Origin of the sequence: Trinickia mobilis (assembly GCF_017315705.1) — a bacterium.
Taxonomy (GTDB): Bacteria; Pseudomonadota; Gammaproteobacteria; order Burkholderiales; family Burkholderiaceae; genus Trinickia_A; species Trinickia_A mobilis.
In genome coordinates, this window is the sequence record NZ_JAFLRF010000005.1 from 1 (window position 1) to 113,302 (window position 113,302).

Sequence of the window (113,302 nt, forward strand, 5' to 3'; positions counted from 1 at the left end):
ACGGCATCGGCGGTATCGTCGGCGCGCTTCTGACCGGCGTGTTCGCGGTGAAGGACATCGGCGGCGCGGACGGCAATCTGATCCTGCAGGCGAAGGGCGTACTGACGACGCTCGTTTACAGCGGCGTGGTGAGCTTCATCCTCTTGAAGGTGATCGACATGGTGATGGGCCTGCGCGTGGCCGAGGAAGAAGAGCGCGAAGGCCTCGACGTGGTGCTGCACGGCGAGCACGTCGAATAACGGCTGGCTGCTCGCCTGCGACAAATACGGGGGTTAAGCGCAGCGACTTTGGCCCGCCTTCACGGCGGGCTTTTTTGTGTCGACCGGAGTTAGCGCTTTAGCGCTTACTCCGGTCCCATGCAACGCGGTCGACCGGAGTTAGCGCTTTAGCGCTTACTCCGGTCCCATGCAACGCGGTCCCATGCAACGCCCGCGGCAACCGCGGGCCTTTGTCCTTGTTGTCTATCGGGTCAATAGGAAAATCGCATGCGGATCCCGCTTGCGAATGGAGAAAGCGTCCCCAAATCGGCGGGGTATTTGCTCTACAATCTTCTTCTCCATCTGCGAGTGATCAATGGTTCCGCACCTAGTTACGGCGTTAAACGGCCCGCTGCTCGATCTCGAGCGGAAGATCCTCGACGCCACGCCCGCCATCGAACGCTGGTTCCGCCTCGAATGGCAAGAGCATACGCCGCCGTTCTATTGTTCGGTGGACTTGCGCAACGCAGGCTTCAAGCTCGCGCCGGTCGATACGAACCTCTTTCCGGGCCGATTCAACAATCTGCCGCTCGAAGTGCTGCCGCTCGCCGTGCAGGCGGCGATGGCTTCGATCGAAAAAATCTGCCCTGACGCGAAGAATCTGCTGATCATTCCCGAGCGTCATACACGCAACGCGTTTTATCTGGAGAATGTCGCGCGGCTTGCGACCATCATGCGGCAGGCGGGGCTGAACGTGCGCTTCGGCACGCTCGACGAAAGCATCCACGGCCCGGTCACGATCGCGCTCGCCGATGGCCAGAAAATCGTGCTTGAACCGCTCGAGCGGACGTCGCGGCGTCTCGGGCTCAAGAACTTCGATCCTTGCTCGATCCTTTTGAACAACGACTTGTCGGCGGGCGTTCCGAGCGTGCTCGAGAACCTGCACGAGCAGTACGTGCTGCCGCCGCTGCACGCGGGGTGGGCCGTGCGCCGCAAGTCGACGCATTTTTCCTGCTACGAAGACGTCGCGAAGAAGTTCGCGAAGATGGTCGAGATCGACCCGTGGATGGTGAATCCGTACCATGCGCATGTCGAAGACGTCGACTTTCAGGCGCGTACCGGTGAGGAGGCGCTCTCCGATGCGATCGACGTCGTGCTCAAGAAGATTGCGCGCAAGTACCGCGAATACGGCATCACAGAGCGGCCGTACGTCGTCATCAAGTCCGATGCCGGCACCGATGGGCGCGGCGTGTTGACCGTGCACGACGCGGCAGAAGTCGCGAGTCTCACGAAGCGCGAGCGCGAGCGGATGACCGTGACGAAGGACGGTCTCGAAGTGCACGACGTGATCGTGCAGGAGGGCGTCTATACGTTCGAGCGGGTCGGCGACGAAGTGGCCGAGCCGGTCGTGTACATGATCGATCGCTATGTGGTGGGCGGCTTCTATCGCGTGCACGGCGGCCGCGAGCGCGATCAGAACCTGAACGCGCCGGGCATGCATTTCGTGCCGCTCGGCTTCGAGCACACCGCGCTGCCGGACGCGCACGCGAAGCCGGGCGCCGCGCCGCCGAACCGCTTCTATATGTACGGCGTGGTGGCGCGCTTGGGGCTCCTCGCAGCATCGGTGGAGCTCGAGAAGACCGATCCGGAAGCGATTCAGGTCTGACACCGGAAGCACTCGGGCGGTCAACGGCGCCGCCCCGGGCAGCGCCGTCCGGCGCGCGAACCAATGATGAACAAGACAAAGCCCGCACAGGGCATCAGAGACTCCATGGACATTCTTTTTATCGCCGACCCGCTTGATCGCTTCAAGATCTACAAGGATTCGACCTACGCGATGATGGCCGAAGCGGTGCGCCGCGGGCACACGATCTACGCGTGCGAGCCGCAACATCTCGCGTGGACCGGCAGCCGCGTCGAAGCGAGCGTGAAGCGCGTGACGCTCGTCGGCGATGAAGCGGACCGCCATCGTGATCCCTGGTACGAAGCCGCCGCGCACGAAACGCGCGCGCTGCAATCGTTCGGCGCGGTGCTGATGCGCAAAGACCCGCCGTTCGACATGGAATACGTGACGTCGACGTGGCTGCTCGAGCTGGCGGAGCGTGCGGGCGCGCGCGTTTTCAACAAGCCGCAGGCGATTCGCGATCACTCGGAGAAGCTGGCGATCGGCGAGTTCGCGCAATTCGTCGCGCCGACGCTCGTCACGCGCGACGCCGCGCGTCTGCGCGCGTTTCATGCCGAGCACGGCGACGTGATCCTGAAGCCGCTCGACGGCATGGGCGGCATGGGCGTATTCCGCGTGAAGGCCGATGGCATGAACCTCGGCTCGATCGTCGAAATGCTGAGCCACGACGGCGCACGCTCGGTGATGGCGCAGAAGTTCATCCCCGAAATCTCGGCCGGCGACAAGCGGATTCTGCTGATCGGCGGCGAGCCGGTGCCGTATTCGCTCGCGCGTATTCCTCAGGGCAACGAGGTGCGCGGCAACCTCGCGGCGGGCGGTGTCGGCGTCGCGCAGCCGCTCACCGCGCGCGACCGTGAGATCGCCGAAACGCTCGCCCCGGTGCTCGCGGCGCGCGGCCTGTTGCTCGTCGGGCTCGACGCGATCGGCGACTGGCTGACCGAGGTCAATGTCACGAGTCCGACGTGCTTCCGGGAAATCATGGACCAGACCGGCTTCGACGTCGCCGCGATGCTCATTGACGCGCTGGAGCGCGCGACAGGCTGAGGCGCCCGGCTAGGCGGCCTTGGCTGACCGGCGCGCGTCCCGCCGCTGGGCGTGGCGGAACGTCACTAGCCAGTTAATGCGCGGAAAAGCGCGAAAATGGCCTGATACAATGCCCGCTCTTTCAGGCAGGACGTCCGAACCCGGCAAGGGCGGCGCGTCCCGCGAGCGGACTTCGAGCCGGGCGCCGCGGCTTGGCCGGAACCGATCCGGCGCGCGGCGGCCCGACGACCGGCGCCACAGCCCCGATGGCGGCCGGCCGTCCACTCGGACCAGCATGAGGGGCATGTGCCAGGCGCGGGCCGCAACTATCCCGGTTCTGCGCTTCGGGCCGCTTTTCGTTGTAAGGCTGACATGGCAGGCATTTTGATCATTGCGCACGCTCCGTTCGCTACCGCGCTACGCGAGTGCATCGCTCACATATACGGCGGGCTGCCCGCGCGCATCGGCGCGATCGACGTGATGCCCGACTGCGATCCCGCTCAGGTCATCGATCTCGCGCAATCTGAACTCGACCGCTTACGGGAAGACAACGGCGCCCTCGTCCTGACCGACATGTTCGGTGCGACGCCGGCGAACATCGCGAGCCGCCTCGCGACGCTGCCATCGGTGCGCGTCTTGGCTGGCGTGAACCTGCCGATGCTCGTGCGCGCCGTGTGTTACCGCACGACGCCGCTCGATACGCTCGTCGACAAGGCGCTGGCGGGCGCGGCCAAGGGCGTGCATGCGATCGGACCGTCGACACCGCCGCCCGTGAAATGCGCGGCCGACGTCGATTGCCTGCCGGCGCGCTCGCCGGAGGCTTGCCCGAGCGCGGCGGCCGGCGGCGCTGCCGGCTGCGCGCCGGCGCCCAACCCCAATCCGGCTGGATCCTGACCGAACGGCCATTCCTCAGACACCATTCGCGCTTCGGAACATCATGCTGCAACAAGAAACAACTATCGTGAACAAACTGGGCCTGCACGCACGCGCGTCGGCCAAACTGACTCAGCTCGCCGGCAACTATCAGTCGGAAATCTGGATGAGCCGCAATGGCCGGCGCATCAACGCGAAGAGCATCATGGGCGTCATGATGCTGGCGGCCGGGATCGGCAGCACGGTGACGATCGAAACGGAAGGGCCGGACGAGGCGGACGCAATGCTGGCACTCCTGAAATTGATCGCCGATAAATTCGGCGAGGGCCAATGAGCGACGGTGCAGACTGAGACCTCTGTCTCCACACGAACGCCGCGGTCATCCGCGGCGTTTTTTTGTGCCGACTAGAGTTAGCGCTTTAGTGCTTACCCCATGGTCCCTTGCAACGCAGCAAGAAAATCGTACAGAGACACGCCGGCTGGGCATCCGGCTTGTCTGGGTCAGCTACCGAAACCGCTAACCATGCTGCGCCGCACGCAGTCATGCATCGTTTGCGGAATTTATAATCGGTAGTTAGGGTCACAAACCCATTGCGGCGGCTTATCGCGGCATCACACACAACTAGAGGAGGTGCGCGTGTCGTTCACGCTGCATGGAATTCCCGTGTCACGCGGCATCGCCATCGGGCGAGCCTATCTGATAGCGCCGGCCGCGCTTGACGTCGATCATTACCTGATCGAGCCTGCCCAGATCGAAGGGGAGCTCGAGCGCTTTCGCGCGGCTTTGAAAGTCGTGCACAGCGAGCTCGAACTGCTGCGCGAGGATCTCGCCGCAGACGCGCCGAGCGAAGTCGGCGCCTTCATCAATGTCCACACGATGATCCTGAACGACGCGATGCTCGTGCAGGAAACGATGGATCTCGTGCGGACGCGCCGCTACAACGTCGAATGGGCGCTGACCGAACAGCTCGAACGCCTGTCCCGCCATTTCGACGATATCGAAGACGAGTACCTGCGCGAGCGCAAGGCCGATATCCACCAGGTGGTCGAGCGCGTGCTGAAGGCGTTGGCGGGCGCGCCGTCGGCGGCCGCGCTGCTCGGCCACGGCATGCATGCGCATGCTAGCGACGAAATGATCGTGGTCGCGCACGACATCTCGCCCGCCGACATGATGCAGTTCAAGACGCAAACGTTTCAGGGCTTCGTCACCGATCTCGGCGGGCGGACGTCGCATACGGCGATCGTCGCTCGCAGCCTCGGCATTCCGGCCGCGGTGGGCGTGCAGCAGGCCAGCTCGCTGATCCGGCAGGACGATCTGATCATCGTCGACGGCGACCACGGCATCGTGATCGTCGACCCGGCGCCGATCGTGCTCGAGGAATATTCGTACCGGCAAAGCGAGAAGGCGCTCGAGCAGCGCAAGCTGCAGCGACTGAAGTTCTCGCCGACGCAAACGCTGTGCGGCACGAAGATCGAGCTGTGCGCGAACATCGAGTTGCCCGAGGACGCGCAGGCGGCGGTGGATGCGGGGGCGGTCGGCGTCGGCCTTTTCCGCACCGAGTTCCTGTTCATGAATCACCGCGATCGGCTGCCGGAGGAAGAGGAGCAGTTTGCCGCGTACAAGCGGGCGGTCGAGCTGATGAACGGCCTGCCGGTGACGATCCGCACGATCGACGTCGGCGCCGACAAGCCGCTCGATTCGATCGGCAGCGAAGGCTACGAAACGGCGCCCAATCCGGCGCTGGGCCTGCGGGCGATCCGCTGGAGCCTGTCCGAGCCGCATATGTTCCTCACGCAACTGCGCGCGATTCTGCGCGCGTCGGCGTTCGGCCAGGTGAAGATCCTGATCCCGATGCTCGCGCACGCGCAGGAAATCGATCAGACGCTCGACCTGATCCGCGAGGCGAAGCGCCAGCTCGACGACGCCGGTCTGCCGTACGACCCGAATGTGCGCATCGGCGCGATGATCGAGATCCCGGCCGCTGCGATCGCGCTGCCGCTTTTTCTCAAGCGGCTCGATTTCCTGTCGATCGGCACGAACGATTTGATTCAGTACACGCTGGCGATCGACCGTGCCGACAACTCGGTCGCGCATCTTTACGATCCGCTGCATCCGGCTGTGCTGCACCTGATCGCGTTCACGCTGCGCGAAGCGAAACGAGCGGGCGTGCCGGTGTCGATCTGCGGGGAAATGGCGGGCGATCCGCAACTCACGCGCTTGTTGCTCGGCATGGGCCTCACCGAGTTCTCGATGCATCCGAGCCAACTGCTCGTCGTGAAGCAGGAGATCCTGCGCTCGCATTTGAAGACGCTGGAGAAGCCCGTTGCAGACGTGCTGGCGTCGTTCGAACCGGAAGAGGTGCAGGCGGCGCTCAAGCTCGTCGCCGAGTGTTGAAATTGGCGTGCGGGCCTTTGCGTGGCCGGCAACGACGAAGGGCGGCGGTTTCTCGAACCGGCCGCCCTTCGCGTTTTCAGAAGTCTCCAGCGCGCTTCAATCCGCGTGCGCTTTCCCGCATACCGGGCAATCCGGCTGGCGTGCGATCTTCATCGTGTTCCACTCCATCCGCAGCGAGTCGAGCATCATGAGCCGGCCGGCCAGCGTCGTGCCGACTTTCGCGATCACGCGCAGCGCCTCGGCCGCCTGCATCGCGCCGATGATGCCGACCGTCGGTGCGAACACGCCCATCGTCGAGCAGGCGACTTCTTCGAAAGGCTGATCTTCGGGAAACACGCACGCGTAGCACGGCGAAGCATCGTTGCGGAAATCGAACGTGCTGATCTGGCCGTCGAAACGCAGCGCCGCGCCCGACACGAGCGGCACCCCATGCGCGACGCACGCGCGGTTGATCGCGTGGCGGGTGGTGAAGTTGTCGGTGCAGTCAAGCACGACGGTCGCGCGCGGCACGGCTTCGTCGAGCCAGGCATCGTCGACGCGTTCCGCGATGGCGTGCACGACGACGTCGGGATTCAGTTGCGCGATCGTATCGCGCCCCGACTCGACCTTCTTGCGCCCGACCGAAGCCGTGACGTGCAGGATCTGCCGCTGCAGGTTCGTGAGATCGACGGTATCGGCATCGACGAGGGTCAGCGTGCCGACGCCTGACGCCGCCAGGTACATCGCCGCCGGCGAGCCCAGCCCGCCGGCGCCGATGACGATCGCATGCGCGTCGAGAAAATGCTGCTGCGCCTCGATGCCGAGCTCGTCAACGAGGATATGGCGGGAATAGCGGAGGAGTTGATCGTCGTTCATGGGGCGGCGCGTCGTGGGGCGCGCGGCACGTACGAGGCGCTCGTGCGGCGTGCTGCGCGATAAGTCGTTCTCGTTATTCTAATCGCGCAAAAGACAATGCCTTCGCAGCACTGAGGCTGCGAAGGCATGTGAGCTTGGGCGAGGAGCCTTACTTGCTCTGCGAAGCGGCCGGCTGGGGAGCCGACGCCGGCGCCGGGTCCGAGCCCGGCGTGGCCGGCAGCGCCGGCTTCACCGCGATCGGCGCCGAGGCCGAACGATTCGGCTTGTTCTCGGCCAGCGTGCGCTCGACGATCGACTTCGACGCCTGCACCGGCTTGCCTTCGAGCTTGTTCAACGCTTGCTGGAGCATGAAGTCGTCCGAGGTGCCGAACTCGACCGGCTTGCGGTCGCGGTCCTTCTGGCGCTGTTCTGGCGTCTTCTTGTCGTTCTGCTCTTCGAGCTGCTGCAACTGCAGCATGCGCTGCTGTTCGCGCTCTTCCTCTTCCTTCTTCTCGTTCGGATCCTGCGTATTCGCCAGGTGGTTCGAGTAGTCGACTTCACGCGTCACGAGTGCGTCATCCGGATCGCCGTCGGCGTATTGGTCGACGGCGATGTCGGGACGGATGCCCTTGTTCTGGATCGAGCGGCCGCTCGGCGTGTAGTAATACGCGGTCGTCAGGCGCAGTGCCGTGTCAGCGGTCAGCGGCCGCACGGTTTGCACCGAACCCTTTCCGAACGTCGTCTTGCCCATGATCAGCGCGCGACGCTGATCCTGCAGCGCGCCCGCGACGATTTCCGACGCCGACGCCGAGTACGCGTTGGTCAACACGACCATCGGCACGCTCTTGAAGACTGCCGGCAGGCCCTTCAACGGATCCGTATCGAACGACGGCAGGCGGTAGTTATCGTACGTATCGCGGTAGACCTCCTTCGAATCGGCGATTTGACCGTTGGTCGACACGACGACCGAATCCGGCGGCAGGAACGCGCCCGCGACGCCGACCGCACTTTGCAGCAGACCGCCGCCGTTGTTGCGCAGATCGATCACGATCCCCTTCAGGTTCGGCTGCTGGCGCGCGACGTCTTCGAGCCTGGCGGCGAGATCCGGCACCGTGCGCTCCTGGAAGCTCGTGATGCGGATATAGGCGTAGCCCGGCCCGAGGATCTTCATCTTCACGCTCTGCACCTTGATGATCGCGCGCGTCACCGTGATCGGGAACGTGCGGTCGTCGCTCTTGCGAAAGAGGGTCAGCGTGACCTTGGTGCCCGGGTCGCCGCGCATCTGCTTGACCGCCTGGTCGAGCGTCATGCCGCGCACGGGCTTGTCGTTGATGCGGGTGATAAGGTCGCCCGGGCGGATGCCGGCGCGGAAGGCCGGCGTGTCTTCGATCGGGGAAATGACCTTAATCAGGCCGTCTTCCTGGGAAATCTCGATGCCTAGGCCGGCGAAGCGGCCCTTGGTCTGCTCCTGAAGCTCTTCGTAGTCGGTTTTGTCGAGATACGACGAGTGCGGGTCGAGGCTCGACACCATCCCCTTGATCGCCGCGGTCAAGAGCTTCTTGTCGTCGACCGGTTCGACGTAGTCATGCTTGATCTGCCCGAACACCTCGGCGAAGAGGCGCAGTTGGTCGAGCGGCAGCGGCGCCGAGGCGGCCTGCTGGGCGGACGCGGACAGTTGCACCGTCGCGAAAACGCCGGTAGCCAGGCCCGCGGCGATCAGGCCGATATTCTTGAGTTTCATTCGCATAGAGTCTGTTGCGGTCGGGAGCGTGTGGGTGCGCCGGTAGCGGAGGACGAGCAAGTATAACTGCAAGCCTTGGATGCGGTAGATTCGAGACGGTATTCGCTGTTCGACAGCGAACTTTCGGGCGGGTTCGCCGATCGACGCGGCGCGCAGAAATCGGGCGGTCGGAACGCCGAATATTGAGGGGCGCGCTGTGCCGGGGCGCCAATCCCGGCACACGCCGTGCCTTTTGGCAGAGGTATCCTCAGGCGGATTGTCAGCCTGCCTTGCCTTGTTTTGCGACGGCGGCCTGCGCCTTCGCGATCGCTTCGGGGTCCCCCAGATATTCGCGGCGGATAGGTTTCAGGGTCTCGTCGAGTTCATAGACGAGCGGTACGCCGTTCGGGATGTTCAAGCCGACGATATCCCCGTCTGAAATGCCGTCGAGGTACTTGATCAGCGCGCGCAGCGAATTGCCGTGGGCGGCGATCACCACCTTCTTGCCCGCCTTGATGGCCGGCGCGATCGACTCGTTCCAGATCGGCAGCACGCGCGCGACGGTGTCTTTCAGGCATTCGGTGAGCGGCAGCTCGGCGCGCGGCACCTTCGCGTAGCGCGGATCGCCAAACGGTGCCCGGTCGTCGCTCGCGTCAAGCGCGGGCGGCGGCGTGTCGTAGCTGCGGCGCCAGATCAGCACTTGCTCGTCGCCGTATTTCGCGGCCGTTTCCGCCTTGTTCAGGCCGGCGAGGGCGCCGTAACTGCGCTCGTTCAGGCGCCACGAATGGACGACCGGGATATACATCAGGTCCATCTGATCCTGCACGTGCCACAGGGTGCGGATCGCGCGCTTGAGCACCGAGGTGTAGGCGATGTCGAACGTGTAGCCGGCTTCCTTGAGCAGGAGGCCCGCCTGTTGCGCTTCGCGGTTGCCTTGTTCCGTGAGGTCGACGTCGACCCAGCCGGTGAATCGGTTTTCCTTGTTCCACGTCGATTCGCCGTGGCGGATGAGGACGAGCTTGTGCATGAGAGGTGAGGTCGGTAGTGAGGAAGCCGCTTGCGTGCGTTAGGGCGACGCGGCCGTCTAGCGGGCGCTCGCCATCGCGTCAGACGGTTATTTTATAATGGCGGGATTGTCATTTTCGATTTCTCCTTTTTTTGGCGGATTCTTTCGTGAAGTTTTTCACCGATTACGTGAACCTTGTACTTATCGCGGCCGTCCTCATCTCAGGAGGGCTGCTGCTGTGGCCGACGATCGTCCGGCGCGGCCGGGGCGGGTTGTCCGCTCCCGAAGCGACGCAGCTGATCAACCGGCGCAACGCCGTGGTCATCGATCTGCGGTCCGCCACCGATTACGCGGGCGGACACTTGCCGCAGGCGCGCCATGTCGAGTTCGCGGAGCTTCAAGCGAAAATCGGCCAAATTGCCAGGAATAAGGGCACGCCGGTGTTGCTCGTCTGCCAGACTGGTCAGCAGTCGCACAAGGCGGTGCGGATTGCCGAAGCGGCGGGCTACACCGAAGTCCACGTGCTGCAAGGCGGAGTCAACGCGTGGCAGCAGGCCGGCATGCCGGTCGTCAAACAAGGAGTTGCTAAGTGAATAACGTCGTCATGTACAGCACGCAGGTGTGTCCGTATTGCCAGATGGCCGAGCGTCTTTTAAAGTCGCGCGGCGTTCAGAGCATCGAGAAAGTGCTGATCGACAAGGACCCTGCGCGGCGCGACGAAATGATGACCCGCACCGGCCGCCGCACTGTGCCGCAAGTGTTCATCGGCGACACGCACGTCGGCGGCTATGACGATCTGTCCGCGCTCGATCGCGCGGGCGGTTTGATGCCGCTGCTGGAACCGGCCTGATGCATGATTGATTGGCCGCAGGCGCGGGCTTAAGGCGCGCGCTGCTGCGGTGGCCTCTGTCCGGTGCATGGCGCCCGTCTGCGATGTCTGCGCGAGCTCGGGGTTCGAGCGTCGAGCAGGGCGTTCGCGGCGGCGCTCATCGTAACGGGCCGCCAAACCTCGGGGCCGGCGGGTCGCGGGAACATGCACATGAGTGGCCGGACTGCGTCCGGCTACCTCGAATTTACCTAGGGAGTCACCATGTCGGACCAAAATAACCAGCCGTTTTTCAATATTCAGCGCATTTACCTGAAGGATTTGTCGCTCGAGCAGCCGAATTCGCCGGCGATCTTCCTCGAGCAGGAAATGCCGGCGGTCGAGGTTGAAGTCGACGTGAAGGCCGAGCGCCTTGCTGAAAGCGTGTTCGAAATCCTGGTTACCGGCACGGTCACGGCCAAGGTCTCCGACAAGATCGCGTTCCTGATCGAAGCCAAGCAAGCGGGCATCTTCGACATCCGCAACATCCCGGCAGAGCAGATCGATCCGCTCGTCGGCATCGCATGTCCGACGATCCTGTTCCCGTACCTGCGCTCGAACATCGCCGATGCGATCACCCGCGCCGGCTTCCCGCCGATCCACCTCGCCGAAATCAACTTCCAGGCGCTCTACGAGCAGCGTCTCGCGCAGCTCAACGCAGCCCAAACGGGCAACGCGCAGAACGGCGCGACGCAGCACTAAGGCCGGACGGCGGTGCCGGGTATGAAGGTCGCCGTCCTCGGCGCCGGTGCATGGGGCACCGCACTTGCCGGCCATCTGGCCGCGCACAACGATGCGGTGCTGTGGGCGCGCGGCAGTGCGCTCATCGCCGAACTCTCCTCCACTCACGAAAATACGCACTATCTGCGCGATATCGCGCTGCCAGCTGCGCTTCGCTATGAGGCCGATCTGGCCGCGGCGCTGGCGCATGCGGCAGGCGACGACGCGCTGTGCGTCGTCGCAACGCCCGTAGCAGGATTGCGCACTCTGTGCCGTGCGATGCGCGATGCGCAGCAAGTGCCCGTGCATCTCGTGTGGGTCTGCAAGGGCTTCGAAGCCGACACGCAGTTGCTGCCGCATCAGGTGATCGCGGCCGAGCTGGCCGGGCATCCGAGCAACGGCGTGCTTTCCGGGCCGAGCTTCGCGCGCGAAGTCGGCTTGGGGTTGCCGGTTGCGTTGACGGTCGCGAGCGCGTCGCAAGCGTGCCGCGAGCGGACGCTCGCGGCGTTCCACCACGGAGCGATGCGGATTTATACGGGCGACGATGTCGTGGGCGTCGAAGTCGGCGGTGCGGTGAAGAACGTGCTCGCGATCGCCACCGGCATTGCCGACGGCCTCGGGCTCGGCCTGAACGCGCGCGCCGCGCTCATTACGCGTGGTCTCGCTGAAATGTCGCGCCTTGGCGTGACGCTCGGCGGCCACGCCGAAACGTTCACCGGGCTGACCGGCCTCGGCGACCTGATCCTGACTGCAACGGGCGACCTGTCGCGCAACCGTACCGTGGGCTTGCAGCTTGCCGGCGGGCGCACGCTCGACGATATCCTGGCCGCGCTCGGCCACATCGCCGAAGGCGTGCGCTGCGCGCAAGCCGTGCTCGCGCTCGCCCGCGCGCACGCGATCGAGATGCCGATTACGCAGGCTGTCTGCGCTGTGCTGTTCGAGGGCGTCGCGCCGCGCGATGCCGTCAGCGCCCTGCTGCGGCGGGATGCCCGGGCGGAGTGAACGTGTCCGGGCGTAAGCCCGATGGCGGGGCGGGCAGCGTCTTTCCCATTCGATGAACGGCGCCGCATCCGTGTCGTCGCGCGATGAGGCGACGTCGCGGTTCACGGAGGCTGCCATGCTCACCATCGGTCAATGCTCGCTCGAGGCGCAAGCCGTCGATACCACCTCGCTCGCCGGCGTTGCATGAGACCCGAGTAAGCGCTCTGCACGGGGTCGGAGTAAGTGCTGAAGCACTAACTCCGACCGACAGCTGAAGCGCCAACTCTGGTCGACAGCTTTGCATGTGACCCGAGTAAGCGCTAAAGCGCCAACTCTGGTCGACAGCTTTGCATGGGACCCGAGTAAGCGCTAAAGCGCCAACTCTGGTCGACATCAAGCGCCGCCTTCGAAATCCGCCTGACGCCAAGCCTCGAACACGACGATCGCCACCGTATTCGACAGATTCAGGCTGCGGTTGCCCGGGCGCATCGGCAACCGAACGCGCTGTTCGTTCGGAAAGCAGTCGAGGACGCCAGCAGACAAGCCGCGCGTCTCCGCGCCGAACACGAACCAATCGCCCGGCTGGAATGCGTGGTCGTGAAAGCGCCCCGAGCCGCGCGTCGTGAAGGCGAACATGCGCGCCGGATCGGGAGTCTCGGTGGCGACGAACGCATCCCAATCGCGATGCACGTGCATCTGCGCGTATTCGTGATAGTCGAGGCCGGCGCGGCGCATTTTCGCGTCGTCGAGCGGGAAGCCGAGCGGTTCGATCAGATGGAGCCGCGCGCCCGTGTTCGCGCACAGCCGGATGACATTGCCGGTGTTCGGCGGAATTTCGGGTTCGACGAGGACGACGTTGAACATGATTCGATCGATGCAAAACTAGTTTTTCGGGGTGCGCAGCACGACGAAGTTCGTCACGCGCCGCGCGCCGGCCGCCTTCAGTGTGCGCGCGAGCGCTTCGAGCGTCGCGCCGGAGGTCATCACGTCGTCGACGATCGCCACGTGCAAGCCGCGCACCGGTCTCGCGACGGCGAACGCGGTGCCGACGTTGTGCCGGCGCGCTTCGAGGTCGAGCCGCGATTGCGGCGCCGTGTATGCGTCGCGTCTGAGCAATGCGGCATCGGCCGGAGCGCGCAGCGCACGCGCGAGCGGCTTTGCGATTTCCCAAGCCTGGTTGAAGCCGCGCTCGATCAAGCGCTTTTTCGCGAGCGGCACCGGAGCGATTACGTCGGGCCAATCGCCGGTATCGAGCCGGTCGTCGGCGAGTTGCGCGAGACGCGCTGCGAACTCGCGTCCGAGCGCCAGACGCGCGCGAAACTTGAGGCCGAGCGCGAGGCCGTCGAGCGGCGCGCGATAGTCGGCGAGCGCGAGCGTCGCATCGAACGGCGGAGGCTCGCTCGCGCAGTCGCTGCACTGATAGCGCGCGGACCCGCTCGTGCGCCTGCGCCCCGAAGACGCCAGCGGCAGGGCGCAACACACGCACCTCAGTCGCGCGTCGTTCCAATAGGCGCCGTCACATTCGATGCATACCGTTCGCTGCGACAAATTGCCGCATAAAACGCACAGATTGGGCAAGGCGACGCGCGCAAGCCGTGCAGCGCGTACCGAAGCATCGTCGAGCCACGCTCGGACGCGCTTTTCGAGACCGCGGCCACGCGGCGACACGAATGCTGAGAGCGGCTGCGATTTCACTGCGCGCGTCACGCCAAGGCTTCCTTCGCTGAAGGGATCGGAGCGAGCGAGTATACTTCGGGCTCTTCGCCAGTTCGACCGTCATGTCCCCAACTCCCGCAAAGTCTGGCCGTCCGGCCTACGATTCCCGGCGTTTGCGGCAGATTTTCGACCGCCGCGCCGCCATGTTCGGCGACGTCGCTTTTCTGCCGCGCGAGATCGCGCAGCGCATGCGCGAGCGTCTCGACTACATCAAGGTGAGCCCTGCGAGCGTGCTCGACGCGGGTTGCGGCGCGGGCGACGATTTGCCGGCGCTGCGCGAGCGTTTTCCCGAGGCGCCGGTCTTCGGCACCGACCTCTCGCACGCGATGCTCATGCGCGCAAAGGGCCAAGACGCCGCCGACACGAGCTGGCGCCGTTTTCTGCCCGCCACGCTCGGCAAGGCGCTCGGCGCCCGCGGCCCGCGTGTCGCCCAAGCCGATTTCTCCGCGCTGCCGTTTGCGGCCGGCGCGTTCGATTTCATCTGGTCCAATCTCGCGCTGCATTGGCATTCGCGTCCCGATCTCGTGTTTCCCGAGTGGCAGCGCGTGCTGAAGGTGAACGGTCTCCTGATGTTCAGCACGCTCGGCCCCGACACGCTGCGCGAGCTGCGCGGCGCCTATGCGGAGGTCGAGGCGGTGCACGGCATTGCGACGCGTCCGCATGTGATCGACTTCGTCGATATGCATGATCTCGGCGACATGCTCGTCGAAAGCGGTTTTGAAATACCGGTGATGGACCAGGAAACGCTTACGATCACCTACCGCTCGCCCGAATCGCTGCTCGCCGATGTGCGCCGCTGGGGCGCGTATCCGTTCGAGCGCAACGCGGACGGCGATCCGCGCGGCCCGGCATCGGCGCGCCGTCTTCACGCGGCGCTGTTCGCCGCGCTGGAGGCGAGGCGGCGCGCCGACGGCACCATCCCTCTCACGTTCGAAGTGATCTACGGACACGCATGGAAAGCCGTGCCGCGCACGACAGCCGAAGGTCACGGAATCGTGCGCCTCGAGGACATTGGAAGGGGGCGGCCAAAGAATCTTTGAGGCGGTAAAGATGGCAACTGTTATGTCTGAAATTACCGCTTCAAACCGTAGCAAAAATATGTGTCGAAAATGCGCGGAGGCTTGTCGTGCCTGGGTTGTCGGCCGATAGTCGTTTGCTTGTGGATGCCATTGAACGCGCCTATAATGCGTCAGTTTGTCGCCCGGCGGTCCCCATAAAACGGCGCGGCAAGTCCGATTTGCGGCGCGCGGCACAGCAACTCGCAGGGAGGCAGCGATGAACGCTACAGATCTGCCGATGGATGCGGAACCGGTCGTCAACGACTGGCTGATGAAGCGCAATTGCTCGGTGTCGCCGCGCCAGTTCGTCTGCTTTTATGCGTCGCTCGCGCTGTTTTCATTGGCGATCGCGTTTTTGCTGGTCTTTCGCGGCGCCTGGCTGGTGCTGCCGTTTACCGGCATCGAATTGCTGGTCGTGGGAGCGGCGTTTGTCGTTCATGCGCGGCATGCTGTCGATTACGAGCGTATCCGGCTCTTTCCGAACCGGCTCGTCATCGAGCAAGTGAGCGCCGAGCAGTTGACGCAGTTCGAATTCAACCCGCGCTGGGTGCGAGTCGAGCCAGGGGAGACGCCGCGCGACCCGATCAAGCTCGTGTCGCGCGGGCAGACGGTCATGATCGGGCAGCATCTCGCGCAGTACCGGCGCAAGCAGTTCGCCAGCGAACTGCGGATGTCGCTGATGCAATGCGGTTAGAAGTCATGCGGCGCGTTCCGTTCCGGCAGATGCGGGGTAACGGTCGGAGCGCGGGTGCCAGCGCGCGGGAGGCGAGGGTTTGAATGGAAATTTTGGGTAAGGAAGCTATGAAAACAATCAAGCGAGCCCTCATGGGCGGGCTGGCGTGCAGCGGGCTGCTCTTCGCCGGTGCCGCCTTGGCGGTCGGCGACAGTCCCGGCGGCCCGGCCGTCAACGAGATCAATCTCCAGCCGCCCGTGACGAGAATCGCTGAGGAGCTTTATCACCTCCACACGTTCATGTTGATCCTCTGTACGGTGATCTTCGTCGGCGTGTTCGGCGTGATGTTCTATTCGATGTTCGCGCACCGCAAATCGAAGGGCCACAAGGCCGCCAATTTCCACGAAAGCACCACCGTCGAAATCATCTGGACGATCGTGCCGTTCATCATCGTCGTTCTGATGGCGCTGCCGGCCACGAAGACCGTCGTCGCGATGAAGGATACGTCCAACGCCGATCTCACCATCAAGGTGACCGGCTACCAATGGAAGTGGGCCTACGACTACGTGAAGGGCCCGGGCGAGGGCATCAACTTCTTCTCGACCCTCACCACGCCGCGCAGCGAAGTCGACGGCACGGCCCCGAAGACCGATACCTACTTGCAGGAAGTCGACCACCCGCTCGTGGTGCCGGTCAACCAGAAGATCCGCATCATCACCACCGCCAACGACGTCGTGCACTCCTGGTACGTGCCCGCGTTCGGCGTGAAGCAGGACGCGATTCCCGGCTTCGTGCGCGACACCTGGTTCAAGGCCGACAAGATCGGCACCTTCCGCGGCTTCTGCACGGAGCTGTGCGGCAAGGAGCACGCGTTCATGCCGGTCGTCGTCGAAGTGCTGTCGCAAGACGACTACGCCAAGTGGGTCGACGACCAAAAGAAGAAAATGGCTGCCGCCTCCGACGACCCGAACAAGACCTACACGCTCGCCGAACTGATGGCGCGCGGCCAGCAGGTCTACACGTCGAACTGCGCGGTCTGCCACCAGCCGAACGGTAAGGGCGCAGGCGCGTTCCCCGCGCTCGACGGCAGCAAGATCGCCAACGGCCCGATCGCCGGTCACGTGAGCCTCGTGCTGCATGGCAAGAACGCGATGCCGTCGTGGGCGCCGACGCTGAACGACGTCGAAATCGCGTCGGTCATCACGTTCGAGCGCAACTCGTGGGGCAACCACACGGGCGATATTCTCCAGCCGCGTCAGGTCCTCGACGCTCGCAACGGCAAGATGCCGGAGGGCGGCGACCATCTGACCGGCGCAACCGCGGCGAGCGGCGCAGAAGCGGCTTCGGCCGCGGCGCCGTCGTCCGGGGCTTAACGTGTCGCTGTGTTCGTCACAGTCAAGTGCTGCAGTATTCGCTTTAGGAGATTCTCATGTCGTCTAGCATCGGACACGATGTAGCCGCGGGCCACCAACATGTGCATGGCGACCATGCGCATGAGACGCCGCACGGCTGGCGCCGCTGGCTTTTCGCCACCAACCACAAGGACATCGGTACGCTGTACCTGATCTTCTCGTTCGTCATGTTCCTGTCCGGGGGCGTGATGGCGCTGATGATCCGTGCCGAGCTGTTCGAACCGGGCCTGCAGATCATGCGTCCCGAGTTCTTCAACCAGTTGACCACCATGCACGGCCTCATCATGATCTTCGGCGCGATCATGCCGGCCTTCGTCGGCTTCGCGAACTGGATGATCCCGCTGCAGATCGGCGCGTCCGATATGGCGTTCGCGCGGATGAACAACTTCAGCTTCTGGCTGTTGCCGGTTGCAGGTGTGCTGCTGGTCGGCTCGTTCTTCGCGCCGGGCGGCGCGACGGCCGCCGGCTGGACGCTGTATGCCCCGCTGTCCACGCAGATGGGCCCGGGCATGGACTTCGCGATCTTCGCGATCCACTTGATGGGTGCCTCGTCGATCATGGGCGGCATCAACATCGTCGTGACGATCCTGAACCTGCGCGCGCCTGGCCTCACGCTGATGAAGATGCCGATGTTCGTGTGGACCTGGCTCATCACCGCCTACCTGCTGATCGCCGTGATGCCGGTGCTGGCAGGCGCGATCACGATGCTGCTGTTCGACCGCCACTTCGGCACGTCGTTCTTCAACGCGGCAGGCGGCGGCGACCCGGTCATGTACCAGCACATCTTCTGGTTCTTCGGGCACCCCGAGGTGTACATCATGATCTTGCCGGCGTTCGGGATCGTGTCGCAGGTGATCCCGGCGTTCTCGCGCAAGCCGCTGTTCGGCTATAGCTCGATGGTGTACGCCACGGCCTCGATCGCGATTCTGTCGTTCATGGTCTGGGCGCACCATATGTTCGCGACCGGCATGCCGGTGACGGGCCAGTTGTTCTTCATGTACGCGACGATGCTGATCGCCGTGCCGACGGGCGTGAAGGTGTTCAACTGGGTCGCCACGATGTGGCGCGGTTCGCTGAGCTTCGAAACCCCGATGCTGTTCGCGGTCGGCTTCCTGCTCGTGTTCACGTTCGGCGGCCTCTCCGGCCTGATGCTGGCGATGGCGCCGCTCGACATCCAGTACCACGGCACTTACTTCGTGGTGGCGCACTTCCACTACGTGCTGGTGGCGGGCTCGCTCTTCGCGCTGTTCTCCGGCTGGTACTACTGGTCGCCGAAGTGGACGGGCTGGATGTACAACGAGACGCGCGGCAAGATCCACTTCTGGGGTACGATGATTTTCTTCAACCTCGCATTCCTGCCGATGCACTTCGTGGGTCTCGCGGGCATGCCGCGTCGTTACGCCGACTATCCGGCGCAGTTCACCGACTGGAACCAGGTGATCTCGATCGGTGCGTTCGGCTTTGGTCTGACGCAGGTCTACTTCCTGTTTGCGGTCGTGTTGCCGGCCTACCGTGGCGGCGGCGAGCACGAGAAGGCCGGCGACAAGCCGTGGGATGGTGCGACGGGCCTCGAATGGACCGTGCCGAGCCCGGCTCCGTTCCACACGTTCGAAAACCCGCCGACGGTCGAATAAACGTACGGCGAGTGCGGGATTCCCGGTCCGGGCGCAAGCCGGATCGGGGTTCCGCGAAGCGGCGGACACCGCACCGCGACACTTGTCAGCACAGCATCTAGAAGATTCGGAATGACCCGGAATCCAGAAGAAAGGCGTACTCCCGAGCAAATTCGGGCGAGCAGCGTAAGGCTAGGGTTGATCCTGCTGGCCATCGCAGCCGCCTTTTTTGTGGGTATCTTTATCAAGCAGTGTTATTTCGCCTGATTCTCTCGATCGGATCGGGTTTGAAGGCTCGTTGAGGAAGTTCGATGCCGACGCAACCGCCGGCCAAGGCCGATCGTTCTTTTAACCGTTCGATGCGGTTGAAGCTCGTGGTCGTCGCGTTTCTGATGTTTGGATTCGGATTTGCGCTGATCCCGATGTATCGCGCGATCTGCCAGGTGACCGGCATCTACAACCTGGTGCAGCGCGACGCGACGGCGCGCGAGGCGAAGAACACGCAGGTGGATATGTCGCGCACGATTTCGATCGAGTTCGATGCGAATGCGCGCGGTCCGCTGGGCTTCAAGCCGGAGCAGTCGTACATCGACGTTCACCCGGGTGAAGTGACGACCGTGATGTACCAGGTGACGAACGAGCAGGGCCGCACGGTGCACGCGCAAGCGATACCGAGCTACGCGCCGATACAGGCGACCGAGTACTTCAAGAAGATCGAATGTTTTTGCTTTACGCAGCAGACGCTCGCTGCGAACGAGACGAAGCGGATGCCGGTGGTGTTCGTCGTCGATCCGAAATTGCCGAAGGATGTGAAGACGATCACGCTGTCGTACACCTTCTTCGAGTTGAACACGCCTGCGCCGACGGCGCGCGGGACAGCGGGAGACGGGGCGAAAGCGCCAGCCAATCCCGCTTGAGCAGGTTAGGGGAGAAGCTATGGCCGAGGGCGGCAGCAAGGGCTCGTTCATCAAGACGATGAAAGCGGTGATGTGGTCGTTCTTCGGGGTACGCAAGCGGCGCGACCTGGAGGCGGATGCGGCGCAGTTGAATCCGGTGCACGTCGTCATCGCGGGGCTCTTGGGCGCTGCGATCTTCATTGGTGTGCTGATTCTGGTCGTGCATGCGGTGGTAGGCAAGTAGAGCATTGAGAAGGGCGGTGCTTCGTCGAGCGCGGCCCTGGCATTAGAGAGAGCGGTGCGGTATCGACGCGTCGCCGAAGATACAGCCGGTGAAACCGGAACAACTGGACTGAAGTGGAGAATCAAGAATGAGCGGTCAAAACGAGAGCCCGTACTACTTCGTGCCGCATCCGTCGCGGCACCCGATTAGCGCGGCCGTGGGCCTTCTGGTCATGCTCGGATCGGTCGCGTTTTGGATCAACGAGGCAACGTGGGCGCCTTTCACAGCTCTGCTCGGTCTGCTGTGGCTGCTCTTTACGCTGTGGCACTGGTTCGGCGACGCGATCTCCGAGTCCGAAGGCGGGATGTACGGCAAACGCGTCGACGTGTCGTACCGCTGGAGCATGAGCTGGTTCATCTTCTCCGAAGTCATGTTCTTCGGCGCGTTCTTCGGCGCGCTGTTCTATGCCCGCGAAATCGCGATGCACCAACTGGGCAGCCTCGACTACAAGCTGATTTGGCCGGACTTCTCCGCCGTGTGGCCGAATAACGGGCCGGCTGCGCTCGTCGGCCACTTCAAGTCGATGACCCCGTGGCCGGTGCCGACCTTGAATACGGCGTTTCTGCTGTCGTCGGGCGCGACGCTCACGGTGTCGCACCACGCGCTGCGCGACAATCATCGCAACAAGGCGATCGCATGGCTCGCCGCCACGATCGCGCTGGGCGTCTGCTTCCTGTTCATGCAGGGCTTCGAGTACTACCACGCGTACAACGAGCTGAACCTGACGCTGGCCTCCGGCGTGTATGGCTCGACGTTCTTCCTGCTGACCGGCTTCCACGGCTTCCACGTGTTCCTCGGCGGTACGATGCTGACGGTGGTGCTGGTGCGCATGATTCGCGGCCACTTCACCGCGGAGCACCACTTCGCGTTCGAAGGCGCCGCCTGGTATTGGCACTTCGTCGACGTGGTGTGGCTTGGCCTTTACGTCGTCGTCTACTGGCTGTAACGGAGTTGGGGCCTGCTGCCTTCCAAGGGGCGGTCGGCCGCCGCGCTTCCCGCTTAGCGGCGAGGCGCGATGGAAACGATGATGCAAGACCCGCGCGCCGCCCTCGACCTCGTCCGGGCGGCGTTTTCACTTGAGATGCGCGGTGGCGGCGGAGAGTTGACGCATCGCGGCGGCGATGCCGGTTGACCTGCTTCGAGGAGCGGGCCGCTCAGCGGCCGAGCGGCACCTGGGAATACTGAATCCAGCCCATCCAGTGAGCGAACCACAGCAGAAGGAACAGCGAGATCGATAAGCCGACGCGGGTCGCAAGCGACCACACCATCCGCTTGGTTTTGCCTCGATCGTGCATCATGAAGTACAGCGCCGAACCGAGACTGGCGATGATCAGGACGAAGGCGATGGCGACGAGAAAGTGAAACATGGAACCTACTGAAACTTGGGAACACGAAGGGATGACCGACATTATCGCATCGCGCGTTCCCGGCCGTGCGTTCGCTGGATCCGCGGTATGAAGATTCGCTTGTTGCCCGCTTTGCTGATCCTGATCGTGATGACGGTGACGATCCGGCTGGGCTTTTGGCAGCGGGATCGCGCCCACCAGAAGGAAGCGCTGGAAGCGAACATTGCGCGCTTTGAGAATGCGCCGGCGCAGGCCGTCACTGCTGTGCCGGTCGCGCTGAAAGCTGTCGAATATCATCGTGTAAAAGCCGTCGGGCAGTTCATGCCCGATCTGGCGGTGTATCTCGACAATCGCCCGTATAACGATCAGCCCGGCTTTTACCTCGTGATGCCCTTTAAACTGGCCGACGGCGGCTATGTGCTCGTCAACCGGGGCTGGCTGCCGCGCAATTTCAGCGACCGCACCGCGATCGCGCCCTATGCGACGCCGCCGGGCGAGATCGAGATCGAAGGCATCGCGCGCGCCGACGCCTCGCGTGCCTTCGAGCTGGGGCAGGGCGGTTCTGCGCCGCATCAGAAGATTCGCCAGAACCTCGATGTCAAAGCGTATGCCGCCGAGACCGGCCTGCCGCTGCAGCCGTTCGTGATTCAGCAGACGAGCGACGACGGCGACAAGCTGGTGCGCGACTGGCCGGCGCCGTCGCTGGGCGTCGAGACCAACTATGGGTACATGCTCCAGTGGTGGGGCATGGCAGCGGCGGCGCTTGGCTTTGGGTTGTACGCGGCACGCCGTGCAGCGAAGAAGGAGCTGGCGGCGGGCGTAGAGCCGCCGTCGCAGGAAGGCCAATCCGGCCGCACTCAGCCGCATTAGACGCAATAACGGCGGCGCGGCGCCTTGCTACCGCGCGTCATTTGAAGAGGTCCAACGTTTTGTCGACGCAATCTCCCCGTTCGCCACGCCCTCAGTCGAGCACCCGCTCCGCCGCTCAGAATGCCTCGGCGGCAAAGCCTGCCGGGCAAGGCTCGTGGCAGCGCGGCCGCTGGATGCTGCTGCTGCTCGTGCTGGTCTGCGCGGTGCCGATCGTCGTTTCGTATCTGGCGTACTACGTGATCAAGCCGGCTGGCGGCAAGACGAACTACGGCGCGCTGATCGAGCCGCAGCGGCCGATTCCCGAGTCGCTCACCGTCACCGGCGAAACCGGCAAGCCGATGAAGTTCGACTCGCTGCGCGGCCGCTGGCTGATGATCGCTGTCGACCGCAGCGCTTGCGACGAAGCCTGCGCGACGAAGCTGTACTTCATGCGCCAGGTGCGCGCAACGCAAGGCGCCGAGCGCGAGCGTGTCGTGATGGTCTGGCTGCGCACGGATTCCGGTGCGGTGCCGGATGTCATCGCACACGCGTATCCGGAGACGAAGAAGCTGATCGCCGATCCGGCCGCTGTCGCCGCATGGCTGCCCGCAGACACCGGCACGCAGGACACCGATCACCTCTACCTGGTCGACCCGAACGGCAACCTGATGATGCGGTTCCCGAAGAATCCGGACCCGAGCAAGATCAAGGGTGATCTAACTAAGCTGCTGAAGTGGTCGAGCATCGGCTGACCGGTGGTATGGTTCGCGTGCGCGATTTCCCGCGAGATGAGACTTTGAGATGTTCGTATTGCAAATCGGCCTGATCGGCTTGTGCATCGCGTTGTTGCCGCTCTCCTACGTTTGGGTCAAGGCGGACGACAACAAATTCCGCAAGCTCGTGTGGGTCACGACTTTCCTCACGCTCGACCTGGTGATGTTCGGCGGCTTCACGCGCCTGACGGATTCCGGCCTCGGCTGCCCGGATTGGCCCGGCTGCTACGGAACGTCGTCGCCTTTCATCGCGCACGCGCAGATCGCGGCTGCGCATGCCGCGCTGCCGACCGGCCCCGTCAGCATGACGAAGGCTTGGATCGAGATGATCCACCGCTACTTCGCGACGGCGATCGGCGTGTTGATCATCGCGCAGACGCTGATCGCGTGGGTCGCGCGCATCAAGCGCCGTCCGCTGCATGTGTCGCCGTGGTGGCCGACCGCTCTGCTGCTTTTGATTTGCGTGCAAGGCGCGTTCGGCGCGTGGACGGTGACGATGAAGCTGCAGCCGATCATCGTGACGACGCACTTGCTGCTCGGCCTCGCGCTCCTCGGCTCGCTTGGCTGGCTCGCCGCTCGCCAGACGCCGGTTCCGGCGTTTGAGCCCGAGGCTGCCCGTTTCCGCGCGGCCGCGTTGGCGGGGCTCGTCCTATTGGTCGTGCAGATCGCGCTGGGCGGCTGGGTCAGCACGAACTACGCGGTGCTCGCCTGCACTGATTTCCCGACCTGCAACGGCCAATGGATTCCGCCGATGGATTTCGCTCACGGCTTCCATCTGTGGCGCGCGCTCGGGATGACGAGCGACGGCGACGTCATCACGCAGGATGCGCTCGTCGCGATCCACTGGACTCACCGCACTTTCGCGATCGTCGTGGTCGCGTACCTAGCTTGGCTCGCGCTGAAACTGCGCCGCTTCGAGTCGCTGCGGCGTCCTGCGACCGGCGTGTTGCTCGTCGTCGCGATCCAGTTCGTGACGGGCCTCTCGAACATCGTGCTGCAATGGCCGCTGCCGATCGCCGTCGCCCACAACGGCGGCGCCGCGCTCCTGCTGCTGCTTGCCGTTATGCTAAACTTTCGAGTCGCTTTTAGCCGTCCCGGCCGCGCCGTCGTTCCAGCGCGCGATGCCGCGCCAGCGTGACCCACATGGACAGCACCCTCTCCCAATCCCCCGGTTCCCGAATCTCCCAATACCTCGCACTCACGAAGCCGCGCGTGACGCAGCTCGCGGTCTTCTGCGCGGTGATCGGCATGTTCCTGTCGACGCCGGGCATGGTGCCGTGGAAGGTGCTGATCGGCGGCACGGTCGGCATCTGGCTGCTCGCGGGCGCCGCGTTCGCGATCAATTGCCTCGTCGAGCAGAAGATCGACGCGATGATGCGGCGCACGGCATGGCGCCCGTCCGCGCGCGGCGAAATCACGCCCGCGCAAATCCTGATTTTCTCGGCCATTCTCGGCGGCCTCGGCATGTGGACGCTTTGCACGTTCACGAACACGCTGACGATGTGGCTCACGTTGGCGACGTTCGTCGGCTATGCGGTGATCTACACGCTGCTGCTCAAGCCTGCGACGCCGCAGAACATCGTGATCGGCGGCGCGTCGGGCGCGATGCCGCCGGCGCTCGGCTGGGCTGCGGTGACGGGCCACGTTCCCGGCGACGCCTGGATTCTCGTGCTGATCATCTTCGTGTGGACGCCGCCGCATTTCTGGTCGCTCGCGCTCTACCGCCGCAAAGACTACGAAAACGCGGGCCTGCCGATGCTGCCGAACACGCATGGCGAGCAATTCACGCGGCTGCACATCTTCCTCTACTCGGTGATCCTGCTGGCGGTCTCGCTGATGCCGTTCATCTGCGGCATGAGCGGCGTTGTCTATCTGGCGTCGGCGGTGCTGCTCGGCGCCGTGTTCCTCGCGTACGCGTGGAAGATCTATCGGGAGTATTCCGATGCGCTTGCGCGTAAAACCTTCCGTTACTCGATCGTTTATCTGTCGCTGCTCTTTGCGGCGCTCCTCGTCGACCACTATGCGCGCGTCCTGATCGGCGCGTAACACTTCGATGCTGACAAACAAAGCCGCGCGCATGGCGCGCATTGCGGTGACCCTTTGCGCGCTCGGCGGTGCAGTGCTGCTGTCTGCATGCAGCAAAGATCAACCCGCGTTCCAGAATCTCGACATCACCGGCAACACGCAATTCGGCAGCGACTTCTCGCTGCCCGATTCGAGCGGCAAGGTGCGTACGCTTGCCGACTACAAGGGCAAGGCCGTCGTGCTGTTCTTCGGCTACACGCATTGCCCCGACGTGTGTCCGACGACGATGGCCGAGCTCTCGCAAGCGATGCAGCAACTCGGGCCGGACGCGCAGCGCGTGCAGGTGCTGTTCGTGACGTTCGATCCGGCACGCGATACGCCAGCGCTGCTTGCGCAATATGTGCCGGCGTTCAACCCGTCGTTCGTCGGCCTGCGTCCTGCCGACGACGCGCAGCTCGCCAAGGTCACGAAAGACTTCCGCATCTACTACGCGAAGGTGCCGGGCAAGACGCCCGACAGCTACACGATGGATCACACCGCGGCGAGCTATGTCTTCGATCCGTCCGGCAAGCTGCGTCTTTTCGTGCGCGACGGCCAGGGCGTCACGCCCTGGGTCCACGACCTCAAATTGCTGCTCGGTTAAGAGCGGCGAATTTCCTTTTACGGGTAAGCGCGTTCACGGGGCCGGCAGGCTGAGCCCCGGCGCGAGCCGCGTCGCCTTGAACTCCGTCACTTCATATCTGGCCGGCCCTTCGACGGCGAACGGGTCGGTCGCGAGGATCGCGTCGAAGTGACCTCGGGTTTTCCATTGAGGTCTCAAGCTGCCGGTCTTCCGTGCCGTTATGCATGCGCAAACGATTGCGCCTTGAGGCTGCATGACGATTGGGACAACCCTACGGAAGGCATACGATGAACAAGATGACTTTGAACCGCAAGCTGTGGCTCGCCGTTCTTCTCGTCTGGCTGGGTTTGCTGGGCGTTGGCCTGTGGAGCGCGATCGAAACGCGCAACACGATGCTCGAAGAGCGCAAAGCGGGGCTGGTGGCGCTTGTCGAATCGGCCCAGGGCGTCGTGAACAGTTATTACGCGCAGTCGCAGGCCGGCAAGATCAGCGAGGCCGACGCGCAGCATGAAGCGTTCGTCCGGCTTGCCGCGATGCGCTACGGCGACACCGGCTATGTGTTCGTGATGGATTCGAAGCCGGTGGTGCTGATGCACCCGGTGCAGCCGCAACTCGTCGGCAAGGCGGTCGGCGACTACAAGGACCCGAACGGCAAGCTGGTGTTCGTCTCGATCATCGACGCTGCGAAGGAAGGCGGGCATGGCTTCACGCAATACGACGGGCGCCTGCCGCACAGCGAGGTGAAAATCCGCAAGCTCACCTATGCCTCGCACTTCGCGCCCTGGGATTGGACGATCGCGACGGGCGTGTATCTGCGGGATGTCGACGCGCTCTACTACGCGACGCTGCTCGGCCGCCTCGGTGTGGTTTTCGCGATCGGTCTCGTGATTTCGCTGACGATGCTGCAGATCATCCGCAGTGTGCGTGGCGGCTTGGGCGGCGAGCCCGAGCAGGCGGCAACGCTGGCGGCGAGCATCGCGGAAGGCGACCTGACCCACGCAGTCGCGCTGCGCGGGGACGATTCGACCAGCATGATGGCCGCGATGCACCGGATGCAGGCGCGCCTGCAGCGGACCATCGGCGAGATTCGGCACTCGTCGGAATCGATTGCGTCGGCGACGCAGCAGATTGCGTCGGGCAACAGCGACTTGTCGCAGCGTACCGAACAGCAGGCGGCGTCGCTGCAGGAGACGGCAGCGAGCATGGAAGAGCTCACGGCGACCGTCAAGCAGAACGCCGATAACGCGCGCCAGGCGAGCGGTTTGGCGAACAATGCGTCGGAGATCGCGACGAGGGGCAACGACGTCGTTCATCGCGTGATCGGCACGATGGGCGAGATCAATGAGAGTTCGCAGAAGATCGTCGACATTATCGGGGTGATCGAAGGGATTGCGTTCCAGACCAACATCCTTGCGCTCAACGCGGCGGTCGAGGCGGCCCGCGCGGGCGAGGAAGGGCGCGGCTTCGCGGTGGTGGCAGGCGAAGTGCGCAATCTTGCGCAGCGCTCGGCCGCGGCGGCCAAGGAGATCAAGGCGCTGATCGGCGATTCGGTCGAGCGCGTGAACAACGGCACCGCGCTCGTCAGTCAGGCGGGCACGACGATGAGCGAGATCCTGCAGGCGGTGCGGCGCGTGACGGACATCATGGGTGAAATCGCGGCGGCGTCGGAGGAACAGGCGAGCGGGATCACCCAGGTCGGGCGCGCGGTTATCCAGATGGACGAAGTCACGCAGCAGAATACGGCGCTTGTCGAACAGGCTGCGGCTGCGGCGGCGTCCCTGCAGGATCAGGCGGCGCGGCTGCGCGATACGGTTGGCGCGTTCCGTGTGACGGAGGCGGCAGAGGCGGTGTCGGCGAAGCCTGCTGGGGTTGCCGCCCGGCCCGTGGTGAAGCCGGCAGCTTCCGCGGGGGCGCGCCCAGTGGCTCGGCGAGATTCGGTCACCGCTTCCGACAACGACTGGACGACCTTCTGATCGACTGTGCAGAGACTCCGGCCGCAGCGCAGGGCAACACGCTAACGCGCGATCAAGCATGTAGGGGGGCGGATTACGGGGCACCATGCATCGGTGCGCCGCCGCTCTGGCTTGGTGCATATCAATATGCCATTAGGGTATTTCCTATGATCCCGGCGATATGACACCATTACGTTCCCTGGCCGGGGGCGCAGCCACGAAGATTCGCCCCCCGCGTGAAATCCCCGCCACAGCAAGAAAGCGAGTAATCAATGCAGCGCAAAATCCTTCGCAAAGCCTTTTCCGCCGTCGCCGCCGCAGCGCTCCTGACAAGCGCAGTCGCGCATGCCGACGATAAAGTCATCAAGGTCGGCACGATCAGCGGCCCGGATGCGCAGATCTGGTCGGTCGTGACCAAGGTGGCGAGGCGCGAAGGGCTCAATGTGAAAGTCATCGAGTTCAACGACTACGTGCAGCCGAACGCGGCGCTCGACGCCGGCGACCTCGATGCGAACAGCTTCCAGCACCAGCCCTACCTCGACAGCCAAGTGAAGCAGCGCGGCTACAAGATCGTGAGCGCTGGCCTCACCTATATTTCGCCGCTTGGCATCTACTCGAAGAAGCTGAAGTCGGTGAAGGACCTGCAGTTGGGCGCGAAGGTCGCGGTGCCGAACGATCCGTCGAATGAAAACCGTGCGCTGCTGCTCTTGCAGGCGCAGGGCGTCATCAAGCTGAAGGCCGGCGCGGGCACGAACGGCAACAGCGCGACGCCGCTCGATGTCGCCGAGAATCCGAAGAAGATCAAGCTCGTCGAGCTCGACGCCGCGCAACTGCCGCGTGCGCTCGGCGACGTCGATGCCGCCGCGATCAACACGAATTACGCGCTCGCCGCCGGCCTGCAGCCCACCAAGGACGCGATCGCGCTCGAAGACATCCACAGCCCGTACGCGAACCTGATCGCCGTGCGCGCGCAGGATAAGGACCAGCCGTGGGTGAAGAAGCTCGTCGCGGCGTACCAGTCGGACGACGTGCGTCAGTTCATCAAGACACAGTTCAAGGGTTCGGTCGTGCCGTCGTTCTAAGCGTCGGCCGTGGCCGCTATCCGCTCAAAAGCCGTTCGATTACCTGCATCGCCGCGATCAATTGCTCTTGGCCTTCGTCGCTCAGGCGTTCAAGCACTGCGCAGACCTCCTCGACGGCGGCCGCATCGAGCGGTTCATAGGCGGCGCGCCCTTCATCGGTCAACGTGAGCAGCGATTGCCGAGCGTCGGTATCCGACTGGCGGCGCGTAATCAGCCCTTGGCGCTCGAAGCTCGTCAAAAGCCGGCTCAGATAGCCGCTGTCGAGGCCGAGGTTGCGCGCGACTTCCGTCGCGGTCGTGTCCGTGCCGAGCAACAGCTCGCGCAGCACGCGCACCTCGGTCAAGGAAAATGAGCTTTTCTGCAGGCTTTCGTGCAGCGCGCCGATGTGCTTCGTATAGAAGCGGTTGAAATGGCGGACGGCTTCCGCGCGTTTGAGCAGGGTCGGGTCTGTCAACGAGAGCACTCCCCGAAGATCTTGCAGTTATTAATGAATTAAGCAGCACTATATTAGATCGGACCCGATATACAAACGGCTATAGCGTGGGGGCCCGCGCAAGTGGTGCTAAACCGGTATCACATAGTAGGCTCAAACCGGAGCTTGGTGCAGACCAGTGGAGCCCAGTCCGCCTCCAATTCCGGCTCGATCCGGGTAAATCCCGATCCTGCAAAACCCTGCAAATCAAGGCGATAAATGCGTCAAAACGCACGCGGGTAAAGGCTTTGCGGCGTTTTGTCCGGCACCGAAACTGGCAAATTGACTGGTTCTATTCTGGTTATATAATGGGCTCCGACGTGGTAGCCGAAGCCAGCACGCCGAACCCCCGGGTTCACGCAAATTTCGTCCCCGCTCACCTAATCTGAACGATGGCACGCGCGATATTTGCGACGCATTCTCTGCACATAGCTCCCGGTGAGCGAGAGCGCCATGCCAAACGCTTGCTAGCCCGACCCCGCACTACGCCAAATCAGAGAAATTCATGCTGACCGGAAACATACTCACGACCGAAGGCTGGATCCACGGCACGCTCGAATCCGAAAACGGGCGCATCAAGTCCATCGACGGCACGCACGCCGACCCGTCGACGAACGACGCTCCGTACATCCTGCCGGGCTTCATCGACCTGCACGTGCACGGCGGCGGTGGCGCCGACGTGATGGAGTCGGGCGATGCGATCGAAACCATCACCCGCACCCATGCGCGCTACGGCACGACGAGCCTGCTCGCGACCACGATGACCGCGCCGCGCGACGAGCTGATGAGCGTCGTCGCCGAGCTGGGCAAGGTCACGCGGCAGCGCACGCCGGGCGGCGCGCGCGTCTTGGGCGTGCATCTCGAAGGGCCGTACATCAATCCCGGCAAGCTCGGCGCGCAGCCGGACGCTGCGGTGTCCGCGGTGCTCGACGAAGTGCTGAAGTACCTGTCGATCGCGCCGATTCGCGTCGTCACGCTCGCGCCGGAAATCGCCGGACACCTCGACATCATCTCGGAGATGGCCGCGCGCGGCGTGCGCGTGCAGCTCGGCCATTCGCTCGCGACCTACGACGATGCGGTGGCCGCGATGAAGCGCGGCGCCTGCGGTTTCACGCACCTCTTCAACGCGATGTCGCCGATGCATCACCGCAATCCCGGCCTCGTCGGCGCGGCGTTGGCGCACGCCGAGTTCGCCGAAATCATTCCCGATCTGCTGCACGTCCATCCGGGCGCGATTCGCGCGGCGCTGCGCGCGATTCCGCGCCTTTACGTCGTCACCGACAGCACCTCGGCCACCGGCATGCCGGACGGCGAATACCGCCTCGGCAGCCAGCACGTGACGAAGTGCCTCGGCGGCGTGCGGCTTGCCGATGGCACCCTCGCGGGCAGCACGCTGACGATGGATCAGGCGCTGCGCAATCTCGTGTCGCTCGGTCTGCCGATCGCCGACGTATCGAACCGCATGTCGCGACACGCCGCCGACTATCTCGGCATCGAGGACCGCGGCCGCGTTGCGCGCGGCGCGTGGGCCGACCTCGTCGTATTCGATCGCGAGCTGACGCTGACCGCCACCTATGTCGAAGGAGAATCGATTGTCGAATATGCTTAACGAGGCGCTGGCCTGTCCCGAGGCGGTCGCCGCGCAGCTTGCCGATACGGCGCGCGTCGAGGCGCTCGCTGCGACGCTTGCCGCCGAGCCGCGCCACGTCGCGCTGACGGTCGCGCGCGGCAGCTCGGACCATGCCGCGAGCTATTTCGCGAGCCTCGTGATGAGCCGTATCGGCGTGCCGGTCGCGTCGCTGCCGATGTCGGTCGCCACGCTTCAGCAAGCGCCGTTGCGCGTGCAAGGGCAATTGGCGCTCGCGTTTTCGCAGTCGGGCAAGAGCCCGGATCTGGTCGGCACCATGAACGCGCTTCGCCGCGCCGGCGCGCTGACCGTCGCGGCGGTCAATGCGCCCGAGTCGCCCCTTGCCGATGCGTGCGAATGGCATCTGCCGCTCCTCGCCGGCCCCGAAATTTCCGTTGCCGCAACGAAAAGCTATATCGCGATGCTGTCGCTGTCGGCGCAGCTCGTCGCGTTCTGGCAGCGCGACCCCGAATTGCTCGGCGCGCTGCGCGCGCTGCCCGATACGCTGCAGCGCGCGGGCGCGCTCGAGTGGCCGGCCGCGATCGACGAGCTGCGCGATGCCGAGCGGATGATCGTGATCGGCCGCGGGCTCGGCCTCGCCATCGCGCAGGAAGCGGCGCTCAAGCTCAAGGAGACTTCCGGCATCCAGGCCGAGGCGTTTTCGAGCGCCGAAGTGCGGCACGGTCCGATGGAACTGATCGACCGCGACTACCCGCTGCTGGTGTTCGCGCCGCGCGGCCCCGAACAGGCGGGCCTCATTCAGCTCGCGCACGACATGCGTGGGCGCGGCGCGCGCGTGCTGCTCGCCGCGCCGTCCGACGTACCCGAAGCGATCTTGCCGCTCGCGAGCGCGAACCACGCGGCGCTCGATCCGATCGCCGCGATCCTGTCTTTCTACGTGATGGCCGCCGGCCTTGCCGCCGCTCGCGGACGCAATCCCGATGCGCCGCGCCATCTGAACAAAGTCACCGAAACCCACTGAAGCGAGAAGTCGAATGGAACGTGCCGAGGAGTCCCGTTTGATGAGTCATTCCCAAGACCAGATCGTCTTGCTGGCGCCGCTGACCGGTCCGGTCGTGCCGCTCGCCGACGTGCCGGACCCGGTGTTCTCGAGCGGCATGTTCGGCGACGGCATCGGGATCGATCCGCTCGAAGGCAAGCTCGTGGCGCCTTGCGACGGTGTGGTCATGCATCTCGCGCGCACCGGCCATGCGGCGACCATCCAGACGCCCGCGGGCGCCGAGGTGCTGCTGCACATCGGCATCGATACGGTCGAGCTGAACGGCAAGGGCTTTGCGCCGATGGTCGAGCAGGGCGCGCAGGTGCGCGCGGGCGACGTGTTGATCGAGTTCGATCAGGACCTCATCGCGCAGTCCGCGCACAGCCTCGTGTCGGTGGTGGCGATTGCGAATTCGGACCGGTTCGATGTCGTCGAGCGCGCCGGGCGCGGGCTCGCGAAAGCGGGCGAAACGAAGCTGCTCGTGCTGCGGCCGAAGGCGGGCGTACCGACGGCTGCTGTCGACGCTTCGTCGATCGTGCAGGACGAAGCGCGCCGTCAGATCACGCTCTCGCAGGCAGGCGGCCTGCACGCGCGGCCGGCCGCGCGTGCGCGCGAGGCGGCGCGCGGAATCGATGCGCGCGTCGAAGTCCGCTATGAAGGCAAGCGCGCGCCGATCGAGAGCGTCGTCGGCCTGCTTGGCCTAGGTGCCGGAGAAGGCGCCACTGTCGAGATCCTCGCTGTCGGCCGGGAAGCGACGCAGGCGATCGACGCGGTCGCGTGCGAACTGCTGCGCGAAGTGCATGGCGAGCTCGAAGAAAAGCCGGCGCGCGCGGCCTCGCCCGCACCGGTTCAGGCCGCGCGCCCGGCCGGCGCGCCCCTCGATCCGAACACGCTCGCGGGCGTGTGCGCAGCGCCCGGCATCGCAGTCGGCAAGCTCGTGCGCTGGGACGACGCCGAACTGGCCCCGCCCGAGGCCGCGAGCGGCACGCCGGCGGCGGAAAGCCGTCTGCTCGACAAGGCGCTCGCCACGGTCGACGCGGAGCTGAACACGACGGTGCGCGATGCGTCGCAGCGCGGCGCAGTCGGCGAGGCGGGCATTTTCGCCGTGCACCGCGTGCTGCTCGAAGACCCGACGCTGATCGACGCCGCGCGCGATCTCATCAGCCTCGGCAAGAGCGCGGGCTTCGCGTGGCGCGAAGCGATCCGTGCGCAGATTGCGCTGTTGATGAAAGTCGAAGACATGCTGCTCGCCGAGCGCGCGGCCGATCTGCGCGACATCGAAAAGCGCGTGCTGCGCGCGCTCGGCTACTCGAGCGCGACGGCGCGCACGCTGCCCGAAGAAACGGTGCTGGCCGCGCAGGAATTCACGCCGTCCGAATTGTCCTCGCTCGACCGCACGCGCGTGACGGCGCTCTTGATGGCGGGCGGCGGCGCCACTTCGCATGCGGCGATCATCGCGCGGCAGATCGGCATTCCGGCGCTCGTCGCGGTCGGCGACGCGCTGCATGCGGTGCCGGAAGGCACGCAAGTGGTCGTCGATGCGAGCGCGGGGCGCCTCGAATATGCGCCGACCGAGCTCGACGTCGAACGCGCGCGGCTCGAGCGCCAGCGCCTCGCCGGGGTGCGCGAAGCGAACCGCCGCACGTCGCAGGAAGCCGCAGTGACGAGCGACGGCCGCGCAATCGAAGTCGCGGCCAACATCGCGACGCTCGACGATGCGAAGACGGCCGTCGACAACGGCGCCGACGCGGTCGGCTTGCTGCGCACCGAGCTGCTCTTCATCCACCGCCAGGCGGCGCCGAGCGTCGACGAGCATCGCCAGAGCTACCAGTCGATCGTCGACGCACTCGCTGGGCGCACCGCGATCATCCGCACGCTCGACGTGGGCGCCGACAAGGAAGTCGACTACCTGACGCTGCCCCCGGAACCGAACCCGGCGCTCGGCCTGCGCGGCATTCGTCTCGCCCAGGTCCGCCCCGATCTGCTCGACGACCAGTTGCGCGGCCTGCTCGCGGTGCAGCCTCACGGCGCCGTACGCATCCTGCTGCCGATGGTGACCGACGCGGGCGAATTGATCGCCGTGAGAAAGCGCATCGACGAGTTCGCGCGTGCCGCCGGCCGCGCCGATTCGATCGAAGTGGGCGTGATGATCGAAGTGCCGTCGGCGGCGCTCTTGGCCGATCAGTTGTCGCAGCACGCGGACTTCCTGTCGATCGGCACCAACGACCTCACGCAATACACGCTCGCCATGGATCGCTGCCAGCCCGATCTGGCGGCGCAGGCGGACGGCCTGCACCCCGCGGTGCTGCGCCTGATCGACGCGACCGCGAAGGGCGCCGCGAAGCACGGCAAGTGGGTCGGCGTCTGCGGCGCGCTCGCGGGCGACCCGCTCGCGGTGCCGCTTCTGGTCGGCCTCGGCGTGACGGAGTTGTCGGTGGACCCGGTCTCCGTGCCGGGCATCAAGGCGCGCGTGCGCCGTCTCGATTATCAACTGTGCCGCCAGCGCGCCCAGGATGCCCTGGCGCTCGACTCGGCACAGGCGGTAAGAGCAGTGAGCCGCGAAATCTGGCCGCTCGACTGAGCGCTCCCGAAACCTGGCGCATCGCGCCGTGCTCCCCAAGGCCATAACCAGCCTTGGGGCAGGGCCGGTGTTTGCCCAAGAGCGCTTCGGTGCGGCCGGAAATCGCAAGATCCAAGTAGAGCAATCGACTCAACGACCCAACGACGAGACACCTTAGGATTGGAGGAATCAATGGACGCGAATCCATTTTTGAAAGTGCAGCGCCTAGGGCGCGCGCTGATGCTGCCGATTGCGGTGCTGCCGGTCGCAGGCATTCTGCTGCGGCTCGGCCAGGCCGACGTTTTGAACATCAAGATGATCGCGGATGCGGGCGGCGCGATCTTCGACAATCTGCCGTTGCTGTTCGCAATCGGCGTGGCGGTGGGTTTCGCGAAGGACAACAACGGCGTGGCGGCGTTGGCAGGGGCGATCGGCTACCTCGTCGAAATCGCGGTGATGAAGGACATCAACGACAAGCTCAATATGGGCGTGCTGTCGGGGATCATCGCCGGCATCGTCGCGGGGATGCTGTACAACAAGTACAAGGACATCAAGCTGCCCGACTACCTCGCGTTCTTCGGAGGGAAACGCTTCGTGCCGATTGTCACGGGGCTCGTCTGCGTGGTGCTCGGGATCGTGTTCGGCTATGTCTGGCAGCCCGTGCAGGCGGCCATCGACGCGGCCGGCCACTGGCTCACCACGGCGGGCGCGATCGGCGTGTTCGTGTTCGGCGTGCTGAACCGGCTGCTGCTCGTCACCGGCCTGCACCACATCATCAATTCGCTCGCATGGTTCGTGTTCGGCACGTTCACGCCGCCGGGCGGCGGCGCGGCCGTGACCGGCGACCTGCACCGCTTCTTCGCGGGCGACCCGACCGCGGGCGGCTTCATGACGGGCTTCTTCCCGATCATGATGTTCGGCCTGCCGGCCGCGTGCCTGGCGATGCTGCATGAAGCGCCGAAGGAGCGCCGCGCGATGGTCGGCGGCCTCTTGTTCTCGATGGCGCTGACGTCGTTCCTGACCGGCGTGACCGAGCCGATCGAGTTCAGCTTCATGTTCCTCGCGCCGGTGCTGTACGCGATCCACGCGGTGCTGACAGGGCTGTCGCTCGCGATCTGCTCCGCGCTCGGCATTCACCTCGGCTTCACGTTCTCGGCCGGTGCGATCGACTACGTGCTGAACTACGGGCTGTCGACGAAGGGCTGGCTCGCGATTCCGATCGGGCTCGCCTATGCGGTCGTGTACTACGGCCTGTTCCGCTTCTTCATCCGCAAGTTCAACATGGCGACGCCGGGCCGCGAGCCGGCGACCGCGGACGCGCAAGTCGAATCGTATGCCACGGGCGGCTACGTGGCCCCGACGGCCGGTGCGGCCGTGCCGCGCGCCCAGCGCTATATCGCGGCGCTCGGCGGCGCAGCGAATCTGACGCTCGTCGATGCCTGCACGACGCGCCTGCGCCTGACGGTGGCAGACTCGAACAAGGTCTCGGAAGCCGAATTGAAGACGGTCGGCGCGCGCGGCGTGCTCAAGCGCGGTGCGGGTGCGGTGCAGGTGATCATCGGGCCGGAGGCGGACATCATCGCCGACGAAATTCGTGCGGCCATCGGCGGCGACGCCGGCACGGCGGCTGCGGCGGGCGGCGCCAAGGCGGCGGTTGCGGCAACTTCGGCGCCAGGGTCCGTTTCGGAAACGGGGCCGCTCGATCCGGAACCGGCGCGCTGGCTCGCGGTGTTCGGCGGCGCGACGAACGTCGTCTCGCTCGATGCGGTGGCGGCGACGCGCTTGCGCGTCGTGGTGCGCGATCCGTCGGCGGTCGACCGCTCGCGCCTCGCGTCGCTCGACGTGGCTTGGGTGTCGGCCGATACGTTCCATATCGTCTGCGGCCAAGCGGCAAAGCGCTACGAAGAGCAACTGACGGCGCGCCTGCCGTCGCCGGGTGGCGCGGCGCCTCAGCCGGCGTAATGTGATCCGCTAACTGCCCTCGGGCGGCAGCGAAAAGGGCGTTCTGCGTGGCGATTGGATTGCCGGGCAGAACGCCCTTGTCGTTTTTGCTCGATATCGGCGGATATTCAGCGGGGGTGGATTAACTTGATTCCCGCGCGAATTAATCGATCGAATGGCGATTGAATTGCGAGAATTTCATCGGTTGAACCAGTGACGCTTGTTGCTTCAGATTGATCATTTGCGGTTTTTTACGCGATGACGAAAATGTTGACGCCGAACGCCAGCGCCACGCCGATGCCGAGAATCCAACTGAAGTACCACATGATCCACGCCTCTCTGATCTGATGTCCGGCGCGCTGCCGCCTCAATACATCGAATGCTTGTTCTGCTCTAGCGCTTGATGTGTGACCTTGCCGCGCATCACGCGATACACCCAGCCGGTGTAGAGCAGCACGATCGGCAGGAACACGACGACCGCGCCGAGCATGATCTCTAGCGTCAGACGGCTCGACGTCGAATCCCACACCGTGAGGCTGCTCTTCGGATCGAGCGACGACGGCATGATGAAGGGGAACATCGAGAAGCCCGCGGTCAGGATCACGCCGGCGATCATGAGCGCGGTTGAGATGAACGCGGTCTTCTCCAGACGCGAGCCGGCGAGGACGAGCGCGAACAGGCCGCCCACGATGCCGGCGACCGGTGCCGCGATCATCCACGGGTAGTGCCAGTAGTTCGCGAGCCACATGCCGGCACTGGCTTCGGCGGTCTTGAGCAGCGGGTTCGCGACGGCGTCGAGCGGCGCCGGATTCGTGATCTGATAGCCGCCGATGACCGTTGCCACGAGCACGCCGGCGATCACGAAGAACACGACCGCGGCGAGCGAAGCGATGCGCAGTGCGATCGACGCACGACGCGCGATCACGCCATCGCTTTTCATCTTCACGAACGCCGCGCCGTGCGCGGCCAGCATCGCGACGCTGACGAGCCCGCACAGCACCGCGAATGGATTGAGCAGCGCGAAGAAGCCGCCGTGATACGTGACGCGCAAATCGCTGTCGAACGAGAACGGCACGCCTTCGAGCAGATTGCCGAACGCGATGCCGAACACGAGCGCGGGGACGAAGCCGCCGATGAAGAGGGCCCAGTCCCACGCGCTGCGCCAGCGCGGATCGGCGCGCTTGCTGCGATAGTCGAAGCCGACCGGCCGGAGGAACAGCGAAAACAGCACGAGCAGCATCGCGAAGTAAAAGCCCGAGAACGACGCCGCGTAGACGAGCGGCCACGCGGCGAACATCGCGCCGCCGGCGGTGATGAGCCAGACCTGATTGCCTTCCCAGGTGGCGCCGACCGTATTCATGACGATGCGGCGCTCCTCGTCCGTCTTGCCGATGAAGGGCAGCAGCATCGCGGCGCCCATGTCGAAACCGTCGGTGAGCGCGAAGCCGATCAGCAGCACGCCGATCAGCACCCACCAGATCAGCTTGAGGGTTGCGTAATCCATGATGATTCTTTCCCTTGGTTAGCGTCGCGGGTTCGCGTGTCTCTGCGTGTTTCGTCAGGCAGCGGTGTGGCCCGAGAGGCCGACGCGATCCTGCTCCCCGAGTTCGTGGTGGTAGCGCCCTGTCTGCAGCGACGACGGGCCGAGGCGCGCGTACTTGAACATCAGTGTGATCTCCACGATGAAGAGCGCCGTATAGAACACCACGAAGCCGGCGAGGCTCAGATACAAGTCCCCGGCGGAAAGGCTCGACGCGGACAGGCGGGTCGGCAGAATCCCGGCAATCGTCCACGGCTGACGGCCGAGCTCAGCCACGACCCAGCCGAATTCGGCGGCAATCCACGGCAGCGGAATCGCCCACACGGCCCAGCGCAGGAACCAGCGCTTGTTTTCCTGCAGGAGCGTGCGCCGCGCGCAGAACCAGAACGCCGCGACGAATGTCGCGAGGAACAGGATCCCCAAGGCGACCATGATGCGGAACGAGAAGAACACCGGCGCGACAGGCGGGATCGTCTTCTTCGCCGCCGCTTGGATCTGCTCCGGCGTCGCGTCGGTCACGTTCGCTGTGAATGGCCTGAGCATCAGGCCGAAGCCAAGGTCCTCCTTGTACTTCTCGAAAGTCGCGTGCGTGGCGTCGGTCGTGTCGCCTTCCTTGATCTTCTGCAGCGCGCCGTACGCGAGCATGCCGTTCTTGATGCGGCCTTCGTTTTCGGCGATCAGGTCCTTCAGGCCGATCACCTGCTCGTCGATCGAACGCGTCGCGATAATTCCGAGCGCGTACGGAATACGGATCGCGTGGTCGGTGCGTTGCGCTTCCTGGTTCGGGAAGCCGATCACCGTGAACGGCGCCGGTGCGGGCGCCGTCTCCCATTCGGATTCGATCGCGGCGAGCTTGACCTTCTGCACTTCACCGGTGTTGTAGCCGGATTCGTCGCCGAGCACGATCACGCACAACGTCGACGCCAGGCCGAAGCCCGCAGCGATCGCGAACGAGCGCAGCGCGAACTGGGTGTCGCGCTTCTTGAGCAAATACCACGACGAGATGCCGAGCACGAACATCGACGCCGTCACATAGCCCGCCGACACCGTGTGCACGAACTTCACCTGCGCGACCGGATTGAACACGACCTGGAAGAGGCTCGTGAGCTCCATCCGCATCGTTTCGTAGTTGAACTCGGCGCCGACCGGATTGTTCATCCAGCCGTTGGCGACGAGAATCCACAGCGCCGACAGATTAGAGCCGAGCGCCACGAGAAACGTGACGATCAAGTGCTGGACCCGCGGCAGCCGGTTCCACCCGAAGAAGAACAGGCCGACGAAGGTCGATTCGAGGAAGAAGGCCATCAGGCCTTCGACGGCGAGCGGCACACCGAAGATATCGCCGACGTAGTGCGAGTAGTACGACCAATTCGTGCCGAACTGGAATTCGAGCGTGAGGCCGGTGACCACGCCCATCGCGAAGTTGATCCCGAAGAGCTTGCCCCAGAACTGGGTCATGTCCTTGTAGACCTGCTTGCCGGTCATCACGTAGACCGCTTCCATGATGACGAGCAGCCACGAAAGGCCGAGTGTCAGCGGCACGAACAGAAAGTGATACAGCGCCGTGACGGCGAACTGCAGCCGCGACAGGTCGACGACTTCAGTGCTGAGCATGTTGTGCGCCTCGGGACGGGGGGGACGCCGGCACGGCGAAGAGCGCCTGTGCGACTGCGGCGGGGGACATCGACATGTGCTCCGCCTGCGGGTGATTGAAGAAGGCGTATTTGAGCGCCATCAGGAGCGCGATCTTGATCGCGAGCACGACGGTGATGTCGCGTGCGAGCGTCGGACCCTGTGCCCAGGCGACGATGCGCGTCCTAATGCCGCGCTTTGGATTGGGCGGACGGGCTTTACGCGGCGTGTTTTTATTGACGAGTGTGGTGGTCATGATTGTTTAGGGGCGATGTTGCATTGCCTTTTCAATCGGAATCGCCAAATGCCGCTCGCAATCTTTTAAACCGGATGAAATAGGGTGACTGACAGATTCGGCTAAACCGTCAGGAGATATTACGTTAAGCGGAGGATACCCCTTAAGGGGCTAGATGCGACAAACGGTCGCGAAACTTTCGAGGCCAGTGCTGTTTTTTGAGATTTTGTCGCAGCGCAATGACCCTTTGGGTGCAGGGCAAAAAATAGGCGAGAAAAAGCCCGCCGTCTTTCGACGGCGGGCTGTCTATCTCCGGCCCGAAAACGCGCCAGATCCGGCGCCCGGCGGACTATGAATACGCGGTCAGCGCCGCGCGCATTTTCTTCATTGCGCTCGCTTCGATCTGACGAATGCGTTCGGCCGAAACGCCGAATTCGTCTGCCAGCTCGTGCAGCGTCGAGCCGCCCGAGCCGTCGTCCTCCACGTTAAGCCAGCGCGCTTCGATGATGCGGCGGCTGCGGGCGTCGAGCGATTCGAGCGCTTGTGCGATGCCGTCCGTCTGCAGCTTGTCGCGCTGGCGCGCAGCGAGCACGCTGGTCGGCTCGTTGTGCGAGTCGGCCAGATAGGCGATCGGCGCGAAAGACTCTTCGCCGTCGTCGACTTGCCCTTCGAGCGCGATGTCGCCGCCCGAAAGCCGCGTCTCCATTTCCGTGACTTCCTCGCGCTTCACGTTCAGCTCTTTAGCGAGGCCCTCGATTTCTTCCGGCGTGAGCGAGTGCAAGCCTTGCTTGTGGCTGCGCAGGTTGAAGAACAGCTTGCGCTGCGCCTTGGTCGTGGCGACCTTCACCATGCGCCAGTTGCGCAGGATGTATTCGTGAATCTCGGCCTTGATCCAGTGCATCGCGTACGAGACGAGGCGCACATTCTGTTCGGGATCGAAGCGCTTTACTGCCTTCATGAGCCCGATGTTGCCTTCCTGAATCAAGTCGGCGTGCGGCAGGCCGTAGCCGAGATAGTTGCGAGCGATCGACACGACGAGCCGCAGGTGCGACAGCACAAGCCGGCGCGCCGACTCGAGGTTGTTGTGCTCGCGAAATTCGGTGGCGAACCGACGCTCTTCCGCGGCGCTGAGCATCGGAATCCGGTTGACGGCCTGGATATAGGCGTCGATGTTGCCTAGCTGGCCAGGCAGCATCGAGGATTGCGCGAGCGTCAGCGCACCTGCCGAAGCGGCCTTAGCGGACGCCGGGCTCAGAATATTCGGAAGGGTCATTGCGTTGCTCACGGGCGAAACTCCTTTGGAATCAGACAAAGGCTTACTCAGAAAAGACTCCACGGTGGATGTTAGCACTCCGGGTCACTGAGTGCTAATCCTTAGAGCGAGTAGGGGCGCCCGAGTTCCTATCAAAAATGAAGATTTGATAGCTGATGGTACACCCTATTGTGTCCCAAGGTGCCTCGTGCAAATTGGGTGAGGATCGGCGAGCGCTGTGGTAAAGACTACTATTATTGTCATTTTTGAAAGAATTTTATTCTCAAAATGACGCGTATCAGGAACTTCCGTTAACATAAGATCGATTTCCGTCGGAGACCGTTGTCGCAACAACCCTCGGCACGCATGCTCAACCGATTAGTTGGAGTGTTCAATGAAAAATAGAAAGCCCTGGCGAAGCGAGTTGGCGCTCAAAGGAGCCATGCTTCTGACCCTTTGCGGCGTGTGTTCAGCCGCATCCGCCGACCAGTTCGGCGTGCAAATCGGGGGCGGGATCGCAGACCACGATGTGAAGAAGGCCGATCTCGGATTCGTGTGGGACCCGAACCTGACCTGGTGGTACATCGGCGGCTTCCATTTCACGGTGGTCGGCGAAGCGCACGTTGCCTATTGGCACGCGGCCGGCGCCAACATCAACAGCAACATCTATGAAGTAGGCGCGACGCCCGTGTTCCGCTTCATTAAGGATTCCGGCGCGATCCGGCCGTTTTTCGAGGCGGGCGTTGGCGTACGGTTCCTGTCGCACCCCACCATCTCGAGCAACTACACGCTGTCCACGGCGTTTCAGTTCGCCGACATGGTCGGCGTCGGCGCCCAGTTCGGCAGCCGCCAGCAGTATTTGGCGGGGTTCCGCTTTCAGCACATCTCGAACGCCGATATCAAACGGCCGAATCCTGGTATAAATTTCAGCCAGCTATATCTGCAATACAACTTCTGACGAGCGTGACCGCGATGCGGCGCCTCGAGGGATGGGAGCTGAGCGATGGCGGCAAAAGTGATCGAGGCGATTCGCGGACTGGAGCGCGACCGGTTCCGCGCGATGGTCGATGGCAATGGCCAGTTGCTTGAAGCGTTGCTCTCGGAGAGCGCGAGCTTCGTTCATACGAACGGCAAACGTGAGACCAAGCAGCAGTTCATCGATGCCATCACTGCCGGCCGTCGCCGCTATCGGCAGATCGAAGTCCAATCGCAGGATGTCGTGGTGGTCGGCCGCGAAACGTGCGTGGTGACCGGGCGCGCGCTGATCGAGATGGAGGCGAACAGCGGGGCGCTGCTGTTTCCGATCGCCTATACGTCGATTCAGACGCAGCAGGATGGGCAGTGGCGGCTCGTTGCGTGGCAGGCCACGCGGTGCGCAGTCGAGTAACCCGTAGTGTGAGTTCGCTCGAAAAGCGGTCGGGCCCCATGCAACGCTGGATCGCTGCCTGGGGCGTTTTGCGCATCCCTGATCCGTTTTCACCCCGGCGGCATGTTGCGCCGCCGGGGTGTATTGCACCGCTTGCCGCCTGTATGGCTCGATGAGCGCGTGATTACGCCGCGGCGCGTTCGCCGCCGGAGCGCCAGTCGGCGCGATTCACTGCGCTGACGACAGCGTCGACGATGGCGGTGACGCCGTCATCATGCACGCCGACGCCGTAGCGCACCGCCTGCTGTCCGACGCGGCATGCGACGAACACCGCCGTCCGCCCATTCACCGCTGCCGCGCTCTCGTACGACGACACCTCCATGTCCAGACCCGCCGCCGAAGCAATCGCGCTCGCGATTGCCTGAGCGCGCGCCTCGCCCTCGAGGCTTGTTCCGTCCTGCGCTGCGCCCGCGATCTCGCGATGCTGCCAATGCACCGCCGTGGCGCCGACGCGTGCGGCCGGGCCGCGCGTTTCGAAATACTCGCGCGCGAACAGCGCGCAGACCGCGTCGCCCGACACTTCCTCGCCCGACCGATCGGCAATGCCCTGCACGGCATGGCTGAACTCGATCTGCACGCGGCGCGGCGGCGTGAAGCCCATGCCGCGCTCGAGCAGATATGTCGTGCCGCCCTTGCCCGATTGGCTGTTCACGCGGATGACGGCGTCGTAGCTGCGGCCGAGATCGGCCGGATCGATCGGGAGATAGGGCACTTCCCAGACCGCGTCGCTTTTCTGCAGCGCGAAGCCTTTGCGGATCGCATCCTGATGTGAGCCCGAGAACGCGGTGAAGACGAGATCGCCCGCGTACGGATGACGCGGGTGCACGGGAATCTGATTGCAGCGCTCGACGACGCGGCGCACGGCGTCGATATCCGAGAAGTCGAGACCAGGGTCGATGCCTTGCGTGTAGAGATTCATCGCGAGCGTGACGAGATCGACGTTGCCGGTGCGCTCGCCGTTGCCGAACAGGCACCCTTCGATGCGGTCCGCGCCTGCGAGCAGCGCAAGTTCGGCGGCGGCCACGGCCGTGCCGCGATCGTTGTGCGGATGCACGGACAGCACGATGCTGTCGCGATAGCCGAGGTTGCGGTCCATCCATTCGATCTGGTCGGCGAACACGTTCGGCATCGCGGCTTCGACCGTCGCGGGGAGGTTGACGATCATCTTGTGATCGCGCGTCGGGCGCCAAACTTGCGCGACCGCGTCGCAGACTTCGCGCGCGAACGGCAGCTCGGTCATGCTGAACGTCTCGGGCGAGTACTGGTAGATCCAATGGGTGCCGGGGCGGTTGGCCGCCTGCTCCTTGATGAGCCGCGTGCCCTCGACGGCCAGCGCCTTCACCTCATCCTTCGACGCGTTGAACACGATACGGCGGAATGACGGGCAGATCGCGTTGTAGAGGTGGACGATCGCGCACGGCGCGCCTTCGAGCGCCTCGAACGTGCGCGCGATCAGGTCTTCGCGCGACTGCACGAGCACTTCGATCGTGACGTCGTCGGGGATGCGCTTTTCCTCGATCAGCTTGCGCACGAAATCGAAGTCGGTCTGCGAAGCGGAGGGGAAACCGACTTCGATTTCCTTGAAGCCGATCGCGACGAGCATCTCGAAGAATTCGAGCTTCTGCGGGATGGTCATGGGTTCGATCAGCGATTGATTGCCGTCGCGCAAATCGGTGCTCATCCAGATCGGCGCGCGCTCGATCGTTCTGCTCGGCCATTTTCGGCAGGTCAAACGCACGGACGGGAACGGACGGTACTTTTCGGCAGGGTTGCGGAGCATTGTGAGCCTCGTTCGTCGGGTCGTCTGCGGGAGGTGGCGGGTCGAGCGGCTGGCCGACTCTGCCGGGGCTGGGCAATGACGTTGCGCAGCGGTGGCTCTCGCGATCCGTCCGAACGGTATTCGGCCGAATGCTGACGACTACAGGTTGTAAAAGGGACTGCGTTTGGGGTGAAACAGGAAACAGCTAAGAACTGCTGGGAGGACCGCGCAAGACGCGCGGCGCTACGCCTGGCTAATTACGCTAGACGTAGCGATAGCGACCGCGCTAGGCGGCCGGAAGTAATTCGGAGGGAGTTCTGGAGGAAACACATAGTGCGGACACTTTATGTCAGCGTGCTGCGGTGTGTCAACCCTGTGATTCGTCGCAATAAAATTTTTTGAACGGGCCAACAGGCAATCAACCCGCTCGTTCCGAGACGCCGGCGATCACGTCGATCTGCCTGGCGACGGCCGTCGGAACGGGCGTTTCGCCGCGCAGCACCGACTCGATCCACGCCGCCGTCGTGTCGGCATCGCGTGCTTCGGGCAGGTCGACTTCAGGTGCGTCGGGCGACGAGCGCTCCGGCGCGACAAGCATCTCGCAAACGCCGTCGTGCAGCCAGTCGATCTGCACCTGGCGGCGGGTATCGGCCACCGCCTCGCCTTCGGTGCCGCGCGCGAGCAGCGCGCCGCCGGTTGCCGCGTCCGGATGCTCGCTGAACAGCTTGGTCAGGTTTTCGCGATAGGGCGGATGCGTGTAGTTCACGAGCCGCAGCCCTGCCGGGGCGAACGGTTGCAGGATTTTGACGAGCGTATGCGTCGAATTGCGCACGCCCATGATCTGGCGCAACAAAAGCAAACGGGCAAGCTTCGGCGCGAGCGTCGCGATCGGCGCGAACGCGACGCGGCGGCGGGCGATCGCGTCTTCGATCTCGTCGTGCGTACGCGCGGACTCGATGCCGAGCTTCGCGAAGATTTCGGCGCTCGTGACGCGCCCGGGGTCCTCGGTGATGCCGTGCACCAGCACCGGCACGCCTTCGCGCGCGAGCAAGAGCGCGAGCAGCGGCACGAGGTTCGGCTGCTTGCGCGCGCCGTTGTAACTCGGGATCGAGACCGCACGATGCACGCGGTCGTGCACGTGCACCGGCTTGAACGACGCGTGCGCGGCGGCCAGCATCGCGGCCAGCTCGCCGGCGGTTTCGCCCTTTACGCGATAGGCGAGCAGGATCGCGCCGAGTTCGAGATCCGACACGCGGCCATCGAGCATCGCGCTGTAGAGCGCGTAAGTGTCGTCGGCGGACAGCGCTCGCGCTCCGTTCGGTCCGCGGCCGATCTCCTTGATGAAGCGGGCGCATGGAAAGCGGGCGGCGGCGAGAGCGGTGTCGGCGGTATCGGTCATCGGGAAAGAATCGGCAGGGCAACCGGCGGAGTTCGCAAGTCCGGCCGCCGCAATTCGGAGATAGGCAGGAAGTCCATTGAGTACCGCATTTGAGCGGATCTTGCAAGCAGCGGGCCAAAGGCATCGGCCACGGTGCGGAGCTGCGCGAGATGGCGCTTGCTTGTGGATTGGCGCGGCGGCAGCGCGGTCATCGGCGCACAACGCACGCGCACGTTAGTTATAAACTTCCTGTTTCGCCGCCTTTCGTGTGGCGCTCACTGAAGAACGACGGAGAACGGAATGAGCTACGTGTTTGCACCCGCGCCGGTTGTCGCGGTGCCGATCGCTGGGTCCAGCGAGCAATTCGCGGTGCGCCGCATCTACTGTGTTGGCCGCAACTACGAGGCGCACGCGCGCGAGATGGGGCACGACCCCGACCGCGAACCGCCCTTCTTCTTCAGCAAGCCGGCCGATGCCGTGCTGTACGTCGCGCCCGGCGCAACCGGCGAGTTTCCGTATCCGCAGCAATCGAAAAGCGTCCACTACGAGATGGAGCTCGTGGCGGCGATCGGCAAGGCGGGCAAGGATATTCCGGCCGAGCGCGCGCTCGAGCACGTCTACGGCTACGCCCTCGGCATCGACATGACGCGTCGCGATCTGCAAGCCGAAGCGAAGAAGCTCGGACGTCCGTGGGATACCGCGAAAGGCTTCGATCATTCGGCGCCGCTCGGTCCGATTCATCCGGTGTCGAAAGTCGGGCACATCGACCACGGGGCGATCTGGCTCACCGTCAATGGCGAAGAGAAGCAGCGCTCCGACGTTTCGCAGCTCATCTGGTCGACGGCGGAGACGGTCGCGTATCTGTCGACCCTGTTCGAACTGAAACCCGGCGATCTGGTTTTCACGGGCACGCCGGAAGGCGTCGGCGCGGTCGTCAAGGGCGACTTGATGAAGGGCGGGGTCGACGCGCTCGGCGACTTCAGCGTGCGTGTCGTCTGAGCGCGCATCCAGGGAGGGTCGGTGAAGCTCTACAGTTATTTCCGCAGCTCGGCGTCGTATCGCGTGCGCATTGCGCTGAATCTGAAGAATCTGCCATACGACTATGTGCCGATTCATCTCGTGCGCTCGGGCGGCGAGCAGTTGACGCCCGAGTACCGGAAGCTGAGTCCGGATGCGCTCGTGCCGACGCTCGTCGATGGCAATGCAGTGATCCAGCAGTCGGTCGCGATCATCGAATATCTCGAAGAGACGCATCCGAATCCGCCGCTCCTGCCGCGCGCGCCGCTCGACCGCGCCTATGTGCGTGCGCTCGCGCTGCAGATCGCCTGCGAGATCCATCCGCTGAACAACCTGCGCGTGCTGAAGTATCTGAAGCACGAACTCAAGGTCGACGAGGCGCCGAAGAGCGCGTGGTACCGGCATTGGATCGAGTCCGGCTTCGGCACGTTCGAAGGACGCATCGCGAACGATGCGCGGACCGGCAAGTTCTGTTTCGGCGACACGCCGACACTCGCGGACCTGTGTCTCGTGCCGCAGGTATTCAACGCACAGCGCTTTAACGTCGATACGCAGCGTTATCCGACGATCCAGCGTATCTATGATCACGCGATGCAGTTCGATGCGTTCGCGAGCGCCGCGCCGGGGCAGCAGCCGGACGCCGAGTGACGCGCCGCTAGTCACACGTTTCTCGCGGACACAAGAAAAGGCCGGTTCCGTGAACCGGCCTTTCTCGTTTGTCGACCCGAGTCAGCGCTTCAGCTGTCGACCCGAGTCAGCGCACCAGCACTGACTCCGGCCCCATGCAGAGCGGTCTGGGCTTGTGCGATCAGCCAAGCAGCGCGTCGGCAAACTCCTCGGCGTTGAACGGCTGCAAGTCCTCGACCTTTTCGCCCACGCCGATGAAGTACACGGGCACCGGGCGCTGACGCGCGATCGCCGCGAGAATGCCGCCCTTTGCGGTGCCGTCGAGCTTCGTCACGATGAGGCCGGTGAGACTGAGCGCATCGTCGAACGCTTTCACTTGCGCGAGCGCGTTCTGGCCGGTGTTCGCGTCGATGACGAGCAGCACCTCGTGCGGCGCGCCGTCGAGCGCCTTGCCGATCACGCGCTTCACCTTGCGCAGCTCTTCCATCAGATGCAACTGCGTCGGCAGCCGGCCGGCCGTATCGGCCATCAGCACGTCGATCTTGCGCGCGCGTGCCGCGCTCACCGCATCGAAAATCACCGCTGCAGGATCGCCGCTTTCCTGCGCGACGACCGTGACGTTGTTGCGCTGCCCCCAGATCGCGAGCTGCTCGCGCGCGGCGGCGCGAAACGTGTCGCCTGCGGCCAGCAGCACCGATTGGTCGAAGCGCTGCAAGTGCTTGGCGAGCTTGCCGATGCTCGTGGTCTTGCCCGCGCCGTTGACGCCCGCGATCATCATCACGAGCGGCTGCGCGCGGCCGAGCATCAGCGATTTTTCGAGCGGCTCCAGGAGGCCGACGAGCAGCGAGCGCAACGCGGCTTTCACTTGCAGCGGGTCGGTGAGACGCTCGGTACGGACCTTTTCGCGCAGCGCCCCGAGGAGGTAGTGGGTTGCCTCGACGCCCGCGTCCGACATCAAGAGCGCGGATTCGAGCTCCTCGTAGAGGTCTTCGTCGATCTTCGCGCCGACGAAGATGCCGGTCAGTCCTGCGCTCGTCTTCGACAAACCGGACTTCAGCCGATCGAGCCAGGACTTCTTGGCCGCGGGCTCGGGATTGGGGGGCGGAACGATTTCGACGGTCTCGAATGCGGCTGCTGCTTCCGTCGCGGGTTCGGCGTACAGCTCGTCGCTGAGCTCGGCCGGAGGTTCGGATCCGGCGCGGCCCAATGGCGCCGCGGGCGCTTCGGCTTGCTCGGCGCCGGCTTCCTGCGTGTCTTGAGATTCGTCCTGCGCGGTTTCGGGTCCTTTCGAACCCTTGAATCGTTTAAAAAAGCTGAACATGATCGGTGGTGGTGAGTGCGCTTGAGCGGGCGGGCGTGCGCCTGGCCGCGACTGGCGACGCGCGGTCGCGAGCGGCCGGATGAGGCTCGAAGGCCGCTATTTTATCAGGGGCGTCTTGCGGTGTCGGGGCAAGTCGGGTCGATCGGCCTGACGCGGCCGCGGTAACGCTTCGGCGACGCTGTGGTAACGTTGACTACCTTGGCCGCACGTGACGTTCGCGCTGTGCGGATCGCGGTGGCACGGATACCCGCCCCCGGATGCCCGTCGTCGGATACCCGCCGTACGGAACCTCTCCCAACGATTCGAATCTGCATGTCCCGTTCTGCCCCTTCGCGCGCACCGGTTTCGGCGCCCAGCCGCGGCAAGCCACACACGATCCGCATCATCGGCGGCGACTGGAAGCGCACGCTGCTCCCCGTGCTCGATCTCGACGGCCTGCGCCCGACCCCGGATCGCGTGCGCGAAACGCTCTTCAACTGGCTCGGCCAGCGTCTCGACGGCCAGCGCTGCCTCGATCTGTTCGCGGGCAGCGGGGCGCTCGGCTTCGAGGCGGCATCGCGCGGCGCGTCGCGCGTCGTGATGGTCGAGCGCAATGCCCGCACGGCGCAGCAATTGCGCGCCAACCAGTCGCGCCTGCGCGCGGCAACGATCGAAATCGCCGAAGCGGACGCGTTGCGTCTTGCGGCAAGTCTCGCACCGGGCTCGTTCGACGTGGTCTTTCTCGATCCTCCGTTCGGCGACGACATCCTCGGCCGAGCGATTGAGCTGGCCGCGCCGCTCGTCAGCGAGGACGGCTTTCTCTACGTCGAATCGGGCTCGCCGGTCGAGCCCGGCGAAGCGGAAGCGCTCGCCGGCTGGACGCTCGTGCGCCACGGCAAGGCGGGGGCGGTCCATTATCATTTGCTGCAGCGCGAAAATGATGAATAATGCGCGTTTCATAACAGGCGCCGGGCGGTTTCTCGTCACGTGCGTCGCGGCGGGCGGCGGCTTGTCATCGCAAGCGCGTGCCCAAATTGCGTGAAGAGAGGAGATGCTCCATGGTAGTCGCCGTGTACCCGGGTACGTTCGATCCCTTGACTCGCGGCCACGAGGACCTCGTGCGGCGCGCGTCGAGCATATTCGACACGCTGGTCGTCGGCGTCGCCGACAGCCAAGCCAAGAAGCCGTTTTTTTCGCTGCAGGAACGTCTCGACATTGCGCGCGAAGTGCTCGGGCACTATCCGAACGTGCAAGTGATGAGCTTCAAGGGGCTCTTGAAGGATTTCGTGCGTACCAATAACGCGCGCGTCATCGTACGCGGGCTGCGCGCCGTGTCGGACTTCGAGTACGAGTTCCAGATGGCCGGGATGAACCGCTATCTGCTGCCCGATGTCGAGACGATGTTCATGACGCCGTCCGATCAATACCAGTTCATTTCGGGCACGATCGTGCGCGAAATCGCACAATTGGGCGGCGATGTCAGCAAGTTCGTGTTCCCGTCGGTCGAGAAGTGGCTGAAGGAGAAGGTTGCTGAAATGGCGCAGCCGTCGGCGGCGCAACCCTGAGCGCTGCAACGGCCGGCTACGGTCATGCGCCGGCTAAAACGGGCGCCTCGCGTCTGCTGTGTCGCCCAGTCAGGCGAGTAGACTTGGGGGCAGCCCGGTGTTTTTTGTGAGTGAAGTATGGCTTTGATGATTACCGACGAGTGCATCAATTGGCTATCCTAATTAATTTTTGCGCGCCGTATCAACAGACTTTCTAGCTTTTCGAATTGCCAGAAATTATCCTCTTGCAACTCAACTGCAATTCAGAGGAGAGAACGGCAACTTTTAGTCAGCGCGCTGGCCGTTGGCAAGTAAAAATTAATCGAAAAGGGTTTCCGGCGCAATATAAGTCGTTTTCGACAAAGGCGGAAGGGCAGGTTTGGGCTCGCTCAGTCGAAGCAGCAATGGACGACAACCGGGCCGTTCTCGCATGACGGATGGCATGTTCCGGGTTCGGTTGGCGCTAGACAGCGCCTACAACAATCAACTACGGTAACGCGCGAGCGATGGCTCCAACCGGCCTTCAAATTTTTTGCATCCTTTCGTGAAGTTTGGCTTGGGGTGCGTGTCACGCAAGTCCGACTGTCGGACTTATCTCTGCAGACGGGGTCCAACGAACATCCCGCAGAGGCTCCGCCTTGACTTCGTGCAGAAAGGAGCGTGAAACGGTGTCGGCAGCAACACCGACACCGGTACCGTCGATCCCAATCTGATACGGATGGCCCCTAAAAGTTGTCCCATTCGCCACCCTCGGCGGTTTCCGCCACCCGAACGGGCTGCGGTGCGGACCACTTCAGGGCTGGCGTGGCGAGCGCTCGGGTGCGAGTCGGAGCCGCCGTATGCGTCTGCTCGACGGGACGCGTGGCGCCAGCGTCGTGCGAGACGCTCAGCCTGAACATCGAAACGGAGGTTTTCAGATCGTTCGCCTGTGACTCGAGCGAGCTGGCCGCCGCTGCCGCCTGTTCGACCAGGGCCGCGTTCTGCTGCGTGACTTGGTCCATCTGCGTGACGGCCTGGTTAATCTGGCCGATGCCCTTGCTCTGTTCCTGCGATGCGGCGGTGATTTCATTCATGATGTCCGTCACGCGCCTGACTTCGTGAGTGATCTCACGCATCTTCGCACCGGCTTCCCGCACATGGCCGGCACCTGCCTGCACCCGCTCCACGGAATTGTGGATCAACTCCTTGATTTCCTTGGACGCTGCCGACGAGCGCTGCGCCAGTGAACGCACTTCCGCAGCCACCACCGCAAAACCCCGCCCCTGCTCGCCCGCGCGCGCCGCTTCGACGGCCGCATTCAGCGCGAGGATATTCGTCTGGAAGGCGATACCCTCGATGATCCCAACAATGTTGGCAATCTTGTCCGAACTGGCGTTGATGCCGTCCATGGTTTCCACCACGCGTGACACCACGGCGCCGCCCTGTTCCGCCACCTGGGCGGCCTGCGCAGCGAGCTGGTTGGCCTGACTGGCATTGTCGGCGTTCTGCGTGACGGTGGAGGTCAGTTGCTCCATGCTGGACGCCGTTTCCTCGAGCGATGCGGCCTGCTCTTCGGTGCGCTGCGACAGATCCTGGTTACCCGCGGCAATCTGGTGAGTGGCGGTGGCGATCGAGTCGGCCGAAATCTTGATCGTGCCGATCGTTTGCGTGAGCTGCTCCTGCATGCGCTTCATCGAAAACAGCAGGCTCGCGCGGTCATCCGGCGCCGTCTTGATCACCGCAGTCAGATCGTTATCGGCAATCTGGTTGGCAATCTCGGCCGCATAGGACGGCTCGCCCCCCAGTGAGCGAAGCATGCCGCGGTTGAGCAACACTACAACAGCCGACAAGGCTCCGGCCAGTACCACCAGAATCCCGAGGCTCCGGTACAGCGACGAGCGGAATGTGGCATCGAGGTCGTCGACATAGAGCCCCGTCGTAAGAATCCAGTCCCACGGCTGATAGGCCACGTTGTAGGCGATTTTCGGCAAAGCTTCGGTTGCTCCCGGCTTCGCAGCGGTATATGCATTAAAGCCCTTGCCGTCGCGCTTGATGACAGCGACCGTCTCTCTGAAGTGGTAAACGCCGCTCGGATCCTTGTTGTTGCCGACGTCTTTGCCATTCAACTCGGGTATGAACGGGTGCATCAGGACCGTCGGCCGCGAATCGAGGATCATGAAATAGCCGTCTTCGCCGTACCGTATGTTCCGGATGCTGTCCATCGCCCGCTTCTTGGCTTCCCCTATGGGCATGGAGCCGGTGGCCGCCTGGTCGCCAAAGGTCTTGACGACACTCAGGGCGATCTCCGCCGCGTGTTTCAGGTCCGCCTTGCGCTCTTCCAGCCGCATTTCTTTCGTCTGGTAGGCGTCGTAAATCGATATTCCGGCGAGACATAGCAGGCTGAGGATCAGTGGCAGCCATAGCTTTTGAACAAAGGACAGCTTCATACCTTTAGAATTCCTTTCATTGAAAGCATCGCTAGGAGGCAAAATTGCCGCCCGGCCAAATCTCGTGAAGGCCTGTACGTATTCGGATACCGTGATGAGCCGTCGGTCCCTGTCTCTGCTTCGTTTGAAGTCGGACCGAAATCTTGACCGCCAATCCGATAGGCAATGTATTAATCAGGTAAACAACGACTAGGATTCGCCCGTACTTGAGGCGAAAGGAACGCCTGCGACAGTTTGTCGCAGGGAGGCTGAAAACGTCAGCGGAAGAAGCGGTTCGGGGAATCTTGCGCGACCGTGCGAAAGGCTGAAAAGCTATAATGTGTTGTTTTTTCTAGAGAAGTTGGTGGCAGCATGGCCTTGATGATTACCGACGAGTGCATCAATTGCGACGTCTGCGAGCCCGAGTGCCCGAACGATGCGATTTCGATGGGCCCGGAAATCTATGTGATCGACCCGAACAAATGCACCGAATGCGTCGGCCATTTCGATGAGCCGCAGTGCCAGCAGGTGTGTCCCGTCGAATGCATCCCGCGCGATCCTCAGCACATCGAAACGCCTGAAGGGCTGATGGCAAAGTATCACGCGCTGCAGGCTGCAAAGGGCGCTTAACGCGCGCTGCCAGCGCTTAGGACGCAAGCGCGTTGGGCGGCGCGCTCGCTGTGCACTCGTGGCGAGCGGCTCGCCCACCTTGACGGCGAGTTAACCGACGTAAGCGCGCAGCGCACCGAGCAGCGCGTCGCATTCGGCGTCTGTGCCGATCGTAATGCGCAAGTACGAGTCGATCCGCGGCAGCTTGAAGTGCCGCACGAAGATTTCCTTCTCACGCAGTCTTGCTGCCAGTTGCCCGGCATCACGTGCCGGATGGGACGCGAAAATAAAGTTCGCGGCCGAGGGCACCACAACGAAACCCAGCTCGCCTAGTCCCGCCGACAATCGCTCGCGGCTCGCGATCACCTTCGCGCAGCTCGCACGGAACCATGCGTCATCCTCATAAGCGGCCCGCGCCGCAGCTTGCGCGAGCCGATCGAGCGGATAGGAATTGAAGCTGTCTTTTACGCGGTTCAGCGCGTCGATCAACGTGGCGTCGCCGAACGCCAATCCCACCCGCATGCCGGCGAGCGACCGTGCCTTCGATACGGTCTGCACGACCAGCAGATTTGGATACTTCGCGATCAGCGAGACCGTAGACTGTCCGCCGAAATCGACATACGCCTCGTCGACGACCACCACCGATTCCGGACTCCGCGCAACGAGCCGTTCGATTTCCTCGAGCGGCAACGCGCGCCCGGTCGGCGCATTCGGGTTCGCAAGCAACACGCCGCCGTTGGGCACCAAGTAGTCGTCGATGCGAATCGCGAACCATTCGTCGAGCGGTACGGTCTGGTACGCGATGTCGTAGAGACGCGCATACGTCGGGTAAAAACCGTACGTGATGTCCGGAAAAAGAATCGGTTTGTCGTGCTTGAGTAGCGCTTGGAAAACATGCGCGAGCACCTCGTCCGAACCGTTGCCGACGAACACCTGGTCGGCCGAAATGCCATGATGCGCGGCGACCGTCTCGCGCAGTTTGCGCGCAGTCGGATCGGGATAGCGGCGCAGCGTGTCGCCGTGATCACCGAGCTCGCGCCGGATCGCCTCGACGACTCGCGGCGACGGCGGATACGGGTTCTCGTTGGTGTTCAGCTTGACCGGGCGCGCGAGCGTGGGCTGCTCGCCGGGCACATAGGGGGTGAGGTGCTGAACGATATCGCTCCAATAGCGGCTCAAGTGTGGCTCCTATGTTTGCCGTTGCCCGGCGACGGCTTCAATCGATTGGATCGCCGACCGTCAGGCATTGCGATGCAGCTGCATCATCGCGCGCTCGAGTTCGCCCTTGACGACATGCGGCATCACGGCGAGCGAGCGCTCGATCGAGGCATCGATCACGTCCTGTTCTTCTTTGCGCGGCGGCTTCAGCACGAAGTTCGCGACGTCGGGCTTTGCGCCGGCGCGTGCGGACTCGGGAATCAATTCGCGCGGATGCCCGATGCCGATCCGCAGCCGCCAGTACTGCTGCGACGACAGATGCGCGGTAATGTCCTTGAGTCCGTTGTGTCCGCCGCTGCCGCCGCCGAGCTTCAGCTTCACGGCGCCGGGCGGCAGATCGAGTTCGTCGTGCGCGACGAGGATCTCGTCGGGCAGGATCTTGAAGAAATGCGCGATCGCGACGACCGATTGGCCCGAGCGGTTCATGTACGTCTGCGGTTCGAGCAGATGCACCTCTTCGCCTTGCAGCCGCGCCTTTGCATAAAAGCCGTGAAAGCGCCGCTCGTCGCGCAGCGTCGCGCCCGCTTCGCGCGCGAGTTGATCGACGAGCCAGAAACCGGCGTTGTGGCGCGTCGCGGTGTATTCGGCGCCCGGATTGCCGAGCCCGACGATCAGCTTGATCATGGTTCTTCTATGGCAGCCGCAAAGCCGCTCGATGCCGAAAAGCCGAAAAAAAACCCGCCGGGCAAGCCGCGGCGGGTCACGTCGACCGTTCCAAAGAAACGGATCGAGAGGATACCGATTGTATTAGCGCTTATGCAGCGGGCGTTTCGCCTTCAGCCGCACCGGCAGCTTCGCCTTCAGCTGCGACTGCGCCAGCCGGGACCGCCGCGGATGCGATCACCGGATTTTCGCTTTCGACGTGAGCAACCAGCGACACGCCCTTCGGCAGCGTGATGTCCTTGGCGTGCAGCGATTGACCTGCTTCGATCTTCGCCAGATCGAGCTCGACGAATTCCGGCAGGTCGCCCGGCAGGCACTCGATTTCGACTTCGTTCACGACGTGCGAAATGATCGCGCCGCCCGTCTTCACGGCCGGGTTGCTTTCCTGGTTCATGAAGTGAAGCGGGACCTTCGTGTGCAGCTTCTTCTTCGGGTCGACACGCTGGAAGTCCACGTGCAGCACGAGCTGACGGAACGGGTGGTATTGCACGTCGCGCAGCAGAACTTGTTGCGACTTGCCAGCCACTTCCAGGTCGAGGATCGACGAGTGGAACACTTCCTTCTTCAGGGCGTGCCACAGGGCGTTGTGATCGAGTTCGATCCGTTGCGGTTCCGTACCGGCGCCATAAACGATCCCCGGGGTCTTGCCGGAAATACGCAGGCGGCGGCTCGCACCCGTACCTTGCAGATTGCGCTCGAAAGCGACGACTTTCATGTTTTTCTCCATGCACTGCCCGCGACCAGGCAGTAAAAACGAAGGGCCTACACGCTCGCCGCGCCGGCCCTGGACTAGGCGGCATAAACCAGAATTAGCTCATGCCGATTGTGCTGACGGCGTTGCATCAAGCAACGCCGCCGGCCAATACTTCACGTTCGCTTCAGGCTTCGGCGAATAGCGACATCACCGAATCGCCGCGGCGAATCCTCGAGAACGTTTCCGCAAGCAGACCCGCGCACGACAGCGAGCGGATCTTCGAGCAGCCACGCGCTTCTTCGGAGAGCGGGATCGTATCGGTGACGACGAGTTCGTCGAGCGCCGAACCCGCGATACGCTCGCCCGCGCCACCCGACAGCACCGGGTGCGTGGCATACGCGAAGACCTGCTTCGCGCCGCGTTCCTTCAGCACTTGCGCTGCCTTGCAGAGCGTGCCGGCGGTGTCGACCATGTCGTCCATGATCACACAAGTACGACCTTCGACCTCACCGATGATGTTCATCACCTCGGCGATATTCGCCTTCGGACGGCGCTTGTCGATGATTGCGAGATCGCAGTTCAACTGCTTCGCGAGCGCTCGGGCGCGCACCACGCCGCCGACGTCCGGCGACACGACGAGCAGATCCTCGTAGTTCTGCTTGCGCAGATCGCCGAGCAGGACAGGCGTTGCGTAGATGTTGTCGACGGGAATGTCGAAGAAACCTTGAATCTGGTCGGCGTGCAGATCCATCGTGATGATCCGCTCGACGCCGGCAATCTCCAGCATGTTCGCGACGACCTTCGCGGAGATCGCGACGCGCGCCGAACGCGGACGGCGGTCCTGACGCGCATAGCCGAAGTAGGGAATGGCGGCGGTGATCCGGCCGGCGGATGCGCGCTTGAGCGCATCGACCATGATCATCAACTCCATCAGGTTGTCGTTCGTCGGCGCGCACGTGGATTGCAGAACGAATACGTCCTTGCCGCGCACGTTTTCCTGTATCTCGACCTGGATCTCACCGTCCGAGAAACGGCTGACCATGGCTTTGCCGAGAGGAATACCGAGGATTTTGACGACTTCCTGAGCGAGCGCGGGATTCGCGTTGCCAGTAAAAACCATCAGGCCGTCATGGCTGCTCATCATGCACCTGCTTCAGCTGGAGGCGGGAAATGCGGGAATTTTTGGCAGGGGAGGAAGGACTCGAACCCTCGCATGCCGGAATCAAAATCCGGTGCCTTGACCAACTTGGCGACTCCCCTACACTAACTTTGAGCTCCACCGGGTGCGTAGGACATCCCGATGATGCGAAACCTTATGCCGCGAAAGCGAAGAGTGGATGCGTATCCAAACTCGCTGTTACCGCGCTTGTCCAATCCGACGGCAGTTTGGCTTGCGCCGCTTCTGCTTCGCCGAGACTTGGGAACGCGGCAAAAACACTAGAGCCGGACCCGGTCATCCGCGCGGGGGCGATGTTATCAAGCCATTCAAGCACCCGGGCAACTTCCGCGTATTTTCCCACGACAACCTGCTGCATGTCATTTCGGCCAAAACCGTCTGGCCAATTTTCGTTGCAGCTACGCTGTGCAAGAAAGTCCGTAATTGTGACGACTATTGAATCTCTTGTCAACGATTTATCGGAAAAAATCGCAGCAGTCGGAACATGCACCCTCGGCGTCACCACGAGGAAGTAACGCGGCGGCAATTGTACAGTCTGAAGCGCTTCTCCGACACCCTCAGCGAACGCATTTTTCCCAAATACGAAGAATGGGACATCGGCGCCAAGCCGCAGCGCGAGACCTTGCAGCACATCGCGCGGCAAATCGAGCTTCCACAGCCGGTTGAGCGCGAGCAGCGTCGTCGCGGCGTCGGAGCTGCCGCCGCCAAGGCCCGCGCCCATCGGCAGGCGTTTATCGATTTCGATGTCGACGCCCGCGCCGGTGCCGGTCTCCGCTTTGAGAAGCGCGGCCGCGCGCACGACGAGGTCGCTTTCCTCGGGCACGCCGGGAACGTCGGTCTTGCGGCGGATGCGTCCGTCGAGGCGCAACGTGAAGTGCAGCCGGTCACCCCAATCGAGCAGCTGGAAGACCGTTTGCAATGCGTGATAGCCGTCGGGCCGGCGGCCCGTGATGTGCAGAAAGAGATTGAGCTTCGCCGGAGCCAAGCAATCCCGCAGGGACTGGTTCGTTTCGATCATGCGTTAGAGCGGAAAGTGCGGCGAATCATGCAACGATACGCGCGCGATCATTGGTCGAGCACGAGCTTGATATCGAGCGGAGGGTCCTGGCGCGTCAGGTTCAGCCGCTTGACGCCGGTAGCCGGTGCATCGGCGTACGCGAGGTAGTTGATCGTCCAGCCGTCCTGGTCGATCTCCTTCAAGCGCGTTGCCTGCTGCGGATCGGGAACGGTCTTCGCCCTCGAGGTGGGCGCCGGCGATGGCTGCAGCCAGTAGCGCAGCCCCTCCACGGGTAGCGCGAATCCGAGCGCGTTCTGCATCAACGTTGCGACGTTGTCGGCGGTCATCGGCTGACGGTTCGGCAGTTCCAGCGTCGCCGAGGCCGGTGACGACGTGACGATCGCCATCGTTTGTCCGAGCGGGTTGAGCAACTGCAGCGTCACCGTATCGCCGTGCTCTTGCCAGTCGAAGTTGCCGTAGGCGTTGCGCTGCCTGCCATATTGATCGACGTATTGAATTGCGAAGCGGCCGTGGTAAGCACGAGTGGTTTGCGTCGAAAGCGCGGTGGCCGCGTTAGACGTCGACGGTCCGCGCGCCGGGGTGACCGAGCAGCCCGCGAGCGCGACGACTGCAGCCGACGCCAGCGCGAACACCGTGCCGCGCCGGCTCACGGTGCCGACGGTTAAACGTGAGACATGCATCAGAGATCGTTCACCTGGAAGCGTTTGAGCGTCTTGACGAGCGTGTCGTTATCGGGCTCGAGCTTTTGCGCGTCGCGCCATGCGGCACGCGCTTGATCTTGCTCGCCGCTCTTCCACAGCACTTCACCGAGGTGCGCGCCGATTTCCGCATTCGGCTGCAGGGTGTACGCCTTGCGCAGCAGCTTCGCTGCATCGGCGGTATCGCCCATGCGGTACTTGACCCAGCCGAGGCTGTCCATGATGAACGCGTCGTTCGGCGCGAGCGCCGACGCTTTCTCGATCAGCTTGTCCGCTTCCTGAAGACGTTGATTGCGATCGGCGAGCGAATAGCCAAGTGCGTTATACGCCTGCGGGTTGTCAGGCTGTGCGCTGATCAACTGGCGCAACTGCGTTTCCATCAAATCGTAGTGGCCGTTCTTCTCGGCTGCCATCGCGTAGTCGTACAGGATGTCCGGATCGTCCGGGAAGTCCTGAGTTGCCTGCTGAAGGCGTGCCTCGGCTTCCGGATAACGCTTGGCGTCGAACAGGATCGCGGCGTCCGTGCGTGCGATCACCGCTTGATCGTGCGGGTCGGACGATTGCAGCGCGGCGAGCAGCTTGCGTGCGTCGTCGCTCTTGCCCTGCTTCGCGAGCAATTGGGCGCGCGTGATCTGAGCCGGGATGTATTGCTGGCTCTTCGGCGTGATCTTGTCGAGCCATTGGCCTGCGGCCGCTTCATTCTTCCGTTCGAGCGAAAGCTGCGCCAGATAGATGTACGCCTGGCCCGCATCCGCGCCGGGCGTCTTTTCCGCGAGCTGCGCGTATTGCGACAGATATTTCTGCGCGTCGTCGTATTTCTTTTGCTGGACCTTGATGAGACCCAGGGCCATCAGCGGCGTCAGGTCCTTCGGATCATTGGCGCGCATGACTTCGAACTGCTTTTGCGCATCCTCGAGGCGATCGCTCGCGAGATACAGTTGCGCAAGCGCAAGCCGTGCGTCGTGCGATTTGGGATTTTGCTGAACGTACTTTTCGAACGATGCGAGGCCTTCGTTGCGCTCCTCGGGGCCCATCTGCGAGAGCGTGAGCGCGGCCGGCAGATAGTCGGGCTTCAGCTTGAGCGCTTGCTCGAACGAGGCGCGCGCACCTGGCTGATCGTCTGCGACGAGCTGCTGGCGGCCGATCGCGAGCTGCGCTTCCGGGCGGTCCAGATCGTTTTTGAGCAGGTCTTGCAAGACGTGCAGGCCGCCGACCCGGTTAGGACCGCGCGACAACAGCACTTGCAGCGCAAGAATCGCGGTACCGCGGCTTTCCACCGGGACTTTCGCGAGTTCGCGGGCGAGGAGCGGGGAGGCGTCGTCAGGCTTGCCCGACAGCACGAGCAGCGAGGCGTCGAGCTGCGCCGCGCGCTCCGAGCTCGGCGCGTACTGCTGCCAGAGCTGCGCTGCGGCGAGCGCGTCGGACGGGCTTTGCGCAGTCAGCGCGATTTCGGCGGCACGCTCCGCCATACGCGGATCGTGCGTATCGCGCGCGAGCGCGAGGTACGTCTGGTAGGCGGGCGCCGGCTCGTCGCGCTGCAGCGCGATTTCCGCGGCGAGCACCTGGAAGACGATCTGGCTCGTCAGCGGGACGCTCGGCAGATCTTTTTTCTCGTCGGCCGACGCCGGTGCGAACATATCTGGCGCGGAGACCGAGTTGTCGTCCGAAGTGGGCGGCGGGTCTTGCGCATACGCGGGATTCAAGGCGAGCGCCCACGCTGCGAGGACCGCGGCGCCGAGCAGGCGGCGGGCTGGCAGCGCGCGCTTCGCGGCGGGCCGGACAGAAGCAGCGGCGGGGCGCTTCGAAAACAGCTTCAGGGACAAGATCATGGAAATCCGTTCAATGTTTCGGTCGATTGTAACGCGCTCGCTACAATACACGCACAATCGACCACGCAAGTTACAGACCAGTTAGACATGCCCGAGTTGCCAGAAGTAGAAGTCACCCGTCGCGGAATCGAGCCATACGTTGCCGGGCGCCGCGTCGAACGGGTCGACGTGCGGACCCGGGCGCTGCGCTGGCCGGTCCCCACGGATTTCGCGAGCACGCTGGAGAGGCAGTTGATCCGCAAAGTCGAGCGGCGCGGCAAGTATCTTCTGTTCGAAATCGATGACGGCTGGTTCATCGTCCATCTCGGCATGACGGGTACGCTGCGGGTGCTGCGGCACATCGCCGAGCCGCCGGCGCCGGCGAAGCACGATCACATCGACTGGATTTTCGACGAATTCATTCTCCGCTTCCGTGACCCACGCCGCTTTGGCGCAGTACTTTGGCATCCGCGTGACGCGGGCGACGTGCTCGATCATCCGCTGCTTGCCTCGCTAGGCGTCGAGCCTTTCGCGCCCGAGTTTTCCGGGGCGCTGATGCACCGGCGCACGCGCGGCCGAAAGGTTTCCGTCAAGCAGGCGCTGCTCGCGGGAGACATCGTGGTCGGCGTGGGCAACATCTATGCGTCCGAGAGCCTCTTTCGCGCAGGCATCCGTCCGACGACGCCCGCCGGCCGCGTCTCGCTCGCACGCTACGATCTGCTTGCCGCCGCAGTGCGCGCCACGCTCGCCGCCGCCATCGACAAGGGGGGCAGCACGTTGCGCGACTTCGTCGGCAGCGACGGCGAAAGCGGATATTTTCAGCTCGACTATTTTGTCTACGATCGCGCAGGCCTGCCGTGCCGCGTGTGCGGCACGCCGATCAAGCAAATTGTGCAAGGGCAGCGCTCCACTTATTTTTGTCCTCATTGCCAGCGTTGAAGCCGGTGCCGAATTCATTCTTCATGTCTGCTCCTTTCTTTTCGTCCGATTCCCCCCTTCAAATCGATTTCGCCGCGCGCCTGATCGCGTGGCAGCGCGCGCACGGACGCCACGATCTGCCGTGGCAGAACACGCGCGATCCGTATCGGATCTGGCTGTCGGAGATCATGCTGCAGCAGACGCAGGTGTCGACCGTGATTCCGTACTACGCACGATTTCTCGCGCGCTTTCCCGACATCGCGGCGCTCGCCGCCGCACCGCTCGACGACGTGATGGCGCTATGGGCCGGACTCGGTTACTACTCGCGTGCGCGCAATCTGCATCGCTGCGCGCGGGCGGTCGTCGAGCAGCATGACGGGGCGTTTCCTGCGAGCGTCGAGGCGCTGGCCGAACTGCCCGGGATCGGACGCTCGACGGCCGCGGCGATTGCGTCGTTTGCGTTCGGTGCGCGCGCGACGATTCTCGACGGCAACGTGAAGCGCGTGCTCGCGCGCGTGTTCGGAGTCGAAGGGTTTCCCGGCGAGAAGCGCATCGAGAACGCGATGTGGACGCTTGCCGAATCGCTCTTTCCGCAGGCCGGCAGCGACGACGACATCAGTTCCTACACGCAGGGCTTGATGGACCTCGGCGCCACGGTATGCGGACGCGGACGGCCCGAATGCATGCGCTGTCCGTTTGCGGCCGATTGCGTCGCGAACGTGAGCGGCCGGCAGCGTGAGCTGCCGGCGGCGCGTCCCAAGAAGATCGTGCCGACGCGGCGCACGTGGATGCTCGTGCTGCTCGACGGCGCTTCGGTGCTGCTAGAGAAGCGCCCGCCTGCCGGCATCTGGGGCGGGCTGTGGAGTCTTCCGGAAGCGGCCGACGAAGGTGCGCTCGCGAAGCGCGCACGCGCGTTCGGCGGCGCGCGCGCGCCGGAACATCTCGCGCCGCTCACGCATACGTTCACGCATTTCAAGCTGGAGATCGAGCCCCGGGTGGTCGATGTCGACGTCGACCGTTCGTGCGTGCATCTGGAAGCCGGTGACAGCGAAACCGCATGGGTACCGCTCGCGGAAATCGCCGCGTACGGCCTGCCCGCGCCCGTGCGCAAGCTGCTCGATTCGCTTCAGGGATCGCTGCTCTAGCTTCGCGCGGCCGCGCTTGGCGTCGATGTCTTACAGCAGTTGATGCTGCTGCATGTAGTGATGGACGACGTCGATGCGTGCGCCAGCGTCGCGAAGCTCCATCAGCTTTTGGCGCGCACGCAGCGGAATCTGCAGCACTTCTGACAAGCGGTTCGACACCCACGTCGGATCGTCGAAACGAAACGGCTCGGCAAACGGAAGGCTTTGCGGTTCGCGCTCGCGGATCGTATCGATGATGCGTTCGAGCACTTCCGCGCACGCGCCGAATTTCGCGAGCGCCTCGGTGCCTTCGAGCGGAATGTCATCGGGCAACGGCTCCGCCATCCCGACGAGCAGCCCGCTCGCTTCGACTCGATGCGACAGCAGCTGAAAGCGCCTCCTGCCGCGCGCACGGATCAGCAGCATGCCGTAGGCGTCGACGTCGCACTGCTCGATTTCGGCGAGACAGCCGATCGACTCCGGTACCGCCGGGTCGTCCTGCCGCGCCACCTCCGCGCCGCTTTTAAGCAGACAGACACCGAACAGCGTCTGGTCGCGAAGACAGTCTCGCGCCATGTCCAGGTAACGCGCTTCGAAGATCTTCAAGGGCAAAAGCCCGTCGGGAAAGAGCACCGTATGCAGCGGAAAGAGCGGCAAATCGGCAAGCACGGCAGGTGTAGTGGACATGGCGCAACGCTGAAAAAGGGCCGCGCAATGCGGCGAGTTAGGCCACCAGGCGCGATGACTCGCCGACATCGATCGGCGCGTCGCGATGCCGCACAATCACGTTTGCCTCATTCGCGAGGCGCGCGGCAAGCGCCTCGGCGATGAATACGGAACGATGCTGTCCTCCGGTGCAGCCGATCGCGACGGTCAGATAGCTGCGATTGTCGTCGCGAAAGTGCGGCAGCCACTTCGTCAGGAACGACTGAATGTCGTCGATCATCTCGTGCACGACGGGCAACGCGTCGAGAAAATCGATGACAGGTTTGTCGAGTCCGGTGAGAGGGCGCAACTCGTGGTCGTAGTACGGGTTCGGCAGCGTGCGCACATCGAACACCAGATCGGCATCGAGCGGCACGCCGCGCTTGAAGCCGAACGATTCGAACATCAGCATCAGGCCGGCATGCTCCTGTTCGATGAAACGCTTGACCCATGCGCGCAATACGTTCGCGCGCAGATTGCTGGTGTCGATCTGATGGCCGAACTCGGCGAGGTCCGCGACGAGTTCGCGCTCGCGCTCGATCGCCTCCTCGAGCGACGTCATGACACCCACGTTCGCATCGTGCGCGGGCGAGCCCGACAGCGGGTGACGGCGGCGCGTCTCGGAAAAACGCTGGATCAGCGCCTGCGTGCTCGCGTTCAGGAACAGCACGCGAACGTCATGTTCGCTGGCCAGATTGCGGATGATGGCGGGCATGTCGCCGAGCGATGCGCTCGAGCGGGCGTCGATCGCGACCGCGAGGCGTTCCTGACCGTCGCTCGCGAGATATTCGGTGAGCGCGGGCAGAAAACGCGGCGGCAGATTGTCGACGCAGTAGTAGCCAGAGTCTGCGAGCGCGTTCAAAGCAACAGACTTGCCGGAGCCGGAGATGCCGGTGATCAGAACAATGCGCATGGGGAAAAATCCGTTCGTTTCATCATAGCACCGGACCCAGCCTGTCGCGCCCCGCGGAGCACTTTGATGAACGCCGCGCCAGGCGTCAAATCAGCTTGCCGGGGAACTGGCTTTCCGGGTCCTGCATCGCCAGGCGCTGGCGGTCCATGAAGTCGCGCAAAGTATCGATGCCGCGCAGTTGCAGGATCGTGTTGCGCACCGCCGCCTCGACGAGAACCGCGAGGTTGCGGCCCGCGGCCACCTGGATCGTGACCTTGCTGATCGGCAGGCCGAGCACGTCGACAGTCTGGCTCTCGAGCGGCAGGCGCTGGAACTCGCCGTCCGGCCGGCGCACCAGTTGCACGATCAGCTTCAGCTTCATTTTGCGGCGTACCGCGGTTTCCCCGAAGATCGTCTTGATGTCGAGGAGACCCAGTCCCCGCACTTCGAGCAGGTTTTGCAGGAGCGGCGGGCAGCGCCCCTCGACGAAATCCGGGCCGAGCCGCACGAAATCGACCGCATCGTCCGCCACGAGGCCGTGCCCGCGGCTGATCAGCTCGAGGCCGAGTTCGCTCTTGCCGAGACCCGAATCGCCGGTGAGCAGCACGCCCATGCCGAGGATGTCGAGGAACACGCCGTGCAGCGTTGCGCGCGGCGCGAGGATGCGCGACATGTAGAGCCGCAGATTGTCGATGACCGCCGCGGCCGAGATCGGCGTCGTGAAGAGCGGCGTCGACGAGCGCGTGCAGCGCAGGACCAGCTCCGGCGGCGCGGGGATACCGCCCGCGACGACCAGGAACGGCGGCTCGAGCGCGATCAGCTCGGCCATGTGGCGCGAGCGGTCTTCGTCGGTCTGACGCTGGTAGTAGTTGATTTCGGCGTCGCCGAGCACTTGAATCCGGTTCGGGTGAATCAGGTTCAAGTGGCCGACGAGATCGGAACTGGCGGTCGCCGTGGCGACGGTTTCGGCCGAAAAGCCGCGCTCCCAGCCTTCATGCCCCGTCAGCCAGCTCAGTTTGAGCATGGAGGCGTTGTCGTCGAAGATGCTTTGGGCGTTGATGCTGGACGTATCCATGAATCCGTGACTCCAAGTTACCCGGCCTCTCTCGTCCCAGCGGCCTGTTCGCTCGGCTAAAAGTTCCGGGTGCGCCCGCACGCGCACCGCACCGGCCGGCGCAATGCGCGTTGCCCTGTTATACCCTCAAGGGTGCCACTGGGTGAGCAGCCGATGCAACTCCGCGGCGCTAGGCTCCGAATGCAGGCGTTCACGCGCTTCGCGGTCGGACAGCAGCTGCGCGATTTCCGACAGGATTTCCAAATGCTGCTGCGTGGCCTGTTCCGGCACGAGCAGGAAGATCAGGAGCGAGACCGGCTGGCCATCCGGCGATTCGAACGGAATCGGCTGCTCGAGGCGCACGAAGGCGGCGAGCGGTTGCTTCAGCCCCTTGATGCGGCCGTGCGGAATCGCGACGCCTTCGCCGAGCCCCGTCGAACCGAGGCGCTCGCGCGCAAACAGATTGTCGGTCACCGTGCTGCGGGCGATTCCGTTTTGATTCTCGAAAATCAAGCCCGCTTGCTCGAATACGCGCTTCTTGCTGGTAACGGATAGTCCGACGACGACGTTTTCGAGGGGAAGGAATTTGGCTAAACGATTCATGTTGGCAGGCGGACGCGTGGCCTGGATTCTCCTCGCGGCAACTGACTGGTTGTCCATTTTCGCAGTGCTCACAGGGAATTGCGCGCGAGACCGGATTGTTCCCTACGTCTGGCGACCCCGATAATAACCGGGACATTATAGAACAGCGCAAGCGTCGATGGTGCACCGCGCCATCTGTCGCCGCCCGGCGTCGTTTCGCTGCAAAAGAGCGCCGGCTCGACGCGCCGCCCCACGAAAAAACCGCCCGAAAACGGGCGGTTTTTCAGGGGGGAAGAATGCCTCTTCAAGAATTCGCTATTGCGGCGGCAGTTCGATGTGCGACGCCTCCGGATGATGCTTGATCGCGTGGTGCTGATGCTCTTGGAGACGATCCTTGTGCCGGATGACCTGCCTGTCGAGCTTGTCGACCATCAGATCGATCGCGGCGTAGAGGTCGCCGTCCGCGCTTTCGATGAAGATGTCCTTGCCCTTTAGATGCAGATTGATTTCTACTTTCTGACGCTTTTCCTTTTCCTTGTGATTGTCGACCGAGAGGACCACATTGCCATCGATCACCTGATCGAAATGTCTTAGCACCTTGTCCAATTTGGTGATCACGTATTCCCGCAACGCTGGCGTTACTTCGAGATGGTGTCCACTGATCTTCAGATTCATAGTGCTCTCCAAGCGAATGGCCGCCTGACACGCCTTGGTGCGGTCGTACCGGTCGCAAGCGGCCCGCTCGAATCATCACCCCGTGACTGACGAGCGGCGGGTCGTATCGGCCGGCCTTCTCCGCCAACAGCGTCGCGGCCGGAAAATGCCCGCCGCAATATGCAGCGAGCTACAGAGACTTGCGCAAATTCACTGCGGGAATCTTGAGGGCTTCGCGGTATTTAGCGACCGTGCGGCGTGCGACCACGAATCCTTGTTCCGCCAGCAGTTCGGCTATGCGGCTGTCTGAAAGAGGAGATTTGGTGTCTTCAGCTCCTATCAGTTGCTTGATGAGTGCGCGAATGGCCGTTGATGAGGCCGCGCCCCCCGTGTCGGTCGAAACGTGAGATCCAAAGAAGTACTTAAATTCAAGCGTACCAAACGGGGTAAGCATGTACTTCCCGGTCGTTACACGTGAGACCGTTGACTCGTGTAAACCCAGCGTATCAGCAATTTCTCGCAAAACCAAGGGGCGCATCGCAATTTCGCCGTGCGTAAAGAAGTTCTTTTGACGCTCCACAATGGCCTGCGCGACCCTGAGGATTGTCTCGAACCGCTGCTGAATATTTTTGATCAGCCAGCGCGCTTCCTGAAGCTGCTGACGCAGCGATCCGCTGCCGGGATCGCCCCGGCTGTTGCGCAGGATGTTCGCGTACAGGTTATTGATTCGCAGGCGCGGCATCACTTCGGGGTTCAGCTCAGCCTGCCAGCCTTGCGATGTTTTCCTGACCATGATATCCGGCACGACGTAGTCGGCCTCGGCCTTGCCATAGGCGGCGCCGGGGAAGGGCTCGAGCGAGCGGATCAGCGCGTGGGCGTCGCGCAGATCGTCGTCGCCTGCCTTCAGTTGTTTGCGCAGGCGGGTGAAATCGCGTGCTGCCAGCAGTTCCAAATGATGAGCGACGATTTCGAGCGCGAGCGTGCGCGTAGGCGAGGCGTCGAGCCGCAGCAGTTGCAGCTTCAGGCATTCGGACGCCGAGCGCGCGCCGACGCCGGCGGGATCGAAGCTGTGCAGCAGCGCCAACGCGGCGTTGAGCTCGTCGAGATCGACCTCGAGTTCTTCGGGCAAGTCGGCGAGCACTTCCTCGAGCGAGGCGGTCAGATAGCCGTCGTCGTCGAGCGATTCGATCAGGAACGTGACCAGCGCACGGTCGCGCTGGCTCGCTTGCGTGACGCGCAGTTGCGCCATCAGGTGGTCGCGCAGTGTCGTCGTTGATTCGTGGATTTGCAGCGGCGGCAGATCGTCGTCATCGGAGGCGGTGCCGGAGCGGCCGTAGTCGTCGAGATTCCATTGGCTCGCGTCCGAGCCGCTGTCGGAGCCAAGGCCGTTGTATTCGTCGACGCCTTGCGGCTCGCCGCCGTCGGCGCTTTCGGCCGAGCCCGACGACGAGTTCGACGCCCCGGGCATCGGCTCGGGACTGCTCGTGTTCGGCGTTTGCGCAATAACCGTCCCGTCCGCGGCGACGCGCAACGGACTCGCGATCCATTCGTCTTCGCTTTCGAGCAGCGGATTTTGCGCGACCGCCATCGCGATTTCTTGTTGCAGTTCGAGCGTAGACAGCTGCAGCAGCCGGATCGACTGCTGCAGTTGCGGCGTCAGCGCTAGATGCTGCGATAGGCGGAGTTGGAGGCTGGCTTTCATGGCAAGTTGAATTTCATTGTAGAGAGTTTGCCACGCGAGCGAAACCTCGCGACGCCTGGAAAAAAGCGTATTGACGGTTTCTGTTCGGGAGGGCGGGGCGTGCGCCCCGTAAAAATTGCTGGTCGAGGGCCGGAGCCCGGCGTGGAGCCGGCCGGCGCGGCGGCGCGGTGTGCGCGCCGCGGGTTACATCCGGAAGTGTTCGCCGAGGTAGACGCGGCGCACGCTTTCGTTTTCGATGATGTCGCTCGGTGCGCCGGCGGCCAGCACGCTGCCGTCGCTGATGATGTAAGCGTGGTCGCAAATGCCGAGCGTTTCGCGGACGTTGTGGTCCGTGATGAGTACGCCGATATTGCGCTGCTTCAGGAATTTAACGATCTTCTGAATTTCCAGAACGGCGATCGGGTCGACGCCCGCGAACGGCTCGTCGAGCAGGATGAAGCTTGGGTTCGTCGCGAGCGCGCGCGAAATTTCGACGCGCCGGCGCTCGCCGCCCGACAGCGACAGCGCCGGATTCTCGCGCAAGTGCGCGATTTGCAGCTCGTCGAGCAGCGCTTCGGTGCGATCGGCGATCAGCGCTTTCGACAGCCGTTTGCCTTCGTCGTCGAGCTGCAGCTCGAGCACGGCGCGGATGTTTTCTTCGACGGTCAGCTTGCGGAAGACGGACGCTTCCTGCGGCAGGTACGACAGGCCGAGCGACGCGCGTTTGTGAATCGGCAACAGGCTGATCGAGTTGCCGTCGAGGACGATTTCACCGGCGTCGAGCGGCACGAGGCCGACGATCATGTAGAACGACGTCGTCTTGCCGGCGCCGTTCGGCCCGAGCAGGCCGACGACTTCGCCGCTTTTCACATCGAGCGACACGTCCTTGACGACCGTGCGCGACCCGTACCGTTTTTTCAGGTTGCGCACCACCAGCGAGCTCGTTGTGCCCGGCGGCTTGCGATTGGGCAGCGTGTGCGTCGTGGCGGCGGGAGTTGACAGGGTGTTCACTGCGGCAGAGTTCCTTGAATCTGGGGCGACGGCGCGAGCGTGGCCGACGCGCCGGTGAGCGGGGCGGCGCCGCCCGACTTCGGCGAAAGCATTGCGCGCACGCGGCCGGTCGGATTGCCGGGGCCCGCTACATCCTTGCCGGCCTTCGCAGTATAGAAGTCGTTTTGGCCGTCATACGTGATGACGCTGCCATGGACTTCGTCCATCAGCGTCGTGAGGCCCTGCATGCGGCGCACGGTCGCGTTGGTGGTGAGCGTCGTCAGGTCCAGCTTGCCGTCGTAGTTGATGCGCTCGGCGGTGCCTTCGATGTATTCGTCGACGCCGTCGCGCTTCTGCCGGAAGTAAGCGAGGTTCTTGCTCGCCGACGTGCCGACGGCGTACTGGTACCCCTGCGGGTCCTGGGTGACTTCCACGCGATCGGCGCGGATGACGATCGTGCCCTTGGTGGCGACGACGTGCCCCGTGAAGATGTTGATCTGCTTCAGATCGTCGTAAGTCATGTTATCCGCTTCGATGTTGAGCGGTTTGTCGCGATCGGCGTGCTCGGCGTGTGCGAGCGGAGCCACGCCGAAGACGGGCAGCGAGACGAGCGCTGCCGTCAGTCCAGCGCGTACCGCGCGGCGCGCGAACGACACGCGTGCGCGGCCGAGGTCAAAACGAGAGAACGATTCGTTCATGCAGTCACGCTAGGAATGGATGACCCGGGTCATTTGGGCGAGCCGCCGCCGGAGACGTCCGACGCGGCAATCTCACCTTTGACGTTGCCGAAGAGCTGCATCACCCGGGTGACGTTGTTGTAGTGCATGCCGTTTGCCGTAGCCACGGAAAGGCCGCGCCGAAGTTTAACCGGCTTTTCGGTCTCGATCACGTCGTCGTTGACGAGCACGCGGAAATGTGACGAATCGGCCTGCATTTCCGGGTCGCCGTTGCCCGGCGCGCGCAGGATGTGGGCGTTGTCGTACAGATCGACGATCGACGCGTCGCCGTTGACCGTGCCGCGTAGGCCCGTGGCCGTCACGATCGGCTTGCCGGGCTGGAACGCTCGGATGGCCGGCATCGTGAGATCGCTGTTTTCGTCGTCTTCGTAGTGAACCATTTTCGTCGCCGTCAGCCGGTACTGCGTGGTGCCGGTCTGGTCGAGCTCGGAGACCGAGAAGTTGTCGGCGAAATAGTCGGGCGAATGGGCCTTGGGCTTTTCGGGCTGGATTACCGGCGTCTGCGTGGCCTCCAGCAGCCAGTACGTGACGCCCGCCAGCAACGCCATCGCGAAGAGGGCGATCAGCGACGTGATTCGGGACGGGTTCATCCGCGCGAGGCTCCGCAGGCGGAGGCAAGCAGCGCGTCATAGCGGTTTTGCGCGCGCAGGATCGTCTCGCAGAGTTCGCGCGCGGCGCCGTGGCCGCCGCGCGCCTGGGCGACCCAGTGCGCGCGCAAGATCACCTCGGGGTGCGCGTTGGCCGGCGCGGCGGCGAAGCCGCACTGGAGCATGACAGCGAGGTCGGGCCAGTCGTCGCCCATGTAGCCGCATTCTTCCGCTGCGACGCCGGCTGCCTTCAAGAGATCCGCGAACGCCGTTCGCTTGTCTTCCACGCCTTGATAAAGATGGTTGACGCGGATTTCCTGCGCGCGCACTTGCACGATGCCCGACTTGCGGCCCGTGATGATCGCGGTGGCGATGCCGGCCTCGCGCAGCAGCTTCAGGCCGTGGCCGTCGAGCGAGTTGAATGACTTCATCGTGTCGCCCTCGGCCGTAAACATCAGGCCGCCGTCGGTGAGCACGCCGTCCACGTCGAAAATCATCAGCTTGACGCGGCTGGCGCGTTCGGCAACGGTCAGGGGCACCGAGTTCATCTCAAATCACCTTCTTCGAAAACAGGTCGTGCATGTTGAGCGCGCCGATCAGCTTGCCCGCTTCGTCGACGACGAGCATCTGGTTGATTCGATGGCGTTCCATCAGTTCCACCGCCTCGACCGCCAGGTGATCGGGGGCGATCGTGCGCGGCGCGCGCGTCATCACCTCGGCGATCGGCAGCTCGCGGAAGTCGCCCGTGCGTTCGAGCACGCGGCGCAGGTCGCCATCGGTGAAGATGCCTTCGACGCGGTCGTTTTCGTCGACGATCGCCGTCATCCCCATGCGCTTCGCGGTGAGCTGGAAGAGGGCGTCGCGCACGGTCGCGTTATCGAGCACCTTCGGCAGCTGGTCGCCCGTGCGCATCACGTCGCGCACGTAGGTGAGCAGGCGCCGGCCGAGCGCACCGCCCGGGTGCGAGCGCGCGAAATCGTCGGCGCCGAAGCCGCGAGCGTCGAGCACAGCCATCGCAAGGGCGTCGCCGAACGCGAGGGCGGCCGTCGTGCTGGCCGTCGGCGCGAGGTTCATCGGACACGCTTCCTTCGCGACGCCGGCGTTCAGGTGCACGTCGGCGAGCTTCGCGAGGCTCGACTCGGGGCGCCCGGTAATCGCGATCAGCTTGGAGCCGAGGCGCTTCAGCAAAGGCAGAATCGAAATCAGCTCTTCCGATTCGCCGGAATTGGACATCGCGATGAAGACGTCGTCGGCGGTCACCATGCCGAGGTCGCCGTGGCTCGCTTCCGCCGGATGCACGAAAAACGCCGGCGTGCCGGTGCTTGCCAGCGTGGCGGCGAGTTTTCGGGCGATGTGGCCGGATTTGCCGATGCCTGATACGACGACGCGTCCGCGGCAGCTCAAGAGGAAATCGACTGCGCTGACGAAGCCGTCGTCGAGTTGATTGCGAAGCCCGCGCACGGCGTCAGCTTCGATGTCGAGCACGTCCCGGGCGAGCGCCAGCGCCCGGTCGCCATTGATTTTCGCTATCATTCGCGGAGTATAGCAAAGGCGTTTGTTCGCCGCGCCAGGCCCCCTGCGCCTGTCTGCTGCCTTCCCCGGCCCCATCATCCCGAATGCGCCGTCCCTGCGCGCGTGACGGGTTCCGCTGACGAACGAGGACGCTTAGCCCGTGGTGATATCGCCGCTCGAGATGACGCTGTTTCTGCTGCTCGCTTCGGTGGCAGGCGTCGTCCTATTCCGTTTCCTGAATCTGCCGCCGATGCTCGGGTATCTCACCGTGGGCATCGTGGTCGGTCCGCACGCGCTCGGTATCGCGCCGGATACGGCTCGGGCTCAGCATCTCGCCGAGTTCGGCGTCGTGTTCCTGATGTTCTCGATCGGGCTCGAGTTCTCGCTCTCGAAGCTGCGCTCCATGCGCATTCTCGTGTTCGGGCTCGGCTTGCTGCAGGTGATCGGCACGGTGGCGATCGCGGTGATACTCGGGCTCGTCTTCGAGCGTTGGGTGCACATCACGTGGCAGGGGAGCGTGGCGCTCGGCGGCGCGCTCGCGATGTCGTCGACGGCGATCGTCAGCAAGATGCTCGCCGAGCGGCTCGAGATCGAGACGGAGCACGGCCGCAACATCTTCGGCGTGCTGCTGTTCCAGGATCTGGCGGTCGTGCCGCTCCTCATCATCATCGCCGCGCTCGGCGGCGATTCGAAGAGCCTCGTGACGACGCTCGGCGTCGCGGCGCTGAAGATCGTCGTCGCGCTGTCGCTGCTCCTGATCGTCGGCCAGAAGTTCATGACGCGCTGGTTCAACGTCGTCGCGCGGCGGCGCTCGCAGGAGCTGTTCGTGCTGAACCTCTTGCTCGTCACGCTCGGCGCCGCGTTCATCACCGACAAGTTCGGCCTGTCGCTCGCGCTCGGCGCGTTCATCGCCGGGATGCTGATCGCGGAGACGCCGTACCGGCATCAGGTCGAGGAGGACATCAAGCCGTTTCGCGACGTGCTGCTCGGCCTTTTCTTCGTGACGACCGGGATGCTGCTCAATCCGCGCGTGGTCATCGCGCACCCGTTCATCGTGCTGTCGTTCCTGATCGGACCGACCTTGCTGAAGGCCGTGATGATCACGGGCCTCGCCCGCGTGTTCGGCGCGACGCCCGGTGTGGCGATGCGTACCGGCATCGGGCTCGCGCAGGCCGGCGAATTCGGCTTCGTGCTCTTGAACCTGATTCTCGACAAGCACCTCGTCGATGCGACGCTCTTGCAGGCGATTCTCGCGTCGATGCTGCTGTCGATGCTCGCGGCGCCGTTTTTGATCCAGAACGCCGATCGCATCGTGCTGCGGCTGTCGTCGACTGAATGGATGATGCAGTCGCTGCAGATGACGCGCATCGCCACGCAAAGCCTGAAGCAGAGCGGCCACGTGATCATCTGCGGCTACGGCCGCGCGGGGCAGAACCTCGCACGCATGCTGGAGCACGAGGGCCTCTCGTACGTCGCGCTCGACCTCGACCCCGACCGCGTGAGCGCCGCGGCCACCGCCGGCGAATCGGTCGTGTTCGGCGATGCGGGGCGGCGCGAGTCGCTGCTGGCGGCCGGTATCCACCGCGCCGCGGCGATCGCGATCACCTACGCGAACACGCCGTCCGCGCTGCGCGTGCTGCACAACATCCACGAGCTCGAGCCGACGCTGCCCGTCATCGTGCGCACCGTCGACGACGCCGACCTCGAAAAGCTCCTCGCCGCCGGTGCGACCGAGGTGATTCCCGAGATCGTCGAAGGCAGCCTGATGCTTGCGTCGCACACGCTCGTCTTGATGGGCGTGCCGATGCGGCGCGTCGTGCGGCGCGTCGAGGAAATGCGCGACGAGCGCTACAGTTTGCTGCGCGGCTATTTCCACGGCGCCGACGACCTGGGCGACGAGGACGGCCACGAGCAGGTGCGGCTACAATCTGTGCCGGTCGACGAGAATTCGGACGCCGTCGGGCGCTCGCTCGAAGAGCTCGGTTTGGCGGGCATCGGCGTCGAAGTGACGGCCATTCGCCGGCACGGCATTCGCGGCGTCGAGCCGGGCCCCGAGACGAGGCTGCGGGCCGCCGACATCGTCGTGCTGCGCGGGCTGCCCGAAGCGCTGGCGATCGCCGAGGAGCGCATTTCGCGCCATCGTCGTGCGGGAGCCTCGGCGGCCTGATACAGCGCCAAGGCCGCTGTCGACCCGCTTTCCTGCCGGCCTTGCCGGTTTTTACGAATTTCAGGCCCTTGCGCCGCGCCCGAAGCGCGAGCAACAGGCCTTTTTTTGCGGAGACATCCATGTCCAACGCACGCACGGGTGCGCCTATCGACGCGGCCGAGTTCATCAAGAGCCAGATTCGCACGGTCTCGGACTGGCCGCAGCCCGGTGTGCAGTTTCGCGACATCACGCCGCTTTTGCAGCGGCCCAAGACGCTGCGCATGCTGACCGACCTGCTGGTCGAGCGCTACGTCGAGGCGAAGCTCGATTACGTCGCCGGGCTCGATGCGCGCGGCTTCATCATTGCGCCGATCGTCGCTTATGAGTTGAACCTCGGCTTCATTCCGATACGCAAGATCGGCAAGCTGCCGTACCGGACGGTGTCCGAGTCGTACGAACTCGAATATGGCAGCGCAACTGTCGAGATTCACGAAGACGCGTGCCGCGCGGGCGATCGCGTCGTTATCATCGACGACTTGATCGCGACGGGCGGCACGATGATGGCCGGCAAGAAGCTGCTCGAGCGGCTTGGGGCCGTCGTCGTCGAAGGCGCGGCGATCATCGATCTGCCGGATCTCGGCGGCTCGAAGCTGCTGCGCGATAACGGCTTGCCGCTTTATACGATCACGGAATTCTCCGGCCATTGATGCCCTTGCTTTGATCCTTTGTTTCGCACGGAGCGCCTGAGCGATGCCTAACTTCCTGCTGTTTCTCGCCACGTCGGTCGCCATCACGATCGCCCCCGGTCCCGACAACCTTCAGGTGCTCGCGCGCGGCATCTCGCAGGGACGCGCCGCGGGCTTCGTCGCTGCGCTGGGCTTCGCCGCAGGCATCACGTTCCATACGACGCTCGCCGCGTTCGGCGTGGCCGCGCTGTTGCGCTCGTCTCAGGCGGCGTTTGAAGTGGTCAAGCTCGCGGGCGCCGCGTATCTGATCTGGATCGGCATCAAGGCGCTCAGGAGCCAGGGGCTCGCCACCGCGCACGAGCGTCCGCAGCAGGCGCTTGGCGTCGTGTTTCGGCAGAGCGTGATCGGCAACATGATGAATCCCAAGGTCACGCTCTTTTTCGTCGTGTTCCTGCCGCAGTTCGTGGATCCGCATGGTGCGCAGAGCGTGATGGTGCAGATGCTCGAATTGGGCGTGCTGTTCATGCTGCAGACCGTCGTCGTGTTCTCGGCGTTCGGCGTGTGCGCCGGGATGATCGGCAGCTGGCTCAAGCGCCGGCCGCGTGTCGGCGTGTGGCTCGACCGCCTCGCGGGCGCGACGTTCATCGCGCTCGGCCTGCGCATTGCGTTGCGCGACTGATCATCGAGCGGGAGCCTTCCTTCATGACTTTGCCTTGCATTGCCGCCGCGCGCCGCTTCGATGCGCGCGCGCATCGTCCGTTCTGGATCGATGGACAGCGCGTCGGCTGGATTCGCGAAACCGACGTTCCGCTTCTCACGCGCTGGCCCGACGTCTTCGAAATCGATGACGCGCGAATCGCGCTTAGCGCACGTTTCGACGGCGGCGTCGATGCGCGTTCGGCGGCACTCGGCGCGGTGATCGGCGCGCTCGACGCCGACGGCCGCATTCCCGGCTGGCGCGACGAAACCTACGCGATCCGCAATGCGTTCGACGCTGCGCCGCTCGCGTTCATCGAGCGCGCCGCGTCCCGTTTCTTCGGCACGATGACGTACGCGGTGCACCTGAACGGCATCGTAAAATACGCGGACCGTGCGCCGCATCTGTGGATCGCGCGCCGCAGCGACACGAAGGCGACCGATCCCGGCATGCTCGATAACGTCGTCGCCGGGGGCATCGGCTGGGGCTTCGGCATCGCCGAGACGATCGTCAAGGAATGCTGGGAAGAGGCGGGCATCCCCGAAGAAATCGCCGCGAACGCCGCGGCGGGCCGCACCGCTCACGTGCTGCAGTCGATTCCCGAAGGCACGCAAGCCGAGCGGATCTTCGTCTACGATCTGCCGCTGCCCGAGGATTTCGTGCCGCACAACCAGGACGGCGAAGTCGGCGAGCATCGGCTCGCACGCATCGACGAAGTCGCGCGCTGGATCGACGACGGCGCGATGACCGTCGATGCGAGTCTCGCGACGCTCGATTGCCTGTTGCGTCATCAATGGATCGACGAAGAAGCGTGCGCAGGCATCGATGCCTTGTTCGTGCCGCCGGCTTGATCGCGCGGCCCACGCAAATCACCGAATTGCTGCTTATAGCGTCTAGGAAGGGAGTTCGAAGGTCATGTCGACCGAACACAGCTTTATTTTGAAACTGTCGTGCCCCGACCGGCCAGGCATCGTCCACGCGGTCTCGGGTTTCCTGTTCGAGCGCGGCAGCAACATCCTCGATTCCGCGCAGTTCGGCGACAGCCGCACCGGCGAGTTCTTCATGCGCGTGCACTTTCAGCAAGTCGGCGGCGACCCGGGTCTCGACGCGCTGCGCGATTCGTTTTCGGCGCTCGCCGAACGGTTCACGATGCGCTGGGAGTTGCATGACGCGTCGGTGAAGCCGCGGGTCGTGATCATGGTGTCGAAGATCGGCCACTGCCTGAACGATTTGCTGTTCCGCTACCGTACCGGTCAACTGCCGATCGAGATCAGCGCGATCATTTCGAACCACCAGGATTTCTACCAGCTCGCCGCGAGCTACAACATTCCGTTTCATCATTTCCCGCTGACCGAATCGACGGCTAGCGCGAAGGCGGCGCAGGAAGCTCGCGTGCTCGAAGTGATCGAGCAGCATCAGACCGATCTCGTCGTGCTTGCGCGCTACATGCAGATCCTGTCGCCGCAGTTGTGCGAACAGCTCGCGGGCCGAGCGATCAACATCCATCATTCGTTCCTGCCGAGCTTCAAGGGCGCGAAGCCGTACTACCAGGCGTTCGACCGCGGCGTGAAGCTGATCGGCGCGACCGCTCACTACGTGACGATCGATCTCGACGAAGGTCCGATTATCGAGCAGGAAGTCGAGCGGGTCGATCACAGCATGACGCCGGATCAGTTGACGGCGATCGGGCGCGATGTCGAGTGCGTGACGTTGGCGCGCGCCGTGAAGTGGCATGTGGAGCACCGCATCGTGCTGAATGGGACGAAGACGGTGGTGTTTCGTTGAGCGATTTCGCTTTAACGATGTGCCGATGAAAAGCCCGCGATGCGGGCTTTTCAATTTCGACCAGCGGAATCGATCGCTTAAATCAGCCGCAAATAAATCAATTCGCGCTTGATATAAGCATAAAAAATCGGCGCCGCGATGACCCCCTGCAAGCCGAACGCGGCCTCCATCACGAGCATCGCCAACAGCAGCTCCCATGCGCGCGCCTCGATCTGGCCGCCGATGATGCGCGCGTTGAGAAAGTACTCGAGCTTGTGGATGACGACGAGAAACACGAGCGACGCGATCGCCGTCGGAAAGCTCACCGACAGCGACACCGCCACGATCAGCGTGTTCGAGATCAGGTTGCCGATCACGGGCAGCAAGCCGGCGATGAACGTGACGAGCACGAGCGTTTTCGACAGCGGCAACTGCTCGTGAAAGGCCGGCAGCGCGACGAGCAGATAGAGCGCGGTGAACACTACATTGATCGCCGAGATCTTGACCTGCGCGAACACGATGCGCCGGAACGCGTCGGAAAAACGCGCGACGCGCGCGGCAAAGGCCGTCGAAAGCGGCAGGCGCTGCGCGTGGCGCTGCACGGTGATCGCGATCATCGCGCCGATGATCATGCCGAACAGCACGTGCGCGAAGCCGCGCGCCACGGTCTTGCCGCTTTGCGAAAGCTGCCCCATGTGCGAGTGCATCAGCATGGTGGCCTTTTCCTTCATCTGCGCGACGTCGACGGGCAGCGCCGAGGCGATCCACTGCGGCGTGCGCACGCGCGCCTGATCGACCATCTGCATCACCTGGTCGAGCAGATTCTGGATGTTGGGCACCGTATTCTCGAAGTGCTCGAAGATGCCGATCGTCAGTCCGGCGAGCCCTCCGACGACCACGATCGACAGCAGTACGACGGCGAGCCAGCGGGCGCCGTGGCTCGACGTGTGCCGCTCGATCGCCGGCGCAATCGTATGAACGAGCTGATAGACGAGCATCCCCGCCAGCAATGCGACCAGCAGTTTCAACTCCAGCACGACCACCATGCCGATGAGCATCAGCGCGTAGCTGCCGACCTCCACCGCGGACAGCTTCGGCAGGCTCATGTCGCTCGTCAGCCGCACGGGACGAGGTTGCAGGTCCCGTACCTGCGTGTCTTCCGACGATGCCTCGTTGCGCTTAGCCATGACTCATTCCCGTCTCCGACCTGATCCCAACTATTGGTGTATTCGACCGTTCGATCAGCGGCGCTCGAGCAGCGCCGCCAGATACTTGCCGGTAAAGCTCGCTTTCGATTTGGACACCTGCTCCGGCGTGCCTTGCGCAATGATCTGGCCGCCGCCCGCGCCGCCTTCCGGACCGAGGTCGATCAGCCAGTCGGCGGTTTTGATCACGTCGAGATTATGCTCGATGATGACGACCGTATTGCCCTGGTCGCGCAGCCGGTGAATCACTTCGAGCAAAAGCGCGATGTCGTGGAAGTGGAGGCCCGTGGTGGGCTCGTCGAGAATATATAGGGTACGACCGGTGTCGCGCTTGCTCAGCTCCAGCGAGAGCTTCACGCGCTGGGCCTCGCCGCCCGACAGCGTCGTCGCGGACTGGCCGAGCCGGATATAGCCGAGGCCGACGTCGAGCAGCGTCCTGAGCTTGCGGGCGACCACGGGCACGGCCTTGAAGAACTCGTACGCGTGCTCGACCGTCATGTCGAGCACTTCGCTGATGTTCTTGCCTTTGTACTGGACGTCGAGCGTCTCGCGGTTGTAGCGCTTGCCGTGGCAGACGTCGCACGGGACGTAGACGTCCGGCAGGAAGTGCATCTCGACTTTCAGCACGCCGTCCCCCTGGCACGATTCGCAGCGGCCGCCCTTCACGTTGAACGAGAAGCGGCCCGGGTCGTAGCCGCGCTCCTTGGCGGCCGGCACGCCCGCGAACAGCTCGCGGATCGGCGTGAAGACGCCCGTATAGGTGGCCGGATTCGAGCGCGGCGTGCGGCCGATCGGCGATTGATCGACGTTGATGACCTTGTCGAAATGCTCGAGGCCTTCGATGGCCTCGTAGGGCGCGGGCTCGGTCGCCGAGCCGTACAGGTGGTGCGCGACGGCTTGATACAGCGTGTCGTTGATCAGCGTCGACTTGCCCGAGCCGGACACGCCGGTCACGCACGTCAAGAGGCCGACCGGCAGATCGAGCGTGACGCGCTTCAAATTGTTGCCGTAAGCCTCGACGATGCGCAGGCGACGCTCGTCAGGGTCCTTGCGCTCGTCCGGGTACTCGATGCGGCGCGTGCCGGCGAGATACTGGCCCGTCATCGACGCCGCGTCGGCCTCGACTTCCGTGGGCGTGCCTTCGGCGATGATCATCCCGCCGTGCTCGCCTGCGCCCGGCCCCATGTCGACGACGTAGTCGGCCATCCGGATCATGTCCTCGTCGTGCTCGACCACGATCACGGAATTGCCGAGGTCGCGCAGGTGCTTGAGCGTCGCGATGAGGCGGTCGTTGTCGCGCTGGTGCAGGCCGATCGACGGTTCGTCGAGCACGTACATCACGCCGGTCAGGCCCGAGCCGATCTGCGACGCGAGCCGGATGCGCTGCGCTTCGCCGCCCGAGAGCGTTTCCGCGCTGCGTTCGAGCGACAGATAGTCGAGGCCGACGTTGTTGAGGAACATCAGCCGCGCGACGATTTCCTTGACGACTTTGTCCGCGATATCGCGCTTCGCGCCGTCGAGGCGCAGCGTCTGGAAATAGCCGAGCGCGTCGCGCAGCGGCCAGCCGCTCACTTCGAAGATCGCGCGTGCGTCGCCGTTCGCGCCGAGGCGCACGAAGCGCGCTTCGCGGCGCAAGCGCGTGCCTTCGCACGACGGACACGCCTGGTTGTTCTGATACTTCGCGAGCTCTTCGCGGACCGCGACCGAATCGGTCTCGCGGTAGCGGCGCTCGAGGTTCGGAATGATCCCCTCGAACACGTGCTCGCGGATCGACGTGCGTCCGCGCTCGTTGATATACGAGAACGGGATCGTCTCTTTGCCCGAGCCGTATAGCAGCAGCTTTCTGACCTTCTCCGGAAGGTCTTCGAACGCGATGTCGATATCGAATTCGTAGAACGCCGCGAGGCTTTGCAGCATCTGGAAGTAGAACTGGTTGCGCCGGTCCCAGCCCTTCACGGCGCCCGCCGCGAGCGACAGCGACGGATGCGCGACCACCCGCTTTGGATCGAAGAACGTGATCTGGCCGAGCCCGTCGCAATCCGGGCACGCGCCCATCGGATTGTTGAACGAGAAGAGGCGCGGCTCGAGTTCCTGCAGCGAGTACGAGCAGATCGGGCACGCGAACTTCGAGCTGAACAGGTGCTCCTTTTCCGTATCCATCTCGAGCGCGATCGCGCGGCCGTCGGCGAGGCGCAGCGCCGTTTCGAACGATTCGGCGAGGCGCTGCTTCATGTCGGCGCGCACTTTCAGGCGGTCGACGACGACATCGATCGTGTGCTTGTCGTTCTTCTTGAGCTTCGGCAGCGTCTCGACTTCATGGATCTTCGCGACGCCCTCGTTGGCCGTGCCGCCGCCCGAGCGGACGCGAAAGCGCACGAAACCTTGCGCCTGCATGTCCTCGAACAGCTCGGTGTGCTCGCCCTTGCGGTTCGCCACGACCGGCGCGAGGATCATCAGCTTGGTTTCTTCGGGCAGCGCGAGCGCGGCGTCCACCATCTGCGAGACGCTTTGCGCTTCGAGCGGAATCTCGTGGTCGGGGCAGTAGGGCGTGCCGACGCGCGCGTACAAGAGACGAAGATAGTCGTGAATCTCGGTGACGGTGCCGACCGTCGAGCGCGGATTGTGCGACGTCGCCTTCTGCTCGATCGAAATCGCGGGCGAGAGCCCCTCGATCAAATCGACGTCGGGCTTCTCCATCAATTGCAAAAATTGCCGGGCGTAGGCAGACAAACTCTCGACGTAACGGCGCTGCCCCTCCGCGTAGAGCGTATCGAACGCGAGCGACGATTTGCCCGATCCCGACAGGCCGGTGATCACAATGAGCTTGTGACGCGGCAGGTCGAGATTGACGTTTTTCAGGTTGTGGGTGCGCGCCCCACGGATGCGAATCTGTTCCATTTAGCCTGGCGGGGAAGGGGGCCAAACCTGCTACTATAACGACTTTTCCAGACCGCCGTTACGGCGACCTTACACCGCGCGGCAGGCGCGAACAGGCGCCGATTTCCTGGTCCTCCTTCGCCGCCGATGTCCAATCCTTCCGTCACACCTTCGCGCATGAGCGCGCCCGAAATGCGCGCGACCGTGTCGCTGGCCGCCATCTTCGCGCTGCGCATGCTCGGCCTCTTCATGATCATGCCGGTGTTTTCGATCTACGCGAAAACGATCCCAGGCGGCGACAACGTCTTGCTGGTCGGTATTGCGCTCGGCGCCTACGGCGTCACGCAATCGATGCTCTACATCTTCTACGGCTGGGCTTCGGACAAAATCGGCCGCAAGCCGGTGATCGCGACGGGGCTTTTGATCTTCGCGATCGGCAGCTTCGTCGCCGCGCTCGGGCACGACATGACGTGGATCATCGTCGGGCGCGTGATTCAGGGGATGGGGGCGGTGTCGTCCGCGGTCATCGCGTTCATCGCCGATCTCACCGCCGAGGAGCACCGCACGAAGGCGATGGCGATGGTCGGCGGCAGCATCGGCGTGTCGTTCGCGGTGGCGATCGTCGGCGCGCCGATCGTGTTTCAGTGGGTGGGGATGAACGGCTTGTTTGCGCTCGTCGGCGTGTTCTCGCTGTTGGCGATCGGCGTCGTGCTGTGGGTCGTTCCCGACGCGCCGAAGCCCGTTCACGTGCGTGCGCCGTTTGCGGAGGTGCTGCACAACGTCGAGCTGCTGCGCCTGAATTTCGGCGTGCTGGTGCTGCATGCCACGCAGACCGCGCTCTTTCTTGTCGTCCCGCGCATTCTCGAAGCGGGCGGCTTGCCGGTCGCTTCGCATTGGAAGGTTTATCTGCCCGTGATGGGGCTTGCATTCGTCATGATGGTGCCGGCCATCATCGCGGCCGAAAAGCGCGGCAAGATGAAGCCGGTGCTGCTCGGTGCGATCGCGCTTATCCTGATCGGCCAATTGCTGCTCGGCGCCGCGCCGCATACCATTTTGAGTGTCGCGGCGATCCTCTTCGTGTACTTCCTCGGGTTCAATATTCTCGAGGCGTCGCAGCCTTCGCTCGTGTCGAAGCTCGCACCGGGCCAGCGCAAGGGCGCGGCGGCCGGCGTCTACAACACGACGCAGTCGATCGGCCTCGCGCTCGGCGGCGTGGTCGGCGGCTGGCTGTTGAAGGTGGACGGCCAAAGCGCCGTGTTCTACGCCTGCTCGGGCCTCGTGTTTGCGTGGCTTATAATCGCCGCAAACATGAAAGCGCCGCCGCGCAAGGCGTGACGGCGCAATAGACTGGCGGCGCAGAGCGCGCTCTCGTTCAGGCTTTATCCGGTGCGCACGCGCCGGACGACGGAGCTGCGAAAGCAACGAAGCGCGCATCGCTGCGCCGCACGATACGGAATCAACTGGAGAAATACATGGCATCCGTCAACAAGGTCATTCTCGTCGGCAATCTCGGCGCCGATCCTGAAGTGCGTTATTTGCCGAGCGGGGACGCCGTCGCGAACATCCGCCTTGCGACTACCGACCGCTACAAGGACAAAGCGTCCGGTGAGCTCAAGGAAATGACCGAGTGGCACCGCGTCGCGTTCTTCGGCCGCCTGGCCGAGATCGTGAACGAATATTTGAAGAAGGGCTCGTCGGTATATATCGAAGGCCGCTTGCGGACTCGCAAGTACCAAGGCCAGGACGGCCAGGATCGCTTCTCAACGGAAATCGTCGCCGACCAAATGCAAATGCTCGGCGGCCGCGGCGGCTCGGGCGGCGGTGGCGGTGGTGACGAAGGCGGCTATAGCCGCGGCGAACCTTCCGAGCGCGGCGGCGGCCGTGTCGCTGGCGGCGGTGCGGCGCGCAGCGGGGGTGGCGGCGGCGGTGCGAGCCGTCCGAGCGCGCCGGCCGGCGGCGGGTTCGACGAGATGGACGACGATATTCCGTTCTAAAAGCAGATGTGCGCCTGACGGACGTTATCCGTCGCCAGGGAAAAGCCCGCGATTGCGGGCTTTTTTTCACCCGGAGCGTCTTCCCCGCGCTCGCCGGCGGTTTCTCGCTTCTTTACGCTGCCGTTGCGGCTCCCAAGCCTCCCGAACTATTGCGATTGGGCTTTATCCGCGCTGTTGGTGATGGCGTGCCCGCCCTTCGAAATGTCCTCGCCGGCGCCGGCCACGGTGTTGCAGGCGGCCAGCCATCCGGTGCAGCTCAGCAGCACCAAAACGATCAATCTGTTCACGATTTTTCCTCCTGAACGGCGATTTTTTACACACGGGTAAGCCGCCGCTAAAGTCGGGCCGCCGCTCCCGATAGGGGACCGTTTGCCCTCCCGCAGAAGTCGAGCCGCAAATTGCGCGCCCGGCCGAACGCGAACGGCAATGAGGCGTCGGCGCTGTCGCGCGGCACGCCGTCCCGCTGCCGGGAGGTTCTCCGGCTGGAAGCCGTTATAATGCGGCACCCATTTTCCTCGTTCCCGCCATGAGCCGACTCCTGTGCGCGCTGGTCGTTTCGCTGGGCCTGATGCAGTGCGCGGTTGCGCACGATCGGGCGCAGGCAGATGCGTTGGCGAGCGACGTGTCGGCCATGGCGAGTTCGCCCGACGCCGCGAGCGACTCGGCGGCTCCGCAAACCCACGCGATAACGAATCTGCTCACGCAGAAGTTTGGTCTCGCGCGCGCCAAGGCGGAGCAGATCTCGGCGGCGGTGATGTCGTCGGCGTCGAAATATTCGTTGCCGCCCGCGCTGGTGCTCGCGATCATTTCGATCGAATCGCGCTTCAAGGAAAAAGCCAAAGGCTTGCACGGCGCGACCGGCCTCATGCAGGTGGTGCCGGCGGCCCACAAGCGGCTTGTGAAGAATCTCGACCTGACTGCCCCTGAAGACAATATCGAAGCGGGATCCGCGATTTTGCACGGCTACCTCCAGTCGGCACAGGGCGATGTCGCCGCAGCGCTGAAAAGCTACGGCGGATCGAAGGCCTACGCGCAAAAAGTCAGCCTGCGCGTAAAGGACTTCCAATTCGACACCGCCGCAAGCGATCCCGCCGGTTCACCCTAGCCGGCACGAGTGCCTCGTAACGGGCACATATCGTTGCCCCTATCAACGCGCTGGCGCAGCTTTCCGCGCTGATTCAGAAGCGTCCTATTTTCGGTGGCGCTCGGCTGTGGTCTTATCGATGAGTTGTGGCGCGCACGCAATAGCGTGCCTGCAACATGCGTAACTCATAGCGCGAACGCGCCGATCACCCCAGAGAGACCCACCGTGAATATTCGAGTCATCCTGGCCGACGATCATCCATTTGTACTGCTTGGCATTAAAGCGGCTCTCGAAAGAGACGCGGACATCAGGGTGGTCGGCACGGCAAGCACACCGAGCGAATTGCTCGTCACGCTGCATGCCACGCCGTGCCACGTGCTCGTCACGGATCTCGCCATGCCCGACCCCGACGGCACGCACGAAGACGGTTTGCAACTTGTGCGGCGCATTCGCCGCGAGTGGCCGCAGCTCGGTGTCGTCGTGCTCACGAGCCTGACGAACGGCACGATCCTGCGGGCCATCGTGAGGGATCAGGCGATCAGCGTCGTCAACAAAATGGAGTCGCTGGAGGACGTGGCCGTTGCCGTGCGCCTGGCGGCCCAAGGAGACGCGCATGTCGGAGACACGATAGCCGGTGCGCTTTCCAATCCGGGCGCGGACGCGTTCAAGTCGGCCCGTCTCTCGCCACGCGAAACGGAAGTCGTGCGTTTGTTCGCGGGCGGCCATTCGATCGCCGAAATTGCTTGCAAGCTCGACCGGGACGTTCGCACCGTGAGCCGCCAGAAACGCGATGCGATGACAAAGCTTGGTATCCACAACGATCCTGGGCTCTTTGCGTTCGCTCATGCACACGGGTTGATTTGAGCAATATCAAGCGATCTGTAGGCGGTAAGGAATCCCCTACTAATTAATCTGTCTTTTCAGAGCATTCCTATGTCGGAATGCTAAAAAATATTCGATGCTCTCGTGATTACCCATTTCCTGTGTAAGTTCACCGATATGGGGACAATTGCGGAGGCAAAATAGATGACAGAAATCGACACCGTAGTGCCGATTAAAACGATCATTGCGGATGATCACCCATTGGTGCTGCTGGCGATTGAAAATCTCGTCGCGTCACTGCCCGATATGCAAATTGTCGGTCGCGCGATCGACTCAGCGGAGCTCTTCAACAAGCTCAGCCAGCTCGAATGCGATGTCGTCGTGACCGACTTGTTCATGCCCGGCGGTGCACAAGGCGACGGCCTCGAAATCATTCGGCTTTTCAAGGTGCGCTATCCCAATCTGGCGTTGGTCATACTCACCATGTCGACGGACGTCGACGTTCTACGGGAAGCGATTGCGCTCGGCGCCGACGCGATCCTCAGCAAGCGCGACCGTATCGACCTGATGCATGTCGCGGTTGTCACCGCGCTCGCGCGAGAGTTCTATCTCGGCCCTACTATCCGAACGTTGCTTGCCGATGCGAGGCTCGCGCAAAGGCTCGAGTGCGTCCGCCAGCTGTTGTCGAAACGAGAACTCCAAGTCCTCACCCACTACGCGTCAGGGCTCGGTATCACGGAAATCGCAAGGCAAACTGGCCGCAGCGTGAAGACGATTAGTGCGCAGAAGTGCGCGGCCATGAAAAAACTTGCTTTGCAGAGCGATGTCGATCTCTATCGTTTTGCGCTCGAGCATGGCCTCGTCGCAGGGGAGCGTTCCTCGTAATTCCGCAGGCGAGGCCGGGCCGTACCCGAGTCGGCGCTTCACAGTCGAAGATGGCTGATTGAGAGCAGTCGAAATAAATAAAGCGCAGGAACACCCGCGGGGGACACGCAAGGGCGGGGCAACAAACAAAAGCAAAAGACAAGATGAAGAACACGATCCGAATCATCGTTGCAGATGACCATCCGAGCGTTTGTCTTGGAATTACCAGTCTCTTCTCGGCCGTACCCAAATTCTCCGTTGTCGGACAAGCCTCCGACGCGCAATCGCTTGCCGAGTGTCTGGATGCCTATCCGTGCGACATCATCGTCAGCGACGTCGGCATGCCGGGCCTGAACGGCGAAAGCAACGCCATCTCGCTGCTGCGCACGGTCCTGCGTCGGAGGCTGCGACCGTACGTCATCGTCCTCACGATGATCAATCACAGCCAGATGCTGACTGGCTTGCTGCAAATGGGGGTGTCCGCAATCATCGACAAACGCGACGCCGCCGAATCGCTGATCCTGGCGGTCGAATCGATCGGCACGGGGCAGCCGTACCTATCCGAACACGTCCTCGACACGATCGGCACTACGGACGGATTTCCGGCTTTCCGGGCCGGGGTATTGACCCGCCGGGAATGGGAGGTCTTCCAACTCTATGCAAAAGGCATGGCAATTCATCAGATTGCCAAGCACCTCGGACGCAGCGGAAAAACGATCAGCACGCAAAAGCGCAGCACGATGCGCAAACTCGGTCTCGATACGGAAGCACAACTGATCGAATACGCCCGTCAGATCGGGCTCACCTAGTCCGGCCCGCATATTTTAGGAATCGTCTGATTGGATTTTTGTCGCCTTCGCTCGACACTAGCCGACGGCGCACGAATCGGTGCACGCCCACCGGAGGCGGAATTCCGCAATCAAGACGGCGCAGAGATCGGGTAAGCCGAGATCGACGTTGGGCCGCCCCCACGGCGCGACGGGCGATGGAGGTGAAATGTCGAATCTAAGAAGACGGCTGTTGGCCGAAGCCGCGGGAACGGCGTGGGTGGTGTTCATCGGTTGCGGCAGCATGGTGCTTTCCGCCAATTTCTGCGCTCAAGGTTTGGGTCTCCTCGGCGTGTCGCTTGCCTTCGGGCTCAGTTTCACGACGATGGCTTACGCCATTTGGCCGGTATCCGGCGCACACATGAACCCAGCGGTGACGGTCGGTTTTGCGGTCGCGCAGCGGTTTTCGATTCGCGAACTCGTGCCGTATCTTGCGGCGCAAGTCGTCGGCGCGACGTTTGGCGCGTGGCTTCTGGCCTACGTCGCCGGCGGCCGGCCGGGCTTCGATCTCGCTGGGGCGGAGTTCGGCGCGAACGGGTACGGCGACCACTCGCCGTTCGACTACCGCTTGCATGCTGCAGCCGCACTCGAGTTTGCGATGTCGTTCGCGCTCGTTACGGTCAATCTGCTCGTATCGAGCCTGCGGATGTCCCGCATCATCGGGCCCCCGGCTGTCGGTTCTTGCATCGCATTGACCTGCCTGGTTTCGCTGCCCGTCACGAACGGCTCGGCCAATCCGGCGCGCTCGACCGGACCGGCGCTGCTGGTGGGCGGCTGGGCACTCGATCAACTCTGGCTCTTCTGGGCGGCGCCGATGGCCGCCGCCATCCTGGCCGGCTTGTTGTTCCCGCTCCTTAAGAGCAGGCCGCGCACGGCCGGCGCGCTCGATCAGCGGCAGCGCACGGCGGGCCGGTAAGCGTGGCCACATGAGTATCGCGGCGCTGTTCAAATGGCGATTCAGTGCGGGCTGGAAATGCTGTCTGCCATGCGCGTTCGCGCTGGCTCTTCTTCTTGGAGCACATTTTGCCTTTGCCGCTGTCGGTGCGGTTCGGCCGGGAGCGTCTGCGCCGGTCAGTTCGGCCGCAGTCTCGTCTCGGAGGCCGTCGAAGCTGACGGTCGGCATGCTCGCCGGCGGCTGGGCGCCGTTTGACGAGTGGGTGGACGGCAAGCCCGCAGGGCTCAGCATCGACTACCTCCGCCTGACCCTGCCCGATAACGTCTCGCTCGACGTGAAAGCCTTCCCGGACATGGCTGCGTTGCTGACGGCTGCGTGCGAGGGGCAGGTCGACATCGTGCCGAGCGTTGCGCGCACGCCCGAGCGCGAGCGCTGCCTCACGTTTTCGGCGCCGTACTTCCACGCAGCGACGGCCGTCGTGACCCGAACGAACGAGAACGCCTTATCGGAGTCGACCCGCTTGGGCTACGCACGAATCGCGGTGGAAAAGGGGTTTTCGCTGGAGCGGCAATTGATCGACCGCTACCCGCGTGCGCAGATCGAGGTGCAGCCGGACACCGCTGCCGCGCTGCGCGCCATCGCGGACGGTACCGCCGACGCCTACTTCGGCTTTGCGCCGGCCGTTCGACACGCGCTGACAGCCGGCAATTTCGGCAATTTGCACATCGCGTTCGAAGAAGCGAACCGGATGGACGAACTGCGTTTCGCGATGCCGCGCAGTCGGGCGGCGCTGCGCAACCAGATCGATGCCGAGCTGGCGCGCCTGCGTCCGGTCGATGAGGGCGCGATCCGCGCGCGCTGGATCGGCGCGACAATCGACGCGCGGAACGGGGAGCCGGGCAAGGGCTTGGAACTCGACGCGCGTGAGCAAGCCTATCTGCGCGCGCTGCCGGCCGTCACGATCGGCTTCGACGCGTCCTGGGCGCCGTTCAGCTATATCGATGAGGCGGGCCGTCCGAGCGGCATCGCTTCCGACTACCTCGACTATCTGAGCCGCACGCTCGGCCTGTCGTTTCGCCGCTCGCCGGACGCCGACTGGGCTTCGACGCTCGTATCGTTCGAGCGCGGCAACGTCGCGCTGCTCGCGACCGCGACGGCCGGCGATCCGCGCCTGCCCGGCGCCCAATTCACCGACGCATACGAAAGCTATCCGATCGTGGTCGCCGCTCGCCGCAACGAGCCGCCGGCGCAAAGCCTCGCTGATTTCACCAATCGCCGCATCGTCGTGACCGGGCATCTGGCTGATCCGATGCGGTACTTGCGGGCGGCGCCGGACGTGTCGGTGATCGTGGCGCCCACCGTAGAGGCCGCGCTGCGCAAGGTGGCGGACGGCGAAGCCGACGCATTCGTCGACAACGTCGCGACGATCGACGCCGCGATTCAGGATCAGTACGCGGAAACGTTGAAGATCGTGGGCACCGTCGACGGGACCGACCAGATCGCGTTTGCGCTCAGTCCGGACCTCGAACCGCTGGCCGGGCTCATCGAGCGCGCGCTGCGCGCGATGCCGCAGGCCGAGAAGCTGCGCATTCGCCAGAAATGGCAGGGCGATGCCACGCACGATCATGGGGCGAAGGTGACGTCGCTGCGGCTGTTGCCGCTCTTGATCGGGATCGGCGTTGCGCTGTTCGTGACGCTGCGCGCGTATGCACTGCTGCAGCGCGAGGTGCGGCGGCGCGAGCACACCGAGCGTCAGCTCGAGTCGCAACTGAATTTCCAGCAGACGATGATGGAGATGGTGCCGTATCCGCTGATCGCGAAGGATGACAAGAACCGCTACATCGCGGTCAACCGGGCATTCGAGCTCACGCTCGGAGTGGATCGCAAGGACGTGGTCGGCCGCACCGGCGCCGAGGCGCGCGCATGGGGCATGCAGCACAGCGAAACGCTCGACCGCCTCACGGCCGAGACGCTGCGCATGGGCGCGCTGCGCAGCATCGAGCTCGACTTCACGAACCGCGCGGGCGATTTGCGGCACGGCCTGTTCTGGGTCGGCGCATGTGCGGGCCTCGACGGAGCTGGACCGGGCGTCATCTGCACGATGGTCGACATCACGGAAATTCGCCGCGCCGAGCGCCGCGCCCGCGAAACCGAGCGGCGCCTGTTCGACGTCACCCGCTCGCTGCCCGCCGTCGTGTTCCAGTTGCGGCGCGACGTGAACGGCGTGTACTCGCTGCCCTATATCGGAGGGGACACGGTGCATTTGCTGGGCGGCGAAGACACCGCGCCGTTCGAGGACGGCGCGTTCACGCTCATCTGCGACGAAGATCGCGCGCGCATCCAGGCCGAGCTCGAACTGTCCGCGGTGACGGGCGAGCCGATCCTCGCTGAATTCCGCCGCCGCGGCAGCGGGGCCTCGCGCTGGGTGAGGGCCGAGCTCGTGCCTCGCCGGGAGGCGAACGGCAGCGTCGTGTGGAGCGGTTATTGGGCCGATGCGAGCGTCGAGCGCGCGCGCACTGACGAACTCGCGCGCGCGCGCGACATGGCCGAAGCGGCATCGAAGGCCAAGGACGATTTCCTCGCGATGATGAGCCACGAGATCCGCACGCCGATGAACGGCGTGCTGGGTCTCGTCGAGGTGCTGGAGACGACGCCGCTCAACGTCGACCAGCAGCAGATGCTCGGCATGATTCACGATTCGGCGGGCGCCCTGCTGCAGATTCTCGACGACCTGCTCGACTACTCGAAGATCGAGGCCGGCGCGCTCACGATCGAGGCCGAACCGATCGACATGCGCGAGCTGGTCGACGGCGCGGTTGGCCTCTTGGCGGGGCGCGCGCACGAAAAGGGCCTGCGCATGCGCGTCGACGTCGAGCCTGAAGTCGCGGCGACGCTGCGCGGCGACAGTGTGCGGCTGCGGCAGATTCTCTTCAACCTGCTCAGCAACGCGATCAAGTTCACGCTGACGGGCGAGGTGTCGGTGCACGTGGCCGTCGTCACGCAGACCGAGGCGGGGCAGAGCATCGACATGTCGGTCGAGGATACCGGCATCGAGATCGCCCCGGACGTCCAGGCGCGCCTGTTCGAGCCGTTCGTGCAGGCAGAGTCGTCGACGACCCGGCGCTTCGGCGGCACGGGCCTTGGCCTCACGATCTGCCGCAAGCTCATCGATCTGATGGGCGGCACGCTCGCGCTGCACAGCACGCCCGGTGCGGGCACCAAGATGATGGCGCGCCTCGTGATGCCGGTCGCTCAGCAAAACTATGCGACAGGGCGTCTGCGCGGCAAGCGGGGGATCGTCGCCATCGACGATTTCCGCATCGCCCGGGCGCTCGTGCATTTCGGCCAGGCGCTCGGCATGGATCTGCGCCGTATTTCGCCCGGCAGTGCGGAACTGGACGACCCGGCCAAGATGGCCGACGTCGACCTGATCTTCGTGCGCGACGATTTCGACGTGCAAAGGCTCGGACGCAGCAAGCCCCGAGTCATCCACGTGACGGAAAAGAACAAGGCGACCGGCTACCGCGTGCTCGAAAACGACATCCGCGTGAGCGTCAATCCGATCTCCTGGCACGGGCTGGGCGCCGCTTGCGTGGCGGCGCTGTCCGACGCTGCCCAGCCGGCGGCGAAGGGCGGCGCTTTCGACGAGCGCCGCGCGCCGCCCGATCGCGACAGCGCAATTGCGAGCGGCCGCCTGGTGCTCGTGGCGGAAGATCATCCGGTGAATCAGGAGTTGATCCGCCAGCAGTTGGAACTGCTCGGTTTTGCGTGCGACGTGGTGGACGACGGCGCCGCGGCGCTCTCGGCGCTCGAGCGTCACCCGTATGGCTTCCTGATCACCGACTGCCACATGCCGAACGTATCCGGCTACGAGCTGGCGCAGCAGGTGCGCGAGCGGGAGAGCCGGCTCGGCAATGCGGCCCGCCTGCCGATTCTGGGCATTACAGCGAGCACGGCGCCGGAGGAATTGCGGTTGTGCCGCGACGCCGGCATGGACGACTGTCTCGTGAAGCCGACGCGGCTCGCTACGCTGCGCGATCACCTCGATCGCTGGTTCGGCGCGGATGGAGAACGCAGCGGCGCGGTCGCGCAAGCCCGCCCGGCGCCGGCTTGGCGTCGCGGCGGAGCCGGCGCGTTCGGCCCCGACGATCTCGCCTACATGCGGCAGTTGTGGGGCAGCGAATCGACAGTCAAGGCGCTGCTCGATTCGTTCGTCGCTTCGCTGCGCGACGATTTGCGCAAGCTGCCGCCGCTTTTCGAGAGCGGGGACAAGATGAAGCTGCGGCATTGGCACCATCGCGTGGCCGGCGCTGCGAGCGTGTTGCGCTATCAGCCTCTGCTCGACGTGTTCGAGGCCTATCGCAACGATATGACGACGAAACCGCACGACGAACTGTGTGCGGCAGGCCGCTTGCTCATCGAGACCTGTACGGCGATGCTCGAATGCATCGAGGAGCAGGCATCGCGCCTTTCGTAGCCGTCCGCCGGGCCCCGCCGTGCGCGGAAACCCCGGGCTCTGACAGCGGCGGCCTCTGCTAGACTTCAACGTGCAAGGCATAAAAAAACAAATCGACTTAGCTGGGCGTTTTCAAATACAGGAACTAGAAATGAAATGGCTCCGTCGATTGTTGATGATCGTGCCGGCGCTCGCGGCGATCGGCTACGCGCAGGCCACCAAATGGACCAACCTGTCTAGCGCGAGCGACCTCGTCTACGCGATCGATACCGATAGCATCGCGAAGAGCCCCCAGGGCTACATCGAATATCTGGCGAAGACGACCTGGACGACGCCTTCGCCGCTGCCGGGCTCGACGGCGCCGGTGGCGGTGTCGGTCACGCGCTATCAGATCGATTGCGGCAACAAGCAATGGCGTGCGCTCGATACGCACTATCAGGCGGCGGACGGCTCGTCGGTCGGCATTTATTCGCCGGCCCCCGCCGAGTGGGCACGGGTCTCGCCGGGCACCGTCGTCGACGTGATGTTTCAGAAGGTCTGCTGAACAAGCGCTGCGAGCGCGGCTTATACGCGGGGAAAGGCAAAAAAAACGCGGCCGAAGCCGCGTCAAACATTGGAGACTGCCTTCGATGAAGGAGTCGCTTCTCGCAAAAACAAGTCTAGTTAAAGTGCATGAAACAATCGAGTCCGAAATTTGCAATTGTCTGTTTTCGACAAGGTGAAGAACTTCGGCCATTTGCACTAGGATGAGAGTCCGCCGCTCACTTCGCGACTCGTCCGAAGGTCGCACCGGCGGCTTCTACGTTCTGGAGAGAATATGTTGTCAATTCGAAAGCTGAATGTGGCCGTACTGTTGTGGGCAGTAGCGACGGGTGCGGCCTATGCCGATACGGTCGCGCTCAAGGCGGATCTCGAACCGTCGAGCGAAGTGCCGCCGAAGACGAGCCATGGCCATGGCGCGCTCACGGCGACGTTCGATACGTCGTCCAAAGCGCTGAAATGGCACATCAGGTACGAAGGGCTCTCCGGCCCTGCCGTCGCCGCGCATTTCCACGGTCCGGCGCCGGTCGGCCAGAACGCGGACGTTCAGGTGCCGATCCCGAAAGACAAGCTCGCGAGCCCGATCGACGGTTCCGCGACGTTGACCGATTCGCAGGTCGCTGACCTGATGGCCGGGAAGTGGTACTTCAATGTCCACACCGCGGCGAATCCGAGCGGCGAGATCCGCGGTCAGGTCCTGCCGGCGAACTGAGCCGGACCGAGCGTTACATGACGGGCCCGAGCTTGGCTGCGAGGGTCGTTGGGGCGTGTGCACCCACAGCCGCGCCTGGAATTGCCCTTACCATGAAGCATCACACCAACAACAGGGAGGGCGCCGCGATGAGTTGGCAGAGCGCAATAGCATGCTGGTTCCTGCGCCGGCAGTTCCGGCCGGAGACGCTGAAGCCGGACATCAGCGTGGAGCGGACGCGAGAGCATGCGGATCGGCGTCTTTGGTCGCCGAAAGTGCCTCGCGGCTGGCGTCTCGTGGAACGATACCGGCCCGGCGACGCGCCGTTGCGCGGCGAGTGGCTGGAACCGCCGGCCGGCGCACCGGACACCGCGCGAACCCGCACCGTTTTCTATATCCACGGGGGCGGCTACTACTTTTGCTCACCCAAGACACATCGTTCGCTCGTGTTCGCGCTGGCCGCGCGCTGCGGCGTCCGCACGTATTCGCTCGACTATCGGCTCGCCCCCGAGCATCCGTTTCCCGCCGCGCTCGACGATGCACTGGCGGCATACCGCCGGCTTCTTGCCGACGGCATGCCGCCCGATTCGATCGTGCTGGCGGGCGATTCCGCCGGCGGCGGCCTCGCGCTCGCGACGCTGGTCGCGCTGCGCGATGCGGGCGATCCGCTGCCGGCCGCCGCGCTGCTGTTCTCGCCGTGGACCGATCTCGCGGCGACCGGTGCGACGATTGCGACCAACGACGGTGTCGACCCGATGTTCTACGGCGCGGCGATCGCGCGGGCGGCGAAGTTCTATCTCGCCGATACGCCCGCGACGCATCCTCATGCGTCACCTCTCTACGCCGACTTTGCGGGCCTGCCGCCGCTTTTCATCCAGGCGGGCAGCACTGAAGTGCTGCTCGACGATTCGCGCCGCGTCGCGGAAAAGGCGCGTGCGGCAGGGGTACCCGTCGAGATCGAGATCTGGCCGGACATGCCGCACGTCTGGCAGCTCTACGCGCCGTTCGTGCCGGAGGCCGGGAAGGCGCTCGATCGCGCCACCGAGTTCGTGCGCCGCGTTGCGCGTGAGCATGCCGCTCAGGCGTCGAGCGACACGTCGATGGTCTGATACGCGGCCTTGACGGCCTCTTGGCCATAGCGGCGCTCGAGCCGGCGCATGGTGAAGTGTCCGTGCGCCATCTGCTGAAAGTGGTCGATGAAGACGGTGTTGACCATCGCGCCGAGCACCGCGCCGATCGCGGGAATCGACTTCGCCGCGATCTGTTCGCTCACCTGCACCGAGAAGCGCGAGGCGATCGCATTCACGAGGCGCAGGAGCGCGGTGGAGCTGTGCGACGTGAAGCCCTTCGCCGCAATCTCCGACGTCGTCTTCGACACCTGCTGGGCAAGCGCGCCGCGCACGATGAAATAGCCGAGTTCGGCGTCTTCGCCGGCGCCGCCCGGCTTCCTCAGGCTGCCCATCCCAAGGACCGCGAGGCACTGCAATTGCGAATCGATTGCGGCCAGATCCTCGCCTTCGCTGCGGGCGATGTCGCAGATCGAGCGGAACATCAGCGTCGTCGTAACCGGCAGCTCGACCGGCAGCGCCAGGAAGCCGAACGCGCCGCCCGCGGCGCCCGTGGTCGCGACGGCCAGCTTGTGCAGCAGGTTGCTGGGCTTGTCCAGGGCGGCGCCCGCTGTGGCATCCGCTTTGCCGAGCGTGCGCAACGCGATTTGCAGGCACTTGCGCAGCGCGATCTGCGTGGCATCCGCGATCTTTTCGTTCGCGACGCCCGGTAAGCTCGAAATGAGTTTTTCGACGGGCGAGCCGACGATGCCGGCGAGCTTCATCGTCAGCGACGGGCTCTCCAATTGCGCTTTCGCGTGGCGCAGCGCTTTCAGGTCGTCGGCGGACAGGGTGGCGGCAAGCAGGATCGGCTCCATGAGTGTCCTTTGGTCAGACAAAACGGCTGCGCAGTGTGCGCGCTGCCCGCCTGTCAGACAGGAGATTACCCGCCGTGCTATGATCTCGCATTGTTTGACTCGTCAACCGTTGTAACATCAAAAAATGGCCGTTCATACCGCAGCCCACCATTCGAGCGGGCAGGTGCTTCCTTTCCGAGAGTCGCTCCTTGCGATGCTCGGCATTTCCTTCGTGACGATGCTGGTCGCGCTCGATCAAACCGTCGTCGGCACGGCGCTGCCGACCATCGTCTCCGAACTCAAAGGTTTCGAGCTGTACGCGTGGGTCGCGACCTCGTATTTGCTGACTTCCGTGATCACCGTGCCGATCTTCGGCCGGCTCGGCGACTACTACGGGCGCAAGCCGTTCGTGATCGCGTCGATCGTGCTCTTCACCGGCGCGTCGGTGCTGTGCGGCGCCGCCAACGACATGCTCTTTCTCGTGCTCGCGCGCGGCCTCCAGGGGATCGGCGGCGGGATGCTCGTGGGCACCGCGTTCGCGTGCATTCCGGACCTCTTTCCCGATTCCGTCGTGCGCCTGCGCTGGCAAGTGATGATGAGCTCGGCGTTCGGCATCGCCAACGCGGTCGGGCCGTCGCTCGGCGGTTTCCTGACCCAGTACTACGGGTGGCGTTCGGTCTTCTACGTCAATTTGCCGGTCGGGCTGCTGTCGCTCTTCTTCGTGTGGCGCTACCTGCCGCATCTGCGCCACATCGAGCATCGCGGCAAGATGCGGCTCGATTGGCCCGGTGCGCTCCTGATTGCCGCGGCGCTCGGCTGCCTGCAGCTTTTCGTCGAGCTGCTGCCGAAGCACGGCGTTACGCCCGGCGTGGCGGCGCTCTTGGCAGTCACCGCCGTCTCGGCCTGGGCGCTGTGGAAATGGGAGAAGCGCTTCGAGCACGCCATTCTGCCCGTCGACATGTTCCGCAACCGCGCTTTGGCCGCGCTGTTCACGCTTGCGGTGCTCGGCGGCTTTTCGATGTTTTCGCTGCTGTTCTATGCGCCGCTCCTGTTCCAGGGCGGTTTCGGTCTCTCGCCCAAGGACGCGGGCCTCGTCATCACACCGCTCGTCGTGTTCATCACGATCGGCAGTATCGTGAACGGACGCATCGTCACGCGCATCCGCAATCCGAACGCGATGCTGTACGTCGGTTTTGCGCTGCTGGCGCTGTCGTGCCTCGGCGCGGTGGTCGCGACGCGCACCATGCCGCGGCCGCTCCTGATGACGTTCATGGCGCTGGGCGGCGTCGGACTCGGCTTCGTGATGCCGAACCTCACCGTGTTCGCGCAGCAGACTGCCGGACGCGAACATCTCGGCATAGCGACGGCGCTATTGCAATCGCTGCGCATGATCGGCGGCATGATCGGCACCGCGCTGACCGGCACGCTCGTCACGCACATGTACGCGAGCGGCGTGCGCAACGCGCTTTTCGCGGACGGCGCAGAGCATTGGTTCAGCCAGATGGGCGACCCGCAGATTCTCATCAATCGCGATGCGCAAAGCACGCTGGTCGGCCAGCTCGCGCAGGCAGGACACAGTGGCGCGGCGCTGCTCGAATCGGCGCGCGAGGCGCTCGTTGGCGCGATTCATCTGGGTCTGGCGGTCGCGGCGGTCGTGGCGGTCATTTCCGTGTGGCAGTCGCGGCGCGTGCCGCACGTGAAGATCCGGCGGGTCGAGCCGGTCGTCCACGCCGATTAAGGCCCCCAATCACCTATCAGTCACGTTTCAGTTTCGGGTAACAACATGGAAGAGCAGGATCGCGTCGCCATCGTTCAGCAGTTCGGCCGGACTTACCGGGTTTTCATGTCGGCATTCGAGGCGCACGTCGGGCACCCGTTGCCGCGTTGGCGCATTCTGCGCGAACTGCACGATCAGAAGGGCGAGTCGTCGCAAAAGCGGCTGGTGGAGCGCTTGCGTGTCGACCCAGGAGCGCTCACGCGGCAATTGAAGTCGCTCGAAGCGCTCGGCTGGATCGCGCGCAGCACCGACGTGCGCGACAACCGCATCACCAACGTGAAGCTCACCGGCGAAGGGCGCGCCGCGATCGAGGCGAGCCTGCCGCGGCGCAATGCGTTCCTGCACGACACGATGTCGGCGTTGCCGGACGAGGTGTTGTCCGCGCTAGGCAGCGCGCTGAGGATGCTTGAGGTGCGGATCAGCGAGGTAGGTGCGCCGATGCCGGAGGAGATCGTCGAGCGATAAGGGTGCGGCTTGCTTCGCTTGGAGCGCAAGCGTCGCTCGCGGTCTCGCAGGGATGGCCGGTGCGGTGGCGGGATGCGCACGCCAGCGCCGGCGCACGAATCCCGCCGGCGCTCAGAAGAACGTTTCGATCACCTCCGTCACGCGGTACGTCGGATCGACGACGAGCACCTGCCGCCACTTGTCGAACGTGAGGCACGGATGCGAGATATCGAACGCGATCATGTCGCCCACCTTGAGATCGGCGCCCGGCGGAATCCGCAGATAGGCGTGCTGATCCATTATGCCGAACACTTCCCAGCCCTCGTCGGCACCGATATTGCGCGGCCCGCTCGTGCCGGGGCGATAGTGGCGCGCCGGTTCCGGCAGGCCCGCATCGAACGCCGAGTCGCGCTTGCCCATGCCGACGATCGCGCGGTCCGGCTCGGGAATCGATTGCACGTAAGCCCATAGCTGCAGCGCCGGCAGCAGACCTTCGCCCATTTTTTTGGCGATCGGGTTGCGCGCGAAGATGTCGGCCTGCGCTTTCTTGTAGATGCCGACGTCGTGCGTCAGATAGCAGCCCGGGCGCAGCACGACCTCGATCTTGCCCGCAGCCGACGCTTGCGCGAATTCCTCCGCCACCACGTCGTACCACGCGGAACCCGCGCCTGACAGAATCGCCGGCGTGCGCGCGAAGCGGCCGGCGCTCGCGAGTTCGCGCGTCGTCGCGACCGCGCCGCGCAGGAAATCGCGCACGTCCTGCTCTTCCTTCAACACGCCTTCGTAAAGCTCGACGCCTGCCAGTTTGATTGCGCGCGGGTAGCGCGCGATCGCCGCCAGCACGGCGTCGCGCTGCGCCGCGTCGCGCACGCCGCTGCGTCCGGCGGGCACGCCGAGTTCGAGCAGCACTTGCAGCGGCTTGCCCGCCGCGCCGAAGAATTCGCCGAGCTGCTCGACGCCTTCCACCGAATCGACCAGACAGAAGAACTCGAATTCCGGATCGGTGAGCAGTTCGGCGATCATCGCCATGTTGTGCTTGCCGACGAGCTGGTTCGCCATCAGCACGCGCTGCACGCCGCCGAGATACGCCGCGCGCACCTGGTGCGCGGTGGCGAGCGTGATGCCCCAAGCGCCGGTTTCGATTTGCCGGCGAAAGAGCTGCGGTGCCATCGTCGTCTTGCCGTGCGGCGCGAGCTTCACGCCGTATTCGGCGACGAACGCCTGCATCCATTTCAGGTTGTGCTCGATCCGGTCCGCGTACAGCACGGCCGCGGGCAGACTGACATCCTCGTTCAGCAGATTCCACTCGAGGCGTGCCGCTTCGTCGAGTTGCACGCTCGCGCTCGGCAACCTGCCGAGGCCCTTGCCGTAGGGATCGATCGTCGCGGTCTGATAGTTTGTAACTTTCAGCATTACTGCCCCATCGTTCGGTTAAATAAAATCGAAGGTTGACTTTGCCATGGTACAGAAAGTACGATCGGTGCGGAAATGTTATTTAGTACCAAGGCTTGCTGCAGGGCGCTTGGTGCAAAGCGCGCCAACGGATGAACACGACCAGCGAACCGCTCACTTTCGATATCGTCGCACGCATCGCCGAATGCGCGCCGGAGTTGCGCTCGGCGGAGCGCAAGGTCGCGGCGCTGATCCTCGACGATCTGACCGGCGCATCGCGCGCCAGCATCGGCTCGCTCGCGAAAGACGCCGAAGTCAGCATCGCGACGGTCACGCGCTTCGCGAAGGCCGTGGGCTGCCGCGACGTGCGCGAGCTGAAGCTGCGTCTCGCGCAGGCGGCCGCAGTCGGGCAGCGCTTTCTAAAGGCAAACACTAGCGGCGGCGATACGCCTGAGCCGCTTGCCACGCGCGTATTCGACGACGTGCAGACCGCGCTCGCTCACAACCACCAGCTGCTGCGCCAGGCGCCGATCGCCGAGGCGTCCGCCGCGCTGCGCGCCGCGAAGATGATCTACGTGTTCGGCATGGGCGGCGGCTCGACTGCGCTCGCCGACGAGATGCGCTTTCGCCTCGTGCGGCTCGGCCGCCCGGTCGCCACCTACCAGGATGGCCTGCTGCAGCGGATGGTTGCCAGCACGGTGTCACGCGAATGTGTCGTGATTGCGTTGTCGACGACCGGGAGCGTGCCCGAGATGGTCGAAAGCTGCCGGATCGCGCAGCGCTACGGCGCGACGCTCGTCGCGATCACCGCACCCGCGTCGCCGCTCGCGAAGCTTGCCGACTGGCTGATCCCGATCGTCGCGTTCGAAACCGATTTCATCTACAAGCCGTCGTCGTCGCGCTACGCCATGATGATGGCGCTCGACGTACTCGTCACCGAACTCGCGCTCGCGCAAGGCGACGAGAGCCGCGAACTGCTGCGCCGCATGAAGCACGCGCTCGACGCGCATCGCGGCGGCGGCGAGCGCCAACCGCTAGGAGACTGACTCATGCACTCGCATCCCGAAGCCGCCGACACGCTGATCGTCGACGTGCAACTCTACGACGGCACGGGCGCGCCGCCCGTCGAGCGCGACGTCGCGTTGCGCAACGGCAAGATCGCGGCGATCGGCAATCTGTCCAACTGGCTCGCGGAAGAGGTCGTCGAGGCGAACGGGCACGCGCTCGCGCCGGGCTTCATCGACGTGCACACGCACGACGATACCCACGTGATCCGCGCGCCGCAGATGCTGCCGAAGCTGTCGCAAGGGGTGACGACGGTGATCGTCGGCAACTGCGGGATCAGCGCGTCGCCGGTCACGTTGAAGGGCGATCCGCCCGACCCGATGAACCTGCTCGGCGAGCGCGACGCGTTTCGTTATCCGACTTTTGCCGCTTATGTCGACGCGGTGAACGCGGCGCAGCCGGCGGTCAACGTCGCGGCGCTCATCGGCCACACGGCGCTGCGCAGCAACCAGATGGACCGGCTGGACCGCGCCGCGAGCGCGGGCGAAATCCAGGCGATGTGCGCGCAGCTCGAAGAAGCGTTGGCGCACGGCGCGCTTGGGCTCAGTTCGGGGCTCGCGTACGGCTCGGCGTTCGCCGCACCGGCCGAAGAAGTGATGGCGCTCGCCGAGCCGCTCGCCGCGGCGGGCGCGCTCTACACGACGCACATGCGCACCGAGTTCGACGCGATCCTCGATGCGATGGACGAGGCGTACCGCGTCGGGCGGCATGCACGCGTGCCGGTCGTGATCTCGCATCTGAAGTGCGCGGGGCCGTCGAATTGGGGGCGCAGCACGGAGGTGCTCGCGTCGCTCGAAGACGCGCGGCGCATGCAGCCGGTCGGCTGCGATTGCTATCCGTATAACCGCAGTTCGTCGACGCTCGATCTGAAACAGGTCACGGGCGAGATCGACATCACGATTACCTGGTCGAAGCCGCATCCCGAGATGGCGGGCAAGCTCGTGAAGGACATCGCCACGGAATGGGGCGTGCCGCAGCAAGAGGCCGCAGCGCGCCTGCAGCCGGCGGGCGCCGTCTATCACAACATGTCGGAGGAGGACGTGCGGCGCATCCTGTCGCATCCGGCGACGATGGTCGGCTCCGACGGCCTGCCGAACGATCCGCTGCCGCATCCGCGTCTGTGGGGCGCGTTCCCGCGCGTGCTCGGCCACTATGTGCGCGACGCGAAGCTGATTCCGCTCGAAGAGGCGGTGCGCAAGATGACGGGGCTCTCGGCGCGGCGCTTTGGGCTCGCGCAGCGCGGCGAGATCCACATCGGCCATCACGCCGACCTCGTGCTGTTCGACCCGGCGCGCGTGCGCGATGCCGCCACGTTCGACAACCCGCAGCAGCCGGCGGACGGCATCGAAGCCGTCTGGGTGAACGGCGCGCTGTCGTACCGCGACGGGCAGGCGACGGGCGAGCGGGCCGGGCACTTCGTCGCGCGCGGCGCGCAATCGAAGGGCGATGCGCACGGGGCGTTCTGACCGGCGGCGTCGCGGCGAAATTGATCAACTGTGCCGGCGCCGCCGCTTTGCATGCAATGGCACGGCGCGCGCCTTAACCCAACGGAAGGAGTGAAACAAGATGAAGCGATATGGAGTTGGCGATGCCAAGGGCACCGGCGGTCAGGTGATGCCGTTTGCGCGCGCGGTCGAGGCGGACGGCTGGCTGTACGTGTCGGGCCAGACGCCGATGGTCAACGGCGAAGTGGTGGAGGGCGGCATCGTCACGCAGTCGAAGCAGGCGATCGAGAACGTGCTCGCGATCCTGAAGGAAGCGGGCTACGGCCTGGAGCACGTCGTGCGCTGCGGCGTGTGGCTCGACGACGCGCGCGATTTTGCGTCGTTCAACAGGGTCTTCCTGTCGTACTTCGGCGAGAATCCGCCGGCACGCGCGTGCGTGCAGTCGAGCATGGTGATCGACTGCAAGGTGGAGGTGGATTGCATCGCGTATAAGGCGCCGGCGGGGAAGGCGTAACGCACTGTCGTGGCGTTGCGCACTGACTCCGGCCCCATGCAACCCTGACGCCTACTGCCGCGCCAGCCTCGCGTTATCCGGCATCGGCAGGTTATAGCTGGTTCGGAACGGATTGATATCGAGCCCGCCGCGCCGCGTGTAGCGCGCGTAGACCGCGAGCTTCACCGGCTGGCACTCGCGCATGATGTCGATGAAGATCCGCTCGACGCACTGCTCGTGAAAGCCCGTGTGGTTGCGGTACGAAATGATGTAGCGCAACAGCCCCGCATGGTCGATCTGCGGGCCGACGTAGTGGATCTGCACGCTGCCCCAGTCGGGCTGCCCCGTCACCGGACAGTTCGATTTCAGCAGGTTCGAAAACAGCGTCTCTTCGACCGGCGCTTCGTTGAGCGCGGCTTTCAGCAAGGTCGGATCGGGGTGGTAGACGTCAGCGTCGAGATCGAGCCGGTCGAGCGACAAGCCCTCGAACTCGTCGAGCTTGAGCTTCGCGAACTCCGCCGACGGCGTCGCCAGGCGCACCGGCACGCTCGCGCCGCACGCTGCCGACACATCGCGCTTGAGCATTTCGCGCAGCGCGTCGAGCGAATCGACTTGCGTCTGTGCAAACGAACCGAGATAAAGCTTGAACGACTTCGACTCGACGATGTTCGGCGATTCGGCCGGCACGTAGAACGTCGCGATCGCGATCTGCGGCTTGCCGCGCGGGTTCAGCCACGACAGCTCGTATGCATTCCAAATGTCGGTGCCGAAGAACGGCAGTTGCGCGCCGATGCCGATCGCCTCGCGCGCCTTGTTGCGCGGAATCGGAAAGAGCAGCGTCGGGTCGTACTGTTCGGTGTACGCGGCGGGTTTGCCGAGAGGGGATTGTTCGGGCGTCATGATGCGTTCACGATGCCGCTCACCACGTGGCCCGTCGCCGTGACGACGCGGGCCGATTCGCAGTGGCGGATTTGATCGTCGAAGAAGAAATCGGGTTCGAACTCGCGCAGGAACGCGCTTTTGTCGAGTCCGCCGAGGAACATCGCTTCGTCGATTTCGATGTTCCAGTCCATCAAGGTGCGGATCGCGCGTTCGTGCGCCGGCGCGGAACGCGCGGTGACCAGCGCTGTGCGAATGCGCGGCCGCACGCCGCCGTCCGCGAGCTTTTGCAGCGTGTGCAGCGCCTCGAGAAGAGGCTTCAAGGGACCGTCGGCGAGCGGCAGGTCCTTGTTGTCCGTCTCGTGGCTCACGAACGCCTGGATGCCGCTCGCCTGAAAGACGCGCTCGGCTTCGTCGGAGAACAGCACGGCGTCGCCGTCGAAGGCAACGCGGATTTCGTCCGGATAGGTGCTCGCCATGCGCGCCGACTCAGGCAGCACGCGTGCCGCAGGAAAACCGGCCGCGAGCGCATCGCGCACGTCGTCCTGATTCGCCGACAGAAACAGCGACGCGTTCAGCGCCTTCAGATACCCGAACGGCGCGCGCCCGCGCGTGAACACGCCGCGCTCGATCGCGAGCCCATGCTCGGCGCACGAGCGGAACGCGCGCAGGCCGCTGATCGGATCGCTGCGCGACAGCAGCACGACTTCGACGCGATGATGCACGCCTGCATTGAGCGCAAGCAGCTTGCGAATCAGCGCGAACGCGACGCCGGGCTTCGCGGCGAGGTTCAGGCGCGAGCGCTGCAGCGTCTCGTAGGCCTTCAGGTCGCCCTCTTCGAAGACGCGGTTTTCCTCCTCGAAGTCGAACAGCGCCCGCGACGAGATCGCTACGACCAGTTTGTCATCGAGCGAGAAAGGCATGCGCGCACTCCAGCCGGCTCAAGCCAGGAACAGGCGGTAAACCGTGTTCTGGCTCTCGTCCCAATACGGATAGCCGAGCGTCGACAGGAACTCCTTGAATTCGGCGTTTTCCGCTTCGGGCACCTGGATGCCGACGAGGATCGAGCTGTAGTCCGCGCCCTGGTTCCGGTAGTGGAAGAGGCTGATGTTCCAGTCCGGCGCCATCGACGACAGGAACTTCATCAGCGCGCCCGGCCGTTCGGGGAATTCGAAGCGGAACAGGCGCTCGTCGTGCGCGAGCGGCGTGTGGCCGCCGACCATGTAGCGGATGTGCTGCTTCGAGAGTTCGTCGTTGGTGAGGTCGACGGCGGGGAAGCCGTGCGCCTCGAAGTTCTTCGCGAGCGCATCGGACTCGCCGCGGCTCTTGATCTGCACGCCGACGAAGATATGGGCCGAGCGCGCATCGGCGATCCGGTAGTTGAACTCGGTGACGCTGCGCTCGCCGACCAGTTCGCAAAAGCGCTTGAAGCTGCCGCGCTCTTCGGGAATCGTCACCGCGAATACGGCTTCGCGCGCCTCGCCGACCTCGGCGCGTTCGGCGACGAAGCGCATCCGGTCGAAGTTCATGTTCGCGCCGGACGTGATCGCGATCAGCGTCTCGTTCTCGATGCCTTCGCGCTCCGCGTACTGCTTCGCGCCCGCGACCGACAACGCGCCGGACGGTTCCAGAACGCTGCGCGTGTCGAGGAAGACATCTTTGATTGCCGCGCACAGTGCGTCGGTGTTCACGGTCAGCACTTCGTCGAGATATTCGCGGCACAGGCGGAACGTCTCCTCGCCGACGAGCTTGACCGCGGTGCCGTCGGCGAACAGGCCGACCTCGGCGAGCGTCACGCGCTCGCCGGCCTTGATCGACTGCGCCATCGCGCACGAATCGTCGGATTGCACGCCGATGACCTTGATCTCCGGGCGCACCGCTTTCACGTAGGCCGCGACGCCCGCCGCGAGCCCGCCGCCGCCGATCGGCACGAAGATCGCGTGAATCGGCGCCTGGTGCTGGCTCAGGATTTCCATCGCGGCCGTGCCCTGGCCGGCGATGACATACGGATCGTCGAACGGGTGCACGAACGTGAGGCCGCGCGCTTCCTGCAGCTTGACGGCATGCGCGTACGCGTCGCTATACGATTCGCCGGCCTGCACGACCTCGACGGTCGGCCCGCCGTGGGCGCGCACCGCATCGACCTTGACTTGCGGCGTCGTCACCGGCACTACGATGACCGCCTTGACGCCCATCTTCGCGGCCGAATACGCGACGCCTTGCGCATGGTTTCCCGCCGACGCCGTAATCACGCCGCGCGCCAGCGCTTCGGCCGGAATGTGCGCCATCTTGTTGTACGCGCCGCGCAGCTTGAACGAGAAGACGGGCTGATTGTCTTCGCGCTTCAGATAGACGCGGTTCTTCAGCCGGGCGGACAGGTTGCGGGCGGGTTCGAGCTCGGTTTCGCGGGCGACGTCATAGACGCGCGCCGTGAGGATTTTCTTCAGGTAGTCGTGAGGAGCCATGGGATGACGCGCGATGCGCTCGGCAGTACGCAAGAATCAAAGGGGAAAAGACCCATGATAGCGCCAACGGCTTCGATTCCATCCTGAACGGCGACTTGAATTCGCGCCGGCACGGCCGTTTTGCCAACCGTCCGTTCGGTAAATTTTGTGCGGTGATTACGTTCTGCGACGCGGGTTTCGATCGTCAAAGCGTAAGTTTCAACAGAATTCGAGCGTCAACGCGCAGTGGGATCATGGGGTAGAATTCCGTTTTGAAACAAGGATCGAAAGATGCACTGGCAGCCTCGGACCGCCCATTTGATGCCGACTTCGCGCGACGCGTGTCCCGCGGCGCAGCGGCACGTCCGCCACGCACGATCGTGTAGCTGCATCTGAATCGCGAAGGCCCGCGCGCTCGCGCCAGGTCGCTTTGAGCCGCGGTTTGCGCTTCGCCCTCATAGAAGAATCCCTAGAATTGCGCCCCGTGCGCATGCTGGCCGAGCGCTCGTGAATGAGCACCGCGGCGGCACATAGAGTCGTCCGACCATGAACGCACCTCAAGATTTCGATCCGAACGGCGCCGCTGCCGCCCTGGCCGCCGATCCCGAGCCGCGCTTGCGCGAAATCCCCTACAACTACACGTCGTTCTCCGACCGCGAAATCGTCATTCGCCTGCTGGGCGACGACGCCTGGGCCGTACTCGACGAATTGCGCGCCGAACGCCGCACCGGCCGCTCGGCGCGGATGCTGTACGAAGTGCTCGGCGACATCTGGGTCGTGCGCCGTAATCCGTATCTGCAGGACGACCTGCTCGACAACCCGAAGCGCCGCGCGCTCCTGATCGAAGCGCTCAACCACCGGTTGAACGAGATCGAGAAGCGCCGCCGCGCCGATTTGTCGGAGCATCGCGAGGATGCGGGCGGCGTCGAGCGCGCCGCGCGCGTCGAGACGCTGGTGATCGCGGCGCGCCGCGCCGTCGAGGCGTTCGCAGCCGAATTCGACAAGTCCGCCGAACTGCGCCGCCGCGCGACCAAGGTGCTCGGCCGCTGCACGCAGAAGGACAACATCCGCTTCGACGGACTCTCGCGCGTTTCCCACGTGACCGACGCCACCGACTGGCGCGTCGAATACCCGTTCGTCGTGCTGACGCCCGATACCGAGGCCGAGATCGCGGGTCTCATCAAGGCGTGCTTCGAACTCGGCCTGACGGTGATTCCGCGCGGGGGCGGCACGGGCTATACGGGCGGCGCGGTGCCGCTCACGCCGTTCTCCGCCGTCATCAACACCGAAAAGCTCGAGCAATTGGGCGCGGTCGAACTGACCGAACTCCCGGGCGTCGCGCGCAAGGTGCCGACGATCTTCTCGGGCGCGGGCGTCGTCACGCGCCGCGTGACCGAAGCGGCCGAAGCCGCCGGCTATGTGTTCGCGGTCGATCCGACTTCGCTCGACGCGTCATGCATCGGCGGCAACGTCGCGATGAACGCGGGCGGCAAGAAGGCCGTGCTGTGGGGCACGGCGCTCGACAACCTCGCGTGGTGGCGCATGGTCGATCCGCAAGGCAACTGGCTCGAAGTCACGCGCCTCGATCACAACCTCGGCAAGATCCACGACATCGCGGTCGCGCGCTTCGAGCTGAAGTGGTTCGACGGCGAACACGCGCCGGGCGAAAAGCTGTTGCGAACCGAAGCGCTCGACATCGAAGGCAAGCGTTTCCGCAAGGAAGGCCTCGGCAAGGACGTCACCGATAAATTCCTCGCCGGCCTGCCCGGCGTGCAGAAGGAAGGCTGCGACGGGCTCATTACGTCGGCGCGCTGGGTGCTGCACAAGATGCCCGCGCATACGCGCACCGTCTGCCTCGAATTCTTCGGCCAGGCGCGCGAGGCGATTCCGAGCATCGTCGAAATCAAGGACTACCTGTTCGAAACGTCGAAACAGGGCGGCGCGATTCTCGCCGGCCTGGAGCACCTCGACGAGCGCTATCTGCGCGCAGTCGGCTACGCGACGAAGAGCAAGCGCAATGCGTTTCCGAAGATGGTGCTGATCGGCGATATCGTCGGCGACGACGCCGATGCGGTCGCGACGGCAACGTCCGAAGTCGTGCGGATGGCGAACGGCAAGAGCGGCGAAGGCTTCGTCGCGGTGAGCGCCGAGGCGCGCAAGCGCTTCTGGCTCGACCGCAGCCGCACGGCCGCGATTGCGAAGCACACGAACGCGTTCAAGATCAACGAAGACGTCGTGATCCCGCTCGACCGCATGGGCGAGTACACCGACGGCATCGAGCGCATCAACATCGAGCTGTCGATCAAGAACAAGCTGCAGCTCGTCGACGCGCTGCAGGCGTTCTTCAAAGGCGGCAAGCTGCCGCTCGGCAAGAGCGACGATGCGAACGAAATTCCGAGCGCCGAGCTGCTCGAAGACCGCGTGCAGCAAGCGCTCGTGCTGCTGCAGCGCGTGAAAGTGCGCTGGGAGTTCCTGCGCGACCACCTCGACATGCCGTTGCGCGAAGCCGAGCATCACCTGGTGCAGCTCGGCTACGAAGCGCTTGCGGAGCGGTTCGCCGACCGCGTCGACGCCCAGCCGGGCGCAACCGTGTTCGACGTGACGCAAGACCGCACGGTGCGTGTGTCGTGGAAGCAGGAAATCCGCGCCGAGCTGCGGCAGATCTTCAACGGCGGCGAGTTCAAGCCGATCCTCGACGAAGCACAGGCGGTCCACAAGCAGGTGCTGCGCGGCCGCGTGTTCGTCGCGCTGCACATGCACGCGGGCGACGGCAACGTCCACACGAACATCCCGGTCAACTCGGACAACTACGAGATGCTGCAGGACGCCCACAAGGCCGTCGCGCGCATCATGAAGCTTGCGCGTTCGCTCGACGGCGTGATTTCCGGCGAGCACGGCATCGGCATCACGAAGCTCGAATTCCTGACCGACGCCGAGATCGGCGAATTCCGCGAGTACAAGAAGCGGGTCGACCCGGAAGGGCGCTTCAACAAGGGCAAGCTGCTGGAAGGCGCGGACCTGCGCAACGCCTACACGCCGAGCTTCGGGCTCATGGGCTACGAGTCGCTGATCATGCAGCAATCCGACATCGGCGCGATCTCCGATTCGGTGAAAGACTGCCTGCGCTGCGGCAAGTGCAAGCCGGTGTGCGCGACGCACGTGCCGCGCGCGAACCTGCTGTACAGCCCGCGCAACAAGATTCTTGCGACGTCGCTGCTGATCGAAGCGTTCCTGTACGAAGAGCAGACGCGCCGCGGCGTCTCGATCAAGCACTGGGACGAGTTCAACGACGTCGCCGACCACTGCACGGTGTGCCACAAGTGCGCGACGCCGTGCCCCGTGCAGATCGATTTCGGCGACGTGACGATGAACATGCGCAACCTGCTGCGCAAGATGGGCAAGAAGAAATTCAACCCGGGCTCGGCCGCGGGCATGTTCTTCCTGAACGCGACGAATCCGCAGACGATCAACCTCGCGCGCACCGCGATGATGGGCGTCGGCTACAAGGCGCAGCGCCTCGCGAACGACTTGCTGAAGAAGGTCGCGAAGAAGCAGACCGCGCACCCGCCCGCGACGGTCGGCAAGCGGCCCGTCGTCGAGCAGGTGATCCACTTCGTCAACAAGAAGATGCCGGGCAACCTGCCGAAGAAGACGGCGCGCGCGCTGCTCGACATCGAGGACAACAAGATCGTGCCGATCATCCGCAACCCGAAGACGACGACCGTCGATTCGGAGGCGGTGTTCTACTTCCCGGGCTGCGGCTCGGAGCGTCTGTTCTCGCAGGTCGGGCTCGCGACGCAGGCGATGCTGTGGGAAGCGGGCGTGCAGACGGTGCTGCCGCCCGGGTACCTCTGCTGCGGCTACCCGCAGCGGGGCGCAGGGCAGTACGACAAGGCCGAGAAGATCGTCACCGACAACCGCGTGCTGTTTCACCGCGTCGCGAATACGCTGAACTATCTCGACATCAAGACGGTGGTCGTATCGTGCGGCACCTGCTACGACCAACTGGCCGGCTACGAATTCGAGAAGATTTTCCCGGGCTGCCGGATCATCGACATCCACGAATTCCTGTTGGAAAAGAACATCAAGCTCGACGGCGTGAAGGGCACGCGATACATGTACCACGACCCGTGCCACACGCCGATCAAGACGATGGACCCGGTGAAGCTCGTCAACGAGCTGATGGGTTCGGAGAAGGATGGCTACAAGATCGCGAAGAACGACCGCTGCTGCGGCGAATCGGGCACGCTCGCGGTGACGCGCCCGGACGTGTCGACGCAGGTGCGCTTCCGCAAGGAAGAGGAGATCAGGAAGGGCGCGGCCATGCTGCGTGCGATTCCGGTGGTGGCGGGCGGTGCGTCGGCAGCGGCGCCGGCCGGCGGCAACGGCGCAGACCCGGCCTCCAACGGCGCGCCCGACATCAAGATCCTGACGAGCTGCCCGTCGTGCCTGCAAGGCCTCTCGCGCTACAACGAGGACGCGAACATCGAAGCCGACTACATCGTCGTCGAAATTGCGCGCCACGTGCTCGGGGAAGACTGGATGGCCGACTACGTGAAGCGCGCGAACAATGGCGGGATCGAGCGAGTGCTGGTCTAATACCCGCACTTGATATTGCGCTAGGGGCCGACGATGGAATGCGTTTTCTGCCGTGAAGAAGGCGGCGCCGTGCTCTGGCAGGACGACGTGATGCGCGTCGTCCTCGCCGACGAACACGATTACCCCGGCTTTTGCCGGGTGATCTGGAACGAGCACGTCGCCGAGTTTTCCGATCTCGACGACTCCGCTCGCGACCGCGTGATGCGCGCGGTCAATGCGGTCGAACGCGCGATCCGGCGCGTGATGCAGCCGATCAAGGTGAATCTCGCGAGCCTCGGCAACCAGGTGCCGCACGTGCACTGGCACGTCATCCCGCGCTTCACGAACGACGCGCATTTCCCGTTGCCCGTGTGGGCGCCGCGGCAGCGCACGGTTTCGGAGGCGCTCTTGTCCCAGCGGCGCGCGCAGGCCACGCTGCTCGCCGAAGCGGTGCGCCACGAAATCGAACGCGCTTTTGCCTGATCGCGCTTGCTCGATGATTGCCGGCCGAGACTGTCAGCCGCGCTAATACGACGCTGCGATTGCCCCCCCTTTTTGCCAGACGAGGTTGCCATGCCCGGACTGACCCCAGCTACGCCGGTGCCGACCGGCGTCGTCGTGCACGCCCTGTCGCGCGTGCTCGAGCTTCAATACGCGAGCGGCGAGACCTACCGGGTGCCGTTCGAGCTGCTGCGCGTGTATTCGCCTTCGGCCGAAGTCCGCGGCCACGGGCCTGGGCAGGAGACGCTGCAAACGGGCAAGCGCGACGTGTCGATCGTCTCGCTCGAAGGCGTCGGCAATTACGCCCTGCAGCCGACCTTCTCCGACGGCCATTCGACCGGCATCTATTCGTGGGATCTTCTCTATGACCTCGCGACCCGGCAGGATGAACTCTGGCGCGAGTATCTAGACAAATTGGAAGCGGCGGGCGTCGACCGGGACGCCCCGATGGCCGCATCCGACAGCCCGCACGGCCACCGTCACTGATACGATCGCGGCTGTCTGCCGCCATTCGCGCGGCGCAACAATTTCAGAATACGCGGAGGACGAGCGCGATGAGCAAGACCCACTTCGGCTTTCAGACGGTCGACGAACAAGAGAAGGCGAAAAAGGTTGCCGGCGTGTTCCACTCGGTGGCGAGCAATTACGACCTGATGAACGACCTGATGTCGGGCGGGCTGCACCGGGTGTGGAAAGCATTCACGATCGCGCAGGCGAACGTGCGGCCGGGTTACAAGGTGCTCGATATCGCGGGCGGCACGGGCGACCTGTCGATGGCGTTCGCGAAGCAGGCCGGGCCGACGGGCGAGGTCTGGCACACGGACATCAACGAGTCGATGCTGCGCGTGGGCCGCGACCGCCTGCTCGACAAAGGCGTGATCACGCCCGCTCTCTTGTGCGACGCAGAAAAAATTCCCTTTCCGGACAACTACTTCGACGTGGTGACGGTGGCGTTCGGCCTGCGCAACATGACGCACAAGGATGCCGCGCTCGCAGAGATGCGGCGCGTGCTGAAGCCGGCCGGGCGCCTATTGGTGCTGGAATTCTCGAAGGTTTGGGACCCGTTGAAAAAAGCGTACGACGTCTACTCGTTCAAAGTGTTGCCGTGGCTCGGCGGCAAATTCGCGAAAGACGCCGAGAGCTACCGCTATCTTGCGGAATCGATCCGGATGCATCCGGACCAGGAAACTTTGAAGACGATGATGGAACAAGCCGGCCTCGACGCCGTCAAATATTACAATTTGTCAGCTGGCGTGGTAGCCTTGCACGTCGCGACTAAGTATTAGTGTTCCCAAATCGTTGTCCTTTAAAGGATTTTCTCCATGACCACCTCGCTTTCTTTGTCTTCCAAAAAGCTTACGTCTTCGCTGGCGAGGCGAATCGGACAGGCCGCCATGGTCGGTTTGATCGTCGTCGGCACGTTCGCTGCGCTCGACGCCGAAGCGAAGCGCATGGGCGGGGGTCGCAGCTTCGGCCGCCAATCGCAGACTGTCCAAAACCAGTCGACTCCGCCGGCTCAGCAGCCGATGCAGCAGCAATCCACGCAGCCGTCGCAAGCTCAGCGCGCAGCGCCTGCGCAACCCGCGCCGGCCGCCGCGCCTAACCGCTCGCGCTGGCTGGGGCCGATCGCCGGTCTCGCCGCGGGCTTGGGCATTGCCGCATTGCTGTCGCACTTCGGGCTCGGTGAAGCCTTTGCCGGCGCGATGGCCAACATCATCGTGATCGCGCTGATCGCAATGGTTGCAATCTGGCTGATCCGCAAGCTCATGTCGCGCCGCCGCCAGAACGAGCCGGCTTACGGCGCAGCCGGTTCGGCTTCGATGAACGCGGGCGGCCTCGGCTCGGGTTACTCACAAGAGCCGAGTTACACGCCGCCGGCCACGGCTGGGGCTTTCGGTACTTCATCGCGTTTCGATGCAGCGCCGGAAGCGAACGCTGCACCGGCCGTACCGGCCGGTTTCGACACCGCAGCGTTCCTGCGCAACGCGAAGGTGAATTTCGTGCGGCTTCAGGCTGCTTGGGACGAAGGCAATACCGCTGACATCCGCGAGTTCACGACGCCGGAAATGTTCGCCGAGGTGAAGATCGACATCGACGCGCGCGGCGCCGAGCGCAACCAGACCGACGTCGTGCAGTTGGACGCCGAATTGCTCGGGGTCGAAGACCGCGGCAGCGAGTACCTCGCGAGCGTGCGCTTCAGCGGATTGATCCGCGAAACGGCGGGTGCGGCTGCGGAGCCGTTCGTCGAAGTGTGGAACCTGTCGAAGTCCGCGCGTGCGGGCGAAGGCTGGCTGCTGGCGGGTATCCAGCAAGTTTCCAGGCACTGAAACGCCGTCGCGTAGGCCGTTCTGTCTAGGCAGGCCGTAGGCGAACGGACGTTACAATAGAAACCCGCGCAGGCCGTCGCCTGCGCGGGTTTTTTCATCCCACTCCCGATGACCCTCGCTGCCAAGCCTTTTTCCGCTGCTGTCAATCATCTGCTCGCCCGCGAATCGTGGGCCCGCGAGCGCCTCGCTCCCTATGCCGGCAAGACTGCGCGGCTTGCCTGTCCTCCTGTCGTCATCGTGCTGCTGGTACAGCCCGACGGTTATTTGAAGGCTGTCGAAGAGAATGAGGCGCAACAATGCGACGTTGCCATCTCGGTGCCGGCCGATGCGCTGCCGGCATTCGTGCAGGGCGGACAGGCTGCAGTGATGAAGCACGTCAAGATCGAAGGCGACGCCGAGTTCGCGACGCAAATCGCGAAGCTCGCCGAACATTTGCGCTGGGAGCCGGAAGAAGATTTGGCGAAGCTGATCGGAGATGCCCCCGCTTACCGCGTCGCGACGCTGGCGAAGACCGTTGGCGAACGGGCGATCAGGACCGGGCGCAACCTGCGTGATTCGGTCGCCGAATATCTGCTCGACGAAAACCCGCAGCTCGTGCGCCGCACGGCGCTTACCGATTTCAATGCGGAACTTGCGCGCGCACGCGACGCGCTCGCGCGAGTCGAGAAGCGGGTCGAGCGCATCGAGCAAAAGGTAGAAGCCCGCGAGAGCGCCAGTGCGCCGCGCGGTGCCGCCCCTTCGCGCGGCACACGCTAGTCACCGGGTCCATCCATGCGTTTTCTGCGCTTCATTAAGATCGTTTTTACTGTCATCCGTTTCGGCCTGGACGAGATAATGCTAAGCCGCATCAACGACCGCCGTGTGCGGCTGCT

The 113,302-nt window shown here is 64.1% G+C and carries 105 protein-coding genes, 1 tRNA gene and 4 pseudogenes (1 of these 110 cut by a window edge); 66 read left to right on the forward strand and 44 right to left on the reverse strand.

Translation table 11 applies throughout. The features are described 5' to 3' along the window. The 6 genes and pseudogenes from J3489_RS08445 to ptsP (J3489_RS08470) form a co-directional block, all read left to right on the forward strand. Positions 1-239: pseudogene (locus J3489_RS08445) on the forward strand (ammonium transporter); the annotation flags it as partial. Positions 240-573: 334 nt separating this feature from the next. Further along, a complete protein-coding gene (gshA, locus tag J3489_RS08450) occupies positions 574-1,863 on the forward strand; it encodes a glutamate--cysteine ligase (RefSeq protein WP_206997276.1) in 1,290 nt (429 codons plus the stop codon). Positions 1,864-1,968: 105 nt separating this feature from the next. Next, positions 1,969-2,925 carry a glutathione synthase gene (gene gshB, locus J3489_RS08455; protein ID WP_206997277.1) on the forward strand — a complete coding sequence of 319 codons (957 nt, stop codon included), beginning with the start codon at positions 1,969-1,971 and terminating at the stop codon, positions 2,923-2,925. Between the two features lie 351 nt (positions 2,926-3,276). Continuing rightward, entirely contained in the window at positions 3,277-3,798 is a 522-nt protein-coding gene (locus J3489_RS08460; RefSeq protein ID WP_206997278.1) for a PTS sugar transporter subunit IIA, read from the forward strand. A 43-nt stretch (positions 3,799-3,841) separates the two neighbouring features. Then, positions 3,842-4,111 carry an HPr family phosphocarrier protein gene (locus J3489_RS08465; RefSeq protein ID WP_206997279.1) on the forward strand — a complete coding sequence of 90 codons (270 nt, stop codon included), beginning with the start codon at positions 3,842-3,844 and terminating at the stop codon, positions 4,109-4,111. 303 nt (positions 4,112-4,414) lie between these two features. Beyond that, positions 4,415-6,172, forward strand: a complete 1,758-nt coding sequence (gene ptsP, locus J3489_RS08470; protein ID WP_206997280.1) for a phosphoenolpyruvate--protein phosphotransferase — start codon at positions 4,415-4,417, stop codon at positions 6,170-6,172. Positions 6,173-6,268: 96 nt separating this feature from the next. Here the strand turns inward: ptsP (J3489_RS08470) and J3489_RS08475 are convergent, their stop codons facing one another. From J3489_RS08475 to gpmA, 3 genes are all read right to left on the reverse strand, one after another. Beyond that, positions 6,269-7,027 (reverse strand): HesA/MoeB/ThiF family protein, encoded by a 759-nt coding sequence (locus J3489_RS08475; RefSeq protein ID WP_206997281.1) that lies wholly within the window; start codon positions 7,025-7,027, stop codon positions 6,269-6,271. A gap of 148 nt (positions 7,028-7,175) precedes the next feature. Then, the gene (locus tag J3489_RS08480) at positions 7,176-8,753 is read right to left on the reverse strand and encodes a S41 family peptidase (protein WP_206997282.1); all 1,578 of its coding nucleotides are present in this window, start codon (positions 8,751-8,753) and stop codon (positions 7,176-7,178) included. 253 nt (positions 8,754-9,006) lie between these two features. After that, the gene (gpmA, locus tag J3489_RS08485; protein ID WP_206997283.1) at positions 9,007-9,753 is read right to left on the reverse strand and encodes a 2,3-diphosphoglycerate-dependent phosphoglycerate mutase; all 747 of its coding nucleotides are present in this window, start codon (positions 9,751-9,753) and stop codon (positions 9,007-9,009) included. 146 nt (positions 9,754-9,899) lie between these two features. Here gpmA and J3489_RS08490 point away from each other — a divergent pair, with 146 nt between their 5' ends. From J3489_RS08490 to J3489_RS08505, 4 genes are all read left to right on the forward strand, one after another. Continuing rightward, a complete protein-coding gene (locus J3489_RS08490; protein ID WP_206997284.1) occupies positions 9,900-10,325 on the forward strand; it encodes a rhodanese-like domain-containing protein in 426 nt (141 codons plus the stop codon). Continuing rightward, positions 10,322-10,582, forward strand: coding sequence for a glutaredoxin 3 (gene grxC / locus J3489_RS08495; protein ID WP_206997285.1), 261 nt, complete (start codon positions 10,322-10,324; stop codon positions 10,580-10,582). Before J3489_RS08490 ends, grxC begins: the two co-directional genes overlap by 4 nt. Before the next feature lie 240 nt (positions 10,583-10,822). Further along, entirely contained in the window at positions 10,823-11,299 is a 477-nt protein-coding gene (gene secB, locus J3489_RS08500) for a protein-export chaperone SecB (RefSeq protein ID WP_206997286.1), read from the forward strand. Between the two features lie 21 nt (positions 11,300-11,320). Then, complete coding sequence (locus J3489_RS08505) at positions 11,321-12,319, forward strand: NAD(P)H-dependent glycerol-3-phosphate dehydrogenase (protein ID WP_206997287.1); 999 nt, start codon at positions 11,321-11,323, stop codon at positions 12,317-12,319. Between the two features lie 372 nt (positions 12,320-12,691). On the opposite strand, the gene trmL is transcribed toward J3489_RS08505, so the two are convergent. After that, positions 12,692-13,162, reverse strand: a complete 471-nt coding sequence (trmL, locus tag J3489_RS08510; RefSeq protein WP_206997288.1) for a tRNA (uridine(34)/cytosine(34)/5-carboxymethylaminomethyluridine(34)-2'-O)-methyltransferase TrmL — start codon at positions 13,160-13,162, stop codon at positions 12,692-12,694. Between the two features lie 18 nt (positions 13,163-13,180). Continuing rightward, the gene (locus J3489_RS08515) at positions 13,181-13,966 is read right to left on the reverse strand and encodes a ComF family protein (protein WP_206997572.1); all 786 of its coding nucleotides are present in this window, start codon (positions 13,964-13,966) and stop codon (positions 13,181-13,183) included. 110 nt (positions 13,967-14,076) lie between these two features. On the opposite strand from J3489_RS08515, the gene J3489_RS08520 reads away from it, so the two are divergent. The 8 genes and pseudogenes from J3489_RS08520 (at position 14,077) to J3489_RS08550 (ending at position 20,895) form a co-directional block, all read left to right on the forward strand. Next, on the forward strand, positions 14,077-15,054 hold the full coding sequence (locus J3489_RS08520; protein ID WP_206997289.1) for a methyltransferase domain-containing protein: 978 nt from the start codon (positions 14,077-14,079) through the stop codon (positions 15,052-15,054). 235 nt (positions 15,055-15,289) lie between these two features. Continuing rightward, complete coding sequence (locus J3489_RS08525; protein ID WP_206997290.1) at positions 15,290-15,766, forward strand: DUF2244 domain-containing protein; 477 nt, start codon at positions 15,290-15,292, stop codon at positions 15,764-15,766. Positions 15,767-15,849: 83 nt separating this feature from the next. Beyond that, positions 15,850-17,115: pseudogene (gene coxB / locus J3489_RS08530) on the forward strand (cytochrome c oxidase subunit II); the annotation flags it as partial. A gap of 59 nt (positions 17,116-17,174) precedes the next feature. After that, the gene (ctaD, locus tag J3489_RS08535; RefSeq protein WP_206997292.1) at positions 17,175-18,791 is read left to right on the forward strand and encodes a cytochrome c oxidase subunit I; all 1,617 of its coding nucleotides are present in this window, start codon (positions 17,175-17,177) and stop codon (positions 18,789-18,791) included. A 111-nt stretch (positions 18,792-18,902) separates the two neighbouring features. Then, entirely contained in the window at positions 18,903-19,037 is a 135-nt protein-coding gene (locus J3489_RS37505) for a cytochrome oxidase small assembly protein (RefSeq protein WP_242539895.1), read from the forward strand. Between the two features lie 44 nt (positions 19,038-19,081). Further along, positions 19,082-19,687: a cytochrome c oxidase assembly protein gene (locus J3489_RS08540; protein WP_206997293.1), complete on the forward strand. Its 606-nt coding sequence runs from the start codon at positions 19,082-19,084 to the stop codon at positions 19,685-19,687. A gap of 19 nt (positions 19,688-19,706) precedes the next feature. After that, positions 19,707-19,910 (forward strand): DUF2970 domain-containing protein, encoded by a 204-nt coding sequence (locus tag J3489_RS08545; protein WP_206997294.1) that lies wholly within the window; start codon positions 19,707-19,709, stop codon positions 19,908-19,910. Between the two features lie 127 nt (positions 19,911-20,037). Further along, positions 20,038-20,895, forward strand: coding sequence for a cytochrome c oxidase subunit 3 (locus tag J3489_RS08550; RefSeq protein WP_206997295.1), 858 nt, complete (start codon positions 20,038-20,040; stop codon positions 20,893-20,895). Between the two features lie 208 nt (positions 20,896-21,103). Here J3489_RS08550 and J3489_RS08555 read toward each other — a convergent pair whose 3' ends face one another. Then, positions 21,104-21,316 carry a twin transmembrane helix small protein gene (locus tag J3489_RS08555; RefSeq protein ID WP_206997296.1) on the reverse strand — a complete coding sequence of 71 codons (213 nt, stop codon included), beginning with the start codon at positions 21,314-21,316 and terminating at the stop codon, positions 21,104-21,106. An 87-nt stretch (positions 21,317-21,403) separates the two neighbouring features. Between J3489_RS08555 and J3489_RS08560 the strand changes: the two genes are divergently transcribed. From J3489_RS08560 to J3489_RS08580, 5 genes are read left to right on the forward strand one after another with little or no spacing between them, the layout of a single operon-like run. Next, positions 21,404-22,165 carry an SURF1 family protein gene (locus J3489_RS08560; RefSeq protein WP_206997297.1) on the forward strand — a complete coding sequence of 254 codons (762 nt, stop codon included), beginning with the start codon at positions 21,404-21,406 and terminating at the stop codon, positions 22,163-22,165. Positions 22,166-22,224: 59 nt separating this feature from the next. Continuing rightward, positions 22,225-22,896, forward strand: coding sequence for an SCO family protein (locus tag J3489_RS08565; RefSeq protein WP_206997298.1), 672 nt, complete (start codon positions 22,225-22,227; stop codon positions 22,894-22,896). A 49-nt stretch (positions 22,897-22,945) separates the two neighbouring features. Further along, complete coding sequence (locus J3489_RS08570; protein WP_206997299.1) at positions 22,946-24,055, forward strand: COX15/CtaA family protein; 1,110 nt, start codon at positions 22,946-22,948, stop codon at positions 24,053-24,055. 5 nt (positions 24,056-24,060) lie between these two features. Next, positions 24,061-24,963 (forward strand): heme o synthase, encoded by a 903-nt coding sequence (cyoE, locus tag J3489_RS08575; RefSeq protein WP_206997300.1) that lies wholly within the window; start codon positions 24,061-24,063, stop codon positions 24,961-24,963. Positions 24,964-24,970: 7 nt separating this feature from the next. Further along, positions 24,971-25,585, forward strand: coding sequence for an SCO family protein (locus tag J3489_RS08580; RefSeq protein ID WP_206997301.1), 615 nt, complete (start codon positions 24,971-24,973; stop codon positions 25,583-25,585). A gap of 33 nt (positions 25,586-25,618) precedes the next feature. Here J3489_RS08580 and J3489_RS08585 read toward each other — a convergent pair. Continuing rightward, a pseudogene (locus J3489_RS08585) lies at positions 25,619-25,741 on the reverse strand (YciI family protein); the annotation flags it as partial. A gap of 119 nt (positions 25,742-25,860) precedes the next feature. Here J3489_RS08585 and J3489_RS08590 point away from each other — a divergent pair. Together J3489_RS08590 and J3489_RS08595 are read left to right on the forward strand one after the other, a co-directional pair. Further along, positions 25,861-27,537 carry a methyl-accepting chemotaxis protein gene (locus tag J3489_RS08590; protein WP_206997573.1) on the forward strand — a complete coding sequence of 559 codons (1,677 nt, stop codon included), beginning with the start codon at positions 25,861-25,863 and terminating at the stop codon, positions 27,535-27,537. 251 nt (positions 27,538-27,788) lie between these two features. Further along, on the forward strand, positions 27,789-28,598 hold the full coding sequence (locus J3489_RS08595) for a MetQ/NlpA family ABC transporter substrate-binding protein (RefSeq protein ID WP_206997302.1): 810 nt from the start codon (positions 27,789-27,791) through the stop codon (positions 28,596-28,598). Positions 28,599-28,623: 25 nt separating this feature from the next. On the opposite strand, the pseudogene J3489_RS08600 reads toward J3489_RS08595, so the two are convergent. Next, a pseudogene (locus J3489_RS08600) lies at positions 28,624-29,052 on the reverse strand (MarR family winged helix-turn-helix transcriptional regulator); the annotation flags it as partial. A 523-nt stretch (positions 29,053-29,575) separates the two neighbouring features. On the opposite strand from J3489_RS08600, the gene nagA reads away from it, so the two are divergent. From nagA to nagE, 4 genes are all read left to right on the forward strand, one after another. Then, positions 29,576-30,679 (forward strand): N-acetylglucosamine-6-phosphate deacetylase, encoded by a 1,104-nt coding sequence (nagA, locus tag J3489_RS08605; RefSeq protein ID WP_206997304.1) that lies wholly within the window; start codon positions 29,576-29,578, stop codon positions 30,677-30,679. Then, positions 30,672-31,679: an SIS domain-containing protein gene (locus J3489_RS08610; protein WP_206997574.1), complete on the forward strand. Its 1,008-nt coding sequence runs from the start codon at positions 30,672-30,674 to the stop codon at positions 31,677-31,679. Before nagA ends, J3489_RS08610 begins: the two co-directional genes overlap by 8 nt. A 13-nt stretch (positions 31,680-31,692) precedes the next feature. Next, complete coding sequence (gene ptsP, locus J3489_RS08615; RefSeq protein ID WP_206997305.1) at positions 31,693-34,278, forward strand: phosphoenolpyruvate--protein phosphotransferase; 2,586 nt, start codon at positions 31,693-31,695, stop codon at positions 34,276-34,278. A 171-nt stretch (positions 34,279-34,449) separates the two neighbouring features. Beyond that, positions 34,450-36,219, forward strand: a complete 1,770-nt coding sequence (nagE, locus tag J3489_RS08620; RefSeq protein WP_206997306.1) for an N-acetylglucosamine-specific PTS transporter subunit IIBC — start codon at positions 34,450-34,452, stop codon at positions 36,217-36,219. A 230-nt stretch (positions 36,220-36,449) separates the two neighbouring features. Here the strand turns inward: nagE and cydX are convergent, their stop codons facing one another. The 5 genes from cydX to rpoH all read right to left on the reverse strand — a co-directional run bounded on the left by cydX (position 36,450) and on the right by rpoH (position 40,890). After that, positions 36,450-36,569 carry a cytochrome bd-I oxidase subunit CydX gene (gene cydX, locus J3489_RS08625; protein WP_206997307.1) on the reverse strand — a complete coding sequence of 40 codons (120 nt, stop codon included), beginning with the start codon at positions 36,567-36,569 and terminating at the stop codon, positions 36,450-36,452. Next, positions 36,566-37,702, reverse strand: a complete 1,137-nt coding sequence (gene cydB / locus J3489_RS08630) for a cytochrome d ubiquinol oxidase subunit II (protein ID WP_206997308.1) — start codon at positions 37,700-37,702, stop codon at positions 36,566-36,568. The genes cydX and cydB overlap by 4 nt, the downstream gene beginning before the upstream one ends. Positions 37,703-37,756: 54 nt before the next feature. Then, positions 37,757-39,352 carry a cytochrome ubiquinol oxidase subunit I gene (locus J3489_RS08635; protein ID WP_206997309.1) on the reverse strand — a complete coding sequence of 532 codons (1,596 nt, stop codon included), beginning with the start codon at positions 39,350-39,352 and terminating at the stop codon, positions 37,757-37,759. Next, a complete protein-coding gene (gene cydP, locus J3489_RS08640) occupies positions 39,339-39,626 on the reverse strand; it encodes a cytochrome oxidase putative small subunit CydP (RefSeq protein ID WP_206997310.1) in 288 nt (95 codons plus the stop codon). The genes J3489_RS08635 and cydP overlap by 14 nt, the downstream gene beginning before the upstream one ends. Before the next feature lie 328 nt (positions 39,627-39,954). Then, on the reverse strand, positions 39,955-40,890 hold the full coding sequence (rpoH, locus tag J3489_RS08645; protein WP_206997311.1) for an RNA polymerase sigma factor RpoH: 936 nt from the start codon (positions 40,888-40,890) through the stop codon (positions 39,955-39,957). A 361-nt stretch (positions 40,891-41,251) separates the two neighbouring features. Between rpoH and J3489_RS08650 the strand changes: the two genes are divergently transcribed. Next, on the forward strand, positions 41,252-41,815 hold the full coding sequence (locus tag J3489_RS08650; RefSeq protein WP_206997312.1) for an acyloxyacyl hydrolase: 564 nt from the start codon (positions 41,252-41,254) through the stop codon (positions 41,813-41,815). A gap of 45 nt (positions 41,816-41,860) precedes the next feature. After that, positions 41,861-42,244 carry a nuclear transport factor 2 family protein gene (locus J3489_RS08655; RefSeq protein WP_206997313.1) on the forward strand — a complete coding sequence of 128 codons (384 nt, stop codon included), beginning with the start codon at positions 41,861-41,863 and terminating at the stop codon, positions 42,242-42,244. 163 nt (positions 42,245-42,407) lie between these two features. On the opposite strand, the gene leuA is transcribed toward J3489_RS08655, so the two are convergent. Together leuA and ybiB are read right to left on the reverse strand one after the other, a co-directional pair. Further along, on the reverse strand, positions 42,408-44,063 hold the full coding sequence (leuA, locus tag J3489_RS08660) for a 2-isopropylmalate synthase (RefSeq protein WP_206997314.1): 1,656 nt from the start codon (positions 44,061-44,063) through the stop codon (positions 42,408-42,410). 397 nt (positions 44,064-44,460) lie between these two features. Then, the gene (gene ybiB, locus J3489_RS08665; protein WP_206997315.1) at positions 44,461-45,441 is read right to left on the reverse strand and encodes a DNA-binding protein YbiB; all 981 of its coding nucleotides are present in this window, start codon (positions 45,439-45,441) and stop codon (positions 44,461-44,463) included. 279 nt (positions 45,442-45,720) lie between these two features. Here ybiB and J3489_RS08670 point away from each other — a divergent pair, with 279 nt between their 5' ends. Both J3489_RS08670 and maiA read left to right on the forward strand, forming a co-directional pair. Continuing rightward, entirely contained in the window at positions 45,721-46,419 is a 699-nt protein-coding gene (locus J3489_RS08670; RefSeq protein ID WP_206997316.1) for a fumarylacetoacetate hydrolase family protein, read from the forward strand. A gap of 21 nt (positions 46,420-46,440) precedes the next feature. Then, a complete protein-coding gene (maiA, locus tag J3489_RS08675; protein WP_206997317.1) occupies positions 46,441-47,085 on the forward strand; it encodes a maleylacetoacetate isomerase in 645 nt (214 codons plus the stop codon). Between the two features lie 160 nt (positions 47,086-47,245). Here the strand turns inward: maiA and ftsY are convergent, their stop codons facing one another. After that, the gene (gene ftsY, locus J3489_RS08680; protein WP_206997318.1) at positions 47,246-48,385 is read right to left on the reverse strand and encodes a signal recognition particle-docking protein FtsY; all 1,140 of its coding nucleotides are present in this window, start codon (positions 48,383-48,385) and stop codon (positions 47,246-47,248) included. A 312-nt stretch (positions 48,386-48,697) separates the two neighbouring features. Between ftsY and rsmD the strand changes: the two genes are divergently transcribed. Next, entirely contained in the window at positions 48,698-49,312 is a 615-nt protein-coding gene (rsmD, locus tag J3489_RS08685) for a 16S rRNA (guanine(966)-N(2))-methyltransferase RsmD (protein ID WP_206997319.1), read from the forward strand. Positions 49,313-49,422: 110 nt separating this feature from the next. Continuing rightward, positions 49,423-49,929: a pantetheine-phosphate adenylyltransferase gene (gene coaD / locus J3489_RS08690; RefSeq protein ID WP_206997320.1), complete on the forward strand. Its 507-nt coding sequence runs from the start codon at positions 49,423-49,425 to the stop codon at positions 49,927-49,929. 704 nt (positions 49,930-50,633) lie between these two features. Here the strand turns inward: coaD and J3489_RS08695 are convergent. Then, positions 50,634-52,334, reverse strand: coding sequence for a methyl-accepting chemotaxis protein (locus tag J3489_RS08695; protein WP_206997321.1), 1,701 nt, complete (start codon positions 52,332-52,334; stop codon positions 50,634-50,636). 351 nt (positions 52,335-52,685) lie between these two features. On the opposite strand from J3489_RS08695, the gene J3489_RS08700 reads away from it, so the two are divergent. After that, positions 52,686-52,943, forward strand: a complete 258-nt coding sequence (locus tag J3489_RS08700; protein ID WP_206997322.1) for a YfhL family 4Fe-4S dicluster ferredoxin — start codon at positions 52,686-52,688, stop codon at positions 52,941-52,943. Positions 52,944-53,033: 90 nt separating this feature from the next. On the opposite strand, the gene hisC is transcribed toward J3489_RS08700, so the two are convergent. From hisC to J3489_RS08740, 8 genes are all read right to left on the reverse strand, one after another. Next, a complete protein-coding gene (gene hisC, locus J3489_RS08705) occupies positions 53,034-54,101 on the reverse strand; it encodes a histidinol-phosphate transaminase (RefSeq protein WP_206997323.1) in 1,068 nt (355 codons plus the stop codon). A gap of 60 nt (positions 54,102-54,161) precedes the next feature. Further along, a complete protein-coding gene (gene pth / locus J3489_RS08710; protein ID WP_206997324.1) occupies positions 54,162-54,764 on the reverse strand; it encodes an aminoacyl-tRNA hydrolase in 603 nt (200 codons plus the stop codon). A 130-nt stretch (positions 54,765-54,894) separates the two neighbouring features. Next, entirely contained in the window at positions 54,895-55,518 is a 624-nt protein-coding gene (locus J3489_RS08715; RefSeq protein WP_206997325.1) for a 50S ribosomal protein L25/general stress protein Ctc, read from the reverse strand. Between the two features lie 163 nt (positions 55,519-55,681). Continuing rightward, positions 55,682-56,638 carry a ribose-phosphate pyrophosphokinase gene (locus J3489_RS08720; RefSeq protein ID WP_206997575.1) on the reverse strand — a complete coding sequence of 319 codons (957 nt, stop codon included), beginning with the start codon at positions 56,636-56,638 and terminating at the stop codon, positions 55,682-55,684. A 42-nt stretch (positions 56,639-56,680) separates the two neighbouring features. Next, a tRNA-Gln gene (locus J3489_RS08725) sits at positions 56,681-56,757 on the reverse strand. 53 nt (positions 56,758-56,810) lie between these two features. Next, positions 56,811-57,692 (reverse strand): 4-(cytidine 5'-diphospho)-2-C-methyl-D-erythritol kinase, encoded by an 882-nt coding sequence (gene ispE, locus J3489_RS08730; RefSeq protein ID WP_206997326.1) that lies wholly within the window; start codon positions 57,690-57,692, stop codon positions 56,811-56,813. 47 nt (positions 57,693-57,739) lie between these two features. Continuing rightward, a complete protein-coding gene (gene lolB / locus J3489_RS08735) occupies positions 57,740-58,372 on the reverse strand; it encodes a lipoprotein insertase outer membrane protein LolB (RefSeq protein ID WP_206997327.1) in 633 nt (210 codons plus the stop codon). Further along, on the reverse strand, positions 58,372-60,219 hold the full coding sequence (locus tag J3489_RS08740; protein WP_206997328.1) for a tetratricopeptide repeat protein: 1,848 nt from the start codon (positions 60,217-60,219) through the stop codon (positions 58,372-58,374). Before J3489_RS08740 ends, lolB begins: the two co-directional genes overlap by 1 nt. 87 nt (positions 60,220-60,306) lie before the next feature. Here J3489_RS08740 and mutM point away from each other — a divergent pair, with 87 nt between their 5' ends. Then, positions 60,307-61,137: a bifunctional DNA-formamidopyrimidine glycosylase/DNA-(apurinic or apyrimidinic site) lyase gene (mutM, locus tag J3489_RS08745; protein ID WP_206997329.1), complete on the forward strand. Its 831-nt coding sequence runs from the start codon at positions 60,307-60,309 to the stop codon at positions 61,135-61,137. Between the two features lie 23 nt (positions 61,138-61,160). After that, the gene (mutY, locus tag J3489_RS08750; protein WP_206997330.1) at positions 61,161-62,261 is read left to right on the forward strand and encodes an A/G-specific adenine glycosylase; all 1,101 of its coding nucleotides are present in this window, start codon (positions 61,161-61,163) and stop codon (positions 62,259-62,261) included. A gap of 30 nt (positions 62,262-62,291) precedes the next feature. On the opposite strand, the gene J3489_RS08755 is transcribed toward mutY, so the two are convergent. The 11 genes from J3489_RS08755 to kdsD all read right to left on the reverse strand — a co-directional run bounded on the left by J3489_RS08755 (position 62,292) and on the right by kdsD (position 71,655). Further along, entirely contained in the window at positions 62,292-62,927 is a 636-nt protein-coding gene (locus J3489_RS08755; RefSeq protein ID WP_206997331.1) for an LON peptidase substrate-binding domain-containing protein, read from the reverse strand. Between the two features lie 37 nt (positions 62,928-62,964). Further along, entirely contained in the window at positions 62,965-63,858 is an 894-nt protein-coding gene (gene rapZ / locus J3489_RS08760) for an RNase adapter RapZ (protein ID WP_206997332.1), read from the reverse strand. A gap of 85 nt (positions 63,859-63,943) precedes the next feature. Then, positions 63,944-64,912, reverse strand: a complete 969-nt coding sequence (gene hprK, locus J3489_RS08765; RefSeq protein WP_206997333.1) for an HPr(Ser) kinase/phosphatase — start codon at positions 64,910-64,912, stop codon at positions 63,944-63,946. A 126-nt stretch (positions 64,913-65,038) separates the two neighbouring features. Next, positions 65,039-65,551 (reverse strand): PTS IIA-like nitrogen regulatory protein PtsN, encoded by a 513-nt coding sequence (gene ptsN / locus J3489_RS08770; RefSeq protein ID WP_206997576.1) that lies wholly within the window; start codon positions 65,549-65,551, stop codon positions 65,039-65,041. Between the two features lie 237 nt (positions 65,552-65,788). Then, the gene (gene hpf / locus J3489_RS08775; protein ID WP_206997334.1) at positions 65,789-66,148 is read right to left on the reverse strand and encodes a ribosome hibernation-promoting factor, HPF/YfiA family; all 360 of its coding nucleotides are present in this window, start codon (positions 66,146-66,148) and stop codon (positions 65,789-65,791) included. 169 nt (positions 66,149-66,317) lie between these two features. Further along, positions 66,318-67,829 carry an RNA polymerase factor sigma-54 gene (locus J3489_RS08780; RefSeq protein ID WP_206997335.1) on the reverse strand — a complete coding sequence of 504 codons (1,512 nt, stop codon included), beginning with the start codon at positions 67,827-67,829 and terminating at the stop codon, positions 66,318-66,320. 183 nt (positions 67,830-68,012) lie between these two features. After that, a complete protein-coding gene (lptB, locus tag J3489_RS08785) occupies positions 68,013-68,810 on the reverse strand; it encodes an LPS export ABC transporter ATP-binding protein (RefSeq protein ID WP_206997577.1) in 798 nt (265 codons plus the stop codon). Positions 68,811-68,815: 5 nt separating this feature from the next. After that, complete coding sequence (lptA, locus tag J3489_RS08790) at positions 68,816-69,496, reverse strand: lipopolysaccharide transport periplasmic protein LptA (protein ID WP_206997336.1); 681 nt, start codon at positions 69,494-69,496, stop codon at positions 68,816-68,818. 29 nt (positions 69,497-69,525) lie between these two features. Then, positions 69,526-70,125, reverse strand: a complete 600-nt coding sequence (gene lptC / locus J3489_RS08795; RefSeq protein WP_206997337.1) for an LPS export ABC transporter periplasmic protein LptC — start codon at positions 70,123-70,125, stop codon at positions 69,526-69,528. After that, positions 70,122-70,670 (reverse strand): KdsC family phosphatase, encoded by a 549-nt coding sequence (locus J3489_RS08800; protein WP_206997338.1) that lies wholly within the window; start codon positions 70,668-70,670, stop codon positions 70,122-70,124. The genes lptC and J3489_RS08800 overlap by 4 nt, the downstream gene beginning before the upstream one ends. A gap of 1 nt (position 70,671) precedes the next feature. Then, positions 70,672-71,655, reverse strand: coding sequence for an arabinose 5-phosphate isomerase KdsD (kdsD, locus tag J3489_RS08805; protein ID WP_206997339.1), 984 nt, complete (start codon positions 71,653-71,655; stop codon positions 70,672-70,674). Between the two features lie 142 nt (positions 71,656-71,797). Here kdsD and J3489_RS08810 point away from each other — a divergent pair, with 142 nt between their 5' ends. From J3489_RS08810 to purU, 5 genes are all read left to right on the forward strand, one after another. Continuing rightward, complete coding sequence (locus J3489_RS08810) at positions 71,798-73,801, forward strand: monovalent cation:proton antiporter family protein (protein WP_206997578.1); 2,004 nt, start codon at positions 71,798-71,800, stop codon at positions 73,799-73,801. A 119-nt stretch (positions 73,802-73,920) separates the two neighbouring features. Then, the gene (locus J3489_RS08815) at positions 73,921-74,487 is read left to right on the forward strand and encodes an adenine phosphoribosyltransferase (RefSeq protein ID WP_206997340.1); all 567 of its coding nucleotides are present in this window, start codon (positions 73,921-73,923) and stop codon (positions 74,485-74,487) included. Between the two features lie 43 nt (positions 74,488-74,530). Then, positions 74,531-75,145 (forward strand): LysE family translocator, encoded by a 615-nt coding sequence (locus tag J3489_RS08820; RefSeq protein WP_206997341.1) that lies wholly within the window; start codon positions 74,531-74,533, stop codon positions 75,143-75,145. Positions 75,146-75,168: 23 nt separating this feature from the next. Continuing rightward, positions 75,169-76,014, forward strand: a complete 846-nt coding sequence (locus tag J3489_RS08825) for an NUDIX hydrolase (protein ID WP_206997342.1) — start codon at positions 75,169-75,171, stop codon at positions 76,012-76,014. A 64-nt stretch (positions 76,015-76,078) separates the two neighbouring features. Continuing rightward, entirely contained in the window at positions 76,079-76,948 is an 870-nt protein-coding gene (gene purU, locus J3489_RS08830) for a formyltetrahydrofolate deformylase (RefSeq protein ID WP_206997343.1), read from the forward strand. 77 nt (positions 76,949-77,025) lie between these two features. On the opposite strand, the gene J3489_RS08835 is transcribed toward purU, so the two are convergent. Both J3489_RS08835 and uvrA read right to left on the reverse strand, forming a co-directional pair. Next, entirely contained in the window at positions 77,026-78,114 is a 1,089-nt protein-coding gene (locus J3489_RS08835) for an AI-2E family transporter (protein WP_206997344.1), read from the reverse strand. Positions 78,115-78,168: 54 nt separating this feature from the next. Next, positions 78,169-81,030, reverse strand: a complete 2,862-nt coding sequence (gene uvrA / locus J3489_RS08840; RefSeq protein ID WP_206997345.1) for an excinuclease ABC subunit UvrA — start codon at positions 81,028-81,030, stop codon at positions 78,169-78,171. 156 nt (positions 81,031-81,186) lie between these two features. On the opposite strand from uvrA, the gene J3489_RS08845 reads away from it, so the two are divergent. Together J3489_RS08845 and J3489_RS08850 are read left to right on the forward strand one after the other, a co-directional pair. Next, positions 81,187-82,344 (forward strand): MFS transporter, encoded by a 1,158-nt coding sequence (locus tag J3489_RS08845; protein WP_206997346.1) that lies wholly within the window; start codon positions 81,187-81,189, stop codon positions 82,342-82,344. Positions 82,345-82,481: 137 nt separating this feature from the next. Then, positions 82,482-83,003 (forward strand): single-stranded DNA-binding protein, encoded by a 522-nt coding sequence (locus J3489_RS08850; RefSeq protein WP_206997347.1) that lies wholly within the window; start codon positions 82,482-82,484, stop codon positions 83,001-83,003. Between the two features lie 146 nt (positions 83,004-83,149). On the opposite strand, the gene J3489_RS08855 is transcribed toward J3489_RS08850, so the two are convergent. Then, complete coding sequence (locus J3489_RS08855) at positions 83,150-83,290, reverse strand: entericidin A/B family lipoprotein (RefSeq protein WP_206997348.1); 141 nt, start codon at positions 83,288-83,290, stop codon at positions 83,150-83,152. A 239-nt stretch (positions 83,291-83,529) separates the two neighbouring features. On the opposite strand from J3489_RS08855, the gene J3489_RS08860 reads away from it, so the two are divergent. From J3489_RS08860 to J3489_RS08900, 9 genes are all read left to right on the forward strand, one after another. Then, positions 83,530-84,108 (forward strand): transglycosylase SLT domain-containing protein, encoded by a 579-nt coding sequence (locus J3489_RS08860; RefSeq protein WP_206997349.1) that lies wholly within the window; start codon positions 83,530-83,532, stop codon positions 84,106-84,108. 204 nt (positions 84,109-84,312) lie between these two features. Beyond that, positions 84,313-84,951 carry a response regulator gene (locus J3489_RS08865; RefSeq protein ID WP_309491352.1) on the forward strand — a complete coding sequence of 213 codons (639 nt, stop codon included), beginning with the start codon at positions 84,313-84,315 and terminating at the stop codon, positions 84,949-84,951. A 162-nt stretch (positions 84,952-85,113) separates the two neighbouring features. Next, the gene (locus J3489_RS08870; protein ID WP_206997350.1) at positions 85,114-85,794 is read left to right on the forward strand and encodes a response regulator; all 681 of its coding nucleotides are present in this window, start codon (positions 85,114-85,116) and stop codon (positions 85,792-85,794) included. A 143-nt stretch (positions 85,795-85,937) separates the two neighbouring features. After that, positions 85,938-86,582 carry a response regulator gene (locus J3489_RS08875; protein WP_206997351.1) on the forward strand — a complete coding sequence of 215 codons (645 nt, stop codon included), beginning with the start codon at positions 85,938-85,940 and terminating at the stop codon, positions 86,580-86,582. A gap of 187 nt (positions 86,583-86,769) precedes the next feature. Continuing rightward, positions 86,770-87,516 (forward strand): aquaporin Z, encoded by a 747-nt coding sequence (aqpZ, locus tag J3489_RS08880; RefSeq protein WP_206997352.1) that lies wholly within the window; start codon positions 86,770-86,772, stop codon positions 87,514-87,516. Between the two features lie 205 nt (positions 87,517-87,721). Beyond that, positions 87,722-91,972: an ATP-binding protein gene (locus J3489_RS08885; RefSeq protein ID WP_242539897.1), complete on the forward strand. Its 4,251-nt coding sequence runs from the start codon at positions 87,722-87,724 to the stop codon at positions 91,970-91,972. 130 nt (positions 91,973-92,102) lie between these two features. Next, entirely contained in the window at positions 92,103-92,495 is a 393-nt protein-coding gene (locus J3489_RS08890) for a surface-adhesin E family protein (protein WP_206997354.1), read from the forward strand. 273 nt (positions 92,496-92,768) lie between these two features. Further along, positions 92,769-93,203, forward strand: a complete 435-nt coding sequence (locus J3489_RS08895; protein WP_206997355.1) for a CHRD domain-containing protein — start codon at positions 92,769-92,771, stop codon at positions 93,201-93,203. 128 nt (positions 93,204-93,331) lie between these two features. Beyond that, complete coding sequence (locus J3489_RS08900) at positions 93,332-94,291, forward strand: alpha/beta hydrolase (protein ID WP_206997580.1); 960 nt, start codon at positions 93,332-93,334, stop codon at positions 94,289-94,291. Here J3489_RS08900 and J3489_RS08905 read toward each other — a convergent pair. Continuing rightward, positions 94,261-95,106 carry an EcsC family protein gene (locus J3489_RS08905; protein ID WP_206997356.1) on the reverse strand — a complete coding sequence of 282 codons (846 nt, stop codon included), beginning with the start codon at positions 95,104-95,106 and terminating at the stop codon, positions 94,261-94,263. The two genes, J3489_RS08900 and J3489_RS08905, sit on opposite strands and share 31 nt — an antisense overlap. A 124-nt stretch (positions 95,107-95,230) precedes the next feature. On the opposite strand from J3489_RS08905, the gene J3489_RS08910 reads away from it, so the two are divergent. Continuing rightward, positions 95,231-96,823, forward strand: coding sequence for an MDR family MFS transporter (locus J3489_RS08910; protein WP_206997357.1), 1,593 nt, complete (start codon positions 95,231-95,233; stop codon positions 96,821-96,823). A gap of 45 nt (positions 96,824-96,868) precedes the next feature. Continuing rightward, positions 96,869-97,327, forward strand: coding sequence for a MarR family winged helix-turn-helix transcriptional regulator (locus J3489_RS08915; RefSeq protein WP_206997358.1), 459 nt, complete (start codon positions 96,869-96,871; stop codon positions 97,325-97,327). Positions 97,328-97,438: 111 nt separating this feature from the next. Here J3489_RS08915 and J3489_RS08920 read toward each other — a convergent pair whose 3' ends face one another. Further along, the gene (locus tag J3489_RS08920) at positions 97,439-98,716 is read right to left on the reverse strand and encodes an amino acid deaminase (protein ID WP_206997581.1); all 1,278 of its coding nucleotides are present in this window, start codon (positions 98,714-98,716) and stop codon (positions 97,439-97,441) included. A gap of 134 nt (positions 98,717-98,850) precedes the next feature. On the opposite strand from J3489_RS08920, the gene J3489_RS08925 reads away from it, so the two are divergent. The 3 genes from J3489_RS08925 (at position 98,851) to J3489_RS08935 (ending at position 101,722) form a co-directional block, all read left to right on the forward strand. Further along, entirely contained in the window at positions 98,851-99,744 is an 894-nt protein-coding gene (locus J3489_RS08925) for a MurR/RpiR family transcriptional regulator (RefSeq protein ID WP_206997359.1), read from the forward strand. Positions 99,745-99,747: 3 nt separating this feature from the next. Continuing rightward, positions 99,748-101,229, forward strand: a complete 1,482-nt coding sequence (locus tag J3489_RS08930) for an N-acyl-D-amino-acid deacylase family protein (RefSeq protein ID WP_206997360.1) — start codon at positions 99,748-99,750, stop codon at positions 101,227-101,229. A gap of 100 nt (positions 101,230-101,329) precedes the next feature. Continuing rightward, a complete protein-coding gene (locus tag J3489_RS08935; RefSeq protein ID WP_206997361.1) occupies positions 101,330-101,722 on the forward strand; it encodes a RidA family protein in 393 nt (130 codons plus the stop codon). Between the two features lie 51 nt (positions 101,723-101,773). Here the strand turns inward: J3489_RS08935 and queF are convergent, their stop codons facing one another. The 3 genes from queF to ilvA are packed head-to-tail and all read right to left on the reverse strand — an operon-like array spanning position 101,774 to position 105,045. Continuing rightward, the gene (gene queF, locus J3489_RS08940) at positions 101,774-102,601 is read right to left on the reverse strand and encodes an NADPH-dependent 7-cyano-7-deazaguanine reductase QueF (RefSeq protein ID WP_206997362.1); all 828 of its coding nucleotides are present in this window, start codon (positions 102,599-102,601) and stop codon (positions 101,774-101,776) included. Then, entirely contained in the window at positions 102,598-103,503 is a 906-nt protein-coding gene (locus tag J3489_RS08945; RefSeq protein WP_206997363.1) for a 5'-nucleotidase, read from the reverse strand. Before J3489_RS08945 ends, queF begins: the two co-directional genes overlap by 4 nt. A gap of 18 nt (positions 103,504-103,521) precedes the next feature. After that, positions 103,522-105,045 carry a threonine ammonia-lyase, biosynthetic gene (gene ilvA / locus J3489_RS08950; RefSeq protein ID WP_206997364.1) on the reverse strand — a complete coding sequence of 508 codons (1,524 nt, stop codon included), beginning with the start codon at positions 105,043-105,045 and terminating at the stop codon, positions 103,522-103,524. A gap of 525 nt (positions 105,046-105,570) precedes the next feature. Here ilvA and J3489_RS08955 point away from each other — a divergent pair. The 7 genes from J3489_RS08955 to ubiB all read left to right on the forward strand — a co-directional run. Beyond that, positions 105,571-109,623, forward strand: a complete 4,053-nt coding sequence (locus tag J3489_RS08955) for a DUF3683 domain-containing protein (RefSeq protein WP_206997365.1) — start codon at positions 105,571-105,573, stop codon at positions 109,621-109,623. A 33-nt stretch (positions 109,624-109,656) separates the two neighbouring features. Beyond that, on the forward strand, positions 109,657-110,085 hold the full coding sequence (locus J3489_RS08960; RefSeq protein WP_206997366.1) for an HIT family protein: 429 nt from the start codon (positions 109,657-109,659) through the stop codon (positions 110,083-110,085). 90 nt (positions 110,086-110,175) lie between these two features. Then, on the forward strand, positions 110,176-110,589 hold the full coding sequence (locus J3489_RS08965) for a gamma-butyrobetaine hydroxylase family protein (protein ID WP_206997367.1): 414 nt from the start codon (positions 110,176-110,178) through the stop codon (positions 110,587-110,589). Positions 110,590-110,657: 68 nt separating this feature from the next. Further along, positions 110,658-111,389: a bifunctional demethylmenaquinone methyltransferase/2-methoxy-6-polyprenyl-1,4-benzoquinol methylase UbiE gene (ubiE, locus tag J3489_RS08970; RefSeq protein ID WP_206997368.1), complete on the forward strand. Its 732-nt coding sequence runs from the start codon at positions 110,658-110,660 to the stop codon at positions 111,387-111,389. 36 nt (positions 111,390-111,425) lie between these two features. Beyond that, positions 111,426-112,430, forward strand: a complete 1,005-nt coding sequence (locus tag J3489_RS08975; RefSeq protein WP_206997369.1) for a Tim44 domain-containing protein — start codon at positions 111,426-111,428, stop codon at positions 112,428-112,430. Between the two features lie 108 nt (positions 112,431-112,538). Next, on the forward strand, positions 112,539-113,186 hold the full coding sequence (locus J3489_RS08980) for a ubiquinone biosynthesis accessory factor UbiJ (protein ID WP_206997370.1): 648 nt from the start codon (positions 112,539-112,541) through the stop codon (positions 113,184-113,186). A gap of 15 nt (positions 113,187-113,201) precedes the next feature. After that, positions 113,202-113,302, forward strand: partial view of a ubiquinone biosynthesis regulatory protein kinase UbiB gene (gene ubiB, locus J3489_RS08985; RefSeq protein ID WP_206997371.1) — the beginning only. It continues 1,477 nt past the right edge of the window; only the first 101 of its 1,578 coding nucleotides appear in the window; its start codon is at positions 113,202-113,204; its stop codon lies off the right edge, out of view.

What these genes read in the sequence shown, in the direction of transcription:
- J3489_RS08895 (WP_206997355.1), top strand. Translation starts at nt 92,769, where the DNA reads ATGTTGTCAATTCGAAAGCTGAATGTGGCCGTACTGTTGTGGGCAGTA.
- kdsD (WP_206997339.1), bottom strand. Translation starts at nt 71,655, where the DNA reads ATGATAGCGAAAATCAATGGCGACCGGGCGCTGGCGCTCGCCCGGGAC.
- J3489_RS08975 (WP_206997369.1), top strand. Translation starts at nt 111,426, where the DNA reads ATGACCACCTCGCTTTCTTTGTCTTCCAAAAAGCTTACGTCTTCGCTG.
- J3489_RS08740 (WP_206997328.1), bottom strand. Translation starts at nt 60,219, where the DNA reads ATGATCTTGTCCCTGAAGCTGTTTTCGAAGCGCCCCGCCGCTGCTTCT.
- J3489_RS08915 (WP_206997358.1), top strand. Translation starts at nt 96,869, where the DNA reads ATGGAAGAGCAGGATCGCGTCGCCATCGTTCAGCAGTTCGGCCGGACT.
- J3489_RS37505 (WP_242539895.1), top strand. Translation starts at nt 18,903, where the DNA reads ATGACCCGGAATCCAGAAGAAAGGCGTACTCCCGAGCAAATTCGGGCG.
- nagE (WP_206997306.1), top strand. Translation starts at nt 34,450, where the DNA reads ATGGACGCGAATCCATTTTTGAAAGTGCAGCGCCTAGGGCGCGCGCTG.
- J3489_RS08890 (WP_206997354.1), top strand. Translation starts at nt 92,103, where the DNA reads ATGAAATGGCTCCGTCGATTGTTGATGATCGTGCCGGCGCTCGCGGCG.
- J3489_RS08545 (WP_206997294.1), top strand. Translation starts at nt 19,707, where the DNA reads ATGGCCGAGGGCGGCAGCAAGGGCTCGTTCATCAAGACGATGAAAGCG.
- lolB (WP_206997327.1), bottom strand. Translation starts at nt 58,372, where the DNA reads ATGCATGTCTCACGTTTAACCGTCGGCACCGTGAGCCGGCGCGGCACG.
- J3489_RS08955 (WP_206997365.1), top strand. Translation starts at nt 105,571, where the DNA reads ATGAACGCACCTCAAGATTTCGATCCGAACGGCGCCGCTGCCGCCCTG.
- hprK (WP_206997333.1), bottom strand. Translation starts at nt 64,912, where the DNA reads ATGGATACGTCCAGCATCAACGCCCAAAGCATCTTCGACGACAACGCC.
- J3489_RS08875 (WP_206997351.1), top strand. Translation starts at nt 85,938, where the DNA reads ATGAAGAACACGATCCGAATCATCGTTGCAGATGACCATCCGAGCGTT.
- purU (WP_206997343.1), top strand. Translation starts at nt 76,079, where the DNA reads ATGTCGACCGAACACAGCTTTATTTTGAAACTGTCGTGCCCCGACCGG.
- lptA (WP_206997336.1), bottom strand. Translation starts at nt 69,496, where the DNA reads ATGAACGAATCGTTCTCTCGTTTTGACCTCGGCCGCGCACGCGTGTCG.
- leuA (WP_206997314.1), bottom strand. Translation starts at nt 44,063, where the DNA reads ATGCTCCGCAACCCTGCCGAAAAGTACCGTCCGTTCCCGTCCGTGCGT.
- J3489_RS08570 (WP_206997299.1), top strand. Translation starts at nt 22,946, where the DNA reads ATGTTCGTATTGCAAATCGGCCTGATCGGCTTGTGCATCGCGTTGTTG.
- J3489_RS08860 (WP_206997349.1), top strand. Translation starts at nt 83,530, where the DNA reads ATGAGCCGACTCCTGTGCGCGCTGGTCGTTTCGCTGGGCCTGATGCAG.
- J3489_RS08670 (WP_206997316.1), top strand. Translation starts at nt 45,721, where the DNA reads ATGAGCTACGTGTTTGCACCCGCGCCGGTTGTCGCGGTGCCGATCGCT.
- trmL (WP_206997288.1), bottom strand. Translation starts at nt 13,162, where the DNA reads ATGTTCAACGTCGTCCTCGTCGAACCCGAAATTCCGCCGAACACCGGC.
- J3489_RS08935 (WP_206997361.1), top strand. Translation starts at nt 101,330, where the DNA reads ATGAAGCGATATGGAGTTGGCGATGCCAAGGGCACCGGCGGTCAGGTG.
- nagA (WP_206997304.1), top strand. Translation starts at nt 29,576, where the DNA reads ATGCTGACCGGAAACATACTCACGACCGAAGGCTGGATCCACGGCACG.
- J3489_RS08555 (WP_206997296.1), bottom strand. Translation starts at nt 21,316, where the DNA reads ATGTTTCACTTTCTCGTCGCCATCGCCTTCGTCCTGATCATCGCCAGT.
- J3489_RS08900 (WP_206997580.1), top strand. Translation starts at nt 93,332, where the DNA reads ATGAGTTGGCAGAGCGCAATAGCATGCTGGTTCCTGCGCCGGCAGTTC.
- secB (WP_206997286.1), top strand. Translation starts at nt 10,823, where the DNA reads ATGTCGGACCAAAATAACCAGCCGTTTTTCAATATTCAGCGCATTTAC.
- J3489_RS08460 (WP_206997278.1), top strand. Translation starts at nt 3,277, where the DNA reads ATGGCAGGCATTTTGATCATTGCGCACGCTCCGTTCGCTACCGCGCTA.
- ilvA (WP_206997364.1), bottom strand. Translation starts at nt 105,045, where the DNA reads ATGGCTCCTCACGACTACCTGAAGAAAATCCTCACGGCGCGCGTCTAT.
- J3489_RS08465 (WP_206997279.1), top strand. Translation starts at nt 3,842, where the DNA reads ATGCTGCAACAAGAAACAACTATCGTGAACAAACTGGGCCTGCACGCA.
- uvrA (WP_206997345.1), bottom strand. Translation starts at nt 81,030, where the DNA reads ATGGAACAGATTCGCATCCGTGGGGCGCGCACCCACAACCTGAAAAAC.
- ubiE (WP_206997368.1), top strand. Translation starts at nt 110,658, where the DNA reads ATGAGCAAGACCCACTTCGGCTTTCAGACGGTCGACGAACAAGAGAAG.
- cydP (WP_206997310.1), bottom strand. Translation starts at nt 39,626, where the DNA reads ATGACCACCACACTCGTCAATAAAAACACGCCGCGTAAAGCCCGTCCG.
- J3489_RS08910 (WP_206997357.1), top strand. Translation starts at nt 95,231, where the DNA reads ATGGCCGTTCATACCGCAGCCCACCATTCGAGCGGGCAGGTGCTTCCT.
- J3489_RS08650 (WP_206997312.1), top strand. Translation starts at nt 41,252, where the DNA reads ATGAAAAATAGAAAGCCCTGGCGAAGCGAGTTGGCGCTCAAAGGAGCC.
- J3489_RS08635 (WP_206997309.1), bottom strand. Translation starts at nt 39,352, where the DNA reads ATGCTCAGCACTGAAGTCGTCGACCTGTCGCGGCTGCAGTTCGCCGTC.
- ybiB (WP_206997315.1), bottom strand. Translation starts at nt 45,441, where the DNA reads ATGACCGATACCGCCGACACCGCTCTCGCCGCCGCCCGCTTTCCATGC.
- J3489_RS08905 (WP_206997356.1), bottom strand. Translation starts at nt 95,106, where the DNA reads ATGGAGCCGATCCTGCTTGCCGCCACCCTGTCCGCCGACGACCTGAAA.
- queF (WP_206997362.1), bottom strand. Translation starts at nt 102,601, where the DNA reads ATGACGCCCGAACAATCCCCTCTCGGCAAACCCGCCGCGTACACCGAA.
- cydB (WP_206997308.1), bottom strand. Translation starts at nt 37,702, where the DNA reads ATGGATTACGCAACCCTCAAGCTGATCTGGTGGGTGCTGATCGGCGTG.
- J3489_RS08590 (WP_206997573.1), top strand. Translation starts at nt 25,861, where the DNA reads ATGACTTTGAACCGCAAGCTGTGGCTCGCCGTTCTTCTCGTCTGGCTG.
- gshB (WP_206997277.1), top strand. Translation starts at nt 1,969, where the DNA reads ATGGACATTCTTTTTATCGCCGACCCGCTTGATCGCTTCAAGATCTAC.
- aqpZ (WP_206997352.1), top strand. Translation starts at nt 86,770, where the DNA reads ATGTCGAATCTAAGAAGACGGCTGTTGGCCGAAGCCGCGGGAACGGCG.
- J3489_RS08825 (WP_206997342.1), top strand. Translation starts at nt 75,169, where the DNA reads ATGACTTTGCCTTGCATTGCCGCCGCGCGCCGCTTCGATGCGCGCGCG.
- rapZ (WP_206997332.1), bottom strand. Translation starts at nt 63,858, where the DNA reads ATGCGCATTGTTCTGATCACCGGCATCTCCGGCTCCGGCAAGTCTGTT.
- J3489_RS08870 (WP_206997350.1), top strand. Translation starts at nt 85,114, where the DNA reads ATGACAGAAATCGACACCGTAGTGCCGATTAAAACGATCATTGCGGAT.
- J3489_RS08595 (WP_206997302.1), top strand. Translation starts at nt 27,789, where the DNA reads ATGCAGCGCAAAATCCTTCGCAAAGCCTTTTCCGCCGTCGCCGCCGCA.
- J3489_RS08800 (WP_206997338.1), bottom strand. Translation starts at nt 70,670, where the DNA reads ATGAACTCGGTGCCCCTGACCGTTGCCGAACGCGCCAGCCGCGTCAAG.
- J3489_RS08945 (WP_206997363.1), bottom strand. Translation starts at nt 103,503, where the DNA reads ATGCCTTTCTCGCTCGATGACAAACTGGTCGTAGCGATCTCGTCGCGG.
- gpmA (WP_206997283.1), bottom strand. Translation starts at nt 9,753, where the DNA reads ATGCACAAGCTCGTCCTCATCCGCCACGGCGAATCGACGTGGAACAAG.
- J3489_RS08965 (WP_206997367.1), top strand. Translation starts at nt 110,176, where the DNA reads ATGCCCGGACTGACCCCAGCTACGCCGGTGCCGACCGGCGTCGTCGTG.
- J3489_RS08525 (WP_206997290.1), top strand. Translation starts at nt 15,290, where the DNA reads ATGAACGCTACAGATCTGCCGATGGATGCGGAACCGGTCGTCAACGAC.
- J3489_RS08850 (WP_206997347.1), top strand. Translation starts at nt 82,482, where the DNA reads ATGGCATCCGTCAACAAGGTCATTCTCGTCGGCAATCTCGGCGCCGAT.
- ptsN (WP_206997576.1), bottom strand. Translation starts at nt 65,551, where the DNA reads ATGGACAACCAGTCAGTTGCCGCGAGGAGAATCCAGGCCACGCGTCCG.
- J3489_RS08980 (WP_206997370.1), top strand. Translation starts at nt 112,539, where the DNA reads ATGACCCTCGCTGCCAAGCCTTTTTCCGCTGCTGTCAATCATCTGCTC.
- mutY (WP_206997330.1), top strand. Translation starts at nt 61,161, where the DNA reads ATGTCTGCTCCTTTCTTTTCGTCCGATTCCCCCCTTCAAATCGATTTC.
- ftsY (WP_206997318.1), bottom strand. Translation starts at nt 48,385, where the DNA reads ATGTTCAGCTTTTTTAAACGATTCAAGGGTTCGAAAGGACCCGAAACC.
- J3489_RS08815 (WP_206997340.1), top strand. Translation starts at nt 73,921, where the DNA reads ATGTCCAACGCACGCACGGGTGCGCCTATCGACGCGGCCGAGTTCATC.
- J3489_RS08780 (WP_206997335.1), bottom strand. Translation starts at nt 67,829, where the DNA reads ATGAAAGCCAGCCTCCAACTCCGCCTATCGCAGCATCTAGCGCTGACG.
- J3489_RS08960 (WP_206997366.1), top strand. Translation starts at nt 109,657, where the DNA reads ATGGAATGCGTTTTCTGCCGTGAAGAAGGCGGCGCCGTGCTCTGGCAG.
- ptsP (WP_206997305.1), top strand. Translation starts at nt 31,693, where the DNA reads ATGGAACGTGCCGAGGAGTCCCGTTTGATGAGTCATTCCCAAGACCAG.
- J3489_RS08475 (WP_206997281.1), bottom strand. Translation starts at nt 7,027, where the DNA reads ATGAACGACGATCAACTCCTCCGCTATTCCCGCCATATCCTCGTTGAC.
- J3489_RS08480 (WP_206997282.1), bottom strand. Translation starts at nt 8,753, where the DNA reads ATGCGAATGAAACTCAAGAATATCGGCCTGATCGCCGCGGGCCTGGCT.
- J3489_RS08610 (WP_206997574.1), top strand. Translation starts at nt 30,672, where the DNA reads ATGCTTAACGAGGCGCTGGCCTGTCCCGAGGCGGTCGCCGCGCAGCTT.
- coaD (WP_206997320.1), top strand. Translation starts at nt 49,423, where the DNA reads ATGGTAGTCGCCGTGTACCCGGGTACGTTCGATCCCTTGACTCGCGGC.
- hpf (WP_206997334.1), bottom strand. Translation starts at nt 66,148, where the DNA reads ATGAATCTGAAGATCAGTGGACACCATCTCGAAGTAACGCCAGCGTTG.
- lptC (WP_206997337.1), bottom strand. Translation starts at nt 70,125, where the DNA reads ATGAACCCGTCCCGAATCACGTCGCTGATCGCCCTCTTCGCGATGGCG.
- J3489_RS08520 (WP_206997289.1), top strand. Translation starts at nt 14,077, where the DNA reads ATGTCCCCAACTCCCGCAAAGTCTGGCCGTCCGGCCTACGATTCCCGG.
- ispE (WP_206997326.1), bottom strand. Translation starts at nt 57,692, where the DNA reads ATGATCGAAACGAACCAGTCCCTGCGGGATTGCTTGGCTCCGGCGAAG.
- J3489_RS08820 (WP_206997341.1), top strand. Translation starts at nt 74,531, where the DNA reads ATGCCTAACTTCCTGCTGTTTCTCGCCACGTCGGTCGCCATCACGATC.
- J3489_RS08655 (WP_206997313.1), top strand. Translation starts at nt 41,861, where the DNA reads ATGGCGGCAAAAGTGATCGAGGCGATTCGCGGACTGGAGCGCGACCGG.
- J3489_RS08695 (WP_206997321.1), bottom strand. Translation starts at nt 52,334, where the DNA reads ATGAAGCTGTCCTTTGTTCAAAAGCTATGGCTGCCACTGATCCTCAGC.
- J3489_RS08845 (WP_206997346.1), top strand. Translation starts at nt 81,187, where the DNA reads ATGAGCGCGCCCGAAATGCGCGCGACCGTGTCGCTGGCCGCCATCTTC.
- J3489_RS08755 (WP_206997331.1), bottom strand. Translation starts at nt 62,927, where the DNA reads ATGTCCACTACACCTGCCGTGCTTGCCGATTTGCCGCTCTTTCCGCTG.
- J3489_RS08720 (WP_206997575.1), bottom strand. Translation starts at nt 56,638, where the DNA reads ATGAGCAGCCATGACGGCCTGATGGTTTTTACTGGCAACGCGAATCCC.
- rsmD (WP_206997319.1), top strand. Translation starts at nt 48,698, where the DNA reads ATGTCCCGTTCTGCCCCTTCGCGCGCACCGGTTTCGGCGCCCAGCCGC.
- pth (WP_206997324.1), bottom strand. Translation starts at nt 54,764, where the DNA reads ATGATCAAGCTGATCGTCGGGCTCGGCAATCCGGGCGCCGAATACACC.
- J3489_RS08700 (WP_206997322.1), top strand. Translation starts at nt 52,686, where the DNA reads ATGGCCTTGATGATTACCGACGAGTGCATCAATTGCGACGTCTGCGAG.
- gshA (WP_206997276.1), top strand. Translation starts at nt 574, where the DNA reads ATGGTTCCGCACCTAGTTACGGCGTTAAACGGCCCGCTGCTCGATCTC.
- J3489_RS08925 (WP_206997359.1), top strand. Translation starts at nt 98,851, where the DNA reads ATGAACACGACCAGCGAACCGCTCACTTTCGATATCGTCGCACGCATC.
- J3489_RS08560 (WP_206997297.1), top strand. Translation starts at nt 21,404, where the DNA reads ATGAAGATTCGCTTGTTGCCCGCTTTGCTGATCCTGATCGTGATGACG.
- J3489_RS08715 (WP_206997325.1), bottom strand. Translation starts at nt 55,518, where the DNA reads ATGAAAGTCGTCGCTTTCGAGCGCAATCTGCAAGGTACGGGTGCGAGC.
- ctaD (WP_206997292.1), top strand. Translation starts at nt 17,175, where the DNA reads ATGTCGTCTAGCATCGGACACGATGTAGCCGCGGGCCACCAACATGTG.
- J3489_RS08505 (WP_206997287.1), top strand. Translation starts at nt 11,321, where the DNA reads ATGAAGGTCGCCGTCCTCGGCGCCGGTGCATGGGGCACCGCACTTGCC.
- J3489_RS08885 (WP_242539897.1), top strand. Translation starts at nt 87,722, where the DNA reads ATGCTCGCCGGCGGCTGGGCGCCGTTTGACGAGTGGGTGGACGGCAAG.
- mutM (WP_206997329.1), top strand. Translation starts at nt 60,307, where the DNA reads ATGCCCGAGTTGCCAGAAGTAGAAGTCACCCGTCGCGGAATCGAGCCA.
- J3489_RS08550 (WP_206997295.1), top strand. Translation starts at nt 20,038, where the DNA reads ATGAGCGGTCAAAACGAGAGCCCGTACTACTTCGTGCCGCATCCGTCG.
- J3489_RS08580 (WP_206997301.1), top strand. Translation starts at nt 24,971, where the DNA reads ATGCTGACAAACAAAGCCGCGCGCATGGCGCGCATTGCGGTGACCCTT.
- cyoE (WP_206997300.1), top strand. Translation starts at nt 24,061, where the DNA reads ATGGACAGCACCCTCTCCCAATCCCCCGGTTCCCGAATCTCCCAATAC.
- J3489_RS08540 (WP_206997293.1), top strand. Translation starts at nt 19,082, where the DNA reads ATGCCGACGCAACCGCCGGCCAAGGCCGATCGTTCTTTTAACCGTTCG.
- J3489_RS08835 (WP_206997344.1), bottom strand. Translation starts at nt 78,114, where the DNA reads ATGGCTAAGCGCAACGAGGCATCGTCGGAAGACACGCAGGTACGGGAC.
- J3489_RS08930 (WP_206997360.1), top strand. Translation starts at nt 99,748, where the DNA reads ATGCACTCGCATCCCGAAGCCGCCGACACGCTGATCGTCGACGTGCAA.